This is a genomic window from Stenotrophomonas sp. 115C5, from assembly GCF_056861055.1.
Genome location: NZ_JBSPUQ010000007.1, coordinates 1 through 99340 on the forward strand (window position 1 = coordinate 1; position 99340 = coordinate 99340).

General features: G+C 66.3%; 98 protein-coding genes and 7 tRNA genes. 36 read left to right on the forward strand and 69 right to left on the reverse strand.

Going from position 1 to position 99340, the window contains the following annotated elements:
• Nucleotides 1–170 precede the first annotated feature (170 nt).
• A complete protein-coding gene (locus AC13FN_RS10400; RefSeq protein WP_019336850.1) occupies nucleotides 171–1067 on the reverse strand; it encodes a M48 family metallopeptidase in 897 nt (298 codons plus the stop codon).
• Nucleotides 1068–1156: 89 nt separating this feature from the next.
• On the reverse strand, nucleotides 1157–3043 hold the full coding sequence (locus AC13FN_RS10405) for an SUMF1/EgtB/PvdO family nonheme iron enzyme (RefSeq protein WP_478415128.1): 1887 nt from the start codon (nucleotides 3041–3043) through the stop codon (nucleotides 1157–1159).
• An 84-nt stretch (nucleotides 3044–3127) separates the two neighbouring features.
• Between AC13FN_RS10405 and rnd the strand changes: the two genes are divergently transcribed.
• Both rnd and AC13FN_RS10415 read left to right on the forward strand, forming a co-directional pair.
• Nucleotides 3128–4207: a ribonuclease D gene (rnd, locus tag AC13FN_RS10410; protein WP_049437393.1), complete on the forward strand. Its 1080-nt coding sequence runs from the start codon at nucleotides 3128–3130 to the stop codon at nucleotides 4205–4207.
• A gap of 90 nt (nucleotides 4208–4297) precedes the next feature.
• Nucleotides 4298–5371 (forward strand): hypothetical protein, encoded by a 1074-nt coding sequence (locus tag AC13FN_RS10415; RefSeq protein WP_054172204.1) that lies wholly within the window; start codon nucleotides 4298–4300, stop codon nucleotides 5369–5371.
• A 75-nt stretch (nucleotides 5372–5446) separates the two neighbouring features.
• Here the strand turns inward: AC13FN_RS10415 and AC13FN_RS10420 are convergent, their stop codons facing one another.
• On the reverse strand, nucleotides 5447–7777 hold the full coding sequence (locus AC13FN_RS10420; protein WP_054172205.1) for a TonB-dependent receptor: 2331 nt from the start codon (nucleotides 7775–7777) through the stop codon (nucleotides 5447–5449).
• A 180-nt stretch (nucleotides 7778–7957) separates the two neighbouring features.
• On the reverse strand, nucleotides 7958–8539 hold the full coding sequence (locus AC13FN_RS10425; RefSeq protein ID WP_049437387.1) for a TetR/AcrR family transcriptional regulator: 582 nt from the start codon (nucleotides 8537–8539) through the stop codon (nucleotides 7958–7960).
• 101 nt (nucleotides 8540–8640) lie between these two features.
• Here AC13FN_RS10425 and AC13FN_RS10430 point away from each other — a divergent pair, with 101 nt between their 5' ends.
• The 4 genes from AC13FN_RS10430 (at nucleotide 8641) to AC13FN_RS10445 (ending at nucleotide 11697) form a co-directional block, all read left to right on the forward strand.
• On the forward strand, nucleotides 8641–9696 hold the full coding sequence (locus AC13FN_RS10430) for a sugar phosphate isomerase/epimerase family protein (RefSeq protein WP_054172206.1): 1056 nt from the start codon (nucleotides 8641–8643) through the stop codon (nucleotides 9694–9696).
• A gap of 21 nt (nucleotides 9697–9717) precedes the next feature.
• Complete coding sequence (locus AC13FN_RS10435) at nucleotides 9718–10611, forward strand: alpha/beta fold hydrolase (protein WP_482984879.1); 894 nt, start codon at nucleotides 9718–9720, stop codon at nucleotides 10609–10611.
• Nucleotides 10601–11527, forward strand: coding sequence for an alpha/beta hydrolase (locus AC13FN_RS10440; RefSeq protein WP_478412750.1), 927 nt, complete (start codon nucleotides 10601–10603; stop codon nucleotides 11525–11527). Before AC13FN_RS10435 ends, AC13FN_RS10440 begins: the two co-directional genes overlap by 11 nt.
• Before the next feature lie 94 nt (nucleotides 11528–11621).
• Nucleotides 11622–11697, forward strand: a tRNA-Ala gene (locus tag AC13FN_RS10445).
• A 63-nt stretch (nucleotides 11698–11760) separates the two neighbouring features.
• Here the strand turns inward: AC13FN_RS10445 and AC13FN_RS10450 are convergent.
• On the reverse strand, nucleotides 11761–11931 hold the full coding sequence (locus AC13FN_RS10450; protein ID WP_162838413.1) for a hypothetical protein: 171 nt from the start codon (nucleotides 11929–11931) through the stop codon (nucleotides 11761–11763).
• Nucleotides 11932–12091: 160 nt separating this feature from the next.
• On the opposite strand from AC13FN_RS10450, the gene AC13FN_RS10455 reads away from it, so the two are divergent.
• Nucleotides 12092–12577, forward strand: coding sequence for a hypothetical protein (locus tag AC13FN_RS10455; RefSeq protein WP_049437416.1), 486 nt, complete (start codon nucleotides 12092–12094; stop codon nucleotides 12575–12577).
• A 6-nt stretch (nucleotides 12578–12583) separates the two neighbouring features.
• Here AC13FN_RS10455 and AC13FN_RS10460 read toward each other — a convergent pair whose 3' ends face one another.
• Nucleotides 12584–13345 (reverse strand): SDR family oxidoreductase, encoded by a 762-nt coding sequence (locus tag AC13FN_RS10460; RefSeq protein ID WP_482984878.1) that lies wholly within the window; start codon nucleotides 13343–13345, stop codon nucleotides 12584–12586.
• Between the two features lie 132 nt (nucleotides 13346–13477).
• Between AC13FN_RS10460 and AC13FN_RS10465 the strand changes: the two genes are divergently transcribed.
• Nucleotides 13478–14320, forward strand: a complete 843-nt coding sequence (locus tag AC13FN_RS10465; protein WP_054172210.1) for a bifunctional transcriptional activator/DNA repair enzyme AdaA — start codon at nucleotides 13478–13480, stop codon at nucleotides 14318–14320.
• Nucleotides 14321–14357: 37 nt separating this feature from the next.
• Here AC13FN_RS10465 and AC13FN_RS10470 read toward each other — a convergent pair whose 3' ends face one another.
• Nucleotides 14358–15383, reverse strand: coding sequence for an NADP-dependent oxidoreductase (locus AC13FN_RS10470; RefSeq protein ID WP_482984877.1), 1026 nt, complete (start codon nucleotides 15381–15383; stop codon nucleotides 14358–14360).
• A gap of 334 nt (nucleotides 15384–15717) precedes the next feature.
• Between AC13FN_RS10470 and AC13FN_RS10475 the strand changes: the two genes are divergently transcribed.
• The 8 genes from AC13FN_RS10475 to dxs all read left to right on the forward strand — a co-directional run bounded on the left by AC13FN_RS10475 (nucleotide 15718) and on the right by dxs (nucleotide 22836).
• Nucleotides 15718–15793: transfer RNA gene (locus tag AC13FN_RS10475), tRNA-Phe, on the forward strand.
• Nucleotides 15794–15866: 73 nt separating this feature from the next.
• A tRNA-Phe gene (locus tag AC13FN_RS10480) sits at nucleotides 15867–15942 on the forward strand.
• Between the two features lie 100 nt (nucleotides 15943–16042).
• Nucleotides 16043–16618, forward strand: a complete 576-nt coding sequence (locus tag AC13FN_RS10485) for a hypothetical protein (RefSeq protein ID WP_482984876.1) — start codon at nucleotides 16043–16045, stop codon at nucleotides 16616–16618.
• A gap of 97 nt (nucleotides 16619–16715) precedes the next feature.
• Entirely contained in the window at nucleotides 16716–17267 is a 552-nt protein-coding gene (locus AC13FN_RS10490) for a lipocalin family protein (RefSeq protein ID WP_049437370.1), read from the forward strand.
• 162 nt (nucleotides 17268–17429) lie between these two features.
• Complete coding sequence (locus tag AC13FN_RS10495; protein ID WP_049401709.1) at nucleotides 17430–17906, forward strand: LEA/WHy family protein; 477 nt, start codon at nucleotides 17430–17432, stop codon at nucleotides 17904–17906.
• 65 nt (nucleotides 17907–17971) lie between these two features.
• Nucleotides 17972–19762, forward strand: a complete 1791-nt coding sequence (locus AC13FN_RS10500; protein WP_049437368.1) for an acyl-CoA dehydrogenase C-terminal domain-containing protein — start codon at nucleotides 17972–17974, stop codon at nucleotides 19760–19762.
• A 395-nt stretch (nucleotides 19763–20157) separates the two neighbouring features.
• Nucleotides 20158–20823: an HNH endonuclease gene (locus AC13FN_RS10505; RefSeq protein WP_019336875.1), complete on the forward strand. Its 666-nt coding sequence runs from the start codon at nucleotides 20158–20160 to the stop codon at nucleotides 20821–20823.
• A gap of 105 nt (nucleotides 20824–20928) precedes the next feature.
• The gene (gene dxs, locus AC13FN_RS10510; RefSeq protein WP_478412754.1) at nucleotides 20929–22836 is read left to right on the forward strand and encodes a 1-deoxy-D-xylulose-5-phosphate synthase; all 1908 of its coding nucleotides are present in this window, start codon (nucleotides 20929–20931) and stop codon (nucleotides 22834–22836) included.
• Between the two features lie 100 nt (nucleotides 22837–22936).
• On the opposite strand, the gene AC13FN_RS10515 is transcribed toward dxs, so the two are convergent.
• From AC13FN_RS10515 to AC13FN_RS10525, 3 genes are all read right to left on the reverse strand, one after another.
• Entirely contained in the window at nucleotides 22937–23140 is a 204-nt protein-coding gene (locus AC13FN_RS10515) for a hypothetical protein (protein ID WP_005417823.1), read from the reverse strand.
• 167 nt (nucleotides 23141–23307) lie between these two features.
• On the reverse strand, nucleotides 23308–23871 hold the full coding sequence (locus AC13FN_RS10520; protein WP_010486507.1) for a DUF3011 domain-containing protein: 564 nt from the start codon (nucleotides 23869–23871) through the stop codon (nucleotides 23308–23310).
• 131 nt (nucleotides 23872–24002) lie between these two features.
• Nucleotides 24003–24209, reverse strand: coding sequence for a hypothetical protein (locus AC13FN_RS10525; RefSeq protein ID WP_049434145.1), 207 nt, complete (start codon nucleotides 24207–24209; stop codon nucleotides 24003–24005).
• A 402-nt stretch (nucleotides 24210–24611) separates the two neighbouring features.
• Between AC13FN_RS10525 and AC13FN_RS10530 the strand changes: the two genes are divergently transcribed.
• From AC13FN_RS10530 to AC13FN_RS10545, 4 genes are all read left to right on the forward strand, one after another.
• On the forward strand, nucleotides 24612–24884 hold the full coding sequence (locus AC13FN_RS10530; RefSeq protein WP_257471529.1) for a hypothetical protein: 273 nt from the start codon (nucleotides 24612–24614) through the stop codon (nucleotides 24882–24884).
• A gap of 12 nt (nucleotides 24885–24896) precedes the next feature.
• Nucleotides 24897–25130 carry a DUF1653 domain-containing protein gene (locus AC13FN_RS10535; RefSeq protein ID WP_019660549.1) on the forward strand — a complete coding sequence of 78 codons (234 nt, stop codon included), beginning with the start codon at nucleotides 24897–24899 and terminating at the stop codon, nucleotides 25128–25130.
• Nucleotides 25131–25218: 88 nt separating this feature from the next.
• Nucleotides 25219–25791, forward strand: coding sequence for a TetR/AcrR family transcriptional regulator (locus tag AC13FN_RS10540; protein ID WP_482984875.1), 573 nt, complete (start codon nucleotides 25219–25221; stop codon nucleotides 25789–25791).
• 13 nt (nucleotides 25792–25804) lie between these two features.
• The gene (locus AC13FN_RS10545) at nucleotides 25805–26137 is read left to right on the forward strand and encodes an SMR family transporter (RefSeq protein WP_049434138.1); all 333 of its coding nucleotides are present in this window, start codon (nucleotides 25805–25807) and stop codon (nucleotides 26135–26137) included.
• Between the two features lie 22 nt (nucleotides 26138–26159).
• Here AC13FN_RS10545 and AC13FN_RS10550 read toward each other — a convergent pair whose 3' ends face one another.
• From AC13FN_RS10550 to AC13FN_RS10560, 3 genes are all read right to left on the reverse strand, one after another.
• Complete coding sequence (locus tag AC13FN_RS10550) at nucleotides 26160–26333, reverse strand: DUF1328 domain-containing protein (RefSeq protein WP_006380555.1); 174 nt, start codon at nucleotides 26331–26333, stop codon at nucleotides 26160–26162.
• A gap of 94 nt (nucleotides 26334–26427) precedes the next feature.
• Nucleotides 26428–27069 carry a LysE family translocator gene (locus AC13FN_RS10555; RefSeq protein WP_019336882.1) on the reverse strand — a complete coding sequence of 214 codons (642 nt, stop codon included), beginning with the start codon at nucleotides 27067–27069 and terminating at the stop codon, nucleotides 26428–26430.
• 97 nt (nucleotides 27070–27166) lie between these two features.
• A complete protein-coding gene (locus tag AC13FN_RS10560; RefSeq protein WP_049434135.1) occupies nucleotides 27167–27799 on the reverse strand; it encodes a cation efflux transmembrane domain-containing protein in 633 nt (210 codons plus the stop codon).
• 150 nt (nucleotides 27800–27949) lie between these two features.
• Here AC13FN_RS10560 and AC13FN_RS10565 point away from each other — a divergent pair, with 150 nt between their 5' ends.
• Entirely contained in the window at nucleotides 27950–28642 is a 693-nt protein-coding gene (locus AC13FN_RS10565; RefSeq protein WP_049434133.1) for an aspartate/glutamate racemase family protein, read from the forward strand.
• Between the two features lie 24 nt (nucleotides 28643–28666).
• On the opposite strand, the gene AC13FN_RS10570 is transcribed toward AC13FN_RS10565, so the two are convergent.
• Nucleotides 28667–29062: a hypothetical protein gene (locus tag AC13FN_RS10570; RefSeq protein WP_049434130.1), complete on the reverse strand. Its 396-nt coding sequence runs from the start codon at nucleotides 29060–29062 to the stop codon at nucleotides 28667–28669.
• Nucleotides 29063–29304: 242 nt separating this feature from the next.
• Here AC13FN_RS10570 and AC13FN_RS10575 point away from each other — a divergent pair, with 242 nt between their 5' ends.
• From AC13FN_RS10575 to AC13FN_RS10585, 3 genes are all read left to right on the forward strand, one after another.
• Nucleotides 29305–29814, forward strand: a complete 510-nt coding sequence (locus AC13FN_RS10575; protein WP_049434128.1) for a DUF3011 domain-containing protein — start codon at nucleotides 29305–29307, stop codon at nucleotides 29812–29814.
• An 86-nt stretch (nucleotides 29815–29900) separates the two neighbouring features.
• On the forward strand, nucleotides 29901–30254 hold the full coding sequence (locus tag AC13FN_RS10580; RefSeq protein ID WP_049434126.1) for a DUF6713 family protein: 354 nt from the start codon (nucleotides 29901–29903) through the stop codon (nucleotides 30252–30254).
• On the forward strand, nucleotides 30251–30691 hold the full coding sequence (locus AC13FN_RS10585; RefSeq protein ID WP_054172219.1) for a GNAT family N-acetyltransferase: 441 nt from the start codon (nucleotides 30251–30253) through the stop codon (nucleotides 30689–30691). Before AC13FN_RS10580 ends, AC13FN_RS10585 begins: the two co-directional genes overlap by 4 nt.
• 68 nt (nucleotides 30692–30759) lie before the next feature.
• On the opposite strand, the gene AC13FN_RS10590 is transcribed toward AC13FN_RS10585, so the two are convergent.
• The 9 genes from AC13FN_RS10590 to thrS all read right to left on the reverse strand — a co-directional run bounded on the left by AC13FN_RS10590 (nucleotide 30760) and on the right by thrS (nucleotide 38588).
• A tRNA-Pro gene (locus tag AC13FN_RS10590) sits at nucleotides 30760–30836 on the reverse strand.
• 68 nt (nucleotides 30837–30904) lie between these two features.
• Complete coding sequence (locus AC13FN_RS10595; protein WP_482984874.1) at nucleotides 30905–31261, reverse strand: MerR family transcriptional regulator; 357 nt, start codon at nucleotides 31259–31261, stop codon at nucleotides 30905–30907.
• A complete protein-coding gene (locus AC13FN_RS10600; RefSeq protein ID WP_005410432.1) occupies nucleotides 31242–31541 on the reverse strand; it encodes an integration host factor subunit alpha in 300 nt (99 codons plus the stop codon). The genes AC13FN_RS10595 and AC13FN_RS10600 overlap by 20 nt, the downstream gene beginning before the upstream one ends.
• A 27-nt stretch (nucleotides 31542–31568) precedes the next feature.
• Nucleotides 31569–33950, reverse strand: coding sequence for a phenylalanine--tRNA ligase subunit beta (gene pheT, locus AC13FN_RS10605; RefSeq protein WP_482984873.1), 2382 nt, complete (start codon nucleotides 33948–33950; stop codon nucleotides 31569–31571).
• Between the two features lie 121 nt (nucleotides 33951–34071).
• Entirely contained in the window at nucleotides 34072–35067 is a 996-nt protein-coding gene (locus tag AC13FN_RS10610) for a phenylalanine--tRNA ligase subunit alpha (protein WP_005417865.1), read from the reverse strand.
• A 193-nt stretch (nucleotides 35068–35260) separates the two neighbouring features.
• A complete protein-coding gene (gene rplT, locus AC13FN_RS10615; RefSeq protein WP_005410435.1) occupies nucleotides 35261–35620 on the reverse strand; it encodes a 50S ribosomal protein L20 in 360 nt (119 codons plus the stop codon).
• An 11-nt stretch (nucleotides 35621–35631) separates the two neighbouring features.
• Entirely contained in the window at nucleotides 35632–35829 is a 198-nt protein-coding gene (gene rpmI / locus AC13FN_RS10620; RefSeq protein ID WP_005410436.1) for a 50S ribosomal protein L35, read from the reverse strand.
• Nucleotides 35830–36095: 266 nt separating this feature from the next.
• A complete protein-coding gene (gene infC / locus AC13FN_RS10625) occupies nucleotides 36096–36638 on the reverse strand; it encodes a translation initiation factor IF-3 (protein WP_079222586.1) in 543 nt (180 codons plus the stop codon).
• Nucleotides 36639–36686: 48 nt separating this feature from the next.
• Entirely contained in the window at nucleotides 36687–38588 is a 1902-nt protein-coding gene (gene thrS, locus AC13FN_RS10630) for a threonine--tRNA ligase (protein WP_482984872.1), read from the reverse strand.
• Between the two features lie 429 nt (nucleotides 38589–39017).
• Between thrS and AC13FN_RS10635 the strand changes: the two genes are divergently transcribed.
• From AC13FN_RS10635 to AC13FN_RS10645, 3 genes are read left to right on the forward strand one after another with little or no spacing between them, the layout of a single operon-like run.
• A complete protein-coding gene (locus AC13FN_RS10635) occupies nucleotides 39018–39314 on the forward strand; it encodes a hypothetical protein (RefSeq protein WP_110712976.1) in 297 nt (98 codons plus the stop codon).
• Complete coding sequence (locus AC13FN_RS10640; protein WP_329922915.1) at nucleotides 39314–39577, forward strand: hypothetical protein; 264 nt, start codon at nucleotides 39314–39316, stop codon at nucleotides 39575–39577. The genes AC13FN_RS10635 and AC13FN_RS10640 overlap by 1 nt, the downstream gene beginning before the upstream one ends.
• Before the next feature lie 10 nt (nucleotides 39578–39587).
• A complete protein-coding gene (locus AC13FN_RS10645) occupies nucleotides 39588–41147 on the forward strand; it encodes a PepSY-associated TM helix domain-containing protein (protein WP_054172223.1) in 1560 nt (519 codons plus the stop codon).
• Between the two features lie 24 nt (nucleotides 41148–41171).
• Here AC13FN_RS10645 and AC13FN_RS10650 read toward each other — a convergent pair whose 3' ends face one another.
• Nucleotides 41172–41576 carry a VOC family protein gene (locus AC13FN_RS10650; RefSeq protein ID WP_054172224.1) on the reverse strand — a complete coding sequence of 135 codons (405 nt, stop codon included), beginning with the start codon at nucleotides 41574–41576 and terminating at the stop codon, nucleotides 41172–41174.
• 90 nt (nucleotides 41577–41666) lie between these two features.
• Nucleotides 41667–42857, reverse strand: a complete 1191-nt coding sequence (locus AC13FN_RS10655) for a glycoside hydrolase family 18 protein (RefSeq protein ID WP_482984871.1) — start codon at nucleotides 42855–42857, stop codon at nucleotides 41667–41669.
• Nucleotides 42858–43079: 222 nt separating this feature from the next.
• On the opposite strand from AC13FN_RS10655, the gene AC13FN_RS10660 reads away from it, so the two are divergent.
• Nucleotides 43080–44078 (forward strand): tetratricopeptide repeat protein, encoded by a 999-nt coding sequence (locus tag AC13FN_RS10660; protein ID WP_482984870.1) that lies wholly within the window; start codon nucleotides 43080–43082, stop codon nucleotides 44076–44078.
• A gap of 114 nt (nucleotides 44079–44192) precedes the next feature.
• Here the strand turns inward: AC13FN_RS10660 and pnp are convergent, their stop codons facing one another.
• The 27 genes from pnp to AC13FN_RS10795 all read right to left on the reverse strand — a co-directional run bounded on the left by pnp (nucleotide 44193) and on the right by AC13FN_RS10795 (nucleotide 71991).
• Nucleotides 44193–46301 (reverse strand): polyribonucleotide nucleotidyltransferase, encoded by a 2109-nt coding sequence (pnp, locus tag AC13FN_RS10665; protein WP_032128652.1) that lies wholly within the window; start codon nucleotides 46299–46301, stop codon nucleotides 44193–44195.
• Nucleotides 46302–46452: 151 nt separating this feature from the next.
• Nucleotides 46453–46713, reverse strand: coding sequence for a 30S ribosomal protein S15 (rpsO, locus tag AC13FN_RS10670; RefSeq protein WP_005410445.1), 261 nt, complete (start codon nucleotides 46711–46713; stop codon nucleotides 46453–46455).
• A gap of 173 nt (nucleotides 46714–46886) precedes the next feature.
• Nucleotides 46887–47795 (reverse strand): tRNA pseudouridine(55) synthase TruB, encoded by a 909-nt coding sequence (gene truB / locus AC13FN_RS10675; protein WP_217013859.1) that lies wholly within the window; start codon nucleotides 47793–47795, stop codon nucleotides 46887–46889.
• 105 nt (nucleotides 47796–47900) lie between these two features.
• Complete coding sequence (rbfA, locus tag AC13FN_RS10680; RefSeq protein ID WP_005410447.1) at nucleotides 47901–48284, reverse strand: 30S ribosome-binding factor RbfA; 384 nt, start codon at nucleotides 48282–48284, stop codon at nucleotides 47901–47903.
• 124 nt (nucleotides 48285–48408) lie between these two features.
• A complete protein-coding gene (gene infB / locus AC13FN_RS10685; RefSeq protein ID WP_054172228.1) occupies nucleotides 48409–51054 on the reverse strand; it encodes a translation initiation factor IF-2 in 2646 nt (881 codons plus the stop codon).
• Nucleotides 51055–51146: 92 nt separating this feature from the next.
• Nucleotides 51147–52658, reverse strand: a complete 1512-nt coding sequence (gene nusA, locus AC13FN_RS10690) for a transcription termination factor NusA (protein WP_006458580.1) — start codon at nucleotides 52656–52658, stop codon at nucleotides 51147–51149.
• Between the two features lie 4 nt (nucleotides 52659–52662).
• Nucleotides 52663–53253 carry a ribosome maturation factor RimP gene (gene rimP / locus AC13FN_RS10695; RefSeq protein WP_019660578.1) on the reverse strand — a complete coding sequence of 197 codons (591 nt, stop codon included), beginning with the start codon at nucleotides 53251–53253 and terminating at the stop codon, nucleotides 52663–52665.
• Nucleotides 53254–53619: 366 nt separating this feature from the next.
• Nucleotides 53620–53696, reverse strand: a tRNA-Met gene (locus AC13FN_RS10700).
• A gap of 82 nt (nucleotides 53697–53778) precedes the next feature.
• Nucleotides 53779–53855 (reverse strand) — tRNA-Met (locus AC13FN_RS10705).
• A gap of 127 nt (nucleotides 53856–53982) precedes the next feature.
• Complete coding sequence (nuoN, locus tag AC13FN_RS10710; protein ID WP_049437089.1) at nucleotides 53983–55443, reverse strand: NADH-quinone oxidoreductase subunit NuoN; 1461 nt, start codon at nucleotides 55441–55443, stop codon at nucleotides 53983–53985.
• 15 nt (nucleotides 55444–55458) lie between these two features.
• On the reverse strand, nucleotides 55459–56967 hold the full coding sequence (locus tag AC13FN_RS10715; RefSeq protein ID WP_049437087.1) for an NADH-quinone oxidoreductase subunit M: 1509 nt from the start codon (nucleotides 56965–56967) through the stop codon (nucleotides 55459–55461).
• 23 nt (nucleotides 56968–56990) lie between these two features.
• The gene (gene nuoL, locus AC13FN_RS10720) at nucleotides 56991–59150 is read right to left on the reverse strand and encodes an NADH-quinone oxidoreductase subunit L (protein ID WP_049437085.1); all 2160 of its coding nucleotides are present in this window, start codon (nucleotides 59148–59150) and stop codon (nucleotides 56991–56993) included.
• 7 nt (nucleotides 59151–59157) lie between these two features.
• Nucleotides 59158–59463: an NADH-quinone oxidoreductase subunit NuoK gene (gene nuoK, locus AC13FN_RS10725; RefSeq protein ID WP_006381125.1), complete on the reverse strand. Its 306-nt coding sequence runs from the start codon at nucleotides 59461–59463 to the stop codon at nucleotides 59158–59160.
• Nucleotides 59460–60116 (reverse strand): NADH-quinone oxidoreductase subunit J, encoded by a 657-nt coding sequence (locus tag AC13FN_RS10730; protein WP_049437083.1) that lies wholly within the window; start codon nucleotides 60114–60116, stop codon nucleotides 59460–59462. Before AC13FN_RS10730 ends, nuoK begins: the two co-directional genes overlap by 4 nt.
• Before the next feature lie 9 nt (nucleotides 60117–60125).
• Nucleotides 60126–60614: an NADH-quinone oxidoreductase subunit NuoI gene (gene nuoI / locus AC13FN_RS10735; RefSeq protein WP_006381128.1), complete on the reverse strand. Its 489-nt coding sequence runs from the start codon at nucleotides 60612–60614 to the stop codon at nucleotides 60126–60128.
• A gap of 3 nt (nucleotides 60615–60617) precedes the next feature.
• Nucleotides 60618–61712: an NADH-quinone oxidoreductase subunit NuoH gene (gene nuoH / locus AC13FN_RS10740; protein ID WP_006381129.1), complete on the reverse strand. Its 1095-nt coding sequence runs from the start codon at nucleotides 61710–61712 to the stop codon at nucleotides 60618–60620.
• Nucleotides 61709–63943 (reverse strand): NADH-quinone oxidoreductase subunit NuoG, encoded by a 2235-nt coding sequence (gene nuoG, locus AC13FN_RS10745; RefSeq protein WP_049437080.1) that lies wholly within the window; start codon nucleotides 63941–63943, stop codon nucleotides 61709–61711. The genes nuoH and nuoG overlap by 4 nt, the downstream gene beginning before the upstream one ends.
• Nucleotides 63940–65280: an NADH-quinone oxidoreductase subunit NuoF gene (gene nuoF, locus AC13FN_RS10750; RefSeq protein WP_005410459.1), complete on the reverse strand. Its 1341-nt coding sequence runs from the start codon at nucleotides 65278–65280 to the stop codon at nucleotides 63940–63942. The genes nuoG and nuoF overlap by 4 nt, the downstream gene beginning before the upstream one ends.
• A gap of 4 nt (nucleotides 65281–65284) precedes the next feature.
• Nucleotides 65285–65812, reverse strand: a complete 528-nt coding sequence (nuoE, locus tag AC13FN_RS10755; RefSeq protein WP_006381132.1) for an NADH-quinone oxidoreductase subunit NuoE — start codon at nucleotides 65810–65812, stop codon at nucleotides 65285–65287.
• A gap of 97 nt (nucleotides 65813–65909) precedes the next feature.
• Nucleotides 65910–67217 (reverse strand): NADH-quinone oxidoreductase subunit D, encoded by a 1308-nt coding sequence (locus tag AC13FN_RS10760; RefSeq protein WP_006458796.1) that lies wholly within the window; start codon nucleotides 67215–67217, stop codon nucleotides 65910–65912.
• Nucleotides 67214–67963, reverse strand: coding sequence for an NADH-quinone oxidoreductase subunit C (locus AC13FN_RS10765; RefSeq protein ID WP_010486428.1), 750 nt, complete (start codon nucleotides 67961–67963; stop codon nucleotides 67214–67216). Before AC13FN_RS10765 ends, AC13FN_RS10760 begins: the two co-directional genes overlap by 4 nt.
• A gap of 33 nt (nucleotides 67964–67996) precedes the next feature.
• Entirely contained in the window at nucleotides 67997–68551 is a 555-nt protein-coding gene (locus AC13FN_RS10770) for a NuoB/complex I 20 kDa subunit family protein (RefSeq protein WP_005410463.1), read from the reverse strand.
• Nucleotides 68542–68898: an NADH-quinone oxidoreductase subunit A gene (locus AC13FN_RS10775; RefSeq protein WP_008265012.1), complete on the reverse strand. Its 357-nt coding sequence runs from the start codon at nucleotides 68896–68898 to the stop codon at nucleotides 68542–68544. The genes AC13FN_RS10770 and AC13FN_RS10775 overlap by 10 nt, the downstream gene beginning before the upstream one ends.
• A 111-nt stretch (nucleotides 68899–69009) precedes the next feature.
• Nucleotides 69010–69094, reverse strand: a tRNA-Leu gene (locus AC13FN_RS10780).
• A gap of 51 nt (nucleotides 69095–69145) precedes the next feature.
• The gene (secG, locus tag AC13FN_RS10785; RefSeq protein ID WP_010486424.1) at nucleotides 69146–69583 is read right to left on the reverse strand and encodes a preprotein translocase subunit SecG; all 438 of its coding nucleotides are present in this window, start codon (nucleotides 69581–69583) and stop codon (nucleotides 69146–69148) included.
• Between the two features lie 31 nt (nucleotides 69584–69614).
• The gene (gene tpiA / locus AC13FN_RS10790; protein ID WP_049437078.1) at nucleotides 69615–70370 is read right to left on the reverse strand and encodes a triose-phosphate isomerase; all 756 of its coding nucleotides are present in this window, start codon (nucleotides 70368–70370) and stop codon (nucleotides 69615–69617) included.
• 685 nt (nucleotides 70371–71055) lie between these two features.
• A complete protein-coding gene (locus tag AC13FN_RS10795) occupies nucleotides 71056–71991 on the reverse strand; it encodes an isopenicillin N synthase family dioxygenase (RefSeq protein ID WP_032128257.1) in 936 nt (311 codons plus the stop codon).
• Between the two features lie 194 nt (nucleotides 71992–72185).
• Here AC13FN_RS10795 and AC13FN_RS10800 point away from each other — a divergent pair, with 194 nt between their 5' ends.
• The 3 genes from AC13FN_RS10800 to AC13FN_RS10810 are packed head-to-tail and all read left to right on the forward strand — an operon-like array spanning nucleotide 72186 to nucleotide 76088.
• The gene (locus tag AC13FN_RS10800) at nucleotides 72186–74072 is read left to right on the forward strand and encodes a DUF3413 domain-containing protein (protein ID WP_049436781.1); all 1887 of its coding nucleotides are present in this window, start codon (nucleotides 72186–72188) and stop codon (nucleotides 74070–74072) included.
• A 20-nt stretch (nucleotides 74073–74092) separates the two neighbouring features.
• Complete coding sequence (locus AC13FN_RS10805) at nucleotides 74093–75238, forward strand: glycosyltransferase family 4 protein (protein ID WP_049436782.1); 1146 nt, start codon at nucleotides 74093–74095, stop codon at nucleotides 75236–75238.
• Nucleotides 75231–76088 (forward strand): polysaccharide deacetylase family protein, encoded by an 858-nt coding sequence (locus AC13FN_RS10810; RefSeq protein WP_010483075.1) that lies wholly within the window; start codon nucleotides 75231–75233, stop codon nucleotides 76086–76088. The genes AC13FN_RS10805 and AC13FN_RS10810 overlap by 8 nt, the downstream gene beginning before the upstream one ends.
• Nucleotides 76089–76166: 78 nt before the next feature.
• On the opposite strand, the gene glmM is transcribed toward AC13FN_RS10810, so the two are convergent.
• The 5 genes from glmM to trpB form a co-directional block, all read right to left on the reverse strand.
• The gene (gene glmM, locus AC13FN_RS10815) at nucleotides 76167–77528 is read right to left on the reverse strand and encodes a phosphoglucosamine mutase (RefSeq protein ID WP_010483073.1); all 1362 of its coding nucleotides are present in this window, start codon (nucleotides 77526–77528) and stop codon (nucleotides 76167–76169) included.
• Nucleotides 77528–78403: an acetyl-CoA carboxylase, carboxyltransferase subunit beta gene (gene accD, locus AC13FN_RS10820; protein ID WP_005410473.1), complete on the reverse strand. Its 876-nt coding sequence runs from the start codon at nucleotides 78401–78403 to the stop codon at nucleotides 77528–77530. Before accD ends, glmM begins: the two co-directional genes overlap by 1 nt.
• A 215-nt stretch (nucleotides 78404–78618) precedes the next feature.
• Nucleotides 78619–79428: a tryptophan synthase subunit alpha gene (trpA, locus tag AC13FN_RS10825; RefSeq protein ID WP_049436783.1), complete on the reverse strand. Its 810-nt coding sequence runs from the start codon at nucleotides 79426–79428 to the stop codon at nucleotides 78619–78621.
• A 1-nt stretch (nucleotide 79429) separates the two neighbouring features.
• Nucleotides 79430–80107: a hypothetical protein gene (locus tag AC13FN_RS10830; RefSeq protein ID WP_054172238.1), complete on the reverse strand. Its 678-nt coding sequence runs from the start codon at nucleotides 80105–80107 to the stop codon at nucleotides 79430–79432.
• On the reverse strand, nucleotides 80104–81321 hold the full coding sequence (gene trpB / locus AC13FN_RS10835; RefSeq protein ID WP_019336660.1) for a tryptophan synthase subunit beta: 1218 nt from the start codon (nucleotides 81319–81321) through the stop codon (nucleotides 80104–80106). The genes AC13FN_RS10830 and trpB overlap by 4 nt, the downstream gene beginning before the upstream one ends.
• A 96-nt stretch (nucleotides 81322–81417) precedes the next feature.
• Here trpB and AC13FN_RS10840 point away from each other — a divergent pair, with 96 nt between their 5' ends.
• The gene (locus tag AC13FN_RS10840; RefSeq protein WP_049436785.1) at nucleotides 81418–82305 is read left to right on the forward strand and encodes a LysR family transcriptional regulator; all 888 of its coding nucleotides are present in this window, start codon (nucleotides 81418–81420) and stop codon (nucleotides 82303–82305) included.
• A 48-nt stretch (nucleotides 82306–82353) separates the two neighbouring features.
• On the opposite strand, the gene AC13FN_RS10845 is transcribed toward AC13FN_RS10840, so the two are convergent.
• The 10 genes from AC13FN_RS10845 to prmB form a co-directional block, all read right to left on the reverse strand.
• Nucleotides 82354–84210 (reverse strand): C40 family peptidase, encoded by a 1857-nt coding sequence (locus AC13FN_RS10845; RefSeq protein WP_482984869.1) that lies wholly within the window; start codon nucleotides 84208–84210, stop codon nucleotides 82354–82356.
• 48 nt (nucleotides 84211–84258) lie between these two features.
• Nucleotides 84259–84936: a hypothetical protein gene (locus AC13FN_RS10850; RefSeq protein WP_482984868.1), complete on the reverse strand. Its 678-nt coding sequence runs from the start codon at nucleotides 84934–84936 to the stop codon at nucleotides 84259–84261.
• Between the two features lie 187 nt (nucleotides 84937–85123).
• Nucleotides 85124–85780, reverse strand: a complete 657-nt coding sequence (locus AC13FN_RS10855) for a phosphoribosylanthranilate isomerase (RefSeq protein WP_019660598.1) — start codon at nucleotides 85778–85780, stop codon at nucleotides 85124–85126.
• Nucleotides 85777–86547, reverse strand: a complete 771-nt coding sequence (gene truA, locus AC13FN_RS10860) for a tRNA pseudouridine(38-40) synthase TruA (RefSeq protein WP_010483055.1) — start codon at nucleotides 86545–86547, stop codon at nucleotides 85777–85779. Before truA ends, AC13FN_RS10855 begins: the two co-directional genes overlap by 4 nt.
• 32 nt (nucleotides 86548–86579) lie before the next feature.
• Nucleotides 86580–86942: a VOC family protein gene (locus tag AC13FN_RS10865; RefSeq protein WP_032952441.1), complete on the reverse strand. Its 363-nt coding sequence runs from the start codon at nucleotides 86940–86942 to the stop codon at nucleotides 86580–86582.
• 26 nt (nucleotides 86943–86968) lie between these two features.
• A complete protein-coding gene (locus AC13FN_RS10870; RefSeq protein WP_482984867.1) occupies nucleotides 86969–89035 on the reverse strand; it encodes a FimV/HubP family polar landmark protein in 2067 nt (688 codons plus the stop codon).
• A 130-nt stretch (nucleotides 89036–89165) separates the two neighbouring features.
• On the reverse strand, nucleotides 89166–90194 hold the full coding sequence (locus tag AC13FN_RS10875; RefSeq protein WP_010483049.1) for an aspartate-semialdehyde dehydrogenase: 1029 nt from the start codon (nucleotides 90192–90194) through the stop codon (nucleotides 89166–89168).
• 92 nt (nucleotides 90195–90286) lie between these two features.
• Nucleotides 90287–91324, reverse strand: a complete 1038-nt coding sequence (locus tag AC13FN_RS10880) for a 2-hydroxyacid dehydrogenase (RefSeq protein WP_010483047.1) — start codon at nucleotides 91322–91324, stop codon at nucleotides 90287–90289.
• Entirely contained in the window at nucleotides 91317–92420 is a 1104-nt protein-coding gene (aroC, locus tag AC13FN_RS10885; protein ID WP_010483045.1) for a chorismate synthase, read from the reverse strand. Before aroC ends, AC13FN_RS10880 begins: the two co-directional genes overlap by 8 nt.
• Nucleotides 92417–93346 (reverse strand): 50S ribosomal protein L3 N(5)-glutamine methyltransferase, encoded by a 930-nt coding sequence (prmB, locus tag AC13FN_RS10890; protein WP_010483043.1) that lies wholly within the window; start codon nucleotides 93344–93346, stop codon nucleotides 92417–92419. Before prmB ends, aroC begins: the two co-directional genes overlap by 4 nt.
• 122 nt (nucleotides 93347–93468) lie before the next feature.
• On the opposite strand from prmB, the gene AC13FN_RS10895 reads away from it, so the two are divergent.
• Together AC13FN_RS10895 and asd are read left to right on the forward strand one after the other, a co-directional pair.
• Entirely contained in the window at nucleotides 93469–94119 is a 651-nt protein-coding gene (locus tag AC13FN_RS10895) for an SCO family protein (protein WP_010483041.1), read from the forward strand.
• Complete coding sequence (gene asd / locus AC13FN_RS10900) at nucleotides 94116–94958, forward strand: archaetidylserine decarboxylase (protein WP_217013892.1); 843 nt, start codon at nucleotides 94116–94118, stop codon at nucleotides 94956–94958. The genes AC13FN_RS10895 and asd overlap by 4 nt, the downstream gene beginning before the upstream one ends.
• Before the next feature lie 131 nt (nucleotides 94959–95089).
• Here asd and AC13FN_RS10905 read toward each other — a convergent pair whose 3' ends face one another.
• Nucleotides 95090–95437 (reverse strand): ribonuclease E inhibitor RraB, encoded by a 348-nt coding sequence (locus tag AC13FN_RS10905; RefSeq protein ID WP_478412773.1) that lies wholly within the window; start codon nucleotides 95435–95437, stop codon nucleotides 95090–95092.
• 23 nt (nucleotides 95438–95460) lie between these two features.
• Complete coding sequence (locus tag AC13FN_RS10910; RefSeq protein ID WP_049436792.1) at nucleotides 95461–97065, reverse strand: transglycosylase SLT domain-containing protein; 1605 nt, start codon at nucleotides 97063–97065, stop codon at nucleotides 95461–95463.
• 122 nt (nucleotides 97066–97187) lie between these two features.
• Here AC13FN_RS10910 and AC13FN_RS10915 point away from each other — a divergent pair, with 122 nt between their 5' ends.
• Both AC13FN_RS10915 and greB read left to right on the forward strand, forming a co-directional pair.
• Nucleotides 97188–98693 carry a helicase HerA-like domain-containing protein gene (locus AC13FN_RS10915; RefSeq protein ID WP_049436793.1) on the forward strand — a complete coding sequence of 502 codons (1506 nt, stop codon included), beginning with the start codon at nucleotides 97188–97190 and terminating at the stop codon, nucleotides 98691–98693.
• Between the two features lie 81 nt (nucleotides 98694–98774).
• Nucleotides 98775–99281: a transcription elongation factor GreB gene (gene greB / locus AC13FN_RS10920; protein ID WP_049436794.1), complete on the forward strand. Its 507-nt coding sequence runs from the start codon at nucleotides 98775–98777 to the stop codon at nucleotides 99279–99281.
• Nucleotides 99282–99340: the final 59 nt, after the last annotated feature.

The window sequence follows — 99340 nt, forward strand, 5'->3', positions numbered from 1 at the left end:
GAGTGTCCGCGGCATGGATGCCGCGGCCAAGCCCCCATGGACGGGTTTACGGCGTCTCCCGCAACCGGACCCACCCCGCCATCCCACGGATAGCCAGCTTTTGCTTCGGCGGTTGCTGTTGCTCTGGCTTCGGCAGGTGCAGGGCTGCAAGCCCTGCCGAACAACACCCTCTACTTTGCCTGCTCGCAGAACTTCTGCCGGTACTCGAGTGCCTTCGGCATCAGCGCCTGCAAATTCTGGATGCGGGTGCCCGGGTTCGGGTGGGTCGAGGAAAACTCCGGTGGCGACTGGCCACCACTGGCCTGGCCCATGCGCTGCCACAACGGCACCGCCTCGCGCGGGTCGAAGCACGCCGCTGCGGCCAGCATCAGCCCCACTTCGTCGGCCTGCGTCTCGTGGCTGCGCGCATACGGCAGCAGGTAGCCATAACCCATCGCCGACATCATCATCTGTTGCTGCTGTGCATCCATGCCGCTGGCGGCGCCGGCCACCTGCCCGATCTGGGTGAGCTTCTGCTGGGCCATGCGCTGCGCACCATGGCGCAGCAGCGCATGCGCGATCTCGTGGCCCATCACCACCGCCATCGCATCGCGGGTGCGCGCCACCGGCACCAGCCCGGTGTAGACCGCCATCTTGCCGCCCGGCAGGCAGAACGCATTGGCCTGGTCGGAGGGGATCACATTCACTTCCCACTGGAAGTCCCGCGCGAAATGCGCCGGCTGCACGCCATGCTCCTGGGCCAGCGCGGTCTCCACCACATCGACCTTGGCGATCAGGCGCTGGGCGATGTCACGCACATCACGCGCGATCGGTGCATTGGGGTCCATCGGCCGTTCCTGCGACAGGATCTGCTGGTAGGCCTGCAGCCCCAAAGCAGTCTCCTGGCGCGCGTCCAGGCTGCTGTCGATCATCACCTTCTCACCGGTATAGGGATCCACCGTGCGGTTGGAAAACCAGTAGAAGACCGCGTAGCCGGCGGCCAGCAGCAGCACCCACCAGCGGATGTTGCCGAACAGGCCGCGGCGCTGCGAGCCTTGTGGCGGGCGGGAAAAGGGATCGTTGCGCATCGGGTCGGCTTCCAGCAGGCCCCGCCGGCCGGCGGGCACGGCGCAATCTTAGTGCGCCGATGCCAGCAGCGGGTGAAGCCGGCTGCCGTTCAGATGCCGCGTACCAGGCGGAAGCCGATGCGCGCGTTGGTGGTATCCGAGTCCTGGGATTGCCGCCAGGCGGCGCGGGTCTGCTCCGGCGCATTGGCCCAGTTGCCCCCCCGGATCACCCGTGCGCGACAGCCCGGGTTGAACCAGGCGGCGCCATCGGCGGGCGCGCGCCGGTAGCTGGCATGCCAGCAATCGGCCACCCATTCGCTGAGATTGCCGCCCATGTCGTGCAGGCCGAAGGCATTGGCCTGGAAACTCCCTACCGGTGCCGGCCCCCACCAGCCATCGCCATAACCGATGAAGGCGTTGTGCCAATGCCGCCCGGAGGGCGACACATCCTTGCTGCCGGTGAAATTGCCGCTGCCCGGCGGCGGCGTGCCCGCATCGCCCCAGGGGTAGCGACCACTGTTGCCGCCGCGCAGCGCGTACTCGAACTCTGCTTCACTGGGCAACCGGTAGCTGCGCCCGGTCTGCTCGGACAACCACGCCGCGTAGTTTTCGGCATCGCGGATGCTGACGTGCATCACCGGCGAATTGGCCATCGCGCGGCCACCGTCGTAATCCGAGCGCCAGTCCACGCCACTGCGGCGGATGAAATTGCCGCTGCGTTCGTCATAGACCACCGAATGGCCGCGCCGCGTCGCCCGGGGGCGCGCATTGGTCGCCTTCACGTAGCGCTGGAAATCGCTGACCGTGACCTCGGTGATCGCCATCGCGAAGCCTCGATCAAAGCGCACATAGTGCGATGGTCGCTCGGCATCGCTTGAACCCGGTTCGGCATCACCGGCGCCCATCTGGAAACCGCCATGCGGCACCACCACCATCTGCGGCCCGCGTCCGCCATCACGCATGGCGTCGCTGAACACCTGTCCCGGGCGGAAGCTGCCGTAGTGGGTGGCCAGGTCGATACGCTCACGCAGCTGGGCCACCACCGCGTCTCCCGGCAGGGCGATGCGCAGGGCCTCGGCCAGTTTCTCGCGTGCCGGTTTCAGGCCCTGCGGCGTGGACAGGTCGCGCAGGCCGTCATCGCGCAGCTGCAGCAATGCCGCCGCACGGATCTGCTCGATGCGCTCGAACGCGTCGGCAATGGTCGGCGACGAGTCGCGCACCTTGCTGGCTTCGGCCAGCCAAGTGCCCGCGCTGGCGAAATCGCGCGTGCGTGCAGCGTCCTCGGCACGACGGATCAGCCCGCTTTCGGCCGCGGCCAGTCCCTGCCGTGCACGGCTGTTGTTCTCGTCCAGTGCCAGCGCCTCGCGGAAGTTGCCGATAGCCCCGTCGCCATCCTCGCCGATCCGGTCCGAGCGCAGGTCTTCTTCACCGGCGCGGTTGTAAGCGACCACCCGCTGGGCAAGCTCCACCCGACCCTGCAGTGCGCGTACCTTCTCGTCCTTGGGCGCCAGGGTCAGCAGCACCAGCGCCTGGCGGCTGGCCTCGGCCAGCGCCTCGCGCTGCTTCAGCGGCCGCACCAGCAGCGCATCCGCCTGCTGCTGCAGGCGCTGGCGGGCACGCTGAAGGCCCTGGCGGGCCTGGCGGTCATCCGGGTCCTCTTCCTGTACCGCCAGCCACAGCGGGATGGCGGCATCGGCATCCTCATACAGCCGGCCCTCGGTGAAGGCCTGCCCGGCCGCGCGGCGCAACTGGGCCAGGCTGCGGCCCTGGCGGTCCACCCGCGGCGGCGTCCACTGCTGTACATCCTCGGCGGCATCCTCACCGGCGATGGTCACGCTGCCCTGCCCGGCCTGCGGGCGCTCGTCGCTGTCTGCGTTCGCGGACGGGCGCGCCTCCTCCCCGGCACTCCGGTCCGCTGCCGTGGGGGGCGACGGCGTGCAGCCTGCCAAGGCCATGGCCAGGGCGGTGCACAGCGCGGACGACAACGGAAAACGCAAGCGGAGCCTCCTTCGGCACGGACGCGCACCGACGTTAGGCTATTCTCCCCTGCCTGAGCAAACACGAGTAGTAGGCCCTGAACCGTGGCAACCTGGATCACCACCCCCGCCGAGCTGGATGCGTACTTCCAGCAGCGCCCGACCCGCATCGGCCTGGACACCGAATTCATCCGTGAACGCACCTTCTGGCCGCAGCTGGCCCTGGTGCAGATGGCGGTCGGGCAGGACATCCTGCTGATCGACCCGCTGATTCCCGGCATGACCGAGGCGCTGGCACCGTGGCTGGCCGATGAATCCATCACCAAGGTGATGCACAGCGCCAGCGAAGACCTGGTCGCCTTCAAGTGGGCGTGCGGCGTGCTGCCGCGACCACTGTTCGACACCCAGATCGGGGCATCGCTGGCCGGCATCGGCGGCGGCATGGGCTACCAGAAGCTGGTGGCGGAGATCACCGGCGTGGCGCTGGCCAAGGGCGAAACCCGTTCGGACTGGATGCGCCGCCCGCTTTCCGAGTCGCAGCTGCAGTATGCCGCCGACGATGTCGAGCACCTGTTCGCGCTGCATGACGCCATTGATGCCAAGCTGCAGGCGCTCGGCCGCCAGCAGTGGCTGCACGACGATGGCGAGCGCCTGCTGGCCAGCGTCGCCAACGACGAGGACCGCTGGCCGCATCTGGCGATGCGCTCGGCGCAGTTCCTCGACGCCGCCGCACAGCACCGCCTGCTGCGCTTGCTGCGCTGGCGTGATGTGCAGGCACGCAACAGCGACCGCCCGCGAAGCTGGATCCTGGACAACGAACTGGCCGCCACCCTGGCGCGCACGCCACCGGCCGACGAGACTGCGCTGGGCAAGCTGTTCGAGCAGTTCCCGAAGGCACCGCGCAAGCTGGCAGGCGCGGTCTGGCAGGCACTGTCCACGCCGCTGGCCGATGAGGCCGAGGCACCGCTGGCACTGCCCGCCAACGACAGCAACAAGCAGGTAGTGAAGAAGCTGCAGGACGCGGTGGCCGAACGCAGCCGCGAGCTGGGCCTGCCGGATGGCGTGCTGGCATCCCGCAAGCATCTGGAAAGCTATCTGGAACGCCGCCAATGGCCAGCCGCACTGGCCGGCTGGCGCCAGCAGGAACTGGAGTCGCGGCTGCAGGCGCTGCTGCCCGCACGTTGATGGCACAAGGCGCCGGACCACGCCGGCGCCGTGCACCTCAAGCCTGCAGGGGCCGTGCTAGGGTTTGCCGGTACTGACAAGGAGACGTCGATGCGGAGCCTCAAGATCGCGACCGCCTGCGCACTGCTGCTAACCACGTTGGGCCTGACATGCTCTGGGCAGGCAGCACCGCTTTCCTATGCACAGGAAAAGGAGAACACAGCCAAGCTGGTGGACATCATTGACGGTGCCACCCGCGACGGTCTGGTTGCCGTGCTGGTGCCGGCCCCGTATGCCGTGCACAACGGCGGGCCAGGCGTCGGCTCTCCGGTCCCAGGCTTTCATCTGGGCAACCGCTCGACCGACCTACCCGGGTTCTCGACGCGAGTGTCCTTCCAGCACAAGGACATTCCCTCCCAGGGCTATGTGCAGCTGTTCAACACCAACGAACTGGAAACCGGCCCGCAGCGGACGGTGTTGATGGACGTGTTCGAGGTGCATCTGATTCCGCCGGGCACCTATCTGCTGAACGGTGCGGAGAACTACCGCCTGAACACCCGCGTAGCCAAGCTGAAGCCGCTAGGGACCACGGACGAAGTATCGAAGGACATCGGCGCCACCCGCCTGGCCGACGTCGATTACCGTTTCTATTCCTGGAAGAAGGTCTGGGTACCACCCGGCGTCCTGACCGATCAGCACTCCCAGCAGGTCTGCATCTCGGTGCATGTGGCCTCCGGCAACTGCGTGGCATGGGGCACCCAGAACTACGAAACCTCGCGCCCGACCGAAGGCTACTGGGATGACAGGATCGTCCCTGAAGATATCCCTGCCGTACGCATCCAGGCGGTCATCGCCAAGGCCCACGCGCCACTAGGCTTCACTGCCCGCGAAGGGCAGATCCTGCTCAGCCCCTTCATTGTTGCCGCCGACGGCGATATCGATTTCAACGCGAACGACTGCGCACCGGTCGACAAGCTGACGGGATGCGCCCTGCGCCGCTTCAGGGTGCACTACCAACCCGCGCCGCTGGACGCTGCACGCAAGCACATCGCAATCACCTCGCGCGGCCTCAACGGCAAGCAGCGCAAGGTACTGGAGCGGATGGAGGCGATGCAGCTGCAGGTGCTGGGCCCCAGTGCGCCGTCCGATGCAGCGCTGGGCAAGGGCGTCAGCGCCACGCCTTGAGCACGGATGATGCCTGGCCAGCAACTAAAAACGGCGCTCGATGAGCGCCGTTTCCGTTACACGACGGGGTAAGGCTTACCAGTTCATGTTCAACGAGACACCCACGGTGCGCGGTTCGTTGTAAACCGCCGCCATGTAGTTCTCGATCACACCCTTGAGGTTCTTCTCGTTGGTGATGTTGCGCGCGAACAGCGCCACTTCGTAGGCACCATAGTTGCCCGAGTAGCCGATCTTCAGGCCGCCCTCGAAATCACCCTTGGAGTTGAACTCCTTGCTGTCGTACAGCACGAAGCTGGTGTAACCCTGCTTGTTCCAGTCGGTGGAGACGAACATGGTGCCGGCGTCGCTGACCGGGAAGTCGTAGCGGGCGGCCAGGTTGACGTTGTACTTCGGCGCGTTCGGCAGCGGGTTGCCGTCGATCTGGGCGAACGTGTTGGCACCGACCTTGATCGTCGGGTCGCCGACGGTGCAGACCACCTGGCCGTTGAGGCCGCAGACCTGCGCGTAGACGCGCTTGTCCTTGATCTCGCTGTGCAGCAGGCTCAGGCCGGCGCTCAGGGTCAGGTTCGGGATCGGGCGCAGTTCCATGTCGGCTTCAAAGCCGTAGGCCTTGGCCTTGTCGGCGTTGAACAGCACGCCGTTGCCGTCCGAATCGTTGCCGTTGAGCTGGATGTCGTTGACGGTGTAGGTGAACGCGGTGGCATTCAGGCGCAGGCGGTTGTCCCACAGGCTGCTCTTCACGCCCGCTTCCCAGGACAGGATCGTCTCGGAATCGGCGGTGGTGAAGTCGGCATTGAACACCGCCGAACGGCCCTGGATGGTCGGGCCACGGAAACCGCGCGCGACCTTGGCGTAGACGCTCACGTTCGGGGTGAACTGATACATCGCGCTCAGATCCCAGCTCGGCGTGGTGTCGGACATCTTGACGTCGGTGCGGCCCTTGTAGGTGACCACGCCGGCGGCGGTATCGGCGGTCTTCAGCAGACGGGTGTGCTTCTCGTCCTTGGTCTGGCGCAGGCCGGCAGTGACGGTGAACTTGTCGGTGAAGGCGTAGCTCAGCTGGCCGAAACCGGCCCACGAGGTGTTCTTGTTGCGCAGGCGCACCCAGTTGTTCGGGTTGCGTGCCGCGCCCTGCAGGAACCATGCGCGCTGGTAGAAGTCGGTGGTGTCGCTGCCGTTGAAGTAGAACGCACCGGCCTGCCACTGCAGGGCGCTGTCGTCATGGCTGGCCAGGCGGAATTCCTGGGTCCACTGGTCCAGGTCGCGGATGCGGCCCATCGACTGGCCGTAGCCGTTCGGCACGCCGTTCACCGGGAAGTTCGCCGCGGCGCCACCGTCGGTGTCACCACGGCTGTAGCCGGAGGTGGTTTCGTAGGCGGTGATCGAGGTGAAGTCGATCGCGCCGAAGTCGTAACGTGCCTTCACCGAACCGCCGTAGGTCTTGTAGGCCTGTGGGTTGTTGTCGGCTTCGTCGTAGGCAACCTTGTCGCGCGGCACGTCGGTCTTGTTCGAGCCCTTGGTCAGCGCGCCGCGCAGGAACAGGGTCGAGGTGCCTTCGTAATCGCGGGCGTGGGCCGAGGCCAGGATCGAGAACTGGTCGCTCGGGGTCAGCAGCAGCTGCGCGCGCACGTTGCGGTCATCGAAGCCGCCCATGGCGTTCTTCTTCGGGCTGACCGTGCCATCGGCGCTCGGGCCCTTGTAGGTGTTGTCGACGTAGTCGTCGCGGTGCTGGTACAGGGCCGACACGCGGAACGAGGCGATGTCGTTGATCGGGCCGCCGAAGCCGCCGTCGATCGACACGCTGTTGTAGGTGGCGTAGCTGGCGCTGACGCGGCCGGTGTAGTCCTGGGTCGGCTTCAGGGTGTCGAACTTGACGATGCCAGCAGTGGTGTTGCGACCGAACAGCGAGCCCTGCGGGCCGCGCAGCACTTCCACCTGGTCCACGTCATAGACCGGGTTGGACTTCAGCACCACGTGTTCCAGCACCACGTCGTCCTGGATGATCGACACCGGCTGCGAGGCACCCAGATAGAAGTCGATGTTGCCCAGGCCGCGGATGTAGAAGCGCGGGAAGATGCGGCCGGTGGTGGTTTCCGCATACAGGCTCGGCACGCGGCCGGACAGCGCCAGCAGGGTGTCGTCGCCGCCGGCGGTGAAGTCGCGCATGCGCTCGCCCTGCACCACGCCGACCGAAACCGGCACTTCCTGCAGGTTCTGCTCACGGTGTTCGGCGGTCACGGTGATCGTGTCCAGGCCGGTCGGGGTCGGCGCGCTGTCCTGCGCGGCGGCACCGAAGCTGCCGACCAGGGCCAGGCCGGCACAGGCCAGTGCCAGCGGGTGGCGGCGGAAGGAAACAAGGGAAGACGACAGACCCGACAGGCGGCGGGAATCGGTATGGGAGGGCATGCAATGCTCTGAGGAGGCGTCCGTGCGGCCTGCGCGGGCCGGGCGGCAAAAAGGAGGAAAACTGCGCAAGCGGCCATTATCCCCCAAATTGTTACGATTTCGTTGCGCAGCACTCAAACCCGGCGAAACAAGCGGTTTCGGCACAGTCACCGGGCATTCCGCACGCCCTGAAGGCTTGACTCAGGGCAGCGGGGTCAACGCGACATCGACCATCGCCAGCAGGCGCTCGCGGCTGATGCCGTCACGGGCCTGCACCGAGATGCCATGCAGCACCGTGGCGAAGTGATCGCCCAGTGCCTGCACTGCCGCGTCGTCGGCCAGCTCACCCTCGGCCTGCGCCTGCTGCAGGCGCGCGATGATCGCCGCCGTGCGCTGGCGACGATGGCTGGCCAGCCAGTCCCGCACGCCTTCGCCATCGGGCGACACGCTGCTGGCCGAGGACACCACCAGGCAACCATGCGGGCGCCCGCGACGGGTGTAGGTCAGCACGGCTTCGCGCAGCATCGAGCCGATCGCCTCACGCAATGTTGCCTGCTCCAGCGCGCGCGGTGCGAAACCGCCCTCCCCCTCTTCGTACAGCGCCACGGCTTCGCGGAACAGCTGCTCCTTGCTGCCGAACGCGGCGTAGATGCGCGCCGACGCGATGCCCAGCGTTTCGACCAGTGCCGACATCGACGTGCCTTCATAGCCGTGCTGCCAGAACAGCAGCATCGCCTTGCGCAACGCCTGGTCCCTGTCGAATTCGCGCGGTCGCCCTGCCATCTGCCTGCCTGCTCCAGTGAGGCGCGCAGTGTAACGCGGGTGTTGACCACCGCGAGGGTCGCGCCTATTCTTTGTCGATCGACAAACAATTGGAGCAACACATGCAGACCCTCAAGGGCCCCAGCCTGCACCTGGCGCAGTTCGCCGGAGACCAGCCCCCTTTCAACTCACTTGCCGGCATTGCCGCGTGGGCCGCCGGCCACGGTTTCAAGGCCCTGCAGATTCCCGCGTGGGATGCACGCCTGTTCGATCTGGCCACCGCCGCCGACAGCCAGGACTACTGCGATGACATTCGCGGCACCCTGGCCGAGCACGGCCTGCAGGTCAGCGAACTGACCACCCACATCCTCGGCCAGCTGGTGGCCGTGCATCCGGCCTACGATGAACTCTGCGATGGCTTCGCGCCGGAAGCACTGCGCGGCAATCCGAAGGCCCGCAGCGAATGGGCGCAGCAGCAGTTGCACCTGGCCGCGCGCGCGTCACGCCGTCTCGGCCTGCAGGACATGGGCACCTTCTCCGGCTCGTTCGCCTGGCCCTACCTGTTCCCGTTCCCGCAGCGCCCGCCGGGCCTGATCGACGCGGCCTTCGATGAACTGGCGCGACGCTGGCGGCCGATCCTCGATACCTGCGAGGACAACGGCATCAACCTCTGCTACGAGATCCACCCCAGCGAAGACCTGCATGACGGCACCAGCTTCGAGCGCTTCTTCGAGCGCGTCGGCCAGCACGAGCGCTGCCGCATCCTGTTTGATCCCAGCCACTTCGTGTTGCAGCAGCTGGACTACCTGGAGTACCTGGACATCTATCACCCGCTGATCCGCATGTTCCATGTCAAGGATGCGGAGTTCCGTCCCAGCGGTCGCCAGGGTATCTATGGCGGGTACGCCGACTGGACCGAACGTGCAGGCCGCTTCCGCTCGCTGGGCGACGGCCAGGTCGACTTCAAGTCGATCTTCTCCAAGCTGGCCCAGTACGACTACCAGGGCTGGGCGACGCTGGAATGGGAGTGCTGCCTGAAGGACCAGGAAGCCGGCGCGCGCGAAGGCGCCGCATTCATCCGCGACCACATCATTCCGGTCACCGACAAGATCTTCGACGACTTCGCCGGTGCACCGATCAGCACCGCACAGATGCAGCAGATGCTCGGCATCGCCTGAGCCCCAACGGAGCACTCCCCCATGACCACTTCCCTTTCCGCTGGCGCTGCCGGCGACGACGCCCTGCGCCACCACTACCTGCGCATCGATGGCCAGCGCGTGCATTGCGTATCCGCCGGCCACGGTGAACCCGTATTGCTGATTCCCGGCTGGCCGCAGACCTGGTACGCCTGGCGCCATGTGCTGCACGCCCTGGCCGAGGCTGGTTTCGAAGCCATCGCGGTTGATCCGCCGGGCATAGGTGAATCCGACCGCCCCACCCACGGCTACGACACCGGCAGCGCCGCCGCCGTCCTGCACCAGACCATGCAGGCGCTGGGTCATTCCCGCTACCAGGTGGTCGGGCATGACATCGGCATGTGGATTGCCTATGCGCTGGCCAGCGACCAGCCGCAGGCAGTGCGCCAGCTGGCCGTCACCGAGGCGGTGATTCCCGGCCTGGCCCCGGAACCGGGCATCTTCGCTGCGCCGGCCGACAACATCTTCCTCTGGCACTTCATGTTCAACCAGGTGGCGGACCTGCCCGAGGCACTGATCAGTGGCCGCGAGCGCGCCTATCTGGAATTCATGTTCGACCGCTGGTCGTACCGCCGTGACGCGGTGGCTGCCGACACCTACATCGCCGCCTACAGCCGCCCCGGCGCGCTGCGGGCCGGCTTCGCCTGGTACCGCGCGATTCCGGAAACCATCCGCCAGAACAAGGAACGTGCACAACGCCGGCTGGCGATGCCGGTGCTGGCCATCGGCGCCGAGCACGCCACCGCCGATGCGCCGATGCTGACCCTGCAACCGCACGCCGACAACGTGCGCGGCAGCATCGTGCCGGGCTGCGGTCACTTCATCATGGAAGAAGCGCCGCAGGCGTTCCTGGCGCAGCTGCTGCCGTTCCTGCAGGAGGCACGTCATGCAGCTTGAAACCGCGCTGCAGCAGTTCGTCGATGCCATTGCGGCCCATCCGCTGCCGGAGGACCTGCGCGAACTGCGGGCGATCAGCGAAAGCGCGCTGCCACAGTTGCAGGGTGCGCCGCAGCCGGTTGCGCGTGTAATCGAACATGCGGTGATCGCACGCGACGGGCATGCGCTGGAGGTCCGCCTCTACACACCGGAAGGCCTGCCCGACGGGCCGGCGCCGGCCCTGTTGTTCGCTCACGGTGGCGGCTGGTTCCAGTGTTCGCTGGCGGTCTATGACGGCCCCTGCCGTGCGCTGGCCAATGCCAGCGGCTGCGTGATTGTGGCCGTGGGCTACCGGCTGGCGCCGGAACACCCGTTCCCGGTTCCACTGCATGACGTCGCCGACGCCTGGCAGTGGTTGCAGGACAACACCGAGCGCCTCGACCTGGACCCGCAACGGTTGGCGATCGGCGGCGACAGCGCCGGTGGCAACCTCGCCGCCGCCTGCTGCCTGCTGCTGCGCGAACGGGCCCTGCCGCAACCGTGCCACCAATTGCTGCTGTACCCGGCGCTGGATGCCGGCATGGGCAGCGATTCCTACCGCGACTACGCCGCGGGCTACTACCTCAGCGCCGAACTGATGCAGCGCTGCTGGCAGGCCTATCTGGGTGATCTGGATCAGCCACCGTCACTGGCCTCGCCCGCGCAGGCAACAGACCTGCAGGGACTGGCGCCAGCCTCCGTACTCAGCTGCGAGCACGATCCGCTGCGCGACGAGGCCGAGCAGTACGCGCACCGCCTGCAGGCTGCGGGTGTCGACTGCACGCTGGAGCGGCTGCCGGGGATGATCCATGCCTGCATCCACCTGCAGGGCGTGGCTGTTTCCACTGGCGTGGCGGTACAGCGCGCGGGCGATCTGCTGCGCCAGGCGCTGGCCTGAACCGGCTGGGGGCGGCGGCAGATCAACGCCTGCCGCCGTCCCGGCCCGGCGCTTGGCAAGCCCGGCAGGCAGCGCTACACTGAAAGCCTGCCGTGGGGCCATAGCTCAGCTGGGAGAGCGCGTCGTTCGCAATGACGAGGTCAGGAGTTCGATCCTCCTTGGCTCCACCACTATTCAGAAGAACCCGTAGATCTCCATGATCTGCGGGTTTTTTCTTTATAAGCGCCCACGGCTCAGGCCGGCTCCTCACCGCCATCCTTGCGATGTGGACTGCGCGAGTGTGTATCACGCACCTGTTGATCGCGCTGGCCCGGCCGCTGCTTGGCCACATCGTCCTGCTTCCTGTCCTGGCGACTTTCCTGGATGCCCTGCTTCGGGTCCTGACCCTTGCTTCGCTCGTTCATCGAAATCTCCCACGCCGGCGCCGGGCCCTCGTTGCCCACCACGCTAGAGGTTGCCGGGTAAGCCGCAGGTCAGTCCTGCGCCAACGTCATGTGCAGGACTGGCTTGCCGCCGCAGCCCCCGCGCAGCCAGAATCCGGGGCACCACGCCTACCGGTATGCCATGCCCTCTCCTGCCCAGCACGCTGCGCACGTGTTGCCGATGCTCCTCAATGCGACCGACGGCAGCATCCAGCTCGGCAACCTGCCGACGCTGATCGGCCCCACCCTGTCACGGGATGAGGCGCGTGTCGCCTACGCCGCGCTGGTGCGAGGGCAGCGCGATGTCGGCACCGGCTATCACTGGCTCAGCCTGCACCGGCTCAGCCTGGGCGGTGCGCCCGCCGGCATCAGCCTATGTTTCCACGGGCAGCAGCTCGACATGGTGACGATGGGCGTCGATCTGCCCGGTGCAACACTGGAAGACGGTTGGCCGACCCAGACCGCGATCGATGCCGAAGTCGCCTTCATGCGCCGCACGTTGGGTGCCGCGCTGGGTCGCAAGCTGGCCGGCGGCCACGCCCGGTTCGACTGGGGCGAAGCCTGGGCCCGTTTCGATCCGAAAGGCTTCATGGCCAGCAGCGGTATCCGCTACGCGCCACGCTCGTGACCCCGCTCAGGTGCGGGTGATCGACACCCCACCCTCCACGCGCATCGCGGTACCGGTAACGAAACTGCTTTCATCGCTGGCCAGGAACAGCGCCGCGTTGGCGATCTCCTCCGGCTCGGCCATGCGCTTCAGTGCGTGCAGCGAGCGCACGAAGTCGCGGGCATCGCCGGTGGGTGCGGCCTGCCGCCCCATCTCGGTATCGGTGCCACCGGGCAGCAGCACGTTGCTGCGCACGCCGCGCGCGCCGTATTCGGCAGCGATCACCTGGCTCAGGCCGATCAACCCGGCCTTGCTCGACGCATAGGCCGCCATGCCCGGGAATCCCACGGTGTGGCCGACGAAGGTACCGACGAACACCAGCGAGCCGCCGCCGCGCGCCAGCAGTGCCGGCAACTGCGCGCGTGCCGCATGGAAGGCGGCATCCAGATTGGCCGCCATCACTTCGCGCCAGGCGTCCACCGGGAACTCCGCCGCCGGCACGCCCGGGCCAAGCATGCCGGCATTGTTGAGGGCGATGTCCAGGCCGCCGAATGACTGCTGGGCCAGATCGACCAGCGCCTGCGCCGTACCCGGGTCGGCCACGTCGGCGGCATGGACCACGGCTTCGCCACCGGCGGCGCGAATCTGCTCGGCCAGCGCCTGCAGCGGCTCCGGCCGCCGTGCGTTGAGCACCAGCTTTGCCCCTTCGGCAGCGAAGCGCAGGGCGCTGGCGCGGCCGATGCCGGCGCTGGCACCGGTGATGAGGGCGATCTTGTTGTTCAGGCGCATGGTCGTAGTACCGGTTGTGAAGTGGCCGCCACGATGCCGCGCCTCTCCCCTGCCAACACTCCGTTTCCGGGCCTGGCCCATCGGTGCAGGAAACGGAGTTTCCGCAGCACCGGCGCGTGCCAGAATCCGGCCATGGACAGTACCGCCACCACCGCCCTCGATGCCCGCGTCGAACGCATCTGCCGCTACCTGCAGGACAGCCTCGACGAACCCTCGCTGCAGGAACTGGCCAACATCGCCGGCTGCAGCCCGACCCGCCTGCACCGCCTGTTCAAGGAGGCCACCGGGCTGACCCCGAAGCAGTACGCTGCCGCGCTGCGCGCCGATCGCCTGCGCACCGGGCTGCAACAGCAGGAACGCATCACCGACGCCTTCCACGATGCCGGCTTCGGTTCCAGCGGGCGTTTCTACGAAAACGCACCGAAGTTGCTGGGCATGACTCCCAAGCAGTGGCGCGCAGGGGGTCGCGGCGAAGTCATCCACTTCGCGCTTGCCGAAAGTTCACTGGGCAGCGTGCTGGTGGCCAGCAGTGCCACCGGCGTGGTCGCGATCCTGCTCGGCGACGATCCGGAGACGCTACTGCAGTCATTGCAGCAACGCTTCCGCCAGGCCGAACTGGTCGGCGCCGACCAGGGCTATGAACAACTGGTGGCACAGGTGGTGGGCCTGGTCGAGGATCCCACGCGGGGCGCCAGCCTGCCGCTTGACATCCGTGGCACCGCGTTCCAGCAACGGGTGTGGCAGGCGCTGCAGCAGATTCCGCGCGGGCAGACCGCGTCGTATGCGGATATTGCCGCGCGCATCGGCGCGCCCCGCTCGAGTCGTGCGGTGGCACGTGCCTGCGCGAGCAATCCGTTGGCGGTAGCCGTGCCCTGCCACCGCGTGGTGCGCCGCGACGGCGACCTGTCCGGCTATGCGTGGGGTGTAGCGCGCAAGCGCGAACTGCTGCGCCGGGAAAAAGCCTCGACTGCCTGAGGTAGGTGCCCACCTTGGTCGGCACACCGCCAAGCCCTCAATCCAGCTTCACCACCAGCTTGCCGAAGTTGTGCCCCTTCAGCAGCCCGAAGAACGCCTCCGGCGCATTCTCCAGCCCTTCCACCACATCCTCGCGGTACTGGATGCGGCCTTCGCGCAGCCACTGCGGCATCTCGCGTTCGAAGTCCGGCCACAGATGGTTGAAGTCGTGCACGATGAAACCACGCACGGTCAGGCGCTGGCGCAGGATCTGGCTGAACAGTGCGGGCAACCGGTCTGGACCGGGCTGCTCGACGCCGCGCTCGTTGTAGGTGGCGATGGTGCCGCACACCGGAACGCGGGCAAAGTCGTTGAGCAGCGGCAGCACTGCATCCAGCACGTGCCCGCCCACGTTCTCGAAATACACATCGATACCCGCAGGAACCGCCGCGCGCAGCTGGTCCGCAAAATCAGCGGCGCGATGATCCAGCGCCACGTCCACGCCCAGCGTCTGCAGATAGGCACGCTTGGCTTCGCCACCGGCGATGGCGACCACGCGCGCGCCCTGCAGCTTGGCCAGCTGGGCCACGGTCGCACCCACCGGCCCGGTCGCGGCAGCCACCACCAACGTCTCGCCCGGCTTCAAACGGGCGATTTCATGCAGGCTGGAATAGGCGGTGAAGCCGGGCATGCCATATACCCCCAGCGCCGTACTCAGCGGCAGCCCGGCCGGATCCAGCCGGCGCCCCAGTGCCTTGGCCGGCAGCACCACATGGGTCTGCCAGCCACCCGGCGCCAGCACCAGCTCACCTGCGGCCACGCCCTCGGCATTGGACTGCAGCACCTCGGCCACGGTCTGCCCTTCCATCACCTCGCCCACCGCCACCGGCGCGGCGTACGACGGGCCCTCGTCCATGCGTCCGCGCATGTACGGGTCCAGCGACAGGTAGCGGTTGCGCAGCAGCACCTCGCCAGCGGCCAATGACGGCAACGCAACTTGTTCCAGGCGGAAATTGGCTGCACTTGGCGCCCCCTGCGGACGCGACGCAAGCACGATGCGGGAGGTGGTCGAGGAATCGGACATGGCCAGGTCTCTGCTGTTGCCAGCATTGGGAAAGGACTGCCGACACTACGCCGCGGCGATCCCCGATGGCGGCCACGAAAACAGCGTTCCATTGCCCGGACCCGCGCGGGTCCGGCGCCCCCCTTGCCCCTGCAGCTTTGGCGATCGCGGCGACCTGCTGATTTCCACCGCAGGCCATGATCGATTGGCCACGCCCCGCCCCACAACGGAGGATCAAGCACTTGCGCGCGCGCAGACGGCAATGTGAAGAAATCTTGGCAAAACGCTTGCCGAAGGCAGGCGACCTCCGTAATATACGCGTCCTTGGCAGCGACCTCGCTGCAACGAAACATGTGGCCGAGTAGCTCAGTTGGTAGAGCAGGGGATTGAAAATCCCCGTGTCGGCGGTTCGATTCCGTCTTCGGCCACCACTTTCGAAGGCCTGCAGAAATGCGGGTCTTTTTTTTCCGGAAACCGGGTTTGATCACGGTTGCCACACAATTTGGCCGAGTAGCTCAGTTGGTAGAGCAGGGGATTGAAAATCCCCGTGTCGGCGGTTCGATTCCGTCTTCGGCCACCATCTTCAGAGACCTGCAGAAATGCAGGTCTTTTTTTTTGCGCGACCGTGCCTGCCGGCTCTGTAGTACCGTCCTTGGTTCACTGCATGGAGCACTGATGACATGGATGACGCCCCTTCTCTACCCCAACTGCAGCAATCGCTGCGACGCCTGCACTGGCTGGTTGCCGGGCTGTCCGTGTTGTTGCTGGGCCTGACCGCAGTCACGGCCTGGATGCTTTCGCAGCGCGATGCCCCATTACACGTCGATCATTTGAGCACGCGGCAGCTGCAGGTACTCGACGAGCACGGCGTGGTGCGGGTGGAGATTGGCCAGGACAGCGCAGAAGACGGGCGACGAAGCCGAGCAGCGGGCATCCTGATTTTCGATGCCTCCGGCGCCGAGCGAGGCGGCCTGAGTACATTCGAGGACGACAGCGTCGCTCTTGCCCTGGATGCCCCGAAGGGACAGGGCGAGGACCGTTGGCGGGACCGGGCCGGACTCCGTGTGGACGCCGACGGCTCCGCGCAACTGCTGCTGACCGACAATTTGACCCGCGGCGCAATACGCCTGCATTCCAAGGGAACCGGCGGCGGAGGGCTGGACACCTTCAAATGGGATATGAGCAGCGGCACACTGCATACGCGAACGCTTACCTTTGACGGCGACGAGCGCAGTCAACGCCCGTTCGAGCAGTAATTGCAACAGACGGCGGCAATGGTTGCCGGCGCATGGAACCTTTACACGTGGCCTTGGCCGCTCGCCTAAGCTCAGGACTCCTTAACGGAGTACGCCGATGCCTCTGCGCCCCGCCCTGCTCGCCTGCCTGCTGCTGGCCGCCCTGCCGGTGATCGCCGCCGAGCCGGTGCGCGCGGTCGACACGCTGGACATCGATCGCTATGCCGGCCAGTGGCACGAGATCGCGCATCTTCCGGTGTCATTCCAGAAACAGTGCGTCGGCGAAATCACCGCCAACTACGGGCTGCGCCGCGATGGCCGCATCAGTGTCACCAACGCCTGCCGCAACGGCGACGGAGAACGTGTGGTTGCTGAAGGGGTAGCACGCCCGGTTGCCGGCCATCCCGGCCAGCTGCAGGTGCGCTTCGTGCCGGACTGGCTGAGCTGGGTGCCACTGGTCTGGGCCGACTACTGGGTCCTGGCCCTGGACCCGGACTATCAGTGGGCGTTGGTCGGTGAACCGGACCGTAAGTACCTGTGGATCCTCTCGCGCCTGCCGGAAATGGATCGCGCCCGGTTCGAACAGCTGAAAGAAAAAGCCGAAGCCATGGGCTACGACCTCGGCCCGCTGCGCCTGATGGCCCCGATTCGCGATACACCCGCCGACTGAACCTCCCCGCATCCGGCGCACCACGCGCGCGCCATCCGGCGCCGCGCACGCCCGGCCGCCATCTTCACGCGCTACCCTCTGCGACGGGTCGCCACAGGCGATCCAAACGACCATACGCCGTAGTATGCTTATCCAACGCACCCCTCCAGAGGACCTGCGCCCATGCTCCACCGTTTCCGTATCGCCTTGATCGTCCTGTGCACCCTCGCCCTTGTTGCCTGCAACAACGGCATCGTCAAGCGTGTTTCGGAACCGGCGGCCAGCCTGCAGCAGCTGACCGTGCGCGCCGACGGCAACTGGACCGTGGCCCTGCGCCTGCAGAACTACAGCTCCATGCCCATGACCTTCGATGACGTCGCGCTGGCACTGACCGTCGGCGACAGCGACGCCGGCACCCTGCAGGCCAAGCCGGGCATCTCCATCGGCGGCACCTCGGCCGATGTCATCCAGGTCGACCTCGTGCCCAGCTCGGCCGCGCGCCTGGTGGTGGCCGACGCATTGGCCAGCAACCGCACCCTGGCTTACGGCCTGAAGGGAACGGTGGCGGCCACGCCGCAGGAAAAGAAGCAGCGCAGCTTCGACATCAGCAGCCGCAGCACCCTCAACCAGGCCCCGGGCCTGCCGGGCGTGCTGCGCTGACTCCCGCTTTCCGCCGCGGCGCCCGGCGCCGCTCCCCCTGTCCCTGATCAAATCGAGACGTACCGATGAGCAGCTACACCGCCCCGCTTTCCGACCTCCGTTTCGCCCTGCACGATGTGCTCAAGGTCGAACCCCTGTTCGCCCGCCTGGGCTTCACCGACGCCACCGCCGACGTGGTCGATGCCGTGCTGGAAGAAGCCGGCCGCTTCAGCGCCACCGTGCTGGCCCCGCTCAACAGCGTCGGCGACGAGATCGGCTGCGTGCTCGACCAGGCCACCGGTGAAGTGACCACCCCGCCCGGCTTCAAGCAGGCCTACGACCAGTTCGTCGATGGCGGCTGGACCGGCCTGACCGCCTCACCGGAACTGGGCGGCCAGGGCCTGCCGCACACCCTGGGCGTGCCGCTCAACGAAATGATCAACGCCGCCAACCTGGCGTGGGGCAACTTCCCGCTGCTCTCGCACGGCGCCATCGAAGCGCTGAAGCAGCACGGCGAAGCCTGGCAGCACGAGGCCTTCCTCAAGCCGCTGATCGAAGGCCGCTGGACCGGCACCATGTGCCTGACCGAACCGCACTGCGGCACCGACCTGGGCCTGCTCAAGACCAAGGCCGAGCCGAATGCCGATGGCAGCTACGCGATCACCGGCACCAAGATCTTCATCACCGCCGGCGAGCACGACCTGACCGGCAACATCGTGCACCTGGTGCTGGCCAAGCTGCCTGACGCCCCTCCGGGCGCCAAGGGCATCTCGCTGTTCGTCACCCCCAAGTTCAAGGTCGACCGCGACGGCAACGTCGGCGAGCGCAACGCACTGCGCTGCGGCTCGATCGAGCACAAGATGGGCATCAAGGGGTCGGTCACCTGCGTGATGAATTTCGATGGTGCGCAGGGTTACCTGGTCGGCCAGCCGCACAAGGGCCTGCAGGCCATGTTCACCATGATGAACACCGCGCGCCTGGGTGTGGGCCTGCAGGGCATCGGCCTGTCCGAGCGCGCCTACCAGAATGCGCTGAAATACAGCCGTGAGCGCCTGCAGTCGCGCGCCCTCAGCGGCGCCAAGTTCCCCGACAAGCCGGCCGACCCGATCCTGGTCCACCCGGATGTGCGTCGCATGCTGATGACGGTGAAGTCGCTGGTCGAGGGCAGCCGCCTGCTGGCCCTGCACGCTGCCACCCTGATCGATGTCGCCCACCACGCCGAGGACGCCGCCGAGCGCGAGCGCGCCGACACCCTGGTGAGCTTCCTCACCCCGATCTCCAAGGCCTGCCAGACCGAGTGGGGTATCGAGAACACCTACAACGCCCTGCAGTGCTTCGGTGGCCACGGCTACATCCGCGAGCACGGCATGGAGCAGCTGGCGCGCGACGCCCGCATCACCACGCTCTATGAAGGCACCACCGGCATCCAGGCACTGGACCTGATCGGCCGCAAGACCGCGTCCAGCCAGGGCGCCGGCCTGAAGCTGATGCTGGCCGAGATCGAAGCCTTCGCCAAGGAACACGAGGGCAACGAAGCGCTGGCCGAGTTCATCGGCCCGCTGCGCACCAAGGCCGCCGAATGGGGCAAGCTGACGATGGACGTGCTGCAGCGCGCGGCCGCCAACCCGGACGAACTGGGCGCGGCCAGCTACGACTACCTGTTCTATTCGGGGTACGTGGTACTGGCCTACTGGTGGGCCCGCAGCGTGGCCGCCGCCGACGCCAGCGCGCACGGCGCCGCCTTCGCCCAGGGCAAGCGCGAGACCGCGCGGTTCTACTTCGCCCGCGTGCTGCCGCGCACCCTCAGCCACGCCGCCGCCATCCAGGCCGGCGCCGCCCCGCTGATGGCGATGGACGACGAGCGCTTCGGCGCCTGAGCCGGGCTGCCGCCCGGCACCCGCGGTAGTGCTGGCCGCTGGCCGGCAACCGCACTAGCAACAGCTGCATCCCGGTGGATGGCGGGGCGGTGTGGGTTGGCAGGACACGCCGTAAACCCATCCTTGGGGGCTCGATGGCGCCATCCATGGCGCCAACGGTCCTGCCAACCCACACCGCCCCGCCTCTGACAGTCCCCCGCGATCTGCCGTAAATCCACGCCACGCGTGGATGGAAACCACCGAAATCCCTCTGGAGAAAAGCCCCCTTTTGTTAAAGGGGGCGCGCCGAAGGCGCGGGGAATAGGTGGAATGCGCGGACCTGAATGTTGACGATTTGCGTATCGCCGACAGGCGATACACAAATCGTCAACATTCAGGTATAAGCTGTTCTCCCGATGGAGACAGACACTACACGCTTGGGTCTGATCGAAGCCGGAGCTCCGTTTTCTGCTCCGGGCGCCGAAGCATCGCCCAACGCCACGACGCTGCATCGCCCCGGTTCGGTCCGGCTGCTCTCGCTTGATGCCCACGGACGCGTACTGGACTGGATCACCTGGCAGGATGCGGCGTGCCTCTACGCCCGCGAAGCCGTCGCCTGGACACTCGGCGATCCCTGCCTGCACATCCACGGCGGCACCAATCGCTTCAGCGGTCTGCAGAGCGGCATGGACCTGCACCCGATCATCGCCGCCCGCGGCCACGCCCGCTCCCGCGCGATCGACCCGACGCCGAACCTGACCAACCCGGCCCTGTTCGCCCGCGACGCCCACCTGTGCATGTACTGCGGCCAGCAGTTCAACCGCCCCACGCTTACCCGCGACCACGTCATGCCGCTGTCCAAGGGCGGCCTGGACTGCTGGGAAAACGTGGTCACCGCCTGCTTCCACTGCAACTCGCGCAAGAGCGACCGCACCCCGCAGCAGGCCGGAATGCCGTTGCTGGCGGTGCCCTACCGGCCCAGCTGGATCGAGCATCTGATCCTGTCAAACCGCAACATCCTGGCCGACCAGATGGCCTTCCTGAAGGCGCAATTGCCGAAGCGCTCAAAACTGAGCACCTGAATCGCCGAAAATGCAACCCTCACCGTCCTGTCACGGGCGGCGGCGTTTGCTTGCCCCACCCCCGTTTGAGGGCGAAAATGGGCGTTCAGAACAAGTGCGAACATGATGATCGACTCTGCCCGCTATCCCCGCCTCGCGCGCATCCAGACACCGGATGACCTGCGCACGTTCGACGAATCCGAATTGAGGGCGGTCGCCGACGAACTGCGCGCCTACCTCATCGAATCGGTGGGCAAGAGCGGCGGCCACTTCGCCGCCGGCCTGGGCGTGATCGAACTCACCGTGGCCCTGCACTACCTGTACCAGACCCCGCAGGACCAGCTGGTCTGGGACGTCGGTCATCAGACCTACCCACACAAGATCCTGACCGGTCGCCGCGACGAGATCCACACCGTCAAGCAGAAGGACGGCGTGGCGCCGTTCCCGAAGCGTGAAGAGAGCGAGTACGACACCTTCGGCGTCGGCCATTCGTCGACCTCGATCTCGGCCGCGCTCGGCATGGCCATCGCTCGCCAGTCCGAAGGCGACAACCGCCAGGTCGTTGCGGTGATCGGTGACGGTGCGATGACCGCCGGCATGGCCTTCGAAGCGCTGATGCACGCCGGCGGCATGGAGCCGGAGCCGAACCTGCTGGTGATCCTCAACGACAACAACATGTCGATCTCCGAGGCGGTCGGCGGCCTGACTAAGATGCTCGGCCGTGCCACCGGCAGCCGCACGCTCAATGCACTGCGCGAAGGCGGCAAGAAGATCCTCGGCGACAAGAAGAACAACCCGGCGCGCTTCGTGAAGCGCTGGGAAGAACACTGGAAGGGCATGTTCGTGCCGTCCACGATGTTCGAGGAAATGGGCTTCCACTACACCGGCCCGATCGACGGCCACGACATGCCCGCCCTGCTGTCCACGCTGAAGACGCTGCGCGCCTCCAAGGGCCCGAAGCTGCTGCACGTGATGACCACCAAGGGCAAGGGTTACGAGCCGGCCGAAGGCGATCAGATCGGTTACCACGCGGTGGGTCCGTTCGATCCGGACAAGGGCCTGGTGGCCAAGGCCGGCGCCAAGAAGCCCACTTACACCGACGTGTTCAGCGACTGGCTGTGCGATGCCGCCGCTGCCGAGCCACGCCTGTACGGCATCACCCCGGCGATGCGCGAAGGCTCCGGCCTGGTGCGCTTCAGCAAGGAATACCCGCAGCGCTATTTCGACGTCGCGATCGCCGAACAGCACGCGGTCACGCTGGCCGCCGGCATGGCGACCCAGGGGGGCAAGCCGGTGGTGGCGATCTATTCGACCTTCCTGCAGCGCGCGTACGACCAATTGGTGCACGACGTGGCCATCCAGGACCTGGATGTACTGTTCGCGATCGACCGCGCCGGCGTGGTCGGCCCGGACGGTGCGACCCACGCCGGCAACCTCGACCTGAGCTTCCTGCGCTGCGTGCCGAACATGGTGGTGATGGCGCCATCCAATGAAGCCGAGTGCCGGCAGATGCTCAGCACCGGCCTGCAGCACCCGGGCCCGGCCGCCGTGCGCTATCCGCGCGGCACCGGCACCGGCGTCGCCGCCGGCACCGACCTGTCCACCCTGCCGATCGGCAAGGGCGAGTTGCGCCTGCAGGGCAGTCGTATCGCCCTGCTCGCCTTCGGCAGCACCGTGGCCGCCGCCGAACAGGTTGGCCGCGAACTGGGCCTGAGCGTGGTCAATATGCGTTTCATCAAGCCGCTGGACCGCGAGCTGGTGCTGGCTGTCGCCGCCCAGCACGAGGGGCTGGTGACGATCGAAGACAACGTGGTGGCCGGTGGCGCCGGCTCCGGCGTCGGTGAGCTACTCAATGCCGAAGACGTGCTGCGCCCGATCCTCCACCTGGGCCTGCCCGACAGTTACCAGCATCACGCCAGCCGCGAGGACCTGCTGGCCGAAGCCGGCATCGACGCCGCAGGCATCCGCGCGGCCGTACTCAAGCGCTGGCCGCAGCTGGCTGCCGGGACCCCGCCGCTCAGCGCGGCAGGCTGAGACCGGTCACCACCCAGTGGATCCACGCATGGTGTGGATCCACTGCGGAACAGGGGTCGATCCACGCCATGCGTGGGGACAGATCAGGGAGCCCCAGCCCTCAGCCGTAGCTGACCGCTTCCACGAACGCGCCGCTGGCCTCCACCCGCACCGCAGCGCGCTGCCCGGTGTCGACGAAGTGGAGGCGTGCAAGGGTTTCAGCGAAATCGTAGGCCCGGGCACCATCGCGGAACTCGATCGGTTCCGGCCGGTCCGGGTGCAGCACGCGCCATTGGCGTTGCTCGCATTGCAGGCGGATCAACATGCAGCTCACTCCTTGAGGCAGCGTATCGACGGTGGCGGGACGGGCGTGCCGGTTACGGCAGACTTCATCGCGGCGGATCAGGGGCACGCAGAGGTGCCCTGATCGCAGAAGATACGACGTTCAAAATGTGAGCTGTATCAGATTATTCTGATTTTCGAGGCGCGTGCTCAATTCACCTGGAACTGCGCCCGGCAACCGTCGCTGACCCAGATGCCACGGCGGTCCCAGCCCCAGGTCTGGCCCTCGATGCAGGCGCTGCGTGAATCCTGACGGACCAGGCGCACACCACGACGGATGCGCGCATCACAGTACTCCTGGCGATGACCGTTGGAATGGCAGGTGATCACCTCACCCCCACCCCAGCCATTGCCGCCATTGCCCCAGCCGTTGCCATGGCCACCACCCCAGCCACCGCCGCGGCGGTACTCGCCAACGAACTCGGCACGACAGCCCTGGGTGACCCAGACACCGTAGCGCGATTGTCCCCAGGTCTCGCCTTCCACGCACGGCGAACCCGACAACTGGCGGATCATCCGGGCACGGCCTTCCAGGCGGCATTCATTGCTGCGGTTCTTGATCGATTCGCAGCGTACGATGCCGCCGCCATCACGACCGCCGTAGCGATCGTCGTCATAACCGTAACCATAGCTCTGCGCCTGCGCGCCGCCCGCGGCCGCCAGCATTGGCAGCAGGGTGCAGGCCAGGGTGCGCCAGGTGAGTGCCTTGCCCATCGGGATCTCCGGATGAATACGATGGCGCAAGCATCCGGGATTCGTTGCGCGGCGCACAGGGGGCGCCCTACGGCGGTTTTTTCCCCATTCAAACAACTCAACCGTGGCTGACTGCGCCTCGGCCGGTGGCGTCAACTTCCGACGTGGAGTGCGTCCACCGAATTGCCGAGCGCCTCGACCCGTACCGTGCTGCGCTGGCCGGTACGGCGGTGGTGCTCCAGGGCCCGCGCCGCAGCGACATCGAAAGCCTCGGCGCCCCGTGCATAACGGGTGGCGTCATGCGCCTGCGGATCCAGTACGGACCAGTGCCGGGCGTTGCATTTAACGGTAATGACCATTGGAAGACTCCTGCGGAATGAAGGCACGCCGGCAGCGGAAGGCCCTGAGCGCCGGTACACCATCAGGCTAGCGAGCACCTCCGGGATGGCCTATCAGATTTGTACGAAAATGCCGCGCCGGACTGTCAGACCGCACCGCCCTCACATCCCTGAGGCCGTTTAGTGAATCCCTTTCGTGACCCTTGTCACGGAGTTGGCAGAGCTTCACACTACCGTCACCAACAGGGGCCCCTTCCACATGCGCACCTTCTTCTCGCAGCAGCGTTCGACGTTGCTGAAGTTCTACTTCGTGGCCAGCTATCTGGTGCTGATCGAGGAACTGATCCGCGCCGCCCTGCACTGAGCACTTGCTGCCGTTTTTCCTGCGGCCGACACTGTTGCTTTAGGCACGGAGCTCCGCCGATGAAATCCCTTCTTCTGATTCCCGCGCTACTGGTCCTGGTCGCCTGCGCCAGCCCGGACAAGGCACCCACGCACGCCGAAGCGACAGCCACGCCGGTGGTCGGCGGTGATCGCGATGCGCATGGCTGCATCGGTTCGGCCGGCTACCAGTGGTGCGAGCACAGCCAGCGTTGCGAACGCCCGTGGGAACTGGCGCAGGCACAGGGCCTGGCCAATACCGCCGAGGCCATCGATGCCTACTGCGCAAAGCCGGCCAGCCCGGCGCGCAAGTGAGTCGCGTCCACCATGGCTGAGCTGAGTCCGCTCCCCACCCTGGCCCCGGGCCGCTACCGCCACTTCAAGGGCGGCGAGTACGAAGTGCTGGACATCGTCCGCAGCAGCGAGACCCTGCAGCCGATGGTGCTGTACCGCGCGTTGTATGGCGAAGGCGGCCTGTGGGTACGCCCGTACGCCATGTTCGTCGAGCAGGTACCCGGCGAGCACGGACCGCAACCACGTTTCGCCCGCATCGACGCATGACGGTTCCGCTGCCGGTCCAGGCCGGCAGCGCGCGGCAACACAGCGGGCCTGCGCTACAATCGTACCGTCCAGTCGGTTTCTTCCCGCCATGTCCGCATCCCCCTCCCGTTCGCGCCGCAAGGCGCCCGACAGCGTGCGCCAGTCACTGCTGCAGGCCACCATTGAAGTGATCGGCCGTAACGGCCTGGCCGCGCTGACCGTGCAGGACGTCGCGCAGGCCGCTGGTGTCAGCAAGGGTGCGTTGTTCCATCATTTCAGCAGCAAGCAGGCACTGGTGGATGAAGCCATCGGCGCGCTCATCGGCGAGTTCGAAGCGCGGGTACGCGCCCTGCTGCAGGAAAATCCCGAAGGCCATGGCCGTTTCAGCCGCGCCTATGTACAGGCCAATTTCGAGCATCTGCTGCAGCAGGAACAGGACAACGACATCGGCCTGACCCTGGGCAACCTGATGGAACCGGCCCTGCTCGCGCATTGGCGCACCTGGAAGCGTGCAATGCTGGCCGAATTCGCCGGCGAAGCCAACGATCCCCGACTGTATGCGGCGCGCTGCGCGGCCGATGGCTACTGGGCCACGGCCTATGGGCGCCCGCTGGACGAGGAGGAACGCATCAACGCACTGGCCATGGCCGAACAGGCCCTGAAACTGTGCGACCCGCAGTGAGCTGGAGCGCGCAATGAATCCCTACCTCTACCTTGCTGCAGCCATCATGCTGGAAGTGATTGCCACATCACTGTTGAAGGCCTCCGACGGCATGAGCCGGCTGGCGCCGACGCTGGGCGCGCTGGTCGGCTACGGGCTGTGCTTCTACTTGTTGTCGATGACCATGAAGTCGATCCCGACCGGCATCGCCTACGCGATCTGGTCCGGCGTCGGCATCGTGCTGATCTCGCTGATCGGGCTGGTGGTGTTCAAGCAGCGCCTGGATGCACCCGCGTTGATCGGCATCGGCCTGATCTGCGCCGGCGTACTAGTGATCAATCTGTTCTCGCGCAGCAGCGCACACTGAGCACGCTGCTGCGCGACACACGCTAGCTGACCTTCTTCGCTACGGTCATGCCGAGCAGGAACAGCACCACGGCGATGATGATGCCGGCCCAGAACAGGAACTTGGCGATGCCCACCGCGGCACCGGCAATGCCGCCGAAGCCGAGCACGCCCGCAATGACGCCGATGATGGCGAAGATGATGGCCCACTTGATCATGTCAAACCTTTCCCCGCGGGGACTGCGTACTGGATGATCAGGCTAGGCCGTGGCCGATGCGGCAGTCGTGAACAGGCCGCGTGCGCGGCGTGAATCAGCGCGGACGGAAGCGCAGCAGCGCGACGGCAAACGCCAGGAACACGCTGCCCACCAGCCGCTCGAACCAGCGTCGTGCAAACGGCTTGGCCAGCCAGCGGCGCAGGCCATGGCCACCTGCTGCATACATCACGTACCAGAACAGTTCGCAGGCGGCGAAGGTGGCCACCAGCACGCTGTACTGCAACGCCTGGCCGCGTGACGGATCAACGAACTGCGGCAGGAACGCCGCCGCGAACAGCAGCAGCTTGGGATTGCTCAGGCCCACCAGAAGGCCACCACGGAACACGGTCCAGGCACCAAGCGTCGGCGTCATCGGCAGTGCGGCATCCACCGTCACCGCAGGCGCGGGACGGCAGCTGTCGCGCCATGCCTTCAGGCCCAGCCAGGCCAGGTAGGCCACACCCAGATAGCGCAGCACTTCGAACAGCATCGGCGAGGAATGAAGCAATGCGCTCAGGCCAGCAGCGGACGCGGCCAGCACCAGCAGCATCGCCAGCAGGCAGCCGGCCATCGCCGGCACACTGCCGCGGAAGCCGAGTCCGACGCTGCGGCCGAGGATATGCAGCATGTTCGGCCCCGGCGTGCCACACAGAACGAACACCGTGGCCAGGAACCACCACCAGGTATGCAGGGCCATTTCAAAATCCACGCAGGAAAACCCAGCAAGCTTAGAGCGTGACCATGGCCTGCGTCACATACAGCCTGACGCGGATGCGACGGTTACAGACGCGTACTCACGACGTCAGCAGACGCGCGCTGCGCAGCTCTACCCAGGCCGAGCGCAGGACCCTCAACGCCGAGCGCAGGAACAATACCAGCAGTGCGACCGCTACCAGCAGATCCGGCCAACCCGCACCGAACAGCGCTACCAGGCCCGCGGCCAGCAGCACCGATACGCCCTCATACAGATCATTGCGCGAGCATTCCCAGGCGGACGCCAGGTTGATGTCGTCGTTGCGATAAGGGGTCAGCAACCACAGGCACGCCGCGTTGGCGGCCAGGTTGAGCAGCGCCGCCAGGCCCATGCTGGCAAACAAGGGCACCTCCGGATGCAGCAACCGCCATCCGATCTGCGCAGCCACCGCGAGCGCTGCCACCAGGATCAGTAGCCCCTTGAACAGGGCAACCCGCGCCTTGGCCACGAGGCCTGCGCCGACCACGGCCAGGCTCAATGCATAGGTCGCCGCGTCACCCAGGTTGTCCAGGGCGCCAGACAACAGCGAGGACGAATGGCTGTACCCGGCAGCAGCGACCATCAACGCAAAGGTGGCCAGATTGACCAGCAGCACGATCCACAGCACGCGCCGGTGCCGCGCCTGCATCGCCGCCACGTCCAGGGTCTTGCCACAGCCGCAACACTCGCCCATCGCCCCGCCCTCCCATTGGTAGCGACATTATCGCGCCGCAGCAGCACCGGGGTCGATCAGACCCCGCTCGCGGACCTGCCCAACGCCCACGTACTGCGCAATGCCCTTCCTCAGTGTGCTGCAATGGCCGCCTCTTCCCTGGAGCAATGCATGAAGACCCTCGGCCTGATCGGCGGCATGAGCTGGGAAAGCTCGGCCCAGTACTACCGGCTCATCAACGAGGACGTGCGGCAGCGCCTCGGTGGCGCGCACTCCGCGCAACTGCTGCTGTGGTCGGTGGACTTCGCCCCGATCAAGCAGCTGCAGCACGACGGCGACTGGGACGCACTGGGCGACCACATGGTCGACGCCGCACGACGCCTGCAGGCCGGTGGTGCCGATCTGCTGCTGGTCTGCACCAACACCATGCACACGCTGGCCGACCGCATCGAGGCGGCCTGCCCACTGCCGCTGCTGCATATCGTCGATCCCACCGCCCAGGCCATCGTGCAGGCAGGCGCACGCAAGGTGGGCCTGCTCGGCACCGCCTTCACCATGGAGCAGGACTTCTACCGCGGCCGGCTGCAGGATCGCTTCGATCTGGAAGTGCTGGTGCCCGATGCCGATGACCGGCGCAGCGTGCACGACATCATCTACCAGGAGCTGATTGCCGGCGTGGTCAGCGAGCACTCTCGGCAGGTCTATGCCGGCGTGATCGCGCGACTGGTGGCGCGCGGTGCCGAAGCGATCATTCTTGGCTGCACCGAGATCATGCTGCTGGTACGCCCGGAGGACAGTGCAGTGCCGTTGTTCGATACCACTGCCCTGCATGCGCGGGCTGCGGTGGACGCAGCACTGGCCTGATCCTGCCTTCGATGCAGCGCGGAATCAGTCCGCGCCCTGCACTTCCAGCGCGGTGATCAGCCACTCGACCACCGCCTGGGAATCGCAGAGGAAGAAGATGGCATCGCCGGAGCGCGCTTCGGTAAGCAGGCGATAGACCGTGATCGCCACCGCCGACTGGTTGGCGATGAACACTTCCGGGCTGCGCGGCCCTTCGCTGTGGCCGGCAACCGCGTGCAGCGCCTTGCGTGCGGCCACGGTCGCAGCCGGGTCCGCGCTGCGGGCCAGTTCCGGCCCGCGCAGACCCCAGGCAATGAACACGTGCTTGCCCTTGAACGTGGTGTCCAGGACCCGCACCTCGGCGCCGCCTGCGTCGGCCGAGCGATGAATGACGGTACTGCTGATCAACGCAACCCCCTGTGGTCGTCGTGGTCCGCGCATCCTCCCCCACAGGCCGCCCGCACACCAGTGACGGCAGCCACAGGCTGCGCCGACAGGCGTGGAAGACATGTAAGAAGGTGTAAACCGATGCGATCGGATGTGCAGCGATGATACGGGATGTAAGCCTCTGCATGGGCCCGTGCGCACTACTAAATCCTTACTGAGCCACTTCCGGAACGATGCGTTCCGACGGCCCCGTGCTGGGTCATTCTTGCCGCCCGAATCCCCGCTCGAGGCTCCCCATGACCCTTCGCCCGCTGCTGCCGATCACCGGCGCCGCCCTTGCCCTGCTGCTGGCCGCCACCGCCGTGGCCGCCCAGGACTACGACACTGATCACATTCCAGCGCTGCGCTGCGAATCCCAGTTCAACAAGACCGAGCAATGCCCCATCCAGGGCCCGATGCGCCTGGCCAGGCAACTGTCAGTCACCCGCTGCGTGGAGAACCAGAACTGGGGCCAGAGCCGCCGCATGCTGTGGGTGACCGATGGCTGCCGTGCCGAGTTCGTCGCCGACGGATACGGGCGCTGGCCGGGACGTGGCCGCGGCCGTGACCGCGACAACGAGGGTGAACGCCTGGTCTGCGAGTCCTACGAGAACAAGGACAAGGAGTGCCGGATTCGCGTTCGTCACGGGGTACGGCTGGTCAAGCAGAAATCGGTGACGACCTGCATCGAGGACCGCAACTGGGGCTGGGACCGTCGCGGCGTGTGGGTCAGCGACGGCTGCCGTGCCGAGTTCCGGGTGTATTGACTGCCTGCCACGCGCTGGCTGCAACGAGTAGGCGTGCGTGCAAGGCGGAGTCGATAGACTATGGCCTGCATGGCATGGAGCACGACATGGAACGATGGTATCTGGCGACGCTGCTGGCGTTGATCCTGCATCAGATCGACGCTGCGTTCTGGCAGGAATGGACCATGTTCCATGTGCCCGGCGGCATCCAGGGCTTCCTGCTGTTCAACCTGTTCGCAGTCGGCGCCGTGCTTTGGGGTTATCGCCATACCCTGCTGGGCACATCCACGGCGCGCGGCTATGCACTGGTCTGTGGCGCGCTCGGCATTGGCACGGCGTTGATCCACCTGGCGTTTGCCCTGCTCGGTCGCAATGAATTCCACCTGCCGCTGTCGATCATCGTCCTGCTCGCCTGTTTTGTATCGGGTGGCGGCCTGTTGCTGCAGCTCCGCCCGCGATGAGCCGGACGTCGCGTTCTCCGCGCCTGCGTAACGGCAGCCCCCAGGACGCGGATGCCTTGATCGCGCTCGACAGCGTGGCAGCCACTGATCCAGAGCGGATCATGCAGATTGGCAACTGGCTGGCACACGGCGGCCTGCAGGTCGCCGAGCAGGACGGCAGGGTCGTCGGCTACCTGGTCATGCATCACCACTTCTTCGGCGAGGCCTTCGTCGAGATGCTGATGGTGTCGCGCGAACGGCGCGGCCAGGGCATCGGTACCGCACTGCTGCGACACGCGATCGCACGGCGCGGTCGCGGCAAGCTGTTCACCTCGACCAATGCCTCCAACATCGGCATGCAGCGCCTGCTCGTTGCGTCGGGCTTCATCGACAGCGGCATCGTGCACGGACTGGATGACGGCGACCCGGAGCTGATCTACCGCTTCGCTGAAGACTGATCATCGGCATCAGCAGCGCGCACAAAAAAGCCCGCGCATTGCTGCGCAGGCTTCTTGATTCATCACAGTGGTCGGGACGGCCGGATTCGAACCGACGACCCTCTGCCCCCCAGGCAGATGCGCTACCAGGCTGCGCTACGCCCCGACTGATGCTGCGATGTGCCCGCCAGTGCGGCGGGCCGTGAAGTATAGCGGATTACGATGGAAATGGGATCAGCGACGCAACAACTGCAGCACTTCTTCCAGCTCCATGCGCACCTGCTTGATGATCTGGTTGCTCAGCGCCGATTCCTCGCGGGCATCGGGCCCATCCAGACGCAGGCGTGCGCCACCGATGGTGTAGCCCTGTTCGTACAGCAGGCTGCGGATCTGCCGCACCATCAGCACGTCGTGGCGCTGGTAGTAGCGGCGGTTGCCTCGGCGCTTGGCCGGCTCAAGGCTGGGAAACTCGGTTTCCCAGTAGCGCAGGACGTGCGGCTTGACTTCGCACAGCTCGCTGACTTCACCGATGGTGAAGTAGCGCTTGGCCGGGATCGGCGGTAGTTCGCGGTTACTGCCCGGATCCAGCATAAGCTTCCACCCTCTCCTTGAGCTTCTGGCCCGGACGGAAGGTGACCACCGTACGGGCGGAAATCGGAATTTCCTCGCCGGTCTTGGGGTTGCGACCCGGGCGCTGGTTCTTGCGCCGCAGATCGAAATTACCGAAGCCCGACAGCTTCACCTGACGTCCCTGTTCCAATGCTTCACGCAGCACATCGAAAAACGCGTCGACGAATTCCTTGGCTTCCCGCTTGTTCAGACCGACTTCGTCGAACAGCTTTTCCGCCATCTCCGCCTTGGTCAATGCCATTGCCTGCTACCCCCGAGTGCTGCCCGCTCAGCCGCGGATCCGGGCGTGGTGTTCACGCTCGATGGCAGTGACCGCCTCGGCCACCACCGCATCCACGTCGCGGTCCGTCAGAGTGCGCGACTTGTCCTGCAAAATCAAGCCCATAGCGAGACTCTTGAATCCCGGCTCGACGCCCTGGCCGACATAGCGGTCGAACAGGTTCAGGTCGCGCAGCAGCGGGCCGGCGGCCTGGCGGACGGTCGCCGCCAGATCGGCCCAGGCCACCTGTTCAGGCACCAGGAACGCCAGGTCGCGGCGCACGGCCGGGAAGCGCGACAGCTCGCCCGCACGCGGCAGGCGGCGGGCGGTCAGCGGTTCCAGATCCAGTTCGAAGGCGTAGACGTCGGATTCGATGTCCATCGCCTTGACCAGGCGCGGATGGACCTGACCGATCCAGCCGATCGCCACGCCATCGCGGAACACCTCGGCCGAGCGCGCCGGGTGGCCGTAGGGACGGGCCGACGGGCGGAACTCCAGCTGCGCTCCACTGGCAGCCGCCAGCGATTCCAGGTCGCCCTTCAGGTCATGGAAATCGACCTTGCGGGTCGGCAGACCCCACTGCACCGCCTGCGCGTCACCGCAGACCGCAGCGGCCACGCGCGGGGTTTCCAGCGGCGCCGGTTGGCCGTCTCCGGCCTGCTGGGCGAACACGCGGCCGAGTTCGAACAGGCGCACGCGACCGAGCTGGCGGGCGGCATTGCGGCCGAGGGTGGCGACCAGGCCCGGCAGCAGCGACGGGCGCATCACCGCCAGTTCGGCCGACAGCGGGTTGGCCAGCGGCACCAGGCCGTCGCGCAGCTGCCACTGGGTCAGCAGCGCGTCGTCGACGAAGGCGAAGTTGACGGTTTCCTGCTGGTCGCGGGCGATCAGCTGGCGGCGCACGCTCAGTGCGTCCAGCTGGGTCTCGCTCGGCATCGCCACGCGGGCGGCGCCGCCCGGCAGCGTGGTCGGAATCTGCTCGTAACCGTGGATACGGGCCAGCTCTTCGATCAGGTCTTCTTCGATGGCGATGTCGAAACGGCGGCTCGGCGCAGCGACATGCCAGCCCTCGGCAGTGGCGGCCACGTCCATGCCCAGCGCGCGCAGGATGCGCTCGACTTCGGCGTCGTCGATGGTGATGCCGAGTACGCGGGTGATGCGCGCGCGGCGCAGCACGATCGTCGCCGGCTGCGGCAGGTCATCGGCGCGCACGGCCTCGGTGACCGGCGCCGAGGTACCGCCGGCCAGGTCCAGCACCAGGCGGGTGGCGTATTCGATGGCGGTGCGCGGCAATGCCGGGTCGACGCCACGCTCGAAGCGATGGCCTGCATCGGTATGCAGGCCGAGCTTGCGGCCACGGCCCATGATCGCGGCCGGCGCGAAGTGCGCGGCCTCCAGGAACACCGCGGTGGTGGCGTCGGTGACGCGGGTGTCGAAGCCGCCCATCAGGCCGGCCAGGCCGACCGCACGGTCAGCATCGGTAACCACCAGGAAGCTGTCGTCCAGTGCGGCATCGCGGCCGTCCAGCAGCTTCAGGCTCTCGCCCGCGCGCGAACGGCGCACGGCGATGCTGCCCTGCAGGGTACCGAGGTCGTAGGCATGCATCGGCTGGCCCAGCTCCAGCATCACGTACTGGGTGATGTCGACCAGCAGCGAGACCGGACGCACACCGCTGCGGCGCAGGCGCTCGGCCATCCACAGCGGGGTCTTGGCAGCGGCGTTGACGCCTTCGATGACGCGGCCCAGGTAACGCGGCGCTTCGGCGCCGGCATCGAGCTGGATCGACAGTTCGCGGCTGCCGACCGGCGCAATGGCGTCGGCCGCGAAGTCCAGCACTTCACTGCGGGTCGCGGCGGCGACGTCATAGGCGATGCCGCGCAGGCTGAAGCAGTCGGCGCGGTTCGGGGTCAGCTTGATCTCGATGCTGGCGTCCGGCAGCCCCAGGTACTCGACCAGGGACTGGCCGACCGGTGCGTCGTCCGGCAGCTCCAGCAGGCCGGAAGCATCGTTGTCCAGGCCCAGCTCCTTGGCCGAGCACAGCATGCCGTTGGACTCGACGCCGCGCAGCTTGGCCGGCTTGATCTTCAGCTCGCCGATCTGCGCACCGACCATCGCCAGCGGCGCGACCAGGCCCGGGCGCGCGTTCGGCGCGCCGCACACGATCTGCAGCAGCTCGCCCTGCCCGGCATCGACCTTGCACACCTGCAGGCGATCCGCTTCCGGATGGCGCACGGCTTCCACGATGCGCGCCACGACCACGTGGTCGAGGCCGTCGCCGAGCGCGGTCACCTCTTCCACTTCCAGGCCGATGGCGGTCAGCACCGCGCTGAGCTCATCGCGCGAGGCGGAGGTCGGGACGTGGCTGCGCAGCCAGTTTTCGGAGAATTTCATGGTGTCACCCTGGTGGGAGGTGTGCCTCCCGTTGCGGTTTTTGTGGTCGCCCAGCGCATGCGCAAGGAGGCGTCCATCCAGAAAAGCAGCCGAGCATGGCTCGGCTCTACACGGTTGCGGCTTACGCGAACTGCTTCAGGAACCGCACGTCGTTCTCGAAGAACGCGCGCAGGTCGTTGACGCCGTAGCGCAGCATCGCGAAACGCTCCACGCCCATGCCGAAAGCGAAGCCGGTGTAACGCTCCGGATCGATGCCGACATTGCGCAGCACGTTCGGATGGACCATGCCGCAGCCGAGCACTTCCAGCCAGCGGGTGCTGCCATCAGGCTGCTGCCAGGCGATGTCCACCTCCGCGCCCGGCTCAACGAACGGGAAGTAGCTGGGACGGAAACGCATTTCGAAATCGCGCTCGAAGAACGCGCGCACGAATTCGGCCAGCGTGCCCTTCAGGTCGGCGAAGGTCGAATGCTCGTCGACCAGCAGGCCTTCGACCTGGTGGAACATCGGCGAATGGGTCTGGTCGCTGTCGCTGCGGTACACCTTGCCGGCGGCGATCATGCGCAGCGGCGGCGCGTGGTCGCCCATGTAGCGCACCTGCACACCAGAGGTATGCGTGCGCAGCAGGCGGCCGTCGCCGAAGTAGAAGGTGTCGTGCATGGCGCGCGCCGGGTGGTGCGGCGGGAAGTTCAGCGCCTCGAAGTTGTGCCAGTCATCCTCGATCTCCGGCCCTTCCGAGAGCTCGTAGCCCAGCCGGCCGAAGATGCCGGTGATGCGCTCCAGGGTGCGGGTGATCGGATGCAGGCCGGCACGGTCGCCATTGCGGCCCGGCAGGGTGATGTCGATGGCTTCGGCGGCCAGGCGCGCATCCAGTGCCGCGTCTTCCAGCAGCGCCTTGCGCTCGCCCAGTGCGCGGGTCAGCGCATCGCGGGCCTGGTTGATCGCTTCACCGGCGGCCTTGCGCTCGTCGGCCGGCAGGGCGCCGAGCTGCTTGAGCTGCGAAGTGATGCTGCCACTCTTGCCAAGCAGGGCCACGCGCAGCTGTTCCAGCACGTCGGGGCTCTGTGCGGCGGCCACATCGGCCAGCGCCTGGGTGGTGAGGGATTGGATGTCGCTCATGGGGGGCCGGAACTCCAGTCGATCTGCCATCGCGATGCGCGAAGGGCCGACCCCTGTCGCCACCGCCGTCCCCGCGCTGCCGTCGTGGCCTCGCCGGGACCCAAAAAAGAATGGGGAAGGACTTGCGCCCTTCCCCATGCATTGCCTTGACCTGACACCGTTCCGAGTGAACGGTTACGGCATCGGGAAGGACTTATGCCGCCAGCGCGCCCTTGGCCTTTTCAGCCAGCGCAGCAAAACCAGCTGCGTCGTGCACGGCGATGTCAGCCAGGACCTTGCGATCCAGGGTGATGCCGGCCTTCAGCAGACCGTTCATGAAGCGGCTGTAGCTCAGGCCGTTGATGCGGGCAGCCGCATTGATACGGGTGATCCACAGCGAACGGAAGTTGCGCTTCTTCTGCTTACGGCCGATGTAGGCGTACTGCTGTGCCTTGATGACCGCCTGCTTGGCGACGCGGAAGACCTTGCGACGGGCGTTGTAATAGCCCTTGGCGAGATCCAGAATTTTCTTGTGGCGGCGACGCGCCTGTACGCCACGCTTAACTCGTGCCATTTTTCAGTTCCTCAGAGGTAAGGGAGCATGCGGTCCAGACGGCCTGCGTCTTCTGCACGGACATGGCCCGTCTGACGCAGATTACGCTTACGCTTGGTCGCTTTCTTCGTGAGGATGTGGCTACGGTTGGCGTGGCCGCACTTGTACTTGCCCGAGGCGGTCTTGCGGAAACGCTTGGCCGCTGCCCGGTTGGTCTTGATCTTGGGCATTGCAATGTCCTTGATGGGATATGACCCTGGTTTCTGACTGATCTGGCGGCGGCCTGGGCCGCTCTTTCCGTCCTGCCATGATCGGCGTACGACCCGTCCTGGGTGGGTCGAGCCGGGCATGATACAGGCAAAACCGCCCTGTCACCAGCCCCTGCAACCCTTTTGCCGACAATTCACCGGCTTCCTGCAAAAGCAAAGGGACGCCAATGGCGCCCCTTTACCCTGAACCATTCAGCCAGGCGCCCCGGAAGGCGGCCCGTCAGGCCTCAGGTCTTCTTCTTCGGCGCGATCATCATGACCATCTGACGCCCTTCCAGGCGCGGACGGGATTCAATGACGATGTCCTCGCCCAGATCGGTCTCGATCCGGTTGGCCATTTCACGACCCAGTTCCTGGTGGCTCATTTCACGGCCACGGAAACGGATGTTGACCTTGATCTTGTCGCCTTCTTCGAGGAACCCGCGCATCTTGCGCAGCTTGATCTGGTAGTCGCCCTCGTCCGTGACCGGACGGAACTTCACTTCCTTGATCTCGACCTGCTTGGTCTTCTTCTTGGCCTCGCTGGCCTTCTTCTGCGCTTCGAACTTGAACTTGCCGAAGTCCATGATCTTGCAGACCGGCGGATCGGCCTGCGGCTGGATTTCGACCAGGTCCAGGCCTTCATCTTCGGCCATGGACAGCGCTTCGTCGCGCGACAACACGCCGATCATTTCTCCGTCACTGCCGATCACGCGGACGCGCGGCACACGGATTTCCTGATTCTTGCGGTTCTGTTTGTTGTCAGGGGTGCTGATATTACGTTCTCCCAAGGGTATCGAACCGGCCCGGGTGCCTCTGCGCCCGGACCGGACCTTTGCTTACGCGCCCTCGGCGTGGAGCCGCTCGATGAAGGCCTGCAGGCTCATGCTGCCCAGATCTTCGCCAGAACGCGTACGCACCGCTACAGCCCCATTTTCCTTCTCGCGGTCACCGATGACCAGCAGGTAGGGCACGCGCTGCAACGTATGCTCGCGGATTTTATAGCCGATCTTCTCGTTACGCAAATCCGAGCTGACGCGGAAGCCTTGCTCCGCAAGGGTTTTGGTCACGCCCGAGACGTACTCGGCCTGGGCGTCGGTGATGTTGGCCACCACCACCTGGGTCGGGGCCAGCCAGGCCGGGAACTGGCCGGCATGGTGCTCGATCAGGATGCCCAGGAAGCGCTCCATCGAGCCGACGATGGCGCGGTGCAGCATGACCGGGTGCTTCTTCTGGCTGTTCTCGTCCACGTACTCGGCGCCCAGGCGGCCCGGCATCATGAAGTCGACCTGCATGGTACCCAGCTGCCAGGTACGGCCGATGGCGTCCTTCAGGTGGTACTCGATCTTCGGGCCATAGAAGGCACCCTCGCCCGGCAGCTCCTGCCATTCCACGCCACAGGCGGTCAGCGCCGAGCGCAGCGCGCCTTCGGCCTTGTCCCAGGTGGCGTCGTCACCCAGGCGCGATTCCGGGCGCAGCGCGATCTTGATCTGGATGTCGTCGAAGCCGAAGTGCTGGTAGACCGCCAGCGCCTGCTGGTGGAAGGCCGTCACTTCCGACTCGATCTGGTTTTCCGTGCAGAACACGTGGCCGTCGTCCTGGGTGAAGCCACGCACGCGCAGGATGCCGTGCAGCGCGCCGGACGGCTCGTTGCGGTGGCAGGAGCCGAACTCACCGTAGCGGATCGGCAGGTCGCGGTAGCTGTGCAGGCCCTGGTTGAACACCTGGATGTGGCCCGGGCAGTTCATCGGCTTGACCGCGTACGTGCGCTTCTCCGATTCGGTGAAGAACATGTTGTCCTGGTAGTTGTCCCAGTGGCCGGACTTCTTCCACAGGCTCACGTCCAGGATCTGCGGGCAGCGCACCTCGCCGTAGCCGCTGTTGCGGTAGACCTTGCGCATGTACTGCTCGACCACCTGCCACAGCGCCCAGCCCTTCGGGTGCCAGAACACCAGGCCCGGCGCCTCTTCCTGCAGGTGGAACAGGTCCTGCTGCTTGCCGATGCGGCGGTGGTCGCGCATCTCGGCTTCCTCGATGCGCTTGATGTACGCCTCGAGCTGCTTCTTGTCGGCCCAGGCGGTGCCGTAGATGCGCTGCAGCTGTTCGTTCTGCGCGTCGCCACGCCAGTAGGCGCCGGAGATGCGGGTCAGCTTGAAGGCCTTCAGGAAGCGCGTGTTCGGCACGTGCGGGCCGCGGCACATGTCCACGTATTCCTGGTGGTAGTACATGCCCATCGCCTGGATATCGTCGGACATGTCCTCGATCAGGCGCAGCTTGTAGTCCTCGCCACGGGACTTGAAGATCTCGATCACTTCCGCGCGCGGCGTCACCTTCTTGATGACGTCGTAGTCCTGGGCGATCAGCTCACCCATGCGCTTCTCGATCGCGGCCATGTCCTCCGGGGTGAACGGGCGCTCGGAGTAGATGTCGTAGTAGAAGCCTTCGGCGATCACCGGGCCGATCACCATCTTCACGTCCGGGTACAGCTGCTTGACGGCGTGGCCGACCAGGTGGGCGCAGGAGTGGCGGATGATCTCCACGCCCTCCTCGTCCTTGGCGGTGATGATGCGCAGGCTGGCATCGTGGTCGATGACGTCGCTGGCATCGACCAGCACGCCATCCACGGCACCGGCGATGGTGGCCTTGGCCAGGCCGGCGCCGATCGACTGGGCGACGTCCATGACGCTGACGGGGTTTTCAAACTCGCGGCGGCTGCCGTCGGGAAGGGTAATGTTGATCATCGCAGTGGCTTCGTGCGGGGCCCGCGGGGCGGGCTGGAAAGCGCTCCCGGGGCGGCGCCCGGGCAATAAAAAAGCGCCGCGAGGGCGCCTGGGACACAGGGCCTTCGGGGGCAGGTCAACAGTGGGCGGTGGTAGTGCTCATGTCGCACGCTCGGCCGGCGCTGGGCGCGGGCCACCTTGTTCCAGTCAGGGAGTGTGATGATCTTAAACCAGCGCACCGGAAAGCCCAAGGGCTACCGTACGGTCCGCTGAATGGCCGCCGCTGGCGGCGTGAAAACGCAATGACTACCATGTGCACGCAGCCCGCCCCGTGCCAGCCTGCCCGCTTCCCCCCCAGGACCTCGTGATGCGCCACCCGCTCCGACCGGCTCCCGCCGGCCCCGCCCGTGCCCCGCGTTCGCCGGCCCGCTGCCGCGGCAGCCGTCCGCAATGATCACCGTCGGCCTTTCCACGCTCGGCTTCTGCAGCCTGGGCATGCTGGCGGCGATGTTCTCGGCGCTGGCCTTCTATGCCGCTTCGCCGCACTGCCGCTGGCCGCGCCTGCGCCGCGCCGGTCGCCTTGGCCGCCAGATCGGCCTGGTCGCGGCCGCCGCTGCGCTGTGGCTGTGGATGGCAGAACTCGGCTTCGCTGCCGGCCTGGTGGCCATGCTGTGCACCTGGATGCTGGCGGCGATGCTGCTGCCGGCACTGGCCGCCTGGCACCGCCCCGGCGCGGAGTCGCCCTGATGTGGCCGCGCGCCTTCGCTGGCATCGTCGCCGGTTTCTTCCTGGCCGCGGCCGCGACCGGCCTGCTGGCATGGCTGCCGCCCGGCCCCTGGCAGCGGGCGCTGGTGCCGACCCTGATCGCCTTCATCCCGCTGTGGATGCTGGCCGCCCTGTGGGCGTTCAATTTCCGCAGCGCGCTGCGTGCCTGGCTGGTGCTGGGTGGCAGCGCCGCCGCCGGCTTCGCCGTGCTTGGGCTGCTGCGCCTGATCGGCGCGGTGCAATGAGACCCGCCCCATGAAGTTCAGCTCGCAGACCCTGCGCACGTTCACCACCCTGCACACCTGGGTCGGCCTGGTGGCCGGCTTCGGCCTGTTCGTGGCCTTCTACGCCGGTGCGTTGACCCTGTTCCACCACGATCTGCCGCTGTGGCAGACGCCGGGCGCAGCCACCGCACTACCAGCCGGGCTGGACGATGCGCAGTACCTGCTGGAAGACGTACTGGCGACACACCCGGAAGCCCGCCGCCACGTCGGCATGACCTTCCCCGGCGCCGAACATCCGCAGCCACTTGCGTACTGGCAGGCCGATGATGGCAGCTGGCGTTATGCCTGGCCGGGGCAGATTGGCGGCAGCCCGACGCCGCCGCAGACCGGACTGGCCGAGCTGGTCAACGAGCTGCACTACAGCCTGGGCCTGCCCGTGGCCGGCATCTACGTGATGGGCATTGTCAGCCTGCTGTACGGCATGGCGCTGCTGAGCGGCCTTGTGATCCATCTGCCGAAGCTGCTCGGCGACCTGTTCGCGCTGCGTCCGGGGCGCAACCTGAAACAGCTGTGGCAGGACGCGCACAACGTGATCGGCGTACTGAGCCTGCCCTTCCACCTGATGTTCGCGGTGACCGGCGCCCTGCTCTGCCTGGTGTTCGTGCAGATGGCCCTGCTCAACCCCCTGATCTTCGACGGCAAGGCCCTGCAGGCCGTGCCAACAGCGATGGACACCGCACCGGTGCGGGAAGCGACCGGCATCCCCTCGCCGCCGGGTAGCCTGCGCGTGCTGCATGCGCGGGCGCTGGAGGTGGCGCGCGCGCAGGGCGTGACCAGCTTCGAGCCGGCCTACCTGAAGCTGGCCAACGCGGGCGACACCAACGCCACCATCGAGATCACCGGCGAATCCACCGGCACGCTCGGCCCGCTCGGCGCCGTGGCGCTGGATGTCGCCACCGGCCAGGTACTGGCCACCCAGCTGCCAGGCCAGCGCGACGCCAACCACGCCACGCTCAGCGCCGCCTATGCACTGCACTTCGGTGAGTTCGGCAACGGCGTGGTGGTCTGGCTGTACTTCCTGCTCGGCCTGGGCGGTGCGTTCCTGTTCTACTCGGGCAACCTGCTGTGGATCGAGTCGCGGCGCAAGCGTCGCCAGCCGCAGCAGCCGCGCGCCGGAGTGAACATGGCACGGGCCACGGTCGGCGTGTGCATCGGCCTGTGCGTGGCGATCTCGGTCGCGTTCCTCACCGCGCTGGTGCTGGAACGGCTGGCGCCGGCGGCGGTCGACCACGGCATCCGCTGGGCCTGCTTCGGCAGCTGGGCGGCCTGTGCGCTGTGGGCCGCGCTGCGCCGCCCGGCACAGGCCGCACGCGAGCTGCTGTGGGCGGCGGCAATCAGTACCGCGCTGGTGCCGATCCTGCACGGCGCACTCAATGGTGACTGGCTGTGGCGTGCTGCGGCGCGTGGCCACTGGCCGCTGTTCTGGGTCGATGCCATCGCGCTGGCCATGGCCTTCGGCTTCGCCCGCCTGGCCGTCGCCAGCCAGCGGCGCGCCCGCAACGGCGATCCGAACAGCGTCTGGGCGAACTGAGCCTTCGCCGGGCATGGCACGGCGCTACCGGAGCAGGTGCGCTGGGTCCGGGTAACGGCTGACTTCGATCAGGTTGCCATCCGGGTCGCGGAAGTACACCGATTCGATCGGCCCCAGTGCGCCGGTGCGGGCCACCGGCCCCTCCTCCACCGCGACGGCCTGCGCCTGCAGGTGGGCCAGCACATCGACTGTCGCCGTAAACGTGACCAGACACAGGTCGGCACTGCCCGGCGTGGGTCGTAACGCATGCGGCTGCAGCGGGGCACTGGCCGGATGCAGATTGATCTTCTGCTGGCCGAACTGCAACGCGGTACGGCCCGCGCCGAAGCGCACGACCTGCATGCCGAGCACGCGCTGGTAGAAATCACAACTGCGGTCGATGTCGGCGACGGTGAGGACCAGATGGTCCAGGCGTTCGAGATGGATCATGCCCGCAGCGTAACGCTGCGGGCGTGGACATGCTGTGCGGGGTTGGGCCGATGGCGTTGCGGCATTGCGCCGGGCATCGCCTGATGCAGCTCAATCGCCGATGCGCGCCTTCTGCCAGGGGCCCAGCATGGCGTTGAGCAGGCTGGCCTGCTCGTCGTCGCCGGTCAGCTCCCACATGAATACACCGGCCAGGCCCTGCTCGCGGGCGAACTGCGCACGCAGCCCGATCGAGCGCGGGTCTTCATAGCTGATGAAGACCTTCTGTTCGGCGTTGTACAGCCACGGGCTCTGCGCCTGCGGCTGCCAGTGCTTCGTCCAACCCGGCTGGTCGAGATAGCGCGCCTTGATCACCCGCCAGTCGCCGGCATCGGCCGGCGCACTGTAGGACTGGTACAGCCCATCCGGGGCATCGCCGGTGACCTTGAAGCCGCGCCCGTAGAACGGCACGCCCAGCACCAGCTTGTCGGCCGGTACGCCGTGGTCGCGGTAGAACTGCACGGCACCGGCCACGTTGTTCCAGCGCCGCAGCTCCGGCGCCAGTGGGTCGGCCGGTACCTCATGCAGCGGTGCGTTGAAGGTCGACACCGTCGAGAAGCCAGTGCCCATGTCGTAGCTCATCAGGTTGATGAAATCGAACACCTTGGCCAGCGCCGGCAGGTCGTAGCTGGCGGCCGGATCGTAGGGGCCATCGGTCTGCAGGCGACCGGCGGCCAGCGCGGCGGTCAGCAGCATCGGCTGCCCCGCCTTGCGACCGCGCGCATCAAGTGCCACGCGGAACGCCTGCGCGAGCTTGGTCAGATTGGTGCGATCCTGCGGACGGTGCGCCAGCTCCTTCGGGCCGCCACTGACCGGGAATTCCCAGTCGATATCCACGCCATCGAAGCTGCCGGCATGGCGATCAAAGAACAGTGCCATGCATGAGTCCACCAGGCGCTTGCGGCTGGCCTCGGTCAACGCTGCATCGGAGAACCCACCCGCGCCCCAGCCACCGATCGAAATCAGCGTGTGCAGGTGCGGATGCGCCTTCTTGAGTTCAGCCAGCGCGGCGAAGTTCTTCGGCGCTTCGGCACCGACCGTGCAGCGGCCGTCCTCGATGGTGGAGAACGCATAGAACAGATGGGTCAAGCGCTCGGCGGGAATGCTCGAGACTGGATAGCGCTCGGCCGAACCACCGGGGTAGTAGGCACCGAAGATCGGCGGCTGTGCGGGCGCGGCGGGCGCGGCAATGGGCAGGGCGCCGGCAATCAGCACGGCAAGGACGGCCACGGTCTGGCGGAACATGGAATCTCCCGGTTCGAAGGCGCCGCCACGTTAGCAAACCGATGAGGCTGTGGAACCGATGTCGCCACATGTCGTCCAGTGGACAGCAACGATCCGCCAGAGGGCGACAATGGGGCAGTCATGCCGCTGCCATCATGCATTGCAGCAGGACACGCGCCGACGCGGCGCACCCGGCCTCCTGCATCGGCTAAGGTGGCCGCGGATCTTCAACCGCACATGGACATGAGCATCGATCACGACACCAACCCCGACGGCGACCTGCTGGACGACGCATCCCTCGATGAACGCCAGTCACTGGAAGCGCGCGCCTACGACGCGTTCCACGAAGGCGACCTGCCCCAGGCGGTGGCGCTGTTTGCCGAGCTGATCGCACTCGCTCCCGAAGTGCCGTACCTGCATTACATGCGCGGGCTGACGCACAAGTACCTGCGCGACTGGCCGGCCTCGTTGCAGGACAACCTGCGATCGGAGCAGCTGCGCGAGGAATTCGATGTCGCCACGGCCTGGAATGCCGGCATCGCCGCCACCGGCATGGCGGACTGGGCCGAAGCACGGCGCCAGTGGACCCGCTGTGGCATCACCCTGCCCGAGGGCGAAGGCCCGATCGAGGGCAACTTCGGCGTGGCCTGCGTGCGCCTGGCGCCATGGTCCGATGCCGAGGTGGTGTACATGAGCCGCATTGATCCGGTGCGTGCACGCATCGACAACGTACCGCTGCCCGAAAGTGGCTTCCGCTTCGGCGACATCGTGCTGCATGACGGTGCATCGACCGGCCGCCGTACATACGGCGAACGCGAGGTACCGGTGTTCAATGCCATGCAGCGCCTGCAGCCATCGGGCATGGCGACCTTCACCGTGTTCGTGCAGTGCGATTCAGCCGATGACATCGCTGCCCTGGGGGCCATGAACCTGCCCGGCATCGGCATGGTCGAGGACTGGACCGCGACCGTGCGCCGGCTGTGCCGCCGCTGCAGCTATGGCACCCCGCATCAGCATGGCGACGAGGCAGAAGTCACTGAGGAAGGCACCTGGGCGCGCCAGCGCGATCTGGGCATTGCCGCTCAGGGCCGGGCTGCGGTGGAGACGCTGCTGGCGACGTGGGCCGCTGCGGCCCCGGGACGCGTGCTGGAGGCCATCGAACAGCGCGAGCATCCGCTGAGTGACCCCGCTCCGGGCCAGGTGTGGTGGCTGGGGGAAGAGGAAGAAGGCGCGCAGGTGTAAGGACCAACGGTTCTCACCCACAGGATTGAAGGCAAAGAAAAAGCGGGCCGAAGCCCGCTTTTTCATTTCAGCGATTCCAGGAGCGTGTCAACCAAGGTTGACACCCACCGCCGATTACTCGGCGCTGACGGCGTCGCCTTCTTCCACGGCCTTCATCGACAGGCGGATACGGCCCTGCTTGTCGACTTCCAGCACCTTGACCTTGACCACATCGCCTTCCTTCAGCACGTCGCCGACCTTCTCGACGCGATCGCTGGAGATCTGCGACACGTGGACCAGACCGTCCTTGCCCGGCAGGATCGTGACGAACGCACCGAAGTCCATGATCTTGGCGACCTTGCCTTCGTAGATGCGGCCCGGCTCGACGTCCGAGGTGATCTGCTCGATGCGGGCCTTGGCGGCCTGGGCGGCGATGGCGTTGACCGACGCGATGACGATGGTGCCGTCGTCCTGGATGTCGATCTGGGTGCCGGTTTCCTTGGTGATGGCCTGGATGGTCGAACCACCCTTGCCGATCACTTCGCGGATCTTGTCCGGGTGGATCTTGATGGTCAGCAGGCGCGGCGCGTAGTCCGACAGCTCTTCACGCGGAGCGGTCAGGCCGTGGGCCATTTCGCCCAGGATGTGCAGACGGCCAGCCTTGGCCTGCTGCAGGGCCTGCTTCATGATCTCTTCGGTGATGCCTTCGATCTTGATGTCCATCTGCAGGGCGGAGATGCCCTCAGCGGTACCGGCCACCTTGAAGTCCATGTCGCCCAGATGATCTTCGTCACCCAGGATGTCGGACAGGACGACGAAGCGCTCGCCTTCCTTGACCAGACCCATGGCGATACCGGCAACCGGCGCCTTCACCGGCACGCCGGCGTCCATCAGGGCCAGCGACGAGCCGCAGACCGAGGCCATCGACGAGGAACCGTTCGACTCGGTGATTTCCGAGACCACACGGATGGTGTACGGGAAGGCTTCCAGCGACGGCATGACAGCCAGCACGCCGCGCTTGGCCAGGCGACCGTGGCCGATTTCGCGGCGCTTCGGGCCCATCATGCGGCCGCACTCACCCACCGAGAACGGAGGGAAGTTGTAGTGGAACAGGAAGTTTTCCTTGTACTCACCGGCAACGGCGTCGATGACCTGGCCGTCACGGGCGGTGCCCAGGGTGATGGTCACGATGGCCTGGGTTTCGCCGCGGGTGAACAGCGAGGAACCGTGAGTACGCGGCAGCACGCCGGTCTTCACCGCGATCGGGCGGACGGTGTCCAGCGCACGGCCGTCGATGCGGACCTTGGTGTCCAGCACCGAGTCACGCATGGTGCGGTATTCCAGCTCGCCGAATTCCTTCGACAGCTCGGCCGGGTTCCAGCCTTCAGCGGCCACGCGGCCAGCCAGGGTTTCGACCACGTCCTTCTTGATCGCCGAGATGGCGTCGCGGCGCTGCAGCTTGTCGCGCACCTGGAAGGCTTCGCCCAGGCGCGGGCCGATGGCTTCCTTCAGGGCGGAGATCAGCGCGTCGTTCTTGGCCGGGGCTTCCCAGGTCGACGGCTTGGTGCCGGCTTCGACGGTCAGCTCGTTGATCGCGTTGATGACCTTCTGCATTTCGCGGTGACCGAAGGTCACAGCGCCCAGCATCACTTCTTCGGACAGCAGCGCGGCTTCGGATTCGACCATCAGCACGGCGTTGGAGGTACCGGCGACGACCAGTTCCAGCTGCGAGTCAGCCAGTTCGCTGACGGTGGGGTTCAGGATGTACTCGCCGTTCTTGTAACCGACCTTGGCAGCGCCGATCGGACCCATGAACGGGGTGCCGGCCAGGGCCAGGGCAGCCGAGGCGCCGATCAGGGCCGGGATGTCACCGTCCACGTCCGGGTTCAGCGACATGACCGTGGCGATGATCTGCACTTCGTTCTTGTAGTCTTCCGGGAACAGCGGGCGGATCGGACGGTCGATCAGACGCGAGATCAGGGTTTCCTTCTCGGTCGCACGGCCTTCACGCTTGAAGAAACCACCCGGGATACGGCCGCCGGCGTAGAACTTTTCCTGATAATCGACGGTCAGCGGGAAGAAGTCCTGGCCTTCGCGCGCGCTCTTGGCGGCGACGGCGGTGACCAGCAGTACGGTGTCGTCCATCTTGACGATGACGGCACCGCTGGCCTGACGGGCGACTTCGCCGGTCTCGAGCGTGACGGTGTGCTTGCCGTACTGGAAGGTTTTGGTGATTTTTGCCACGGAGGGTGTCCTTGGGGATGCTGTCTGCGAATTTGGACCGTCGGCGACCCTTGCCGCCAGCGGGTGGCCGGATCGTTCCGGCCTGAATCGGGGATTGCGGTGCTACAAAACAAAACCGCGGCGCATCGCTGCGCCGCGGGGGATTCGTTGCTTAGCGACGCAGGCCAAGCTTCTCGATCAGGGCCTTGTAACGCTCGACGTCCTTCTTCTTCAGGTAGTCGAGCAGGCTGCGACGGCGGTTGACCATCTGCAGCAGGCCGCGGCGGCTGTGGTGGTCCTTCTTGTGGGTCTTGAAGTGGCCGGTCAGCAGTTCGATGCGGGCGGTCAGCAGTGCAACCTGGACTTCCGGGGAGCCGGTGTCAGCCGAGCTGCGCTTGTTGTCTTCAATGACCTTCTGGGTGTCGATCGACATTTCTTTTTTCTCTGTGATGCGTGGCCGGCAGGAACGCGCTTCGCGCACCGCCAGGCTCGCCGTGGACTACGAGGATGAAACCTGCGCGAGGCAGGCTGCCGGAAAACGGCCGCGAAATTGTAACGGTCGGGGGCTTCCGGGACAAGGACCGGGGCTGAACCGCCCGGGCCCGGTCAGAGGTTGAAACGACGCTGCGGAGCCAGCAGGCCACTGTCATCGACCTGACCCAACCCCTGGACAGCATCGTCCGGACCGAACACGGCCACCAGACCACGGGGCCACGACAGATCGCGCTGGCGCTGGCCGACGCAGAAGCGATGGGCCTGGTCGGCATCGAGGTCGACCCGCGGGTATTCAGCCAGGCCGGCCGCCAGCGGCAGCAACAGCGCGTCCATGCCCGCCTCGTCACCCGCCTCGACCATCGCCCGCAGCTGATCCAGGGTGACCATCGCCGGTTCACGGAACGGCTCGACCCAGAGCCGGCGCAGCGCGCTGATATGCGCGCCACAGCCCAGCGCCTCGCCCAGATCGCGGGCCAGGCTGCGGATATAGGTGCCCGAGCCGCAGGTCACCCGCAGCCGCAACCGCTCCGGGTGCTGCTCGAGCACCTCGATAGCGTGCACCTGCACCTCGCGCTCCGGCGCTTCAATGACGTCACCGCGGCGGGCCTTCACATACAGCGGCTCCCCACCCTGCTTCAGCGCCGAATAGATCGGCGCGCGCTGGCGGATGCTGCCGGTCAGCGGCACCAGCGCCGCCTGCAGGGCCTCGGCGCTGATCGGAGGCACCGGGCGCTGCAGCAGCACCTGGCCTTCGGCATCGTCGGTGTCGGTGGTCTGGCCCAGCACGATCTCGGCGTCGTAGGCCTTGGCCGAGCCGAGCAGCAGGCCGGCGATCTTGGTTGCCTCGCCGAAGCACAGCGGCAACAGGCCGGTGGCCAGCGGATCAAGGCTGCCGGTATGGCCGCCCTTCTCGGCACGGAACAGGCGACGGGCCACCTGCAGGGCGGCGTTGGAGCTCATGCCGGTCGACTTGTCGAGCAGCAGGATGCCATCCAGGCGGCGGAACTGAATTCGGGTCATGACAGGATTGTGTAGAGCCGAGCCATGCTCGGCTGCCGCAGCGCGGCCGGCACAGGCATCGCGTTGCCGGAATGAAAAGACGCCGGGCATGGGCCCGGCGCTGGCTTATTCTTCGTCGCTCTCGCGACGCTTCTCCGCGGCCAGCGTATCGGGCAGGTCGCGCAGGATGTTGTCGATGTGCTCACCACGGTCGACCGAGTCGTCGTAGTGGAAATGCAGCTCCGGCACGTGGCGCAACTTCATCGCACGGGCCAGGTCCATGCGCAGGCGGTAGCCCAGCTCCTTCAGGCCGGCCACGGCTTCGGCCGAACGCTCCGGCATCAGCGCGGTGACGAATACCTTGGCATGAGCCATGTCGCGGGTGATTTCCACGTCGGACACGCTCACCGAGGGCAACCCATGCTCGCGCACGGCGTTGTGCACCAGGGTGCCGAGTTCACGGCGCAGCTGGGCGGAGACACGGTCGGTTCGATGGAAAGTCTTGGGCACGCGGTCGGGCTCTCGATTTGAATGTGACCCGACCAAGGTCGGGTCCTACCAGGAGGAGCGACCCGACCTTGGTCGGGCCCCACCAGGGGGTGGACCGGCCCGTGAGGGCCGGTCCTGTACAGCATTACAGGGTGCGCGGCACTTCGATACGCTCGAAGCACTCGATCTGGTCACCCGGCTTGACGTCGTTGTAGGCCTTCACCGCGATACCGCATTCGGTACCGTTGCGGACTTCCTCGACGTTTTCCTTGAAGCGGCGCAGCGATTCCAGTTCGCCTTCGAAGATCACCACGCTGTCGCGCAGCACGCGGATCGGCTTGTTGCGCTTGACCACGCCCTCGATGACCATCGAGCCGGCAACGGCGCCCAGCTTGGAGCTGCGGAACACGTCGCGGACCTCGGCGATACCGATGATCTCTTCGCGGATCTCCACGCCCAGCAGACCGGAGGCCACCTGCTTCACCTGATCGATCACGTCATAGATGATCGAGAAGTAGCGCAGGTCCACGCCGTTGGATTCGATGATGCGACGGGCCGAAGCATCCGCACGCACGTTGAAGCCGATGACGGTAGCCTTCGAAGCGGCCGCCGAGTTGGCGTCCGATTCGGTGATGCCGCCCACGCCGGAGTGGATCACGTTGATGCGGATGTCTTCGTTGGACAGCGCGACCAATGCCTGGCTGAGGGCCTGCACCGAACCCTGCACGTCGGCCTTGATGACCAGGTTGAGGACCTGCTGGCCCTCGCCCTTGCCCAGGGTCGCCATGATGTCTTCCATGCGGCTGCCCGCGGTGGCCACCAGGCGCGATTCACGGCGCTTGGTCTCACGCTGCTGGGCAACGTCCTTGGCCAGGCGCTCGTCCTCGACGACCACGAAGTCGTCACCGGCTTCCGGCACGCCGGACAGGCCCAGGACCTGCACCGGGATGGACGGGCCGGCGAACTCCGGCTGCTTGCCGGTTTCGTCGAACAGCGCACGCACGCGGCCGTACTGGATGCCGCACACCAGGTAGTCGCCCTTCTTCAGGCGGCCCTGCTGCACCAGCACGGTCGCGACCGGGCCACGGCCCTTGTCCAGCGACGATTCGATCACCACGCCCGCGGCGCGGCCTTCGTCGACGGCCTTCAGTTCCAGCAGTTCAGCCTGGATCGAGATGGCGTCCAGCAGGTCGTCGATGCCTAGGCCGGTCTTGGCCGAGATCTCCACCATCTGGGTGTCACCACCGAAGTCTTCGGCCACGACCTGCTCGGACAGCAGTTCGTTCTTGACCCGCATCGGGTCGGCGTCGGACTTGTCGATCTTGTTGATCGCCACGATCAGCGGCACACCCGCCGAACGGGCGTGCTGGATCGCTTCCTTGGTCTGCGGCATGACGCCGTCATCGGCGGCCACGACCAGCACCACGATGTCGGTCAGCTTGGCGCCGCGGGCACGCATCGAGGTGAAGGCAGCATGGCCCGGGGTATCCAGGAAGCTGATCACGCCCTTCGGCGTATCCACGTGGTAGGCACCGATGTGCTGGGTGATGCCGCCGGCTTCGCCGGTGGCGACCTTGGTACGGCGGATGTAATCCAGCAGCGAGGTCTTGCCGTGGTCGACGTGGCCCATGATGGTGACCACCGGCGGACGCTGGGTGGCTTCGCCCTGGTTTTCACCGGTCGAGGCCAGCAGTGCGTCTTCGGCGTCGTTGTCATTGGCACGGATCGCCTTGTGGCCGAGTTCTTCGGTCACCAGCGCGGCGGTGTCATGGTCGATGGACTGGGTGATGGTGGCCATCACGCCCATCTTGAACAGCGCCTTGACCACCTCGCCGCCCTTCAGCGCGAGCTTCTGCGCCAGGTCGGCCACGGTGATCGTGTCGCCGATCGCCACTTCACGCACCACCGGCGCGGTCGGACGCTCAAAGGCGTGCGGACCGGCGTTGTTGCCACCGCGCGACATGTCGCGACGGCCACCCGCCTGGTTACGCCCGCCCGGACGACCCCGGGTGTTGCTGTTGTTGCTGTTGCCACGACGCGCACGATCGGCCGCCGACAGATGCATCTGGCCGGCGAAACGGTCGCCCGGGCCACGCTCGTTGCGCGGCGCGCTGCGGTTGTTGCGGTCGTCGTTGCGCGGCGGCGGCGGCGCACTGCGCGGCGCAGCCGGCGCGGCGGCCGGAGCACGCGGCGGGCGCGGCGCGGTTTCATCGATCGGAGCGCGCTTGGGCTTGGTGGCAGCCAGTGCCTCGGCAGCCTTGGCGGCGGCCGCAGCTTCCTCGGCCGCCTTCTTCTCGGCCTCTGCGCGTTCCTTGGCCGCAATCTCTTCCTCACGGGCACGGACGATGGCTTCGTCGCGCAGACGATCCTTTTCGGCCAGCGCCTGCTGTTCGGCGAGATTGCGCGCGCGCGACTCTTCCAGCTTGCGCAGGATGTCGGCGCGCTCTTCGTCCGGCGTCATGGCGCGCGCACCATCCTTGACGTAGGTGCGCTTCTGGCGTACCTCGACATTCACAGTCGTCTTGCTGCGACCGGAATTGACCGTCACTTCCTGCTGCTTCCGGCGGTTGAGCGTGATCTTCTTTGCAGACTGATCGGTCTCTTCCGGGGCCTGCTCGGGCTTGCCGTGCGAACGACGAAGGAAGCCCAGGAGCTTCACCTTCTCGGAGCTGGTCACGACCTGGTCGGGACCGCTGAACTTCATGCCGGCACCGGCCAGCTGTTCCAGCAGTTTTTCGACCGGCGTGTTGACCAGTTCGGCAAGCTTGCGGATGGTGGTTTGCTGCGACATTCGGATCCTATGATCTTGTGGGCGCCCCCCCGCATCTGGAGGTGGCGCGGATTCTACGCCCTGAGCGGCTCAGGGCCCTGTTCATTGCCGGCTCATTCGCCGCGTTCCAGTCGGGCGATCTCTTCGGCACGGGCGGCCAGGATCAGCGCAGCGGCGCGCGCCTGATCCAGTCCTTCGATGCCGAAGTCCATGACCTCGTCGGCGGCCAGGTCGGACAGGTCCTCGCTGGTACGCACGCCGTGGCCGGCCAGCGCATATGCGGTGGCTTCGTCCATGCCCTTCAGGGACAGCAGGTCCTGCGCCGGCTGGCCGTCTTCAAGGCCTTCTTCGACTGCCAGGGCCTCATTGAGCAGCGCATCGCGGGCACGAGCGCGCAGCTCTTCGACGATGTCTTCGTCGAAACCTTCCACGGCCAGCAGTTCGCCGACCGGGACATAAGCGATTTCCTCGACGGTGCCGAAGCCTTCGCTGACCAGGATGCCGGCGATCTCTTCGTCCACTTCCAGCTTGTCCATGAACAGCTGGCGGGCCGAAGCCTGCTCGGCTTCCGACTTGGCGGTGACCTGGTCCTGGGTCATCACGTTGAGCTGCCAGCCGGTCAGGCGGCTGGCCAGGCGCACGTTCTGGCCGCCCTTGCCGATCGCCTGGGCCAGGCGGTCTTCAGCGACAGCCAGGTCCATCGAGTGCTTGTCTTCATCAACGATGATCGACTGCACTTCGGCCGGCGCCATCGCGTTGATGACGAAGTTGGCCGGGTTGTCGTTCCACAGCACGATGTCCACGCGCTCGCCATTGAGCTCGTTGGACACGGCCTGCACGCGCGAACCGCGCATGCCGATGCAGGCGCCGATCGGATCGGTGCGCTGGTCGTGGGCGAGCACGGCGATCTTGGCGCGGTCGCCCGGATCGCGGGCACAGGCCTTGATTTCCACCAGGCCCTGGCCGACTTCCGGCACTTCCAGCTTGAACAGCTCGATCATGAATTCCGGGGCGGCGCGGCTGATGAACAGCTGCGGGCCACGCGGTTCCGAACGGACTTCGGCCAGGTAACCGCGCACGCGGTCGCCGGCGCGCAGCACGTCGCGCGGAATGCCCTTGTCCTTCGGAATGAAACCTTCGGCGTTGCCACCGAGGTCGACGTAGATGTTGCCGCGCTCCGCGCGCTTGACCACACCGGTGATCAGCTCACCCACGCGATCCTTCCATGCATCCACGACCTGCTGGCGCTCGGCTTCGCGCACGCGCTGGACGATGACCTGCTTGGCGGCCTGGGCAGCGATGCGGCCGAAGTCCGGGTTCTCGATCTGCTCTTCGATGTAGTCGCCGACGTCCACGCCTTCGGCTTCATCGACGGCGTCCATCAGGCGGATCTGGCGATCCGGCGATTCCATGACCACGTCATCGGCCACCACTTCCCAGCGGCGGTAGGTTTCGTAGCTGCCATCCTTGTGGTCGATGACCACGCGGGTCAGCACTTCCTCGTCGGGATAGCGCTTCTTCGCTGCCGAGGCCAGGGCGGCCTCGATGGCATCGAAGATCACTTCACGCGGCACGCCCTTCTCGTTGGCGACTGCGTCGACTACCAGCAACAGTTCCTTGCTCATTGGCTCACTCCGCGCGCGGCTTCTTTGCCGCCGGCTCGTTGGAAGAAGAATTCGTGTTCGGCTTCGGACGCTTCGGTGCCGGACCGGTCGGCTTGCTCGGGGCCAGCCCCAGCGCCACCCAGTCGGGCATGATCCGTGCCTTGTCGATGTTGTCGGCCGACACCACCACTTCAGCCTTGTCGACGATGAAGGTGATGGTGCCTGCGGCCTCGTCGGTCGCTTCGATGCGGCCCTGCAGGCGACGACGGTTGTCCTGCGGCAGTTTCAGCGTGACCTTGGCCGATTCACCCTGGTGGCGGGCGAACTGCTCCAGGTTGAACAGCGGGCGATCCACGCCCGGCGAGGACACTTCCAGCGTGTAATTGCCGCTGATCGGGTCTTCGACGTCCAGCTGCGCCGACACTTCGCGGCTGACCCGCTCGCAGTCGTCGACATTGATGATGCGCTCGGGCTGTTCAGCCAGCGGCACGTCGATGTAAAGGCGCAGGGTCGCACCGCCGGGGGCCGGCAGATACTCAACGCCCAGCAGCTCCAGGCCCAGCGACACAACGGTCGGGGCGAGCAGATTCGCGATGTCGGTTGCCTTGTCGCTCACAGCCTGCCTTGATCTCTTGGTTGGGTGCCGGCCTTGGCCGGCGTGAAAACATGACGCCCCGGAAACGACAAAGGGCCCGCTGGGCCCCTTTTCCGGAAAGACTCCGGTGACTGGATTCCGGTTGCAACCGGCATTGCCTGCCGGTTGCGGCCCTCCTTCCGGGTCTGGACTCCCGCTGGGAGGCCACCTTCAGGGGTATTGCTAGGCCGCTGATGATAGCGACTGCACCGCGCTGGTGCAAGGTGCGGACCCAGGGTCAGATCCCTTTTCCCGTGGAAAAGGGATCTGACCCCAATCGGACGGAAACGACGCAAACCGCAAAGAAAAACGCCTTCGAAGCAGGACTTCGAAGGCGATCTCTTTACTTGGTAGCGGGGGCAGGATTTGAACCTGCGACCTTCGGGTTATGAGCCCGACGAGCTGCCAGACTGCTCCACCCCGCATCAGAAGCGGAATTATGAGCGATAACTTCAAAACATGCAAGCTTTCCCTCATTCATCAGACCGGTTGGCGCCGGTTCGATGTTGGTAGCGGGGGCAGGATTTGAACCTGCGACCTTCGGGTTATGAGCCCGACGAGCTGCCAGACTGCTCCACCCCGCACCGGAAGTGTTTGAACTGCTGCCCTGCTCTTTCGAGGAGGGCTACCGCAACGATGTTCTGGCTGAACCGCTGCAGTGACAACTCAGGCTGCGCATATTACACGAATCGCGCAGCTTTGTGTCAACTTTTATGCAAGATGCGCAAATGCCTGCTGGCACCAGACCATGATCGGGTTCCAGGCCAGGCCCAGCGCCAGCAGTGCCAGCGCGTTCACGCCCAGCACCAGGCCCAGGACGCGGTCGTTGCTGCGCGGCATGGCCTCGCCCACCGGCTCATCGAAGTACATGACCTTGATGACGCGCAGGTAGTAGAAGCAGCCGACCACGGCACACAGCACGCCGAGGATGGCCAGCCACAGCAGGCCACCGTTGACGGCCGCGCCCAGCACCGCCAGCTTGGTCCAGAAGCCCAGGAACGGCGGGATGCCGGCCAGCGACGCCATGATGCACAGCACCAGGCCGGCCATCCACGGGTTGCGGGCGTTCAGGCCCTTGAAGTCCTCGATGTTCTCGGCTTCAAAGCCGGCACGCGACAGCGCGATGATCGCACCGAAGGCGGCGGTGGACATGATGGCGTAGGCCAGTGCATAGAACAGCGCGGCGGCATAGCCCTGCGAACCGCCACCGGCAATACCCATCAGCAGGAAGCCGATGTGCGAGACGGTGGAGAACGCCAGCATGCGCTTGAGGTTGCTCTGCGCGATGGCCATCAGGTTGCCGATCACCAGCGAGACGGCGGCCAGGCCAGCAATCAGCAGCTGCAGTTCGGTCGACAGCGGGCCCACGCCCATTTCCAGCAGGCGGTAGGCCATGCCGAATGCGGCCAGCTTCGGTGCCGAGCTGATGAACAGCGCGATCGGCGCCGGGGCACCCTGGTACACGTCCGGCAGCCACATGTGGAACGGCGCGGCACCCAGCTTGAAGGCGACGCCGGCGATCATGAACACCGCACCGGTGATCAGCAGCACGCGCTCTTCCGAGTGCGGGATGGCATCGCGGATGACGTCCAGGTGCAGGCTGCCGGTGGCGCCGTAGATCAGCGACATGCCGTACAGCAGCAGGCCGGAGGCCAGCGAGCCGAGCACGATGTACTTCATCGCCGCTTCCGAGGCCAGGCCGTTCTCGCGGTTGCTGGCGACCAGGGCGTAGGAGCACAGCGCCAGCAGTTCCAGGCCCAGGTAGACCATCAGCAGGCTGCCGGCCGAGACCAGGATCATCATGCCGGCGGTGCCGAACAGGATCAGCACCGGGATCTCGCCCTGGAACAGGTTGCGGTCACGCAGGTAGCGCCAGCCGTAGATCAGGGTCAGGCCGCTGAGCAGCACGATCCCGGTCTTCATCACGTCCGCGGCGGTATCGCGCACGAACATGCCATGGAAGACCTCCCCCTGCCCGCCCACGCCGGTGGCCAGCATGAACAGCACCACGGCCAGCGCAGCGAGCGAGAACAGGTGGGTGACGATCTTGTTCCGGTTGCTGACGAACAGGTCGAGGATCATCAGGGCGAAGGCGCTGCCGATCAGCACCAGCTCGGGAGCGAGCGGTGGCAGGTCAGCGGCGGTCAATGGCAGCAGCGGCGAGGTGGTCATCATCAAATCCTGGAATTACAGCAGCTTGCTGGATGCGATCTGCATCGCCAGCTTCGCGATCGAGGGCTCCATCAGGTCGGTCAGCGGCTTGGGGTAGATGCCCAGGGCCAGCACGCCGATGGCGAACACGCCCAGCACCAGCCATTCGCGGCCGTTGATGTCCTTCAGTTCGGCCACGTGGCTGTTGGCCACTTCGCCGAAGAAGATGCGCTTGTACAGCCACAGGGTGTAGGCGGCGCCGATGATCAGGGTGGTGGCCGCGCCCAGTGCGATCCACGGATTACGCTGGAAGGCCGACAGGATGACCATGAACTCGCCAACGAAACCGCTGGTGCCCGGCAGGCCCGCATTGGCCATGAAGAACAGCATGGCGAAGGTGGCGAACCACGGCATCACGTTGACCACGCCGCCGTAATCGGCGATGCGGCGGCTGTGCATGCGGTCGTACAGCACGCCGACGCAGGAGAACATCGCACCGGACACGAAGCCGTGCGAGATCATCTGCACCATGGCGCCCTGCAGGCCCAGGCGGGCGGCGTCGGCGTTGCCGGCTTCACGCACCAGCCACAGGGCAATGAAGGTGCCCAGGGTGACGAAGCCCATGTGTGCGATCGACGAATAGGCGATCAGCTTCTTCATGTCGTCCTGCACCAGGGCGACCAGGCCGACGTAGATCACCGCGATCAGCGACAGCGCGATCACCAGCCAGGCCCATTCCTGCGACGCGTCCGGGACGATCGGCAGGTTGAAGCGCAGGAAGCCGTAGCCACCGATCTTCAGCGCGATGGCGGCCAGGATCACCGAACCGGCGGTCGGCGCTTCCACGTGGGCGTCCGGCAGCCAGGTGTGTACCGGGAACATCGGCACCTTGACCGCGAAGGCGATCAGGAAGGCGAAGAAGATCCAGGTCTGTTCCTTGGCCGACAGCGGCAGCGCGTACAGGTCGGCCAGCTGGAAGCTGCCGCCCTTCATGTACAGGTAGATCAGCGCCACCAGCATCAGCACCGAGCCGAGGAAGGTGTACAGGAAGAACTTCAGCGCGGCGTAGATGCGGCGCGGACCACCCCAGACACCGATGATCAGGAACATCGGGATCAGCATCGCCTCGAAGAACACGTAGAACAGCATCGCGTCCGTGGCCGAGAAGATACCGACGGTGACGCCTTCCAGGATCAGGAAGGCCGCCACATACTGGTTCACGCGCTTGTCGATGGCGCTCCAGGCGCCGATCAGGGCAAGCACGCTGACCAGGGTGGTCAGCAGGATCAGCGCCACGGCAATGCCGTCCACGCCCAGGTTGTAGCCGATCTTGTACGCCGGGATCCAGGCATGGGTCTCGACGAACTGCAGACCGTCGATGCCCGCGTTGTAGCCGCTCAGCAGCGAGAGGCTTGCAACGAAGGTGAGTACCGCGACGCCCAGCGACGCCCAGCGGGCGGTCTGTGCATCACGGATCGCAAGGATCAGGGCGCCACCGATGATCGGCAGCCAGATGAGGACACTGAGTAGAGGCCAGTTCGACACGTCTTCTTATTCCGTACAGGTCATCAACGCAGGTAATGCATCAGCACGCCCAACAGGGCAATCAGGCCGATGATCATCGCGAAGGCGTAGTGATAGAGGAAACCGGATTGGGTACGACGCAGCACGCCGGCTGCAACGTCCACAACACGTGCCGAGAGATTGACCACGCCGTCGACGATGTTGCTGTCGATCCAGCGCGAGACCTTGCCCAGCTTGACGCTGCCGCCGGCAAAGCCATCGATCCACAGCTTGTCGAAGCCGTACTTGTTTTCCAGCACCGAAACGATCGGGGCGAAGGTCTTGCGTGCCTTGCCCGACAGGTCCGGCTTCCACAGGTAGAACAGCGCGGCCAGCAGGAAGCCCGCCAGGGTCAGCCAGAACGGCGGCAGCATCATGCCGTGCAGCGCGAACGCCACCGGCCCGTGGAACTCTTCGCCCAGGAAGGCAACGGTGTTCTTGGCCGGATCGTAGAAGTCGACGATGCCGGTGAAGAACGTCTGTGCCTGGCCCTTGATCGCCTCGTGCGCATGGTGGCCGGCCCAGTCGGTACCGTGCAGCATCGGACCGATGCTGAAGAAACCGATGGCGATCGACGGGATGGCCAGCAGGATCAGCGGCAGGGTCACCACCCACGGGGTTTCATGCGGCTCATGCGGACCGTGGCCATGGCCGTGGTCGTCATGGGCATCGCCATGGTGGGCGTCGGCGGCGTGGTGATCGTCATGGCCATGGCCATGATCGTCGTGCGCGTCGCGGAAGCGTTCCTTGCCATGGAAGGTCATGAACAGCAGGCGGAAGCTGTAGAAGCTGGTCACCAGCACGCCACCCAGCACCGCCCAGTAGCCATAGGTGGCCACCCAGCTGTTCTGCATGTGGGCGTGGATCTCGGCCGCCTCGATGATGGTGTCCTTCGAATAGAAGCCGGAGAAGAACGGCGTACCGACCAGGGCCAGCGTACCGATCCACATGGTGATGAAGGTGATCGGCATGTACTTGCGCAGGCCGCCCATCTTGCGCATGTCCTGCTCGTGGTGCATCGCGATGATGACCGAGCCGGCACCCAGGAACAGCAGCGCCTTGAAGAAGGCGTGGGTCATCAGGTGGAACACGGCCGCCGAATAGGCCGACACGCCCAGCGCCACGGTCATGTAGCCCAGCTGCGACAGCGTGGAGTACGCGACGACGCGCTTGATGTCGTTCTGCACGATGCCGATCAGGCCGGTGAAGAACGCGGTGGTGGCACCGATGAAGAGGATGAAGTTCAGCGCGGTCTGCGACAGCTCGAACAGCGGCGACATGCGGGTGACCATGAAGATACCGGCGGTCACCATCGTCGCGGCGTGGATCAGTGCCGAGATCGGGGTCGGGCCTTCCATCGAGTCCGGCAGCCACACGTGCAGCGGGACCTGGGCCGACTTGCCCATGGCACCGATGAACAGGCAGATGCAGATGACGGTGGCGATCGACCAGATCACCGGCTCGTTCAGCAGCTGCATGCCCAGGATCGTGCCGTCCCAGATCTGCAGCTGGGCACGCGGGTCAGCCAGCATGCCGGCCTGCGAGAACACCTGCGAGTAGTCCAGGGTGCCGAACACCCACAGCACGCCGGCGATGCCCAGCAGGAAGCCGAAGTCACCGACGCGGTTGACCAGGAACGCCTTCATGTTGGCGAAGATCGCGGTCGGACGCTTGAACCAGAAGCCGATCAGCAGGTACGACACCAGGCCCACCGCTTCCCAGCCGAAGAACAGCTGCAGGAAGTTGTTGCTCATCACCAGGGTGAGCATCGAGAAGGTGAACAGCGAGATGTAGCTGAAGAACCGCTGGTAGCCCGGATCGTCCTGCATGTAGCCGATCGTGTAGATGTGGACCAGCAGCGACACGAAGGTCACCACCACCATCATCATCGCGGTCAGCTTGTCGACCATGAAGCCGACGTGGGCCGAGTACTGGCCGACTTCAAAGAACGTGTAGATGTTCTGGTTGAACGGCTGCGCACCGCCCCAGAGCAGCTGGTAGAGCGTGTACATCGACAGGCCGCAGGCAACCGCAACGCCGAGGATGGTGATGGTCTGCGCGCCGAAGCGCTTGACCTGGCGACCGAACAGGCCGGCGATGATGCTGCCGAACAGCGGTGCAAGCACCACTGCGATCAACAGACTCTTGGAGAGAGTGATTTCCATCTGTGGATCAGCCCTTCAACGAATCGACTTCGCCGACATTGATCGTGCGGCGGGTACGGAACAGGGTCACCAGGATCGCCAGGCCGATGGCGGCTTCCGCGGCGGCGACGGTCAGGATGAAGAACACGAACAGCTGGCCGGACGGATCGCCCAGCTGACGCGAGAACGCGACGAAATTGACGTTCACCGACAGCAGCATCAGCTCGATCGACATCAGCAGGACGATGACGTTCTTCCGGTTGAGGAAGATGCCGGCCAGGCTGATGGCGAACAGCACCGCGCCCAGCGCAAGCATGTGGCCAAGGGTAATCACGGCTGGGTCTCCTCGCCGGCGGCCGGCTTGCTGTTGCTGTGCACGACCGGTGCCTCGGCGCCCATCTTGACCATGCGCAGGCGCTGGCCGGCCTTGACCATGGTCTGCTCGCCCGGGTTCTGGCTCTTCACGCCGGTACGGCGACGCAGGGTCAGCATCACGGCGGCAACCACGGCCACGGTCAGGATGACCGCAGCAAACTCGAACGGCAGCAGGTATTCGGTGAACAGCGTGCGGGCCAGCCAGGTGACGTTGGAGCTGTCGGCGGCGAGCGCAGCGGCGTTGTCGGCCGGGAACGGGGTGACCGCCCTGCCCTTCACGCCGATCAGGATCAGCATCTGCACCAGCATGGCCACGGCAACGATCAGGCCGACCGGCAGGTAGCGCACCCAACCCTCACGCATCTTGGTGGGGTCGATGTCCAGCATCATCACCACGAACAGGAACAGCACCATCACCGCGCCGACATACACCAGCACCAGTGCCACACCGAGGAACTCGGCGCCGACCAGCAGCCAGACGCAGGCGATGGAGAAGAAGGTCAGCACCAGGCAGAGCACGGCGTGAACCGGGTTGCGCACGCTGATCACCGCACCGGCCGAAACCGTTGCCGCGATGGCGAACACCCAGAAAGCGATATTTACCCAATCCATCTCTCGACCTCAGCGGTAAGCGGCATCGGCGGCGCGACGCTCGGCGATCTCGGACTCGAGACGGTCGCCCAGGGCCAGCAGCTGCGGCTTGGTAACGATGTTTTCGCCACGATTCTCGAAGTGGTACTCGAGGATGTGGGTTTCGACGATCGAGTCCACCGGGCAGCTTTCTTCACAGAAGCCGCAGAAGATGCACTTGAACAGGTCGATGTCGTAGCGGGTGGTACGGCGGGTGCCGTCTTCGCGCTTGGCCGAGTCGATGGTGATGGCCAATGCAGGGCACACCGCTTCGCACAGCTTGCAGGCGATGCAGCGCTCTTCACCGTTGGGGTAACGGCGCAGGGCGTGCAGGCCACGGAAGCGCGGCGACTGCGGGAACTTCTCCATCGGGTACATCATCGTGTACTTGGGCTTGAAGCTGTACTTCAGCGTCAGCCAAAGGCCGCCCAGCAGTTCGAGCAGCAGCAGGCTCTTGAAGTAATGGGTAATCCTGTTCATCACTTAGACGCCCTTTTGAATCACGCCGAAGAACACCATGACGGCGGTAACCGCGATCCACAGAATGGCCAGCGGGATGAAGACCTTCCAGCCCAGGCGCATGATCTGGTCATAGCGGAAGCGCGGGAAGCTGGCACGGAACCAGATGTAGGCACTGGCAAAGAAGAACACCTTGACGAACAGCCACGGTGCACCGCCCTTCCAGATCCAGTCGACCAGCGGCGAGACATCGCCGAAGTTGACCCAGCCCTGGATCGGGCTCAGCCAGCCACCAAGGAAGAAGATCGAGATCAGGAAGCTGATCAGGATCATGTTGGCGTACTCGGCCAGGAAGAACAGCGCGAAGGCACCGCCCGAGTACTCGACCATGTGACCGGCGACGATTTCCGATTCACCTTCCACCACGTCGAACGGCGCGCGGTTGGTTTCGGCAACGCCCGACACCCAGTAGATGACGAACAGCGGGAACAGCGGCAGCAGGAACCAGTCGAAGAAACCGGAATTGCCGGCCTGCGCCATCACGATGTTGCTCAGGTTCAGGCTGCCCGACGCGATCATCACGCCGACCAGGGCGAAGCCCATGGCGATTTCGTAGCTGATCATCTGCGCCGAGGCGCGCATCGCACCCAGGAACGCGTACTTCGAGTTCGATGCCCAACCGGCCAGGATGATGCCGTAGATGCCCAGCGAGGTCATCGCCAGCAGGTACAGCAGGCCGGCATTGGCGTTGGACAGCACGATCTGCGAATCGAAGGGGACCACCGACCAGGCCGCGAAGGCCGGGGCCAGGGTGATCAGCGGTGCCAGCAGGTAGATCGCCTTGTTGGCGCTGCTCGGCTGGACCACTTCCTTGAACAGCAGCTTGAAGACGTCGGCAAAGGCCTGGAAGATGCCCATGCCCACGTACATCGGGCCGTGGCGGACGTGCATCCAGCCGATCAGCTTGCGTTCCCAGACCACGTAGAAGGCCACCGAGATGATCACCGGAACGGTGATCACCAGGATCTTCAGGATGATCCAGATCAGCGCGCCGATGTCACCGAGGCCAAGCAGCCACTGGTGCAGCGGGTCGACCGCGTTCAACAGCAATTCGTTCATGCAGCCACCACCGTTACGCGAGCGGCACCCAGCGGCGCGGTCGCGCCGTGGCCCGATTCAATCCAGACCGAACCCGCAGCGACGCGGGCGTCGACCACCACCGGCAGGGTGGCCTTGCCGGCATCGGTGCCGACCTTGGCCATCTGCCCTTCCTGCAGCTGCAGGCGAACGGCATCTTCAGCGTTCAGCACGATGCGCGGGGCGTTGTTGAGCGGATGCGACTGCAGCGCCGGCGCACGACGGACCACCGCATCGGTGCGGTAGATCGCAGCGGTCGAAGCCACTTCCAGGCCTTCGCCGGCAACCACCGGCTGTGCCGAAGCGGCAACGGCGACCGACACCGGAGCCAGGCTGGCACGCAGGCCGGCCAGGTCGGTGAAGTCGAAACCGGCCAGCGCCATGTCGCCGCCCAGGGCGCGCAGCACGCGCCAGCCCTCACGGGCCTCGCCCGGCAGCTTGCCGCCGGCACGGGCCGACTGCTCGCGACCATCGAGGTTGGTCAGGGTGGCGTCGATTTCCGGCAGCGTACCGATCGGCAGGATCACGTCGGCAACATCACGGGTGGAGACGCAGGCGAACTGGCTGAAGGCCACCACCTGGGCACCGACCAGCGCCTTGCGCGCGGCAGGTGCATCGGCGAAGTCCAGGCCCGGCTCCAGGCCGTACACCACGTAGGCCTGGCGCGGCTGCGCCAGCATCGCGGCGACGTCCTTGCCGGCCGGCAGTACGCCGGCGCGGGTCAGGCCAACAGCGTTGGCGCCCTGCGGGATGCGGCACAGCTTGGCACCGGTGGCGGCAGCGAAGTCACGCGCGGCAGCGCGGATCGCGGCAGCCTGCGGGTGGTTCTCGGCGATGCCACCGACGATCAGCACGGTGTTGTTGCCGCCCTGCACGGCCGAACGCAGCTCTGCGTTGGCCAGCGCGTCGACGAACTTCGACGGTGCAACGATCTGCTTGCCGGCGATGCTGAAGGCGAAGTCGAAGTCCACCGGGTTGACGACGTGGATCTCCGCGCCGTTGGTGGTCTGCGCCTTGCGCAGGCGTGCGTGCAGCAGCGGCAGTTCGTGGCGGATGTTGCTGCCCAGAACGACGATGCGGTCGGCGCCTTCGATCTCGGCCAGCGGCAGGCCGAACACTTCGGCGGTGGCGGCGTCGGAGAAATCGCGGTTGTTGATGCGGTGGTCGATGTTGCTCGAGCCCAGGCCCTTGGCCAGGCGGGCCAGCAGCGCGCCTTCCTCGTTCGAGGTGGACGGATGCACCAGCACGCCCAGGTTGTCGCCCTGGTTGGCCTTGAGGATCTCGGCGGCCGCGGCCAGGCCTTCGGCCCAGCTCACTTCCTTCCACTCGCCATTGACCTTGCGCAGCGGCTTGACCGCACGGTCTTCGCTGTACAGGCCCTGGTGCGAGTAGCGATCACGGTCGGACAGCCAGCACTCGTTCACCGCTTCGTTGTCGCGCGGCACGGTGCGCAGCACTTCGCCGCGACGCACGTGCAGGAACAGGTTCGAACCCATCGCGTCGTGGTAGCCCAGCGATTCGCGCGCGGTCAGTTCCCACGGGCGGGCGCGGAACTGGAACACCTTGTTGGTCAGCGCACCGACCGGGCACACGTCGACGACGTTGCCCGACAGCTCGGTGGTCAGCGGCTTGCCGTCGAAGGTACCGATCTGCAGGTTCTCACCGCGGTACATGCCGCCCAGTTCGTAGGTACCGGCAACGTCGGCGGTGAAGCGGACGCAGCGGGTGCACTGGATGCAGCGGGTCATCTCGGTGGCGACCAGCGGGCCCATGTCCTCGTCCGGCACCACGCGCTTGCGCTCGTTGAAGCGGCTGACCGAACGGCCATAGCCCAGCGACACGTCCTGCAGCTCGCACTCGCCGCCCTGATCGCAGATCGGGCAGTCCAGCGGGTGGTTGATGAGCAGGAACTCCATCACCGAGCGCTGGAACTTCAGTGCCTTCTCGCTGCGGGTGGCGACCTTCATGCCATCCATCACCGGGGTGGCGCAGGCCGGCGCCGGCTTCGGCGACTTCTCCACGTCCACCAGGCACATGCGGCAGTTGGCGGCGATCGGCAGCTTCTCGTGGTAGCAGAAGCGCGGAATCGAAATGCCGGCCTTGTCGGCCGCCTGGATGATCATCGAACCCTTGGGCACGACCAGGGACTTGCCATCGATTTCGATGGTCACGTGATCCGGTGGCACGTTCGGGTTTACGGGTTGCGCGCTCATGCGGCGGCTGCCTCCACCTTCTTGCCGTCAACCATCGAATGACCGTTGACGATGTAGTACTCGAATTCGTCCCAGAACTGGCGCAGGAAGCCCTGGATGGGCCATGCAGCCGCTTCACCGAACGCACAGATGGTGTGGCCTTCGATCTGGCCTGCCACCGCCTTCAGCTGGTGCAGGTCTTCCATCGTGGCCTTGCCGGCGACGATGCGCTCCAGCACGCGGTGCATCCAGCCGGTACCTTCACGGCACGGGGTGCACTGGCCACAGGATTCCTTGTGGAAGAACTGGCTGATGCGGCAGGCGAACTTGACGCAGCACACGCTGTCGTCGAGCACCACGATCGCACCCGAACCCAGGCCGGAGCCCAGCGCACGGATGGTGTCGTAGTCCATCGGCAGGTCCTTCAGCTCGGCCGCGGTCAGCACCGGCATCGACACGCCGCCCGGGATCGCGCCCTTCAGGGTGCGGCCCGGACGCAGGCCACCGGCCATTTCCAGCAGATCGTGGAATTTGGTGCCCAGCGGCACTTCGAAGTTGCCGCCGTTCTGCACGCAGCCGGACACCGAGAAGCACTTCGGGCCGCCGTTGGCGGTCAGGCTCAGGCCCTTGAACCACTCCGGACCGTTGCGGATGATCGCCGGCACCGAACCATAGGTTTCGGTGTTGTTGATCGTCGACGGCTTGCCGTACAGGCCAAAATTGGCCGGGAACGGCGGCTTGTAACGCGGCTGGCCCTTCTTGCCTTCCAGCGATTCCATCAGCGCGGTTTCCTCACCGCAGATGTACGCGCCGGCGCCCAGCGCGCCGTAGATGTCGATGTCCACGCCCGAGCCCATCACGTTCTTGCCCAGCCAGCCGTTTGCATAGGCGTCAGCCAGGGCCTGCTCGAAGTGCTCGAACGGCTCGTGGTGGAACTCACCGCGCAGGTAGTTGTAGCCCACGGTCGAACCGGTGGCGTAGCAGGCGATCGCCATGCCTTCCACCACCGAATGCGGGTTGTAGCGCAGGATGTCGCGATCCTTGCAGGTGCCCGGCTCGGATTCATCCGAGTTGCAGAGGATGTACTTCTGCATGTTGCCCTTGGGCATGAAGGACCACTTCAGGCCGGTCGGGAAGCCCGCGCCACCGCGGCCACGCAGGCCCGAGGCCTTGACCATCTCGATGACCTGCTCCGGCGGGATCTTCTCTTCGAGGATCTTGCGCAGGGCGGCGTAGCCACCGGTCTTCAGGTAGCTTTCGTACGACCACGGGGTGTCGTAATGCAGGGTGGTGTAGACCACCTGGTGCGGCAGCGGCGCGGGGCCGACCGGACCCTTGGATTCGTGGTGATGTGCCATGCCCTTACTCCAGCCCGTCCAGCAGCTCGTCGACCTTTTCCAGGGTCAGACGCTCATGGTAGTGACCGTTGATGACCATCATCGGCGCGCCACCGCAACCGGCCAGGCACTCTTCCTCGCGCTTGAGGTAGACGCGGCCGTCCGGGGTCGATTCACCGTGCTTGATGCCCAGCTTCTTCTCGCAATGGCGGACGATGTCCTCGGCGCCATTGAGCCAGCAGCTGATGTTGGTGCAGATGGCCACGTTGTTGCGGCCCACCTTCTCGGTCTCGAACATCGAGTAGAAGCTGGCGACCTCGTAGGCCCACACCGGCGGCAGATCAAGGTACTTGGCCACGCCGGCGATCAGCTCGTCGGTCAGCCAACCCTCGTTCTGCTCCTGGGCCGCATGCAGGCCCTGCAGCACGGCAGAGCGCTTGCGGTCCGGCGGGAACTTGGACAGCCAGTGATCGATGTGAGCGCGGGTCTTGTCGCTCAGCACCACCATCGGGTCGACGTCGCGCGCCGCCTCGAAATTACCTGTCGCCTTCATCGGCCGACCTCAGCGAAATGCATAACGTGAAATTCCAGAAACTGCGGCGCCGGCTTGCGCCGGCTGCCTGCAGCGGGCGTTGGCGTGGCGGACGGCATTACCGGTCAACCTCGCCGAACACCAGGTCGTAGGTACCGATCATCGCCACCACGTCGGCCAGCATGTGGCCGCGCACGATCGAATCGATCGAGGACAGGTGGGCGAAGCCCGGTGCGCGCAGGTGCACGCGGAACGGCTTGTTGGCGCCGTCGGAGACCAGATAGCAGCCGAACTCGCCCTTGGGCGCTTCCACTGCCGCATAGGTCTCGCCGGCCGGCACGCAATAGCCTTCACTGAACAGCTTGAAGTGATGGATCAGCGCTTCCATGTCGTCCTTCATGTCCTCGCGCTTGGGCGGAGCGACCTTGAAGTTCTTCACCATCACCGGGCCCGGGTTGGCCTTCAGCCACGCCACGCACTGCTTGATGATGCGGTTGGACTCGCGCATTTCGGCAACGCGGACCAGGTAGCGATCGTAGCAGTCGCCTTCCTTGCCCAGCGGGATGTCGAAATCGACGGCATCGTACTTGGCATACGGGCGCTTCTTGCGCAGGTCCCAGGCAATGCCCGAGCCGCGCAGCATCACGCCGGTCATGCCCCACTGGTGGGCCAGTTCCGGAGTGACCACGCCGATGCCGACGGTACGCTGCTTCCAGATGCGGTTGTCGGTCAGCAGGGTTTCGTATTCGTCGATGCGCTTGGGGAACTCGACGGTGAAGTTCTCCAGGAAGTCGAGCAGCGAGCCTTCGCGCGAAGCATTGAGCTGCTTCAGCGCCTTGCCCTTGTGCCAGCGCGATTCCTTGTACTTCGGCATGTGGTCCGGCAGGTCGCGGTAGACACCGCCCGGACGGTAGTACGCCGCGTGCATGCGCGCGCCGGAGACCGCTTCATAGCAGTCCATCAGCTCTTCGCGCTCGCGGAAGGCGTACAGCATCACCGCCATCGCACCCAGATCGAGCGCATTGGAGCCAAGCCACATCAGGTGGTTGAGGATGCGGGTGATTTCGTCGTACATGGTGCGGATGTACTGCGCACGCTCCGGCGCCTCGATGCCCATCAGGGTCTCGATCGCGCGCACGTAGGCGTGCTCGTTGCACATCATCGACACGTAATCCAGGCGATCCATGTAGCCGATCGACTGGTTGAACGGCTTGGACTCGGCCAGCTTTTCGGTACCACGGTGCAGCAGACCCACGTGCGGGTCGGCGCGCATGATGGTTTCGCCGTCCATCTCCAGGATCAGGCGCAGCACACCGTGCGCGGCCGGATGCTGCGGGCCGAAGTTCATGGTGTAGTTGCGGATTTCCTGCCGGCTTTCGGCGGCGTTGCTGGCGAATGCTTCGCCGGCCTGGTGTACGTGGCTCACTTCACTGCCTCCTGCGCGCGCTCACCTTCTGCGGTCTGCAGACGGGCGTCGTCGCGGATCACGCGCGGCACGCCGACGCGCGGCTCCACCGAGGTGACCGGTTCGTAGATCACGCGCTTCTTTTCTTCGTCGTAGCGGACTTCGACATTACCGATCAGCGGGAAGTCCTTGCGGAACGGATGGCCGACGAAACCGTAGTCGGTCAGGATCCGGCGCAGGTCCGGGTGGCCTTCGAAGATCACGCCGTACAGGTCGAACGCTTCGCGCTCGAACCAGTTCAGGCCCGGCCAGATGCTGGTCAGCGAGGACACCACCGGCAGCGCTTCGTCAGGAGCGAAGCAGCGCAGGTGCATCATCAGGTTGTGCTGGTACGAACGCAGCTGGGCGACCACGGCGAAGCGCTGGGTCGGCATGTGCTGCGGGCGGGCACCGTCGGCGCCGTTTTCCTCGGTGGGGAACTCGCCCCACGCGAAGCGGCCCTGGGCCTTGCCTTCGACGCCACGGCTGAAGCCCTGCGAGGACACGTCGGCGGTGTCCCATTCGTCGGAGCCATAACCGAGGTAGTCGACGCCGCAGAGATCCACGGCCTGCTCGAAACCAAACTCGTCACGCAGCGCCAGGGCGGTGGCGTGCCACTCGGCGGCAGGCACTTCCAGCGTCACTTCGCCGCGGGGTTCGACCACGATGACCTTCGCACCTGCGAAACGTGCGGAGAGTCGGTCGATGAAGGATGCTTGCTCTGCCATGGGGGCTTGGCGCGCTCTTGTCAGGTGAAGGGGTCAGCGGGCGATGGTCTGTGTACGCCAGATCTTCTTCTGCAGCTGCAGGATCCCGTACACCAGCGCCTCGGCGGTCGGCGGGCAGCCCGGGACGTAGACGTCCACCGGCACCACGCGATCACAGCCGCGCACCACAGAATAGGAGTAGTGGTAATAGCCGCCACCGTTGGCGCAGCTACCCATCGAGATGACCCACTTCGGGTCCGGCATCTGGTCGTAGACCTTGCGCAGCGCCGGGGCCATCTTGTTGACCAGGGTACCGGCCACGATCATCACGTCGGACTGACGCGGCGACGGGCGGAACACCACGCCGTAGCGGTCAAGGTCCAGGCGCGCGGCGCCGGCGTGCATCATCTCGACCGCGCAGCAGGCCAGACCGAAGGTCATCGGCCACATCGAGCCGGTGCGCGCCCAGTTCAGCAGTGCATCGACGCTGGTGGTGACGAAGCCCTTTTCCAGCAGCGGGTTGTCGCCTTCCGGCCGCAGGATGTCATCAACCCGGCCTTCCGGCGTGGGGTTGTTCATGAGGCCATCGAGAGTCTGAATCACTCCCATTCCAGCGCTCCCTTCTTCCAGACGTAAATGAAACCGAGGAACAGCATGCCGACGAACAGGCCCATGGTGATGAGCGAACGGGCACCCAGCTCCATGAAGACCTGGGTCCACGGCACGATGAAGATGATTTCCAGGTCGAAGACGATGAACTGGATCGCGATCAGGTAGTAGCGCACGTCGAACTTCATGCGCGCGTCTTCGAAGGCTTCGAAGCCGCACTCGTACGGCGACAGCTTTTCCAGATCGGGGCGGCGGGGACCGAGGAATCGACCAACCAGCATCAGCGTAATGCCGATACCGGTGGCAACGATCAGAAACAGCAGAGACGGCAAATATTCGGCCAGCACAGCGATTCTCTCTTGCCTCTGCCGCTACGCCTGCAGGCGCTTTGGCATGGGGGAGTGGACGGGAATCTGCCTGGCGCCTTGCGCGCCAGACGAACCCGCTTTACTTACAAATGGTGCCCAAGAGGGGACTCGAACCCCTACGACTTGCGTCGCTACCACCTCAAGGTAGTGCGTCTACCAATTCCGCCACCTGGGCAAACGATCACATCAGACTATCTTCCCGATGCGCCGCGTATTGTAACCGGCTTCAGTCTTTCTGGGAGCCTTCCGAAGGCTTTTCTTCACCAGAAACCGAAGATTCCGCCTGAGCCGGCACATTCGCGGCCGGAACCGGGGCGGCCGGGACCGCATCGGCCTTCGGAACGGCCGGCAGCTCGCCCGCCGGAGCCGCCGGAGCGACGGCCGCCGGAGCGGACATCAGACCCAGATCCTGGTCGGCCGCCGGGCGGCTGCCATGACCGGCATACCAGGCCATGAAGAGGCTGATGCCGAAGAACACGACAGCCAGCCACTTGGTCGACTTGGACAGGAAGTTCGAGGCGCCACGCGCACCGAACACCGTACCCGAGGCACCGGCACCAAAGCCCGAACCCGCCGCCGCACCCGAACCACGCTGCATCAGGATCAGCGCGATCATGGCCACAGCGACCAGTACGTAGACGACATTGAGGATCAACATCAGCATTGGAAACCGCCCTCGGACAAAACTTCTAGGATTAGTTCGCGGCCGCCGCCCTTGCGATGGCCAGGAAGTCCGCGGCCACCAGGGAGGCGCCGCCGACCAGCCCACCATCGACATCCGGCTGCGCGAACAGTTCCCCGGCATTGTCGGGCTTCACGCTACCGCCGTAAACAATGGGCAGTGAATCAGCGATTCTAGCATCGATACGCGCGACTTCGCCACGGATGAACGCGTGCACCTGCTGCGCCTGCTCCTTGGTAGCGGTGCGGCCGGTACCGATGGCCCAGACCGGCTCGTAGGCGACCACGGCCTTGGCGAAACCGGCCGCGCCGACCAGCTCCAGCACCGGCGCCAGCTGGCTGGCGATGACCGTTTCGGTCTGCCCGGCCTCACGCTGCTCCAGGGTCTCGCCTACGCACAGCACCGGCACCAGGCCGGCGTGCTGGGCGGCGGCGAACTTGCGCGCGACCAGTTCGCTGCTTTCATGGTGGTACTGGCGACGCTCGGAGTGGCCGACCAGGCCATAGCGGGCCCCGACCTCGACCAGCATGGCCGCGCAGACTTCGCCGGTGTAGGCGCCCTTCTCGTTGCTGCTCACGTCCTGTGCGCCAAAGGCCAGGCCGGTCTCACCGAAGTCCTCGACCAGCTCCCCCAGGTAGGGCAGCGGCGGCAGGATCACCACATCCACCCCCTGCAGCGGCAGCCCGGCGGCCACCTGCCCCAGCAGTTCATTGGCGAATTGACGGCTGCCATGCAGCTTCCAGTTTCCGGCGACGATCTTGCGGCGCATGAGCGGTGGCTCCTGTTTGAAGTCAGCCGGTCATGATACCTGTTGCGGCAAAAATCCGTTTCCTTGTAAGCGGTTACATGGATTTTCAGCCAACGGCGCAGCCCCTCGTGGCGGGGGGCGGGGTTTGGTTGGTCGCGGAGAGCCCGGCTAGATCTGGGGCTTGGCCGGGCGGGTGGGGATGGCGGGGGACGCCGTAAACCCTTCCCTGGGGGCTTGGCCGCGGCATCCATGCCGCGGACACCCCCGCCAGCCCCGCCCGCCCGGCCCCTGACACATTCCGGCGGTTCCGACCGCCACGGAAAGAAAAAGAAGATCAAAAGCAAAAGCAGCATTGCGGGTGGCTGCCGGGCTGGACCAGCCCCCTACCCCGCTTCGATCTGACAGATCTCATCCACGCATGGCGTGGATCTACCGTGTCGACCAAGGTCGACACCTACCCACCGTCACCGGGAGACTGTCGAAGGCGGGGCGGTGTGGGTTGGCAGGACCGTTGGCGCCATGGATGGCGCCATCGAGCCCCCAGGGACGGGTTCACGGTGTGTCCAGCCAACCCACACCGCCCCGCCCAACACGCAGAAACCCAGAGTCGATTTGGCTTTGGGCCTTGGCTTTGGCTTCGGCCTCTGCGGGTGCAGGGTGCAACCCTGCAAAGAAGAAGGCCGCCTTTCGGCGGCCTCACTTCTCTTTACTTCAGCTTGATCTCGCGCAGGCGTTCCTCGAGGAAGCCGTGGGCGGTGATCGCCTCCGGGTACCGGCTCGGGTTCTCCGGGGTGATGCAGGACGGCAGCACGTCGATCAGGTAGTCGGGGTTCGGGTGCAGGAAGAACGGCACCGAGTAACGCGGCTGGCGCGCCAGCTCACCCGGGGGATTGACCACGCGGTGGATCGTGGACGGATACACGTGGTTGGTCAGGCGCTGCAGCATGTCGCCGATGTTGACCACGATGGTGTCCGCGTCCGAGGTGAACGGCACCCACTCGCCCTCATGCGACTGCACTTCCAGGCCCGCGGCGCTGGCACCGACCAGCAGGGTGATGAAGTTGATGTCGCCATGGGCACCGGCACGCACGTTCGGGATGTCGTCGGTGGTGATCGGCGGGTAGTGGATCGGGCGCAGGATCGAATTGCCGAAGTTGGTCTTGTCGGCGAAGAAGTCTTCCGGCAGGCCGATGTGCAGGGCCAGCGCCGACAGCACGCGCGAACCCAGGTTGTCCAGCGCCTGGTACAGGCCGTAACCGCGCTCACGGAAGCCCTCGACCTCGGTCGGCCACAGGTTCGGCGCCATCACGTCACGGTACTTGGAGTCGTCGGCGATTTCACGACCGATGTGCCAGAACTCCTTCAGGTCGAAGTGCTTGGAACCCTTGGCGGTTTCCACCCCGAACGGGGTATAGCCGCGGGCGCCGCCACTGCCGGCCACGTGGTACTTGCGCTTGACCTCCTCCGGCAGGGCGAAGAAGGCCTTGAAGGCATCGTAGGCCGCGTCGATGTCGGCCTGCGGGATGCCGTGGTTGCGGATGCCCGCGAATCCCCATTGGCGGTAGGCCGCGCCCAGCTCGGCCACGAAGGCCTCGCGGTCGCTGTCGAAACGGGTGATGTCGAGGGTGGGGATCTGGCTCACAGCGGTTCCTGGCTTGTCGTTGGGTCTGGGAGGGCCAGCGCATTCATGGCCCACCTGAACATTGTGACAGATCGCCCCGGGGACGCCACTCGATACGAAGAAACAAACCGATACAATGCGCAACCCGCGCGCGGATTAACGATTCCGTCACAACCGGGACTCCCGCCCTGTTCCACCTGCCGCCTCCGTCCTTCATGCGCCCTGCTGCTCCTTCTGCCGCCACCTCCCTGCCCTCCGGCCCGGCACGCCATTGGCAACGACTGGCCTGGTGGTCGCTGTTCGTGGCCGGCAACGCATTGCTGGCCATGGCGATCACGCTCGGCAACGTGCCGCTGGCCGACAACCCTGGTGGCAGCGTGGGCCTGGCCTATCTGGCCGTCGCCCTGCCCGGCCACCTGCTGGCCTTCGGCGCCCTTGCCGGCCTGCTGCCGCTGCTGCTGGGCCTGTGGCCGCGCAGCGCACGCACGCTGAGCATCAGCGCCGTGCTGCTGCAGGGCCTGTGGCTGTGCCTGTTGCTGGTTGATGCAAAGGTTTTCACTCTGTATCGGTTCCACCTCAATGCCATGGTCGTGAACATGGTGTTCGGCGGTGCGCTGCAGGACCAGGTCGCGTTGTCGTGGAAAACCTGGCTGCAGGCTGGACTGCTGGTGGCCGCCATCTTCGCTGCCGAAGGCTTGTTGGCCTGGGCCTGCTGGAAGCTGCTGCCTGCTCTGCCGCGCCGCCGCCGGGTCCTGCAGGCCTGGGCCGTGGTTGCACTGCTGATGGCCGGCGGCCAGGTCGCCACGGCCTACTACGATGCCCGTGGCGACCGCGACGTCATCGCGCAGTGGAACTACCTGCCCTGGGCACAGCCGATCACCGCCAAGAGCTTCATGCGCAGGCTCGGGGTCGTCAGCGAACAGCAGGCCGGCCTGCCTGACCCACGCCATGCGCAGCTGCTGTATCCGCTGCAGCCCCTGCGCTGCCAGAACCCACACCGGCCGAACGTGCTGATGGTGGTGCTGGAGTCGCTGCGCCAGGACGCCATGACCCCCGAGTTGATGCCCAACACGACGGCACTGGCCCGGACCGCACGCGTGTACGACCAGCATTTCAGCACCGGCAATGCCACCCGCTACGGCCTGTTCGGCCTGCTCTACGGCCTGCCCGGCGGCTACTGGCAGAGCATGCTGGACGAACAGCGCGGCTCGCAGCTGTTCCAGGTGCTGGGCCAGCAGGGCTACGACCTGCACCTGTACGGCAGTGCACCGCTGTACAGTCCGGAGTTCGATCGCACGGCCTTCGCCGACGTGCGCGACCAGCTGCACCAGGGCCCCTCCGCCCTGACGCCCGACAAGCGTGACGCAGCCATCGTCGCCGCACTGCAGACCGGCATCCGCACCAGCCAGGCCGCGCAGCACCCGTGGTTCGGCTTCGTGTTCCTCGACTCCACCCACGCCGGCTACCACCTGCCCACCGGCTACCCGCCGGTGGCCACACCGATGGCCAAGGAGATCGACTTCCTGTCCTTCGGACCGGACCACGACCCGACGCCGGAGCTCAACCGCTACCACACCGCCGTGCACTACGCCGACAGCCTGATCGGCTCGCTGCTGGACGACCTTCGCGCGCAAGGCCTGGCCGACGACACCATCGTGCTGGTCACCGGTGACCATGCCGAAGAGTTCAACGACCTCAAGCTGAACTACTGGGGCCACAACGGCAACTTCTCCGACTACCAGCTGCAGGTGCCGTTTGTGCTGCACTGGCCCGGCCAGGCCAGCGGCCATGAGACGCGCACCAGTTCGCATGAGGACTGGGTGCCTACGTTGATGCGCCACGCACTGGGCTGCGAGAACGCATTGAGCGACTTCAGTACTGGCCAGGACCTGCTGGCGGCACCCACCACCAGCAAACGTGCGCTGGTGGTGGAGAGCTGGTCGCAGCGCGCGGTACGCCATGGCGATGCCATCTACGTGTTCGACAAGTTCGGCAACGCCACCGCGCTCGACCGGCACTACCGCCCGCTGCCGCAGCAGGCTCCGGACGCCGCCGCCATCCGCTCCGCATGGGAAGCGCTGACCCGCTTCCGCAACCGCTGATTTTCAAGGGCCGATCCTGCATGAACCGTCCGCTGCGCATCCTACATACCGAAGCCGCCAAGGGAATGGGCGGGCAGGAGATCTACATCTTCCGGCACATGCAGGTGATGCGCGCGCGTGGCCATGAGGTGTCGTTGCTGTGCCAGCCCGATGCGCGCCTGGCCACACTGGCACGCGACGACGGCTTCACCGTGCATACGCTGCGCATGGGAGGCCTGGCGCGCCTGCTGCGTGGCGTGTGGTGGGTATCGCGACTGGTGCGCCGCGAACATTACGACGTGGTCAACACCACCAGCCGCCGCGATGCACTGATCGCCGCCGCCGGTGCACGCCTGGGCGGCACGCCGCTGGTGGTGCGCTCGCGCCATCTGATGAGCCCGGTCAATTCGCTGCTGACCTATACCGGGCTTCCACACCGGGTATTGACCGTCAGCAGCTTCGTCAAGCAGCTGCTGGCCGACCGCGGCATTCCGACCGAGCGCATCGGCATCGTGCCGCCGATCGCAGTTCCGCCGCGCTGGAGCGAGATCCGCAAGGCCGATCCCTGGCAGTGCCTGCAGGAGGTGCGCGCGCAAGTACGTGCCGAGCTCGGCTTCGGTGAACAGGACATCGTGGTCGGCTGCGTGGCGGTGCTGCGCGAGCCCAAGGGCCATGTCGACCTGATGCAGGCGATGGTGCCGCTGTGCAAGGCCAACCCGAACCTGCACCTGGTGATCGTCGGCGATGGCCAGGCCGTGACGGAACGACTGCAGGCGATGTGCGCCGAGCACGGGCTGCAGCGCCAGGTGCACCTGCTCGGCTACCGCGATGGAGCCTGCCGGCTGATGGCCGGCTTCGACATCTTCGCACTGGCCTCGCACAAGGAAGCAGCCGGCACCGTGTTCCTGGAAGCGGCTTACGTGGGCGTACCGATCGTAGCCACGCGAGTGGGTGGCGTGCCGGAGATGGTGGTCGATGGCAGCAATGCGATCCTCACCCGTTTGGGTGACAATGCCGCCCTGACAGGTGCATTGCGCCTGCTGGTGGACGACCCGGAACGGCGGCGGCAGATGGGACGCGCTGGCTGGGACTGGATGCACGGCGCACATCGCTTCACGCCGGACGGCCACGGTGAAGCCACCGAACATTACTACCACCAGTGGCTGAAGGAGCTGGGACATGGCTGATGCGCGAACCGTTCCGGTGCTGATGCACCACCATGTCAGCCCCTCGCCGGGCATGATCACCGTGTCGCCGGAAAACTTCGAAAGCCAGATCGCGTGGCTGGCAGGCAATGGCTGGACCTCACTGACGCTGGACCAGTACGCAGGCTTCCTGGCCGGCAAGCCGGTGCCGCGCAGGTCGATCGTCATCACCTTCGACGATGGCTACCTCGACAACTGGGTGTATGCCCATCCGATCCTGCAGAAGTACGGCATGCATGCGGTGGTGTTCGTGGTCACCGGCTGGATGGGCGAAGGCCCGGAACGTCCGCACGCCGGCATTGCTGGCGCGACGCTGCCGCCGACGCCGGACCATCGTGGCTGCGAAGCGGCGATCTACGAGCAGGACCGCAGTGACGATGTGATGATGCGCTGGAGCGAAGCGCGTGCGGCCATCGCCGCCGGCACCTTCGAAGTGCATTGCCACACCCATACCCATACCCGCTGGCTGCGCCGCGACGATCTGGACCGTGCGCAGCGCCGCGCAGGCCTCAGCCGGGATCTGGCGATCTCGCGCGAAGTCCTGCAGGACAAGCTCGGCGACGTGTCCGATACGCTGTGCTGGCCGTACGGTGATTTCGACCAGGATCACATCGAAGTGGCGCGCGAGCAGGGCTTCCGCTACCTGCACACCACCCACCCGTTCGGCCGCAACGTGATCGGCGGCGACCCGGAACGCATCTACCGTTTCGCGATCCGCAACCGGCCGGCCAACTGGCTGCGCAAGCGCATCCGCCTGAGTTACAACCCGCTGATCGCGCCGCTGTTCAATGGGTTCAAGGCACGCCAGAAAAAGATGGTGCCGGGGCCGTAGGCGCGACACAGCCCTGCCCGCAAAAAGAAAACGCCCCGGAATTCCGGGGCGTTTTTCCTGTACCGACGGGCAGGCGCCTCAACTGGCGGCTTCACGCACCGCAGCGGACAAGCGGTCCAGCGTCTGCTGCATCAGCGTGGCGTCATCGGCCTCCACGGTGACCCGCACCACCGGCTCGGTACCGGACGGACGCAGGAACGCGCGGCCACGGCCGGCTACGGCCTGCTGCGCCACAGCCAGCGCGGACTGCACGCTTTCAGACTGCACCGTGGCCTTGGCCGAGACATTGCCCAGGCGCACGTTGACGGTCTTCTGCGGCACCCGTACCAGGCCCTTCAGTGCCTGGCGCAGGGTCTGCCCACTGTTGCGCAGCGCGACCAGCACCTGCAGGGCGCTGACTATGCCATCGCCGGTGGTGGCCCGGTCCAGGCACAGCAAGTGGCCCGAGGCTTCGCCACCGAGTACACCACCGCCCTCGACCAATGCCTGGTGCACGTAGCGGTCACCGACGTTGCTGCGCACGAACGGGATCTGCAGATCGGCGAAGGCCTTCTCCACACCGTAGTTGCTCATCAGCGTGCCGACCACCGGGCCGCGCAGGCGGCCTTCGTCCTTCCAGGCGCGGGCCAGGATGTACAGCAGGTCATCGCCGTCGACCGGGTTGCCCTGGTCGTCGGCCATCAGCACACGGTCGCCATCACCATCGAAGGCGATGCCGAGATCGGCGCGGGTCTCGCGGACCTTGGCCGCCAGGTTGTCGATATGGGTGGAGCCCACGCCGGCGTTGATGTTGACGCCATTGGGCTCGGCCCCGATGCCGATCACTTCGGCACCCAGTTCGCGGAACAGCAACGGTGCGATCTGGTAGGTGGCGCCGTGTGCGCAATCCAGTACCAGGCGCACGCCACGCAGGTCGAACGCGCGCGGCACGCTGGCCTTGCAGAACTCGATGTAGCGGCCGACCGCTTCGCGCGCGCGCGAAGCCTTGCCCAGCTTCTCCGATTCGGCGGTGGTGAACGGAATGTCCAGCGCCGCTTCCAGGGCCAGTTCGGTGGCGTCGTCGAGTTTCTCGCCCTGGGCGGAGAAGAACTTGATGCCGTTGTCGTAATGCGGGTTGTGCGAGGCGCTGATGACGATGCCGGCGTCCACACCCAGCGTGCGGGTCAGGAACGCCACCGCCGGGGTCGGCATCGGGCCGAGCAGCTGCACGTCGGCACCGGCGGCCACCAGGCCTGCTTCCAGAGCCGCTTCGAACATGTAACCGGAAATACGGGTGTCCTTGCCGATCACCACGATCGGCCTGCGCCCGTCCTGGCCGCGCTGGGCGACCAAGACACGGCCCAGGGCGTTGCCCAGGCGCAACACGAAGTCAGCCGAGATCACGCCCTGGCCGACCCGCCCACGGATGCCATCAGTACCGAAGTACTTGCGGCCTCCCATCAAGCCACCTCCGGCGCCGGCTGACGGCCCAGCATCGCCAGCAGGTCGGACAGGCGGTCACGCATCTCGCGGCGGTCACAGATCTGGTCGATGGCACCGTGCTCCAGCAGGAACTCCGAACGCTGGAAGCCTTCCGGCAGCTTTTCGCGCACGGTCTGCTCGATCACGCGCGGGCCAGCAAAGCCGATCAGCGCCTGCGGCTCGGCGATGTTGATGTCGCCCAGCATCGCGAAGGAGGCCGACACGCCACCAGTGGTCGGGTGGGTCAGCACCGAGATGTACGGCAGACCGGCCTCACGCAGCTTGCCCAGCGCGGCCGAGGTCTTGGCCATCTGCATCAGCGAGAACAGGCCTTCCTGCATGCGCGCGCCGCCACTCTGCGAGAAGCACACGTACGGGGCACCGATCTCGACTGCGGTTTCGGCGGCCAGCGCGAAACGCTCACCCACCACCGAGCCCATCGAGCCCCCCATGAAGGCGAAGTCGAACGACGAGGCCACCAGCGCACGGCCCTTGAGCAGGCCGCGCATGGCGATCAGCGCGTCATATTCGCCGGTGTTCTTCTGCGCGATCTTGATGCGCTCGCTGTACTTCTTCTGGTCCTTGAACTTGAGCAGGTCGGTCGGCCCCAGGCGCGCACCGATCTCGGTGGTGCTGTCGGCGTCGAACAGGGCGGCCAGGCGCGCACGCGCGCGGATCGCCATGTGGTGGCCGCACTTCGGGCAGACCTCCAGATTCTCTTCCAGTTCCGGACGGTACAACGCGCTGCCGCAGTTGCTGCACTTTTCCCACAGGCCCTCGGGGACACTGCGCTTCTTGCTGGGGGTGTTGTCGGTGCGGATGCCGGACGGCATCAACTTGCTGAGCCAACTCATGCGGGAGGACACTTCCGTTCAGGGCGGCCCAAGGGCCGCAAAGGCGGACAGTCTAGCTCCGCTTTCCCCGCCCGTGCACCCCCTTGCCGGCCACGGGGCAGCCTGAAAAAACCATGCTGGGACGTACGTTTAGGTGCTGGGTCGTGCCGGCCGCTGGCCGGCAGCCCTTGCATGTGAGCCGTCAGGCGGATGCCGGCCAGCGGCCGGCACCACCGTTACGCGTCCAGCGCCTGCCGCAGCGGGGACAGGAAGGCTCCCGCGCGCTGCGCGGCCTCTTCAGCCGAGCCCGCTTCGGCCAGCACCGCCACCAGAGCGCTGCCGACCACCACGCCATCGGCCTGGCGCGCCATCGCCGCCGCACTGGCGGCATCCTTGATGCCGAAGCCAGCCACCACCGGCACCGACGCGCGCGCACGCAGGGCCTGCAGGCGGGCGCTGGCAGCATCACTGTCCAGCCGCTCGGACGCGCCGGTGACACCGGCAAAGCTGACGTAGTAGAGGTAGCCACGGGCCAGTGCCAACAGCTTGTCGGCCCGCGCTTCGCTGGTGGTCGGCGAGGCCAGCAGGACCAGTGCCAGGCCCGCTGCATCAAAGGCCTGCTGCGCTTCACCGGCTTCTTCCGGTGGCAGGTCGACCAGCAGAACGCCGTCCACGCCTGCGTCCACGGCGGCCTTGGCGAAGTCCGCGTAACCGTGGATCTCCACCGGGTTCAGGTAGCCCATCAGCACCACCGGGGTCTGCGCATCGCGCTCGCGGAACTGCGCCACGGCCTGCAGCACGTAGCGGCTGCCCGCCCCGCGTGCCAGCGCACGCTCGGAGCTGCGCTGGATGGTCGGGCCGTCGGCCATCGGGTCGGAGAACGGCACACCCAGTTCAATCACGTCGGCACCGGCATCGACCAGCGCGTGCATCACCGGCACGGTGGCCTCCAGCGAGGGATCACCAGCAGTGATGAAGGGAATCAGCGCCTTGCGCTGCTGCTCGCGCAGTCGCTGGAAACAGGCATCGAGTCGGGATACAGGCATCTCAGGCACATCCTTCAATCAGTTCAATCGCATCGCTGGTCCCCCAGTACATCCGGGTAACCTTCCCTTCAAACAGTTCCAGGCGGATGCCCAGGTCCGAACCCGGGTCCTGCCAGGTGAGGTACTCGCCCTGGTCACCGTCGTAGGCATGCGGGCTGGACACCGGCGGTTTCGGGAACTGGGCCATGGCCTGGGCACGGGTCATGCCGATGCGCAGGCCGAACGGCCCCGGCTGTTCAACCGGCAGTTCCGCCTCATCACCCGGCTTCAGATCAAAACGGACCACGCGGTCGTCGTCGGTCATCATCGACACGCCCGGCGGCAGCCCCTTGCCGTCGTAGTACTCGCAGTCGCCTTCGAAGAATTCCCTCGCACCCTGCGCCTTCCAGGGACCCTGTGCCTTCAGGTCACTCATGTGCTGGCCAACCAGCACGTCACCGGCATGATCCAGCGCCACCGAAGCCACCGCGGGCGCGTCATCGCCGCTGGTCCCTTCTTCGGAGGGGGCATCGACAATGGGCGTACGCGCCATCGGGTCAAGATCATCGTTGGCGGCCTGCTGCACAGGCTGCGTGGTGGCTTTGGCGGCCGGTGCCAGCACCGGCGGCTCCGGCGGCTGGCACGCGGCCAACCCCAGTGCCAGCAGCAGCACGCCACTGTTCCGCAGCAGCGCGCTCACAGCACCAGCCCTTCGCGCGCGGCGATGGTATGCACGTCCTTGTCGCCACGGCCGGACAGATTGCAGAGCACGATCTGGTCACGCGGACGCTCACGCGCCAGCTTGATCGCCTGCGCCAGCGCATGGCTGGATTCCAGTGCCGGCAGGATGCCTTCGGTGTGCGCCAGCAGGTGGAAGGCCTGCAGCGCTTCCTCGTCAGTGATGCCGAGATAGCGGGCGCGGCCGGTATCGGCCAGGAACGCGTGCTCCGGGCCGACGCCCGGATAGTCCAGGCCGGCCGACACGGAGTGGGTCTCGATGATCTGGCCGTCGTCATCGCACAGCACATAGGTGCGGTTGCCGTGCAGCACGCCGGGCCGACCCGCCGCGATGGAGGCGGCATGGCGACCCGTGCTGATGCCATCACCGGCGGCTTCGGCGCCGACGATCTCGACCTGGCGATCGTTGAGGAAGGCATGGAACAGACCGATGGCATTGCTGCCGCCGCCGACGCAGGCGGTGATCGCATCCGGCAGGCGACCGTACTCGGCCAGCATCTGCTCACGCGCTTCGCGGCCGACGATGGCATTGAAGTCACGCACCATGCGCGGGTACGGATCCGGTCCAGCCACGGTGCCGATGATGTAGAAGGTATCCTGCACGTTGGTCACCCAGTCGCGCATCGCTTCGTTGAGCGCGTCCTTCAGGGTGGCCGAGCCGGAAGTGACCGGTACCACCGTCGCACCGAGCAGCTTCATGCGGTAGACGTTGATCTTCTGCCGCTCGATGTCGGTGGCACCCATGTACACCACGCATTCCAGGCCCAGTCGCGCAGCAACCGTGGCACTGGCCACGCCATGCTGGCCGGCACCGGTCTCGGCGATGATGCGCTTCTTGCCCATGCGCGCGGCCAGCAGCGCCTGGCCGATGGTGTTGTTGATCTTGTGCGCGCCGGTGTGGTTCAGGTCCTCGCGCTTGAGCAGGATCTGCGCGCCGCCGACGTGATCGCTCAGGCGCTGGGCGTGATAGATCGGGCTCGGCCGGCCCACGTAGTGCGCCAGGTCGCGGTCATAGGCCGCCTGGAATTCGGGGTCCTGGCGGGCCTGGTCATAGGCCTGGGCCAGTTCCTGCAGCGGGCCGACCAGGGTTTCGGCAACGAAACTGCCGCCGTAGCGGCCGAAGTGACCCTGGGCATCCGGGAAGGCGTGGTAGTCGGCAATGGGGGAGGCAGACATGGATACGACCGGTGGTTCAGACAGGTGGATACTCTAGCGCACGGGTCGTGACCGGAAAATGGATATTATCTGGCGCATATCGTCAGGAAATCTCACATGAGCCGTTCCCTGCTTCCGCCGCTCAATGCACTGCGCGCGTTCGAGGCCACCGCACGCCTCGGTGGCGTGGGCCGCGCCGCACAGGACCTGCACGTCACCCACGGCGCGGTCAGCCGGCAACTGAAGCTGCTGGAAGACCATCTCGGCCTGGCGCTGTTCCAGCGTGCCGGTCGCGGGCTGCGACTGACAGCGGCCGGCACCCGCCTGCAGGCGGCGTGCAGCGAGGCCTTCGGCGGGATCGAGGACTGCGTGCGCGAGCTGCGCCGGCCAGCGGCCTCCCCAGCACTGGTACTGGGCTGCAGCGGCAGCGTACTGGCGCGCTGGATGATTCCGCGCCTGCCCGTGCTGCAGGCCGCCCTGCCCGGCGTGCGCCTGCAGTGGTCGGCGCTGGATGGCAGTTTCACCGAAGCGCAGGCGGCGCTGGACGCCGTGCTGCTGCTGGCGCAGGGTCCGTGGCCACGGGGCTGGCAGGTCCGCGAGCTGGCACCGGAGCGGGTTGGCGTGGTGGTGGCCCCGTCACATCCGGCGGCGCAGCGCCTGCGGCAGGCACCGCCCTCGGCACTGCTGCAGGAAACAGTGCTGCACACCAGCTCGCGGCCACAGGCGTGGCCGGCATGGGCGCAGGCACATCGCCTGGACCCATCAAAGTTGCAGCTGGGCACCGCTTTCGAACATCTCTATTACCTGCTGGAAGCAGCAGTCGCCGGGCTGGGCCCGGCGATCGCGCCCGAGCCGCTGGTGGCCGAAGATCTGGCAGCAGGCCGGCTGGTCGCACCGTGGGGGTTTGCCGCCACCGGCGGCTTCTGGGTGCTGGCGCGGCCGGATGGCCCGGCCGATGCACGGGTGGACGCCCTGGCCGACTGGGCTGCAGCGCAACTGCGATGAGACGAGGCCCCGGGCGGCATTCACCTCCCGGAGCCCGCAACGCAGGCCTCAGCGACCGCCCATCGCGACCCGCTGTTGCTCCTCATGCACCTGCTGCTGGTGCGACGGATCTGCCAGCAGCTTGGCACTGGTCTGCTCCAGTGACGGCGGCGCCTGGGCCAGATCGACGGCGGTGCGGAAGCCCGGCGTCGTGCCCATCACGAACGCCTTGCCATCCTGCACCGTGATGCTCTGCAGCTTGTCGGCCGCGTCGATACCGTTCTGCTTTGCATGCAGGGTGATATTGGCCGCAGCCTCTTCGGAAAACACGCTGGGAAGCTTGCTGCGGACGGCGTTGTGCAGTGCGTGGTCCGGATGCGATGCATCGTTCAGCGACGGCCCCTTCGGTGCAGCCGCTGCAGGTTCATGGCCCTGCGCACGGCCCGCCGCCAGTGCGGCTGTGGTCTGGCGACCGACAATTCCATCGGCCGCCAGCCCCTGCTGCTTCTGGAACGCGATCACCGCTTCGCGGGTGTGGTCACCGAAACGGCCATCCTCCGACAACCGATGGCCCTGCGCATCACGCACGCCGAGCTGATTGAGGGTCTGCTGCAACGCCTGCACGTCGGTGCCACGCTGCCCCTGCTTCATCACCTCGCTGGCCGCCGGGTGTGATGCAGCCGGCTGCACGGTGGCGCCAGGCCGGGACAGCGCAGGTTCGCCATTGCCATGCAGCGGCGCGCGCACCTGGAATTCCGGCTTCGGTGTCAGCGCACCAACGATGCGGGTGCTTCCGCCATCCCAGTACCCGCCCGGCCGGATGGTGACTTCGGCCGGCCCGGTGCTTCCCTGCGAGCCGATGAACTGGATGTTTCCCTGCGCGTCGTAGCCTTTGAAAATACCGACATGCTGGCCCTGCGACGAGGAGAACATCAGGATATCGCCCTGCTTCAGCGATCCGTTCGGCTTGCGTGCTTCGGCAGCCGAGGTCACATCGAAATGCTCGCGTGCGTAAGCGGTCGTGTTCGCGCCATTGAACAGCGTCGAGGTAGTGAACCCTGCGGCGTTCTCGCCACGCACGTCGTAACCTGCGTTCTTCAGGCCACGCCATACGAATGCCGAGCAATCCACGCCGAAGCGTCCGTCACCATCGAGGTCACGCTCCAGCCGGCTGCTGTCGCGACCGGGACGCGGATGGTCGGGGCGCCCGTATTCGTACTGGCGGCCCGAGGCCATGAAATGCTGATAGGCCTCGTTGTAGAGCGCGGCACTGCCAACTGCAGCCGCGGCCTGGCCCGCCGCGGGCGCAGCTGCCGAAGGCGCCTGTACCTGCGTTTGGGCCTGGGTCTGCACGGGCGTGGCCGCCTGTGCGCGCGTGGGTGGCTGCTGCGTGGCAACCTCACCCGGCTGCCAGCCCTCGAAACGGCGGATGCCGTCGGCCAGCACTTCACGCTCGCGCACGCTCATCTGGCCGACGGTCTTCGAGCGCAGATCGACACCCTGGCGATCGCCTTCGGCATAGATGGTGGCCGCCTGCTCCTTGTGGTGGGTGGTGCCGCTGTAATCCTTCGTGGAGTAGCTCGGCAGCATTTCCTCCACGGTCTTGTCGCCGAACCGGCGTTCGAGCAGCTGGATCTTCGCCACCCGGCCCGCTTCATAGCTTTCGAAGACCGCGTTGCCCCATTGGTCGAGATCGACCACGCCCTTGTAGCGCCCCTGCGCCGATTCCAGCGCCTGCTCGCGGGTACGCGGATTGGTCACCGTCTTGTCCGCGCTGCCGGCGAATTCAAACTTGAGATTGCCAGGATTGTTGTTGCGCCACGAGACGCTGCCACCTGATCGTTCGATGACACTGCCATCGTCCATTTCCAGCGTGCGCGTGGTACCTACGCTGCTGACCAGCCGGGTGATTTTTGGATCCGACATGAGCTGTTCCTTTGCCAGTGGTTGATTGGACCGCTCCCCTGGCGGTGATTACATTCCGTTGGAAAACACGTCGAGCACGTCCGCACTGACCCAGCCCTGTGCGCAGTTCCCGGCGTAACGTCCCGGCGCCGCCGCATGGCAGGCCTCGCCCCCTGTGCTGGCCAAGCCACTGATCGGCCTGTCGCCATAGGTGTCACACAACGTGTTGCCCTTGCACTTGCCGACCGTCGCAGCGGGAACCGCAACGACGTAATAGAACAGGGGATTCTGTCCGGTGCGCCCGATGCCCTGCACGCAGACCAGCTGCCCCTTCGACAGCTTCGCGGTCACGCTGGCCTTGCTGCCGGTGGATGGCACCGCATTCAACGTCTCCACGCCCTTGGCGTCGGCTACGCCGGCAAAGAAACCCTGGTCGCCACAGTCCGGCAACAGTTCAACATCGTAGAAATCACCGCTGTCCACATCACCGGCCGTGCAGCCGCTGCCCGTACTGGCGTTGCTGCATTTCACGCCACTGGCCTGGATCAGCGCAGCCAGGCCGTCGGCAGCCGGAGCTGTGGCCGGCACTGCGGCAGGTGCGGCCGCCGGTGTGGCAGCGGCCGGTGCCGATGCTGTCGGGGCGGATGAGTCACCGGCCGCACACGCGCCCAAGGCGAGCAGCAGGCCGGGCACGAGCGTCAGGCGGGCCAGGCGGAGACGGTGGGAAGAAAGTTGGGGCATATCCATTGCGTCCTCGTTCGAAAGGTAAGTCGTATCTCAAGGGTGCGGCCAGCGACACGCACACGGCATCTCACCCGGCCAGGTAAGGCTGGGCGCATTGTGTCCGATCAGATGTTCGGGGGGTGTCGACTTTTTGGCGCTGGAACCTGAATCACCCGGAAGCGTGACTCCCATCACACTCATGCGGCGCGGATCACTCCAGAACGGTGCAATCCGCGCGACGCACTTCCTCGACGAAGGTGCGCATCTTGTATCCGTCCTTGATGCCCGGTTCCAGTTCGATGCCACTGGAGACGTCCACGCCCCACGGCAGCGTCGCCAGCACGGCGTCGTAGACGTTTTCCGGGTTCAGGCCACCGGCCAGCAGGAACGGCCGGTGCAATCCGGTCGGAACGCGGCCCCAGTCGAATGCCACGCCGGTGCCGCCACCGCCTCCCGGGGCGTGGCTGTCGAACAGGAAGCCGGCAGCGCTGGGGTAGCGCAACTGCAGGGTGCGGGCGTTGACCTCTTCACGGCCCCCCATGGCGATCGCCTTCAGGTACGGCATGTTGAAGCTGCGGCAGAAGCTCTCGTCTTCCTCGCCGTGGAACTGCAGCAGGGTCGGACGTACCGTACGCAGCACCTCGCGCACTTCTTCCTTGCTGTTGTTGCGGAACAGCGCCACCACGTCGACCATCGGTGCGATCGCCTGGCGCATCGCGCGGGCCTCAGCCGGTGCGACCCGGCGGCTGCTCTCGCGGGCAAAGATGAAACCCACTGCGTCCACGCCCAGCTCACCGGCCAGGCGGACGTCGCCGGCACGGGTCATTCCACAGAACTTGATGCGCGTACGGTAGTAGGAACGGCTCATAGCGTGACCTCGGCGGGCAGATGCCAGTTGTCGGGGTACAGGGGCCCAAGGAACACCAGGCCCTGCGGCGGTGCGGTGGGACCAGCTACGGTGCGATCGCGCCCAGCCAGCAGTTCGGCGATCCATTCCACCGGTTTTTCGCCGCTGCCCACCAGGATCAACGATCCGACGATATTGCGGACCATGTGATGAAGAAATGCATTGCCACGTACTGCGACTTCGATCACTTCGCCATCGCGGCTGACCTGCAACGACTGCAGTTCACGCCGCGCATGCAGCGCCTGGCACTGCACCGAACGGAACGCGCTGAAGTCGTTCTCGCCAAGCAGGGCCTGGCCGGCGGCGTGCATCAGGGTCTCGTCCAGCGCCCGGCGCTCCCAGCTCAGGGTCTGCCGGTCCAGTGCCGGCCGTACCTCGCGGTTGAGCAGCCGATAGCGGTAGCGGCGCGCACGTGCGGAGAAGCGGGCGTGGAAATCATCGGCCACCGGCACGCACCAGCGCACCGCGATCGAGCGCGGCAGGCGGGTGGTGGTGCCGAGCATCCAGGCGCGCGGATCGCGCACCACGTCGGTATCGAAATGCACGACCTGGCACTGGCCGTGCACGCCGGCATCGGTGCGGCCGGCGCAGACCACCTGCAGCGGCGCATCAGCCACCGATGACAGGGCCTGCTCGAGGCTGGCCTGCACGCTGGGACCACCCTCGCCCAGGTTCTGCCAGCCCCTGAAATCGCTGCCGTCGTACTCGACGCCAAGCGCATAACGCATGTGCTACCTCGATGTTGCGGATGGGGCGGCGCTCAGGCCGGATCGCGTTCGGACCAGACCGCCAGTTCGTTGCCACCGGGCTCGACGAACTGGAAGCGGCTGCCACCGGGGAAGGAGAACACCGGGCGCACGATCTCGCCGCCGGCGTCGCGCACGGCGGCCTCGACCGGTGCCAGTTGGTCGGCATACAGCACCAGCAGCGGTGCACCGCTGTCGCTGGCCCGCTGCGGCTGGCCACGGAAGAAGCCGCCCTGCAGGCGGCCATCGTCGAACGCCGTGTAGTCGCTGCCGTAGTCGACGAACGACCAGTCGAACACCTTCTCGAAGAAGGCACGGCTGGCGGCCGGGTCGCTGGACGCGAATTCAACGTAGTCGATGCGGCGTTCGCGGCTCATGGCAAGGTCCTTGTCGGCAGGTTCGGTCACGGCAGGCGCGCCAGCAGTTCGCGGGCCTGGGCCTGGCTGTGCAGGTCACCGCCTTCGGCGACTTCCAGCAACAGGGTGCGCGCAGTCTGCGCGTCGCCCAGATCGAGGTAGGCAATGGCCAGTTCCAGGCGCTCCTGGCCGGCACGTGGCGACCAGCCCGCGTCGCCGGCAGGCGCAGCCGCGCTCGACGCGATGTCGTCGGAATGAGAGGCCTCGACGGTGCCATGGTCGATGCCGTCGATGGCTTCGCGACGGGCGGCGTCCACCGGAGCCTCGTTCTCATGCGTGTCGGCCGGCAGATCGAACACTCCACGGAACTGCGGCTGCTGTTCGGCATGCAGTGCGTAGTCCGGCACCGCCACTTCGGCCGGCGACTGCGGTACAACGCGTTCGTCCTGCAGCGGCTCGGCGGCGACAACCTCGTCGCCGGTGGTTGCGTGATCGTCCCAGCGCGGCAGATCGGTCACCGCTTCAGGCAATGCCACCGCGTCCTCGTCGCGCAGCGCGTCGGCCTGCCAGTCGGCCCGCGCCAGGTCCTCGGCAACGGGTTCGGCGACCACCACGTCATGCACTTCGGTTTCGGTCGCCCAGGCGGGCATCGCCGGTTCCTGGCGGCCGTTGTCGGCAACAGCCGACGACCATGAGGACTGCTCGGCCAGCGTATCCAGCGCCGCACCCGCCGGCACCGCCGCGGTCAGGCCGGCGGCATCGTCTTCCTCGCGCAGCGGCGGCAGCGGCGACGGCTTGCGACGACGCAGCAGCCAGGCCGCGCCCGCCGCTAGCAGCAGTACCGGCAGCCCCAGCCAGTACCACGGCGTTGCCGCATCGCGGGCATCCGGTGCCTGCGCCAGGCGCTGCTGCGCGGCGGCCAGGTCGTTGTCCTTCATCGCGATCAGCGACTGCTGCTGTTCCTTGAGTTTTTCCAGGTCGGCCACGCGCTGCTTGAGCTCGCCGATCTCGGCATCGCGGGTGGCGATGTCCTCACGCGCCTGGCGCAGTTGTTCGTTGCCCAGCATGTCACCCTCGCTGCCGGCAGCGGTGCCGGTGGTTGTGCCCGCGTGCGCGGCGTCGGACGCCAGCGCCGGAGCGATCTCAAGTCGTGCCCCGTTGGCGGCAGCCGGGGAAGAAGCGTTCCTGGTTGCGGCCTTGGCGACCGCGGCGACGGTACCCGCGGGTTGCGGCACGGTACGCGCCTGCCGCCATTGCGCAGCGTGCTCGCGCACGAGCGCCGCCGCTTCGGCAGCGTCGACCGCAGCAAGCGCATCATTGCCTGGCATGCGCAGCACCGCCCCCTGCTTGAGCAGGTTGACGTTGCCCCGGATGAAGGCTTCGGGATTGGCACGCAGCAGGGCGATCATCGCGCGGTCGCGACTGACCTGGTTGCCACGTGCCACCGCACTGGCGATCTGCGACAGGGTCTGCCCGCGCTGCACGGTGATGCTGCCATCGGCCGCCGGTGCAGCAACCGGCGCGGAGGCCGCACGCGGGCGTGCCGGTGCAGGCACCACCGCACGTGGCGGCGCAGTGGGCGTCTCTGCTGCCGGCACCGTTGCCGAAGCTGAAGTCGGTGCAGGTTCGCGCACGATGGTATTGGAGAGCGTGCCGGCCGGCGCGACGATCTCCGGCTCGGCCACGGCCAGCGCACTGGGCGGCGCATCGACCAGCGCCGAGTACTCGCGCACCAGGCGGCCCTGACCCCAGTCGGCTTCAATCAGGAAGCTCAGCGACGGCGTCTCCACCGGCGCCTGCGAGGTGACGCGCACCACTGCCCTGCCCTGCGTGTCGCGGGTCAGTTCGAACTGCAGTTCGCTGACCAGTCCGGTTGGCCGCTGCAGGCCGACACGTTCGAATGTGACCGGTGAGGCCAGCGCCACGCGCAGGTTTTCCAGCTCGGACGGATCGGCCGAGACCACCGGGATTTCAGCCAGCAGGGGCTGGCCCGGCTTGGACAGGACCCGGATGTCACCCAACCCCAGGGCGAGCGCCGAACTGCTGGCCAAGGCGAGCAGTGCGGCGGACAGATAGGTGAGCGGGCGCTTTGCGCCCTTGGCCCGTTTATTCATGGGCGACACTATAAAGCGTGCGGACCGGGGTCCGCACCCATGTAGAGCCGAGCCCATGCTCGGCTGCATGGCCTGAGCCGAGCGTGGGCTCGGCTCTACAGAAAAGGCCGGGCATTGCCCGGCCTCTCCATCAGCGCTGCTCGGCGGCGACCAGCTCCGCCAGCTGCACGGCATTCAACGCCGCGCCCTTGCGCACGTTGTCCGACACGATCCACAGGTTCAGGCCGCGCGGGTGCGACAGGTCCTCACGGATACGGCCGACATACACCGCATCGGTGCCCGAGGCGTGGGTGACCGGAGTCGGATAACCACCGGCTTCATGGCGGTCCACCACTTCAACGCCCGGCGACTGTTCCAGCAGCGCGCGCGCTTCGGCCACGGTCACCTTGTCGCGGGTTTCGATCGCCACCGATTCGGAGTGGCCGTAGAACACCGGCACGCGCACAGCGGTCGGGTTCACCAGGATGCTGTCGTCGCCGAGGATCTTGCGGGTCTCCCAGATCAGCTTCATCTCTTCCTTGGTGAAACCGTTGTCCTGGAAGTCATCGATGTGCGGGATCAGGTTGAAGGCGATCTGCACCGGGAAGCGCTGCGGATCGATCTCCTGGAAGCTCAGCAGCTGGCCGGTCTGCTTGCCCAGTTCCTCGGTTGCCGAACGGCCGCCGCCAGACACCGACTGGTAGGTGGAGACGTTGATGCGCTCGATGCCGTACTTGCGGTGCAGCGGTGCCAGTGCCACCAGCATCTGCATGGTCGAGCAGTTCGGGTTGGCGATGATGCCGCGCGGACGGTTGGCGACCTGCTCTGGGTTGACCTCGGACACCACCAGCGGCACGTCATCGTCGTAACGGAAGGCCGAGGAGTTGTCGATCACCACAGCGCCCGCTGCTGCGAACTTCGGCGCGTATTCCTTGGACACGCTGCCGCCGGCCGAGAACAGGGCGATCTCGACGCCGCTCGGGTCAAAGGTAGCCAGGTCCTGGACCTTGACCTTCTGGCCGTTGAACTCGATCTCGCCGCCGGCCGAACGCTCGGAAGCGAGAACGCTCAGGGTACCGACCGGGAAATCACGCTCGGCCAGGATCGACAACATGGTCTCGCCTACCGCACCGGTGGCACCGACGACGGCGACGTGGAAACTGCGCTGTGCATTGCTCATGGGGGAAACTCTCACGAAAACGGGAATGGGGAAGAAACACGCACGACAGCTGGGTTCGGGGAACCTCCTCAAGCGGGGCGCGCGGAGGTTCCCTATCGTTTCCCGGTTTTTTTGCCCAGAGTCACGCGCGCGGCCATCGCCGCGTCAGCGTTGATCGCGCTCGGCATGCGCGACAGGCCGCCGTCCAGGCCGAGCCCGGCAACCAGATTATCCACGGCCAGCTGTACCATCGCCGTGCGCGTGGCCAGCGAGGCGCTGCCGATATGCGGAGTCAGCACGACATTGCGCAGCGCCAGCAGTTCGGGGCGCACCTTCGGCTCGCCTTCGTACACATCCAGGCCCGCTGCGGCAAGGCGACCGTTGGCCAGCGCATCGGCCAGCGCGATCTCATCGACCAGGCCACCACGGGCGATGTTCACCAGCGTTGCCGACGGCTTCATCTTCGCCAGCGCGACGGCATCGATCAGATGGTGCGAGGCCGGCGTGTACGGCAGCACCAGCAGCAGGTGGTCGGACTGTGCCAGCAGCGTATCCAGGTCCACATAGGTGGCGCCCACTTCCGCTTCGGTCGCGGCCGGCAGCTGCGAGCGGTTGTGGTACAGCACCTTCATGCCGAACCCGTGTGCACCGCGGCGGGCAATGCCCTGGCCGATGCGGCCCATGCCGAGGATGCCCAGCGTGCTGCCGTGGATGTCGGCACCGAGCATGGTCTGGAACGACCACTGCTGCCACTGCCCTTCGCGCAGCCAGCGCTCGGATTCAGTGATGCGGCGTGCAGTGGCCATCAGCAACGCGAAGCCGAGATCGGCGGTGGTCCCGGTCAGGACGTCCGGCGTGTTGCTGGCGAGAATGCCGGCGGCGCTGAGCGCGTCGACATCCAGGTTGTTGTAGCCGACGCCGACATTGGCGATCACCTGCAGCTGTGCGGCGTCGGCCACCTGGGCCGCACCAATGCGCTCGTTGAGCGTGATGATTGCGCCGTCGGCGCTGGCCAGCTGTTCGGCGATCTGATCGGGCGACCAGGCGGTGACAGTGTCGGTGCTGCGCAGCTGTACGCGATCGCGCAACGGCGCGATGGCCGCGTCGATCAGCGGCTGGCTCACCCACACCGTCGGCCGCGTGTCAGCCATCGATCTGCCCGGGAATGCGCGGGGTGATCGTGCCGACATCGCCACACTGCGCGCGATGACGCAGCGCCTGGTCCATCAGCACCATCGCCACCATCGCCTCGGCGATCGGGGTGGCACGGATGCCGACGCAGGGATCATGGCGGCCGGTGGTGACCACCTCGACCACGTTGCCGGCCGTGTCCAGCGACGGGCCCGGCAGGCGCAGGCTGGAGGTCGGCTTCAACACGATCGAGGCGACCACCGGCTGGCCGGTGGAAATGCCACCGAGGATGCCGCCGGCATGGTTGCTGGCGAAGCCCTGCGGGGTCAGCAGGTCACGGTGCTCGGTGCCCTTCTGCGCTGCGCTGGCGAAACCGTCGCCGATCTCCACACCCTTCACCGCGTTGATGCTCATCAGCGCAGCGGCCAGTTCGCCATCGAGCTTGCCGTAGATCGGCTCGCCCCAGCCCGGCGGCACGTTGTCGGCGACCACGTCCACGCGCGCACCGACCGAATCACCGGACTTGCGCAGCGCATCCATGTACGCCTCCAGTTCCGGCACCTGTGCGGCGTGCGGCCAGAAGAACGGATTGTCTTCCACCGCCGACCAGTCGAAACCGGCCGGCGTGATGTCGCCCAGCTGCGACAGGTAGCCACGCACGGTCACGCCGAAGCGCTCGGCGAGCCACTTCTTGGCGACCACGCCGGCGGCCACGCGCATGGTAGTCTCGCGTGCCGAGGAACGGCCGCCACCGCGCGGGTCGCGGATGCCGTACTTGTGCCAGTAGCTGTAGTCGGCATGACCCGGCCGGAACTGCTGGCCGATGTTGGCGTAGTCCTTGCTGCGCTGGTCGGTGTTTCGGATCAGCAGCGCGATCGGCGTGCCGGTGGTCAGGCCCTCGTACACGCCGGACAGGATCTCGACCTCATCGGCTTCGCGACGCGCCGAGGTGTGCCGGCTCTTGCCGGTTGCGCGACGCTGCAGGTCGTGGGCGAATTCGGCCGCGTCCAGCGCCAGCCCCGGCGGGCAACCATCGATCACGCAGCCAATGGCCGGCCCGTGCGACTCGCCGAACGTGGTGACGGTGAACAGCTTGCCGAACGAATTGGAGCTCACGGGCGCTGCGCCGCCAGTTCGGTGATGCGGGCGCTGTGGGCGATCAGTTCGCGGCACTCGACCGCGAAGATGCCCATCTGGCCAACCTTGAACTCGATCCAGGCGAAATCGACTTCCGGCAGCAGCTTGACCAGATGCTGTTCGGACTCGCCCACTTCACAGATCAGCAGACCGTCTTCGCTCAGGTGCAGCGGGGCATCGCGCAGGATCTTCAGCACCAGGTCCAGGCCGTCATCGCCGGCACGCAGACCCATCTCCGGCTCGTAGGAGTATTCCTGCGGCAGGGCATCGGTCTCGTCGTTGGTGACGTACGGCGGGTTGGTGACGATCAGGTCGTAGTGGCGGCCGGTCAGGCCGTTGAACAGGTCCGACTTGAGCAGGGTGACGTTGTGCGCCTGCAGGCGTTCCTTGTTCTCTTCGGCCAGCGACAGCGCGTCGTCGCTCAGGTCGACGCCATCCACTTCCCAGTTCGGGTAGTAATGGCCCATGGCGATGGCGATGCAGCCCGAACCGGTGCAAAGATCCAGCGCGCGGCTGACATCGCGGCCGGCCAGCCACGGCTCGAAGCCGCATTCGATCAGTTCGGCGATCGGCGAACGCGGCACCAGGGCGCGCTTGTCGCTCTTGAAGCTCAGGCCGGCGAACCAGGCCTCACCGGTCAGGTAGGCGGCCGGGATGCGTTCGTCGATGCGGCGCTGGAACAGTTCCAGCACGCGCAGCTTCTCGGCCTGCAGCAGGCGCGCCTGGCCATAGGCCGGGCCGAGGTCGTGCGGCAGGTGCAGGCTGTGCAGCACCAGCTGGGTGGCCTCATCCAGCGCGTTGTCGTAGCTGTGCCCGAAGGTCAGTCCGGCTTCGTTGAAACGGCTGGTGCCGTAGCGGATCAGATCGATGATCGTGTGGAGTTCGGCGGCCGTTTCAGCGGTCATGGCGGTACTGCGGGCAAAGTGGCCCCCGATTATAGGGGCTGGCGCCCGCGGCGGCATCCGTTGCGGCAGAAACGATCGGGCCGCAGCCGGTATGATGGAGCCCACTTCGCGCGGGGGCTCCCATGTTCAATCGCAACGCCGGCATCATCCTGCTGATCGCCCTGGCGGCGGGCCTGGGCCTGCTGGCCGCCCAGCAGGTGTTCGCGCCGAAGCCGCCGGCCAACGCCCCGGCCACCGAAGCGATCACGCTGTACCCGCAGCCGCGCGAACTGCCCGACTTCAACCTGGCCCAGTCCGACGGCACCCGCCTGATTCCGGGCGAGCTGAAGGGCCACTGGACCCTGGTGTTCCTGGGCTTCACCTTCTGCCCCGACGTCTGCCCCACCACTCTGGCCGAGCTGGCCGGCGCGCAGAACCAGTGGGAGGCCCTGCCCGACAGCCTGCGCCCGCGCGTGCTGTTCATCTCGGTCGACCCGGACCGTGACAGTGCCACACGCCTGGGCGAGTACGTGCACGGCTTCCACAAGGACACCCTGGCCGCCACCGCCGATATCCCGTCGCTGGAGCGCTTTGCCACTTCGCTGGGTTTCGTGTTCCAGAAGGTGCCGGGCAAGCACTTCGACGAGAACCCCGAGGATTACACCGTCGAGCACTCGGCCAGCCTGGCCGTGCTCGACCCGCAGGGCCGCCTTGCCGGCCTGGTGCGGCCCCCGTTCAACGCGCCGGCCATTGCCCGCGACCTGCAGAAGCTGACCGAGAAAACCGCCCCATGAGCCTCACCACCGCCCTGACGTACGCCCTGCCCCACCGCCTGCTGTCCTCGATGGCGCGTTCGCTGGCGTACTCGGACGATCCGCGCGTGTCGCGCTGGCTGATCGACACCGTCACCCGCAAGTTCAGCGTCAACCTGGACGAAGCGGCCAACCCGGACCCGCGCAGCTATGCCACCTTCAACCAGTTCTTCACGCGTGCGCTGAAGCCGGGCGCGCGCGTGGCCGATGCCGATCCGCGCAGCTTGGTGATGCCGGCCGACGGCCGCATCAGCCAGCTGGGGAAGATCGAGGCCGGCCGGATCTTCCAGGCCAAAGGTCAGTCGTTCACCGCCGCCGAACTACTGGGCAGCGACGAAGACGCCAAGCCGTACAACGACGGCCTGTACGCCACCGTGTACCTGTCGCCGCGCGATTACCACCGCGTGCACATGCCGTGGACCGGCACCCTGCGTGAGACCGTGCACGTGCCGGGCCGCCTGTTCAGCGTCGGCCCGGCCGCAGTGAATGGCGTGCCTCGCCTGTTCGCCCGCAACGAGCGCCTGGTCTGCCATTTCGACACCAGCTTCGGCCCGATGGTCAGCGTGATGGTCGGCGCACTGCTGGTGTCCGGCGTGGAAACCGTGTGGAGCGGCGAGGAGATCCCGGCCTACGGTGATCGCATCACCCGCAAGGACTACCGCGGCCAGGGCATCAAGCTGGAGCGTTTCGCCGAAATGGCACGCTTCAACTACGGCTCGACCGTGATCGTGCTGCTGCCGCCGGGCGTGGCCGAGTTCGCCCCGCAGCTGGGCGCCGAAAGCCCGGTGCAGCTGGGCCAGGCGCTGGCGAAGCTGCGCTGACAAAAAGGGGACGGAGGGGATTAAGTCGTTTATGCATAAACGACTTAATCCCCTCCGTCCCCTTTATCCACGCCATGCGTGGAGGGAATCAACGGAATGCCGGCCAGCGGCCGGCACGACCGGTATGCGCGTTACTGCAGGGACGGGGCCGGGCCGACGTCCATGCCGTCGTAGTCTTCCACACCCTTCTCCGTGGCCAGCGCCGCGAACTCCTGGTTGCGACGGTCCAGCGAGGCTTCGTCGTGAATCTCCACGCGCTCCACATGCAGCACGTGGAACGGCGCGTCGCCTTCTTCCGGCTCCTGCTCGAACAGTTCCACGAAGGTGTAACCCTGCGCCTGCAGATGGTCAGCCAGCACCTGCAACGGCTCAGCAGTGGAATGCACGAAGAAGTACCCCCACAGTAACGGGCCGGTGATGTCCCAGTCGGTGTTTTCGCGGAGGTTGGCGAACAGGTTGCGGGTGTCTTCGAGGTCCATGCGGATTCCAGGGGTCGGAGGGATTACTTGTCGCAGCCCTGCAGCTTCAGCGTCTGGCCGTGGCGCAGGCTGTAGGCCGGGGCCTTCAGGCCGTTGGCGCGGGCCAGGGTCGGCACGTCGCACTGGAATTTCGCGGCGATGGCGCCCAAGGTCTCGCCCTTGCCCACCTTGTGGCTGCGCACCGGCTTCGGGCGCGCCGCCGGGCGCGGGGCCGCCACCGGCGCCACCGGGGTGGTCGGCACGCTGGTGGACGCGGCCGCATCGGCCACCGGCACCACACCGCCCACGGCCACGCTGCCGGTGTAGCTGGCAGCGGTCGGACGCTTGATCGCTGCGTTCAGATCGGCGGTGATCAGGGTACGGGCCAGGTCGGCACGCGGGCCGCTGACGCAGTTGCGCTGGTACAGGCCGGCGATGCGGGTGGTGGCGTTGATCAGCGTGCCGGCCGGAATCCAGCCGTCGGCTTCATAGCGCGGGTTGAGGTTGCGCAGCGCGCGCATGTAGCCATCGCGGGTGCCGTGGCTGCCCAGGCAGATGGTCAGTTCGTAGATGGTGGTGGACTTGGCCAGGCGCAGCGTGGCCGGCTGCGCGCTGATCTTCGGGAATTCCACGCCGTACTGCTGCGGGTGCAGGAATATCCAGGCCGCCGCGATCACCATCGGCACATAGTCCTTGGTCTCGCCGGGGAACTGGTTGTAGACGCTGTCGGTCCAGAAGCTCTGGCCGGCGCTCTGCTTGAACACGCGCGCGGCACGGCCTTCACCACCGTTGTAGGCGGCCACCGACATTTCCACGTTGTTGTTCAGCTCGCGCAGACGCTCGTTGAGGTAACTGGCGCTGGCTTCAGCAGCACTGCGCGCATCGAAACGGGTATCGAAGCCGGTGCCATCCGGACCGAGGCCGAAGCGGCGGCCGGTGGCCGGCATGAACTGCATCAGCCCGGCGGCGCCGGCGCGCGAGGACGCATGCACGCGGCCGTTGGATTCCTTGGCCATGATGCCGAACAGCAGCGCCTCGGGCAGGCCGCGCTTTTCCCACTCCGGCCACATCACCGCGCGCAGGTTCTGGTAGTTCTCGTAGCTGGTCAGCAGCGCCGGGCGCATGTCGGTCAGCCAGCGGCGGATGCCGGCCTGCACCGCCGGGTTGTATTCGACCATGCTGTCGAAGGCGTGCCGCTTGTCGTTGAGCAGCGCGGCAGCGCGCGCGGCCTCCGGCACGTCGGCGGTGAGCGGGCCGATATGGTCGGGGTCGGCTTCCAGGCGGTCGCCGCCTTCGTCCGCCACGTCATCGCTGGCCGCGGCATCAGCGTCGTGCTTGAGCAGGCGCTTGTAGCTGGCAAGCAGGGTGCCCATCTGGCAGCCCTTCTGCTTCACGCAGTCGTTGAGGACATCTTCCATGTCTTCCAGCGCGGCATCGGCCTCGTTGCTGCCCTTCGGGTCGGCATTGGCGACCAGCAACAGGGCGTCGCTGTAACGCTTTTCGGCGACGGTCATGCGCTGCTGCAGCGCATCCACCTTCACCTTGTCCCGGGCCGAAACCCGCTGCGCATGGGCGTCGGGCGCCAGGGAAACCAGGCCGGCCAGGGCCAGCAGCGGCCAACCGCGGGAAATCAGGACAGGAACGGGCATTGATGGCACTGTGTGCGAAACAGGCAGGCAGAGTAGCGGCGCCGCCAAGGTCCGGGCAAGCCGACCTTCGGACCGCCACCGCCGGCGGTTAACATTGGGCTATTCACCACAAGGGCTGGACCATGGATCCGATTCTGCTCGGCAAAGGCATTACCGACGATATTGCCGTCACCCTGCTGCCGAAACTCGGCAACCGCCACGGCCTGGTGGCCGGCGCCACCGGTACCGGCAAGACGGTGACCCTGATGACCCTGGCCGAGGGCTTCTCGCGGCTGGGCGTACCGGTGTTCCTGGCCGATGTGAAGGGCGATGTGTCCGGCTTGGCCGTGCCCGGCACCGGCGCCGAGAACCTGCTGACGCGTGCTGCCGAGATCGGCGTGGCCGACTATGCGCCGGCCGCCAGCCCCACCATTTTCTGGGACCTGTACGGCAAGCTCGGCCATCCGGTGCGCACCACGGTCAGCGAGATGGGCCCGACCCTGCTGGCGCGCATCCTCGAGTTGAACGACACCCAGTCCGGCGTGCTCGACATCGTGTTCAAGCTGGCCGACGACCGTGGCCTGCTGCTGCTGGACATGGACGACCTGCGCGCCCTGCTCGGCCTGGTGGCCGAGGAGCGCAAGGACATCTCCACCGAGTACGGCCTGGTCAGTGCGCAGTCGATCGCCGCGATCCAGCGTTCGGTGCTGCGCCTGGCGCAGGATGGCGGCGAGAACTTCTTCGGTGAGCCAGCCCTGGAACTGGCCGACATCATGCGGGTCAATCACGACGGCCGCGGCGTGATCGGCATCCTCGCCGCCGACCAACTGGTGCTCAAGCCCAAGCTGTATTCCACCTTCCTGCTGTGGCTGCTGTCGGAGCTGTTCGAGCAGCTGCCGGAGGTGGGCGACCTGGACAAGCCGAAGCTGGTCTTCATCTTCGACGAGGCCCACCTGCTGTTCGACGACGCACCGCCGTCGCTGGTGCAGCGCATCGAGCAGGTGGTGCGCCTGATCCGCTCCAAGGGCGTGGGCGTGTATTTCTGCTCGCAGTTCCCCGACGACGTGCCGGGCAACATCCTCGGCCAACTGGGCAACCGCGTGCAGCACGCGTTGCGTGCGTTCACCCCGCGCGACCAGAAGGCGGTGAAGACCGCGGCCGAAACCTTCGTGCCGAACCCGAAGCTGGACGTGGCCAAGGTGCTGAGCCAGCTCGGCACCGGCGAGGCGCTGGTATCCACGCTGCAGGACAAGGGCGTGCCGATGCCGGTGCAGCAAACGATGATCGCGCCGCCGCGCTGCCGGATGGGGCCGATCACCGAGACCGAGCGCGCGCAGGTGCGTGCCGGCAGCCCGGTCGGCAGTCGTTACGACACGGCGATCAACCGTGAATCGGCCGCCGAACTGCTGGCCCAGCGCGCGCAGAAGACGGTCGAGCAGGCGCAGGCACCGGCCGCCCGCAGCCGCGAGCAGGACGAAGCGCAGGAAGGCGGTTTCGGCCAGGCGATCAAGGATGCGATTTTCGGCACCAAGCGCCGCCAGGGCATGATCGAGACAATGGCCAAGCAGACCACGCGCACGGTCGGCACCAAGCTGGGCAACCAGATCGTGCGTGGCCTGCTGGGCGGCATCTTCGGCGGCAAGCGCTGATTCACCGCCACTGGCGGTCAGAGCTCTTTCCACGGGAAAGGGCTCCGACCCCATCGTTCCCCTGAAAAGAAGTCTTACCGCATGTCCCGTTGGCGTCCCCCTGCAGAAAAGAGTACCGCCCTGATCACCGCCTCCGGCCACGCACGGCTGAAGGCCGAACTGGATGACCTGTGGCGGGTCCGCCGCCCAGAGGTGGTGAAGGCGCTGGCCGCAGCCGCCGCGGAAGGCGATCGTTCCGAGAACGCCGAGTACACCTACCGCAAGAAGCAGCTGGGCGAGATCGACCGTCGCGTGCGCTACCTGACCAAGCGATTGGAATCGCTGCGCGTGGTCGACACCACGCCGACCGATCCGCAGGCGGTGTTTTTCGGCGCGTGGGTGGAACTGGAGAACGTGGACAGTGGCGACACCAGCCGCTATCGCATTGTCGGCCCGGACGAGACCGACGCAGGCCTGGGTTGGATCAGCATCGATTCGCCGCTGGCACGTGCGCTGCTGAAGAAGCGGCTGGATGATGAATTTTCGGTGGAACTGCCCGGCGGCCAGTTCACCTTTGCGGTAATCGGGGTGGAGTACCCGCAAGTGTAGGGCCGAGCCGATGCTCGGCTGATGGGCAAACGCAGCCGAGCATCGGCTCGGCTCTACAG

Bases quoted from the DNA above. Each gene is read 5' to 3' on its own strand.
- AC13FN_RS10515 (WP_005417823.1), bottom strand. From the start codon at position 23,140: ATGTTGATCCGCCTGCAATGCGAGCAACGCCAATGGCGCGTGCTGCAC.
- AC13FN_RS10915 (WP_049436793.1), top strand. From the start codon at position 97,188: ATGGATCCGATTCTGCTCGGCAAAGGCATTACCGACGATATTGCCGTC.
- AC13FN_RS10535 (WP_019660549.1), top strand. From the start codon at position 24,897: ATGGCTGAGCTGAGTCCGCTCCCCACCCTGGCCCCGGGCCGCTACCGC.
- AC13FN_RS10495 (WP_049401709.1), top strand. From the start codon at position 17,430: ATGCTCCACCGTTTCCGTATCGCCTTGATCGTCCTGTGCACCCTCGCC.
- infB (WP_054172228.1), bottom strand. From the start codon at position 51,054: ATGTCGCAGCAAACCACCATCCGCAAGCTTGCCGAACTGGTCAACACG.
- AC13FN_RS10850 (WP_482984868.1), bottom strand. From the start codon at position 84,936: ATGGATATGCCCCAACTTTCTTCCCACCGTCTCCGCCTGGCCCGCCTG.
- trpB (WP_019336660.1), bottom strand. From the start codon at position 81,321: ATGTCTGCCTCCCCCATTGCCGACTACCACGCCTTCCCGGATGCCCAG.
- AC13FN_RS10580 (WP_049434126.1), top strand. From the start codon at position 29,901: ATGGAACGATGGTATCTGGCGACGCTGCTGGCGTTGATCCTGCATCAG.
- AC13FN_RS10465 (WP_054172210.1), top strand. From the start codon at position 13,478: ATGGACAGTACCGCCACCACCGCCCTCGATGCCCGCGTCGAACGCATC.
- rplT (WP_005410435.1), bottom strand. From the start codon at position 35,620: ATGGCACGAGTTAAGCGTGGCGTACAGGCGCGTCGCCGCCACAAGAAA.
- AC13FN_RS10610 (WP_005417865.1), bottom strand. From the start codon at position 35,067: ATGAGCGACATCCAATCCCTCACCACCCAGGCGCTGGCCGATGTGGCC.
- AC13FN_RS10640 (WP_329922915.1), top strand. From the start codon at position 39,314: ATGTGGCCGCGCGCCTTCGCTGGCATCGTCGCCGGTTTCTTCCTGGCC.
- nuoL (WP_049437085.1), bottom strand. From the start codon at position 59,150: ATGGAAATCACTCTCTCCAAGAGTCTGTTGATCGCAGTGGTGCTTGCA.
- AC13FN_RS10905 (WP_478412773.1), bottom strand. From the start codon at position 95,437: ATGGACCTCGAAGACACCCGCAACCTGTTCGCCAACCTCCGCGAAAAC.
- AC13FN_RS10655 (WP_482984871.1), bottom strand. From the start codon at position 42,857: ATGTTCCGCCAGACCGTGGCCGTCCTTGCCGTGCTGATTGCCGGCGCC.
- AC13FN_RS10530 (WP_257471529.1), top strand. From the start codon at position 24,612: ATGAAATCCCTTCTTCTGATTCCCGCGCTACTGGTCCTGGTCGCCTGC.
- prmB (WP_010483043.1), bottom strand. From the start codon at position 93,346: ATGACCGCTGAAACGGCCGCCGAACTCCACACGATCATCGATCTGATC.
- AC13FN_RS10560 (WP_049434135.1), bottom strand. From the start codon at position 27,799: ATGGGCGAGTGTTGCGGCTGTGGCAAGACCCTGGACGTGGCGGCGATG.
- AC13FN_RS10415 (WP_054172204.1), top strand. From the start codon at position 4,298: ATGCGGAGCCTCAAGATCGCGACCGCCTGCGCACTGCTGCTAACCACG.
- AC13FN_RS10840 (WP_049436785.1), top strand. From the start codon at position 81,418: ATGAGCCGTTCCCTGCTTCCGCCGCTCAATGCACTGCGCGCGTTCGAG.
- asd (WP_217013892.1), top strand. From the start codon at position 94,116: ATGAGCCTCACCACCGCCCTGACGTACGCCCTGCCCCACCGCCTGCTG.
- glmM (WP_010483073.1), bottom strand. From the start codon at position 77,528: ATGGGAGGCCGCAAGTACTTCGGTACTGATGGCATCCGTGGGCGGGTC.
- secG (WP_010486424.1), bottom strand. From the start codon at position 69,583: ATGCTGATGTTGATCCTCAATGTCGTCTACGTACTGGTCGCTGTGGCC.
- AC13FN_RS10430 (WP_054172206.1), top strand. From the start codon at position 8,641: ATGCAGACCCTCAAGGGCCCCAGCCTGCACCTGGCGCAGTTCGCCGGA.
- AC13FN_RS10895 (WP_010483041.1), top strand. From the start codon at position 93,469: ATGTTCAATCGCAACGCCGGCATCATCCTGCTGATCGCCCTGGCGGCG.
- AC13FN_RS10500 (WP_049437368.1), top strand. From the start codon at position 17,972: ATGAGCAGCTACACCGCCCCGCTTTCCGACCTCCGTTTCGCCCTGCAC.
- AC13FN_RS10400 (WP_019336850.1), bottom strand. From the start codon at position 1,067: ATGCGCAACGATCCCTTTTCCCGCCCGCCACAAGGCTCGCAGCGCCGC.
- AC13FN_RS10435 (WP_482984879.1), top strand. From the start codon at position 9,718: ATGACCACTTCCCTTTCCGCTGGCGCTGCCGGCGACGACGCCCTGCGC.
- AC13FN_RS10855 (WP_019660598.1), bottom strand. From the start codon at position 85,780: ATGAGCCGTTCCTACTACCGTACGCGCATCAAGTTCTGTGGAATGACC.
- AC13FN_RS10470 (WP_482984877.1), bottom strand. From the start codon at position 15,383: ATGTCCGATTCCTCGACCACCTCCCGCATCGTGCTTGCGTCGCGTCCG.
- thrS (WP_482984872.1), bottom strand. From the start codon at position 38,588: ATGATCAACATTACCCTTCCCGACGGCAGCCGCCGCGAGTTTGAAAAC.
- AC13FN_RS10455 (WP_049437416.1), top strand. From the start codon at position 12,092: ATGCCCTCTCCTGCCCAGCACGCTGCGCACGTGTTGCCGATGCTCCTC.
- AC13FN_RS10420 (WP_054172205.1), bottom strand. From the start codon at position 7,777: ATGCCCTCCCATACCGATTCCCGCCGCCTGTCGGGTCTGTCGTCTTCC.
- AC13FN_RS10595 (WP_482984874.1), bottom strand. From the start codon at position 31,261: ATGCTGGATCCGGGCAGTAACCGCGAACTACCGCCGATCCCGGCCAAG.
- AC13FN_RS10450 (WP_162838413.1), bottom strand. From the start codon at position 11,931: ATGAACGAGCGAAGCAAGGGTCAGGACCCGAAGCAGGGCATCCAGGAA.
- AC13FN_RS10440 (WP_478412750.1), top strand. From the start codon at position 10,601: ATGCAGCTTGAAACCGCGCTGCAGCAGTTCGTCGATGCCATTGCGGCC.
- AC13FN_RS10650 (WP_054172224.1), bottom strand. From the start codon at position 41,576: ATGATCCATCTCGAACGCCTGGACCATCTGGTCCTCACCGTCGCCGAC.
- AC13FN_RS10730 (WP_049437083.1), bottom strand. From the start codon at position 60,116: ATGGATTGGGTAAATATCGCTTTCTGGGTGTTCGCCATCGCGGCAACG.
- AC13FN_RS10770 (WP_005410463.1), bottom strand. From the start codon at position 68,551: ATGGGAGTGATTCAGACTCTCGATGGCCTCATGAACAACCCCACGCCG.
- AC13FN_RS10520 (WP_010486507.1), bottom strand. From the start codon at position 23,871: ATGGGCAAGGCACTCACCTGGCGCACCCTGGCCTGCACCCTGCTGCCA.
- AC13FN_RS10910 (WP_049436792.1), bottom strand. From the start codon at position 97,065: ATGCCCGTTCCTGTCCTGATTTCCCGCGGTTGGCCGCTGCTGGCCCTG.
- AC13FN_RS10505 (WP_019336875.1), top strand. From the start codon at position 20,158: ATGGAGACAGACACTACACGCTTGGGTCTGATCGAAGCCGGAGCTCCG.
- AC13FN_RS10425 (WP_049437387.1), bottom strand. From the start codon at position 8,539: ATGGCAGGGCGACCGCGCGAATTCGACAGGGACCAGGCGTTGCGCAAG.
- AC13FN_RS10800 (WP_049436781.1), top strand. From the start codon at position 72,186: ATGCGCCCTGCTGCTCCTTCTGCCGCCACCTCCCTGCCCTCCGGCCCG.
- rpmI (WP_005410436.1), bottom strand. From the start codon at position 35,829: ATGCCCAAGATCAAGACCAACCGGGCAGCGGCCAAGCGTTTCCGCAAG.
- AC13FN_RS10585 (WP_054172219.1), top strand. From the start codon at position 30,251: ATGAGCCGGACGTCGCGTTCTCCGCGCCTGCGTAACGGCAGCCCCCAG.
- truA (WP_010483055.1), bottom strand. From the start codon at position 86,547: ATGCGTTATGCGCTTGGCGTCGAGTACGACGGCAGCGATTTCAGGGGC.
- nuoF (WP_005410459.1), bottom strand. From the start codon at position 65,280: ATGGCACATCACCACGAATCCAAGGGTCCGGTCGGCCCCGCGCCGCTG.
- AC13FN_RS10600 (WP_005410432.1), bottom strand. From the start codon at position 31,541: ATGGCATTGACCAAGGCGGAGATGGCGGAAAAGCTGTTCGACGAAGTC.
- nuoH (WP_006381129.1), bottom strand. From the start codon at position 61,712: ATGAACGAATTGCTGTTGAACGCGGTCGACCCGCTGCACCAGTGGCTG.
- nuoG (WP_049437080.1), bottom strand. From the start codon at position 63,943: ATGAGCGCGCAACCCGTAAACCCGAACGTGCCACCGGATCACGTGACC.
- AC13FN_RS10660 (WP_482984870.1), top strand. From the start codon at position 43,080: ATGAGCATCGATCACGACACCAACCCCGACGGCGACCTGCTGGACGAC.
- AC13FN_RS10865 (WP_032952441.1), bottom strand. From the start codon at position 86,942: ATGAGCCGCGAACGCCGCATCGACTACGTTGAATTCGCGTCCAGCGAC.
- AC13FN_RS10540 (WP_482984875.1), top strand. From the start codon at position 25,219: ATGTCCGCATCCCCCTCCCGTTCGCGCCGCAAGGCGCCCGACAGCGTG.
- AC13FN_RS10645 (WP_054172223.1), top strand. From the start codon at position 39,588: ATGAAGTTCAGCTCGCAGACCCTGCGCACGTTCACCACCCTGCACACC.
- pheT (WP_482984873.1), bottom strand. From the start codon at position 33,950: ATGAAATTCTCCGAAAACTGGCTGCGCAGCCACGTCCCGACCTCCGCC.
- AC13FN_RS10880 (WP_010483047.1), bottom strand. From the start codon at position 91,324: ATGGCTGACACGCGGCCGACGGTGTGGGTGAGCCAGCCGCTGATCGAC.
- AC13FN_RS10810 (WP_010483075.1), top strand. From the start codon at position 75,231: ATGGCTGATGCGCGAACCGTTCCGGTGCTGATGCACCACCATGTCAGC.
- nuoE (WP_006381132.1), bottom strand. From the start codon at position 65,812: ATGAAGGCGACAGGTAATTTCGAGGCGGCGCGCGACGTCGACCCGATG.
- nuoI (WP_006381128.1), bottom strand. From the start codon at position 60,614: ATGAACAGGATTACCCATTACTTCAAGAGCCTGCTGCTGCTCGAACTG.
- AC13FN_RS10635 (WP_110712976.1), top strand. From the start codon at position 39,018: ATGATCACCGTCGGCCTTTCCACGCTCGGCTTCTGCAGCCTGGGCATG.
- tpiA (WP_049437078.1), bottom strand. From the start codon at position 70,370: ATGCGCCGCAAGATCGTCGCCGGAAACTGGAAGCTGCATGGCAGCCGT.
- AC13FN_RS10845 (WP_482984869.1), bottom strand. From the start codon at position 84,210: ATGTCGGATCCAAAAATCACCCGGCTGGTCAGCAGCGTAGGTACCACG.
- truB (WP_217013859.1), bottom strand. From the start codon at position 47,795: ATGACCCGAATTCAGTTCCGCCGCCTGGATGGCATCCTGCTGCTCGAC.
- AC13FN_RS10565 (WP_049434133.1), top strand. From the start codon at position 27,950: ATGAAGACCCTCGGCCTGATCGGCGGCATGAGCTGGGAAAGCTCGGCC.
- AC13FN_RS10525 (WP_049434145.1), bottom strand. From the start codon at position 24,209: ATGGTCATTACCGTTAAATGCAACGCCCGGCACTGGTCCGTACTGGAT.
- AC13FN_RS10575 (WP_049434128.1), top strand. From the start codon at position 29,305: ATGACCCTTCGCCCGCTGCTGCCGATCACCGGCGCCGCCCTTGCCCTG.
- AC13FN_RS10545 (WP_049434138.1), top strand. From the start codon at position 25,805: ATGAATCCCTACCTCTACCTTGCTGCAGCCATCATGCTGGAAGTGATT.
- nusA (WP_006458580.1), bottom strand. From the start codon at position 52,658: ATGAGCAAGGAACTGTTGCTGGTAGTCGACGCAGTCGCCAACGAGAAG.
- trpA (WP_049436783.1), bottom strand. From the start codon at position 79,428: ATGCCTGTATCCCGACTCGATGCCTGTTTCCAGCGACTGCGCGAGCAG.
- AC13FN_RS10550 (WP_006380555.1), bottom strand. From the start codon at position 26,333: ATGATCAAGTGGGCCATCATCTTCGCCATCATCGGCGTCATTGCGGGC.
- AC13FN_RS10570 (WP_049434130.1), bottom strand. From the start codon at position 29,062: ATGCGCGGACCACGACGACCACAGGGGGTTGCGTTGATCAGCAGTACC.
- AC13FN_RS10460 (WP_482984878.1), bottom strand. From the start codon at position 13,345: ATGCGCCTGAACAACAAGATCGCCCTCATCACCGGTGCCAGCGCCGGC.
- AC13FN_RS10485 (WP_482984876.1), top strand. From the start codon at position 16,043: ATGGATGACGCCCCTTCTCTACCCCAACTGCAGCAATCGCTGCGACGC.
- rpsO (WP_005410445.1), bottom strand. From the start codon at position 46,713: ATGTCGATCGACACCCAGAAGGTCATTGAAGACAACAAGCGCAGCTCG.
- greB (WP_049436794.1), top strand. From the start codon at position 98,775: ATGTCCCGTTGGCGTCCCCCTGCAGAAAAGAGTACCGCCCTGATCACC.
- AC13FN_RS10870 (WP_482984867.1), bottom strand. From the start codon at position 89,035: ATGAATAAACGGGCCAAGGGCGCAAAGCGCCCGCTCACCTATCTGTCC.
- AC13FN_RS10765 (WP_010486428.1), bottom strand. From the start codon at position 67,963: ATGGCAGAGCAAGCATCCTTCATCGACCGACTCTCCGCACGTTTCGCA.
- AC13FN_RS10875 (WP_010483049.1), bottom strand. From the start codon at position 90,194: ATGAGCAATGCACAGCGCAGTTTCCACGTCGCCGTCGTCGGTGCCACC.
- AC13FN_RS10805 (WP_049436782.1), top strand. From the start codon at position 74,093: ATGAACCGTCCGCTGCGCATCCTACATACCGAAGCCGCCAAGGGAATG.
- nuoN (WP_049437089.1), bottom strand. From the start codon at position 55,443: ATGACCACCTCGCCGCTGCTGCCATTGACCGCCGCTGACCTGCCACCG.
- dxs (WP_478412754.1), top strand. From the start codon at position 20,929: ATGATCGACTCTGCCCGCTATCCCCGCCTCGCGCGCATCCAGACACCG.
- AC13FN_RS10490 (WP_049437370.1), top strand. From the start codon at position 16,716: ATGCCTCTGCGCCCCGCCCTGCTCGCCTGCCTGCTGCTGGCCGCCCTG.
- AC13FN_RS10555 (WP_019336882.1), bottom strand. From the start codon at position 27,069: ATGGCCCTGCATACCTGGTGGTGGTTCCTGGCCACGGTGTTCGTTCTG.
- accD (WP_005410473.1), bottom strand. From the start codon at position 78,403: ATGAGTTGGCTCAGCAAGTTGATGCCGTCCGGCATCCGCACCGACAAC.